Origin of the sequence: Pseudomonas sp. R1-6 (genome assembly GCF_051132115.1) — a bacterium.
Taxonomy (GTDB): domain Bacteria; phylum Pseudomonadota; class Gammaproteobacteria; order Pseudomonadales; family Pseudomonadaceae; genus Aquipseudomonas.
In genome coordinates this window covers 2,753,302-2,866,824 of the sequence record NZ_CP071662.1, presented here as the reverse complement: position 1 = coordinate 2,866,824, position 113,523 = coordinate 2,753,302, and the positions used below count along the sequence as shown (strand labels likewise).

Here is a 113,523-nt window from a genome sequence, read left to right as displayed (position 1 = left end):
GCGACCGCACAGGGCGATGCAGATGTCGAGAAAGTCCGGGTACTTCTGCGTGCGGGCGCCGAGCACGCTGTTGGCGTAGACCACCGCGTTGGACTCGGCCCAGACAATCTGTTCGCCGGCCACGGGCGCGGTGTCCAGCAAGTAGGGCGCACAGGTGAAGCTCAATTGCGCGCCCATGGCCATGTAAGCATCACCCAAGGCGCTGGCCGGTTCGCCCAGCGCAGGGTCGACGCCCAGTTCCCGCCAGCGGCGCTGGTCCACGGAGATCGAATTGAGGGTCGTGGGCACACTCACTTTCGCCCCCCACTGCACCAGTTGTTCGGCAAAACGCAGGCTGGCCGGGCCGGTATAGATACAGCCGTCGATGTGCGCCTGGGTGATGTCCAGCAGTTGGTCGGCGCCCTGGATCTCGGCCATCCGCAGGACGATTTGCATCGCTACTTGGGCTGCCTTGCCGTGCGCGCCGTCGAGCATTGCCCGATCCCGCTCGTTCAACCGGACGGTGAACGGCATGGACGGCTGCGGGGCCATATCCGTCCCGTGCCATTGATCGTTGGGCCGTCGGCCGGACAACGTCAGGCGGTTGCCCTCGACGCGCACGAATCCTTGGCCGCGCAAGCCAGCGAACGCCTCGTGGCCGATGCACAACACCGGCAGCGAGCGCTGGAAAATCACCTCGGCCACGAGTACTCCAAGGGCCAGGATCTCGTCGACTTCGGCCAGTACCAGGGCGGCCGGTGCGTGGCCGTTGCTGATGAGCTCCATCAACACGCTGCTGCCGGTGCAGGAACCCCGCCCGCTGGGAATCGCCAGCACGCGGCCGCCCAGGCGTTCGCCACTCAGAGGATGATGCCGGTCGATGATTTCGCCCGTAATGGGATCGACCCCGCCCCAGAAGCTCAGGCCAACGTCGGCGAACAACAGGGTGCCCTGGGCGGCACCCTCCACCAGGCTGCGGCCGTGCAAGCGGATAGGCGTGCTTGGCATGCCGCGATCCTCAGTAGTACACCTGGGGCACGGTCAGGTTGGCCGGCGGGATCTCGGTGCCGACCCATTTGACGAACAGCTCCTTGTAGCGGCCCGTGCGCACTTGCTGGTTGACGAACAGGTTGAGGTAGTTGAGCAAGCCGTACTCGCTGCGCTTGGCGCCGAGGGACACGTAGTCGATGACATAGGGAGCATCGCCGGCGATCTTCAGGCCCTTGTACTTGCCCGACTTGATGGTCGCGGCGGCCACGGTGTTGGTCACGACGGTGGCGTCGATGTGCCCCTGGGCGACGGCCAGCAATGTGTCGTTCTGCGACTGGTAGGCGCGGAAACTGCCGCTGCCCCAACTCTTCTGGTCTTTCTCCAGGGCGATGGCTTCGTAAGTGCTGCTGGTGTTTCCGAGTTTCTTGCCCTTGAGGTCGGCGTAGCTGTTGATACCGGTGTCGTCGCGGGTCAGCACCACCATCTGGAAGGCAAAGTAGGGCACGGTCAGGCCAACGGTCTTGGCCCGCTCCAGGGTGTCGGAAGTGGAAGCGACAATGACATCGGCGCGGCCCGAAAGCAGCGCGGGGATGCGGTCGGAGAATGGCGTTTCCACCACTTCGGCGTCGACGCCGAGGACCTTCGCCAGGTCGTGGCAGTAATCCACGTCGAAGCCCGCCGGTTTGTTACTTTCATCGCGAAAACCCATGGGTGGGAAGTCCAGTGTCACCGCGCAACGCAGCTTGCCCGAGCCGATGATGTCGTCGAGCTTGTCGGCATGGGCGGGTAGGGCAAGCAGGGGAAAGAGGACAACGCCAAGGGCTACGGCCAATGCAGGGTTTTTCATAAATGCCTCGCTGTCGAATAAATGCGGTGAAATATCGTATTGAGGATTTCGTATACGATATTAGAGAAGCAATCGACGTGCCTGATCGGGTCTTATTCCTGTGTTTTTAGTAATGCTTTGATAACCAACAGATTATGGTGGTCCGGCTGGCCAGGCACCGGGCGCGCAGGTGAAAGTGAAGTGTTACAGATGGGAGCAGTGGGGTGGGTTTACGCCCCCTAAAGGAACAGGCTCAACGCTGGTTGTCCCGGTACTGGCTGGGCGAAAGGCTCGTCAGCGCGCGGAACTGGCGACTAAAGGCACTGTGATCGGTATAACCACAGCGCAGGGCGATCTCGGTAATGGGCAGATCGTGTTCCAGTAACAATCGCGAGGCCTCTCCCAGGCGCGCCTTGTGGATCATCTGCCGAGGCGTGATCTGGAAGATGCGCTTGCAGTGTCGTTCCAGCTGCGCCACCGACAACCCGGCGATGGCAGTGAGTTCCGCCAGGCTGATGGGGCGGGCGAAGTGCTGCTTGATATGCGCGTCCACGGCCGCCAGTTGTTGGTACGCCGGATGGCTCGATTGCGGCGACTGCAAGTCACGGGAAATCCCGGCCAGGCCGACGATCCCGCCCTCAGGTTCGCGCAAGGCAAGCTTGTGGGTCAGGCACCACACCGGTTGGTTGCCGTAATAGAGGTGCAATTCGAGCTGGTCGGCCAGCTCCCGTCCGCTGGCCAGCACCCGTCGATCCTGTTCGGTGTACAGCGGGCCGAAGCGCTCCGGGAACACTTGCTCAGCAGTCAGACCGAGCAGGTCGTTGCATTGCTTGAAGCCGCAACGCCGGGCCAGGGTCTGGTTGACGAATGCGTAGCGGGCTTGGGTGTCCTTGATGAAAAACACCGTGTCCGAGAGGGTATCGAGCAACGGCGCGATGGGCAGCAGACTGCCCAGCAGGGTGTCGAAGTCGCAGGGAGTGAAGGTCGTCAGCGAGGGGTACATGGGCGGCTTCGTCGTTTTGTCAGACGTGGAGTTTTGATCGAAATGAGGTGCTTGTCACGCCGTACGCGTGGCTCACTCATCTGCCAGATTAAGCAACGTCTCAACCCGTGCCGGACTGAACGGTGGACGAGGAGCCGGCGGCGCCCAGCCAAACAGATGCTCCAGCGCCGCGCCGCAAACCCTACCCTGGCAGGCGCCCATCCCGCAGCGGCTGGCAAGTTTTGCTTCGCGCCAGTCGGCATGGCTGCTCAGTTCTGCATAGGCCACGTCTTCGCAGCGACACACCAAGGTGTCGCCCCGGGCCAGGCCTTTCAAACGAGCATTTAGGGCAAAAGCCTTGTTCAACGCCAGGGCAAAGCCCTGCCATCGCGCCCGGCGAGGCCAGAGGCGTTCGGCTGCCGAGGTGTCGTCGGCGGCGACGTGACCGGCGATGGCGCCTTCCACCAGGGCCAGTTCGCTGCCACCGAAACCGGTGCACTCACCAGCGGCGTAATGATCACGGCGCGTGGTGGCCTGCCAGGCGTCGACCGCCAGGGCTTGTCCAGCCAGCTCGCAGCCCAACGCCTGACCCAGCTGGGTATTGGGAATCAGGCCGAATCCGCAGGCCAACCGGTCGCACGCCAGTTCCACAGTCTTGCCCCGCTGTTGCAGGCGCACGCCTTCGAGCTTGTCCCGTCCCAGGGCTTCCAGCACATGCGTGCCGACGCGGTAGTGGGAATCGAACAGGCTGAACGCCTGCGTCAACTTGCCCGGCCAGCGCGGCAATTGCATGGCGAAACCTGTAACGGCGGCACCGCTGGCTTGTTCGGCGATGCGCAATATTTGCGCCCCGTGATGCCTGGCCGTCGCCGCGCTGGCCAACAACAACGGGCCGCTGCCGGCAATCACCAGGCGTTCGCCGCGCACCGGCAGGCCGCCCTTGATCAGTGCCTGCAAGCCACCGGCACCGGTGACGCCGGGCAGTGTCCAGCCAGGGAAGGGCAGCAGCAGTTCCCGCGCGCCCGTGCAAAGAATCAGCCGCTCGTAGCGGATCAGCCATCCCTGCTCGGCGTTTTCCACCAACAGCGTCTTCTCGCCCGCGCAGGCAATGACCCGGGTGCCGGCGTGGCAGTACACATTAGTGCAGGCGTTCAGACGATCACGCATCCGACACGCCTGGGCAGGCAGGCTGGCCTGGGGACCGTCGCGCCAGATCTGTCCGCCAGGGCTCGGGTTGTCGTCCAGCAGCACGATGCGCGCCCCGCTGCGTGCCGCGGCCAGCGCAGCGGCCATGCCGGCGGGGCCGGCGCCGATGATGAGGATGTCGGCGAGTTCGGTCATGGTCGGGTGTCCACGCGCATGCCGTCGCGGCACAGCGTCTGGCACGCCAGGCGCCGGCGGCCGTCGATCATCACCCGGCATTCCTGGCAGATGCCCATGCCACACAAGGGGGCCCGGCGTTGGCCGCTGACCGAAGTGCGACTGCAACCGTCAGCACCCAACGCCAATGCCGCCGCGACGCTGGTGCCATCGGCCACCGAGAGCGGGCGGCCATCGAGGAATAACTCAGGCATGGACCGCTTCTCCCAGGAAACGTTGCGGCAGGTAAGGTTGCGCGGCCAGCGGCGCGGTTTCGTTGAATAGCTGGGCGACCAGCAAGTCGGCCGTCGCCGGCGCGGTCGTAACGCCGAGCCCTTCATGACCCACCGCCAGCCATAGGTCCTTGCGCTGCGGATGTTGGCCCACCAGTGGCAAGCCGTCGGGGGTCGCCGCGCGAAAGCCCGTCCAGGCGCGGATACCGTTGAGGTGCGCCAGGCCAGGCATGTAGTCCACGGCACGCTTGAGCATTTTCGCCAGCATCCAGCCTTCCACCTCTGGATCGACATTGCCGAACTGCCGCGAAGCGCCGATGAACAGTTGTCCCGTCGGGCGCGGTTGGATGTTGCACGCCACCGACGGTCCGCTGGCGTTGTGAGCGCTGGTGACGTAACCCAGCTCAACCAAGGTGTGGCTGACAGTGGCGGGGTAGCGGTCGGTGATCAACAGGTGCCCCTTCTTGGGTTCGATCGGCAGCTCCGGGCACAGGTCGGTGGCCTGGATGCCGTTGGCGAGGACGACTGCGCCGGCGCTGAGCCAACCGCCCCCTGCGAGGCGCACGAGGTGACCGTCCACTTCGCTGACTTGCGCCCGCTGATGGCGAATGTTGGCGTGATCGAGCATCCAGCGGGCGGCCGCGGGTGCGTAGAGAATGCCGTCGCCCTTGATCAGCAGCCCACCTTCCAGGCCGGGCCGCAGTTCCGGTTCGCGCTGGAGCAGTGCGGCTCGGCCGATCAGTTCACAGGCTTCGTCATGGGCCATCAGGTTCATGTATTTGCTGTGGGCCACGGCCATCTCTTCGACGTTGGCCGCCAGCCACAACGTGCCGTTGTTGCGCCAGGCGCAGCGTTCTGGAAGATCGGGAGCCATCTTGCGCCAGCGTCGCAGAGAGTATTGGCTCAAGGCCAGCTCCGCCGGGTTGTCATCGAGTACCAGCAAGTGGCCCATGCCGGCCGCCGTGGCGCCGTGCCAACCGGCGTCCAGCACCAGCACCTTCAAACCACGCTGGGCCAAGGCTTGCGCGCAGGCGGCGCCGATGATGCCGGCGCCGACGATGATCACGTCTGCGACATGGCCTTGGCTCACGGACGAATGCCCCAAGCGAACGGATCGTCCGGCTCGAGGAGCAAGGTGCTTTCAGCACTGATATAGGCCCGGCCGCGAATGGTCGGCACGATGCGCTCGCCTGAACGTTCATACGACCCTTCGAATTCACTGCCGATGACGCTGGCCTGGCGCCAGATCTGCCCGGGTTGCAGTTTGCCGTCGGCCGCCAGGCACGCCAGTTTGGCGCTGGTGCCGGTGCCGCAGGGAGAGCGGTCATAGGCTTTGCCGGGGCACAGCACGAAATTGCGGCTGTCGGCCTGGGGATCGTCGGCGAACAGCTCGATATGATCGATCAGCCCGCCGTCCTCGCCGCGAAACCCCTGTTGCTCCAGGGCTTGTTGCACGGCGAAGGTGTAGGCGGTCAGCGCGTCCAGGTTGTCGCCCGCCACGCGTTGCCCGTGGTCGGCGATCAGGAAAAACCAATTCCCGCCCCACGCCACATCGCCAGACACCGGCCCGATGCCCGGCACCTCCAGGCGCAGCCCTTGGCGGTAACGGTAGGCCGGCACGTTGCGCACGCTGACCGAGCGATCCTCGTGCAACGTCGCCTGCACCGTGCCCACCGGTGTCTCGATGCTGTGCACGCCCGGGCCGATCCGGCCCAGATGAGCCAATGACGCCACCAGGCCGATGGTGCCGTGGCCGCACATGCCCAGGTAGCCGCTGTTATTGAAAAAGATCACCCCGGCACAGGCGTTCGGGTCCACCGGTTCGCACAGCAACGCGCCCACCAGCACATCGCTGCCGCGCGGTTCCAGGACGCACGCGGTGCGCCAGGCGTCGTGCTGCTCGGCCAGGCGCTGCCTGCGTTCGGCCATGCTGCCCTGGCCCAGGTCGGGGAAGCCATCGGTCACCAGTCGGGTCGGTTCGCCGCCGGTGTGGGAGTCGATCACGGTGATGCGTTTCATGGCGCCACGTCCGTTCAGATGAGTGGACACAAGCGTGGCGCGCGCCGGGGGGTGGCGGCTTGATGGTTTTATCTCGCGACGGTGACGAAATCAGCACAACGCGAAGGTATCACCGGCTCGAGGGCAAGAACTCGAACAGCGTCCTGCAGACCCCGGCGATATGTTGGTCCAGCAGTTTCACCGCGCGCTCCACGTCACCGGCGCGGCAGGCGTCGAGGATTTCGCGGTGCTCATGGTCGGCGCGATCCTTACCGGCCGACAGGCTCATCTGCATGCGCAGGTAACGTTCGAGTTTGTCGTGGACCGAGCGGATCAGGCTCACCATGAAGGGCCGTTGCGCCGGTTCATAGAGGCAGGCGTGCAACTGCCAGTTCAGCTCGGCCCAGCGGCCGACGTCGTCCTCGCCGATGAACTCCCGGCAGATGCTTTCGGCACGGGCGAAGGTCGCGTCGGTCATGTTGGGAATCGCCAGGCGCAGCACCTTGTCCTCCAGCAACATCCGCACCTCGAACATCTGCGCCAGTTCCGCCTCGGAGATCCGCGTAACCATCGCCCCGCGATTGCGCTGGAACATCACCAGGCCCTCGGCCTCCAGGCGCTTGAGCGCTTCGCGCACGGGGATCTTGCTGACGTTGAATTGCCGGGCGATGTCGTCCTGGCGAATCGGCTCGTCCTCGGCGAAAAGCCCGGCCACGATAGCGTCGCGCAAGTGGCGGGTAATGATTTCCGAGGTGGACGGGGTGTTGCCCAGGTCGGGCAGGTTGAATTTGGATAAAGTCACGGCGAGGGTCGTTTGGCTGAGGTGGGGATATGGTATACGACCTGCCTGCCGTGATGTCGAGCGACGTTGGCCATTGTGGCGAGGGGGTTGTTCAGCCGTGGGAGGGTTGGGTGATGAAAGCCTGCGTCCGGACGATGCGCAACCCGGTGATCGTTGCGCCTGCCAGCAACGCCAGGCCAAACACCGTCAACGCGACATCAGCGCCGAAATGGTCAGCCATCCAACCCGTCACCACGACCGGAATGCTGAACCCGACATAGGCGAAGAGGAAGAAACCGGCGCTGACTCGGGCTTTTTGCGTACCGGCCATGGCCGTGATCGCCGACAGTCCGCCGAGGTAAAGAAAGCCATAGCACGCACTGCTGGCCCCCAGTGCGCCGAGCAGCACGGCGGCCAGCGAACCCTGGCTCGCGCCCCAGGCGAGCAGCGCATAGCTCAAAGGCAAGACGAGCAGCCCCAATCCCGTGGCCCTGGCCGGCTGCATGCGTTTCACCCAAGGCTGGAAGATCAGCCCGCAACTGATCACGGTGAAGGTCGACAGGCCGGACCATCGCTGCAAGTCATGGGCCGCGAGCACCGAAGGCAGGATGGCGATCACCAGCCCGGAAGTGGCCCAGGCCAGCAGCATGGAGAAGCTGTAGGGCAGGCTGCCAGCAGGGAACAACGGCAGGCGCAACAGCGGCGCGTGCCTGATTTTCGGGGCTGGGTCCGGCAGTCGCGCGACCACGACGATCGCCAGGGCGGCCAACGCCAACTGCACCCAGAAACTGCCTGGCGTAACGCTGTGATGGACGAACAGGAAAAGGCTGGTCAACGCCGCGCCCAATCCAAAACCCAGGGAGGTGCTGGCGGTGACCCGGTTGGCCGGCGACCGGGCATCGCCGGTCGGCATCAATTCCACCATATAGGCCGTGGAAGTCGCCGAGGCCAACCCGGTGCCGACGCCCATCATCAGGCGCGCCACGCCCAGCGCCGTCAGGTTGGGCCAGATCGAGGTGATGACCGTTGCCAGCATCGACAGGCCAAGCGCCACCAGGATCAACGGTTTGCGGCCCATCCGGTCGGCCAGTCCGCCGAACGCCAGCAGCACGGGCAACACGCCGAGCACATAACCGGAAAACGCCACCGCCGTGGCGCCTGCGCCATAACCCGAAAGCTGCGCATAGGTGGTGTACAGCGGCGCCTGCAGGTTGACCGCCAGGGTGATCAGGCACAGACCAAAGGCCAGGCCCCATGAATGTCGTTGCTGTGCGTCCAAGAGAGATCCTGCAAAAGTGTGAGCCTGGGCGGACTATCACCGCCGGACAGCAGGCAAACAAGGAACAGACGGGGGGCTTTTATGTTTAACTGTTTGCTCGAAATTCAAGAACACTTAGCCGAGACGCCGCGCCATGGACCTGAACATCGATCGCAACGCCAGGGGAAGCGTGATCCGGCAACTGGTTGCCAGCCTAACCGCGTGGATCGATACCCATGGCATCCGCCCCGGTGCGCGAATGCCTTCGATCCGCCAGTTGGCGACGGAAAACGGCTTGAGCCTGTCGAGCGTGATCAAGGCATATGACCAACTGGTCGCCAGCGGCGTATTGGAATCGCGGCATGGTTCGGGTTTTTTCGTGGCCCAGCAGTTACCCCAGGCGCTGGCGGCGCAGATCGAGGATGAGGCGATATCCTGGCCGCTGTTCGACAACGAATCGACCCAGCTCAAGCTGGGTTGCGGCTGGCTGCCGGACGCGTGGCGCGATGACACCGACCTGGGCCAGGCGATCCGGCAGGTGGTGCGCAGTGACAATAAGGCGCTGTTCAATTACAGCACGCCGTTGGGCTCGGCTGATCTGCGCCTGCAAATCCAGAAGCGCCTGGGCCTGATCGACATTCACGTCGATCCTCGCCAGATCATCACTACCCAAGGCGCCAGCCATGGCTTGGACCTGTTGGTGCGCACGCTGCTCAAGCCCGGTGACCTGGTGTTGGTGGAGAGCCCTGGCTATTACAACCTGTTCAACCTGCTGAAGCTGCATGGAGTCAGGACCCTGGCGGTGCCGAGAACCGCCCATGGTCCGGATATCGCCCGGCTGGAGCAGTTGCTCGAAGCGCACAAGCCCACGTATTTCTTCATCAACAGCATGTACCAGAACCCCACCGGCACCAGCCTGGCGCCGAGCGTGGCCTATCGCCTGTTGCAACTGGCGACGCTGCACGACTTTCGCCTCATCGAGGATGATATCTACGCCGATTTCCAGAACGGCCCGACGTCGCGCCTGGCCTCCCTCGATGCCCTGGACCGGGTGATCTACCTGGCGAGTTTTTCCAAGACCTTGTCCAGCTCGTTGCGCATCGGTTACGTCGTCGCCCAGCCTGAAACCATCCAGCGCCTGGCGCAGGTCAAGATGGTGACCGGTATTGGTTGTTCATTGCTGACGGAAAACGTCGTGGCGACGCTGTTGGCGAACGGGGCGTATCGCAAGCTGATCCAGCGCCTTCGCGGGCGCCTGAACAAGCAGATGGCGAGCACGTTGCGTCAGCTTGACCCGACGCACTGGGAAGTGTTTGCCGAGCCCAGTGGCGGGCTGTTCGTGTGGGCGCGGCCTCGTCTTGTGCCGGCCGAGCGGGTGCGACAGATAGCCAAGCAGCTGCAGGTCCAGTTGTCCCAAGGGTCGTCGTTCCTGCCAGAGGGGGGTGCCTGCGACTGGTTGCGGCTGAACGTTGCGTTCACCCAGGATGCCCGGGCCCAGTCGTTTCTCAGGCAAATTCGACAAGTTTCCACAGCTGGAACGGGGGTACTAATGGGAATAGATGTCAAATAGGAATGAGTTGCTGTATCTTTCGCGACACATTCTTGTCGCCCTTGAGGCGGCGTCTTTCATTAGGATTGTGTGTCGATGCGTCGGATACTCGTTTCACTGTGTGTGCTCCAAGCTTATTCCATCTCCTCCTGGGCAGAAGAGCCCGTTTCCACGGACAAGGCGCCGCTGGAGTTGCAAGCCACCGACATTGTCGGCACCTCGGACTTCGAGACTGCACAAGGCCCGGTAAAGGGCTACCACGCCACCCGTTCCGCCAGCGCCACGCGTACCGACACCGCTATCCACGAAACCCCGCAGTCTATTTCTGTCGTGTCCCGCGATGTGGTCGAAGACCTCAGCGCCACGCGCCTGCAAGATGCCCTCGATTACGCTGGCGGCGTCGGCAGGGGGAACAATTTCGGCGGCCAGGGCCTGACCACGTTTACCGTGCGTGGTTTTACCACGGGCGAGTTCTACCGCAACGGCTTCCCGATCAATCGGGGTTACCCGAACATGCCGGATGCCAACACCATCGAGCGTCTGGAAGTGCTGCGTGGGCCGGCGTCCATGCTGTATGGGCGTGGCGATCCCGGCGGCACCTTCAACGTAGTGTCCAAGCAACCATTGGCCGAGCGCACGGTGACCCTGGGCAGTCAGATCAGCGATCAGGGAATGCGTCGCGGCACCTTGGATGCGTCCGGCCCGTTGGATGACGAAGGCCGCCTGGCTTATCGCTTGAATGTGGTGGGCGAGGGCGGCGATACGTTCCGCGATCATGTCGAGACCGAACGTTATGGCATCGCCCCTGTGGTCACTTGGCAGGTCAACGACACCACGCGCCTGACCTTCGAAGGCGACTTCATGCGCAACAATGCGCCGCTGGACCGTGGCCTGACGCACTACGCAGGCCAGCGTGGCACCGCGTCCCGCGATACTTTCTTCGGCGAAAAAGACGTCGGCAAGTTGCACAACGACAACAACATGCTGCAGGTGCGTTTCGAGCACATGCTCAACGACGACTGGATCCTGGCCGGTGGCACCCAGTGGCTCGACGGCACGTTGCAGGGCAACGCTGTCGAAGGCAACGGCATCGCCGCCGATGGGCGCACCCTGGGGCGCAACTTCAACTACCGCAAGCTGGAATGGACCGACCGCGATACCCAGCTCAACCTCACCGGGCACTTCTCCACGGGAGGGTTTGAACATACGCTGCTGACGGGTGTTGAATACGAAGACTACAGCTACGAATCCATCATCCAGCGTTCCGCCGGTGGTTCTGGCGCGTACCCGATCGACATCTTCGATCCGGTCTATGGCCAGCCGCGCCCGGCCTTGACCCGCACCCCAACCGACGACCAGGAAAATCTCAAGACCTTCGGCGTGTTTGTCCAGGACCAGGTGGCGCTGACCGAGCGGCTGAAGGTGCTGGCGGGGGCGCGTTTCGAGCGGTTTGAGCATGAGTATGAAAGCTTTGTGCCCCAAGCACGCCCCGGCAGCCGCAACTGGGAGGTTACCGACAATGCAGTCACCCCACGCCTAGGCGTGATCTATGACCTGACCGACACGGTGGCGGTCTATGCCAACACCGCGCGCTCGTTCAAACCCAACAACGGCGCGAGCCGCGAGGGTGGCGGGTTCAAGCCGGAAGAGGGTAAGTCCTATGAAATGGGCGTTAAGTGGGAAGCGCTGGATCGCCAGTTGAGCGTCGATGCGGCGGTCTATCAGATCGAAAAACGCAACGTGCAGACGCCCGATCCGCTGGATTCGACCTTCAACGTCGCCGCTGGCGAAGTGCGCAGCCGTGGTTTCGACTTGAACGTGGCGGGCAACCTGACACCGGAGTGGCGCGTCATCGGCGGCTACGCCTATGTGGACGCCGAAGTGACCAAGGACGAGAACATCCCCACCGGTACTCGCCTGCTCAACGTACCGAAAAACACCGTCAGCCTGTTGAACGTCTATGAATTCCAGGACGGTGGCTTGAAGGGGTTAGGCCTGGGCCTGGGCGCCAGGTATGTGGATGAGCGGGCCGGCAACACCGCCGCCACCACCTTCACCATGGACGACTACACGGTGGTCGACCTGCTCGGCTACTACAAGGTCAACGAGCGCATTCGCCTCAACCTGGACCTGAAGAACCTGTTCGACGCCGATTACGAAGAGGGCGCGTTTGGTGGCGTCTACGCCTATCCGGGCGCACCGCGGACGGTGCAGGCGGGCATCTCTTACACGCTGTAGGTTCGAGCTAAAGAAAAACCCCGAAGGTTTCTGCCTTCGGGGTTTTTGTTTTTCACCATTTGCCGGTGCTCATGCCGCCGTCCACCGGCAGGACCGCGCCAGTCGTGAAGTCGGCACCCGCCAGGTACAACACGGCTTCGGCGATCTCTTCGATGGTGCCCACCCGACCGGCCGGCGCCAGGTTGTTGAGGAAGTCGCGGTGCGCCGGGTCATGCATCGGCGTGTCGATGATACCGGGCGCCACGGCGTTGACCTTGATGTTGAAAGGCGACAACTCCAGGGCCAGGGCGCGGGTCATCTGGTTGACGCCGCCCTTGATCAACACTGGCAGTGCCGCCGGCACCTGGATGTTCGGTTGCAAGGCCACCGAGGCGGAAATGTTGATGATGAAACCCTGCTGGCGATCGATCATGTGCGCGGCTGCGGCCTGGCTGGCGTAGACGAGCCCTTTGAGATTGGTGTCCAGCAGCGATTCCAGGTCCTGCGGGCTGTATTCGACAAAGGGTTTGGGCAGGAAAAAACCGGCGTTGTTGACCAGCCCATCAACCGCGCCAAACGCCGCGATGGCTTTGCCGACAAGGGCGGTAGAGGTCGCCGGATCGGCAATGTCTCCGGCCACGCCGATGAAGCTCGCTGGATGGCCCAACTGGCCGGCCGCATCGTCCAGGCCCGACTGGGAACGGGCATTGCCCACTACGTTATAGCCGCGAGCCAGGAACGCCTTGACCAAGCCAAGGCCAATGCCGCTGGACGCGCCGGTGATGATGACGGTTTTCTGATTGCTCATGATGTTGACTCCTGATCACGTTGAGTAGGAACCGCTGCGCCTGTCTGGGCGTTGGTTGTGTTCAGGGTATTGATGCGCTTGGGTTTGATAAATGGGGGTTCTGGTACTTGAGTTGATACTTGGTGTAATCAATCGTTGGAACCTGCGTCATTACCTGTGGGAGCGAGCCTGCTCGCGAATTCGATAGAGCAGTCAATGCAGGTGTGCCTGTTACACCGCCTTCGCGAGCAGGCTCGCTCCCACAGGGTTATCAAGGGCAGAAAAAAGCCCGGTCATTCGGACCGGGCTCGGTAGGGCGAAGCCTTACTCCTTGGGTTTACTTCGATACTCCGTCGTCGTCATGCCGGCATAACCCCAGTTATCGGTGTCGACTTCCTCGATCACGATATGGGTCAGGTGCGGGTCCTTGCCCAACACACGCTGCAGGGTTTCGGTGATTTCGCTAATCACCTGGGCTTTCTGTTCGCGGGTAACGCCGTCGCGGGTGATACGTACATTGACGAAAGGCATGCTGCACTCCAGTTGACGAGAATAGGCGCGGGAAGATCCAGCGCAATCGAGGGACCACTGTATTTATACGCCACGGCCTGATAAACAGGCATCGGGAATCTTCAGTTGATACGCGGTGTAATGAATCATGAAGCGGCACTTCGAAGACTTGCAGTTGGGCAGCATTGAGCTTTTCTGTCTGGCGGCGGAGGCGGGCAGTTTCACGGCGGCGGCGCAGGTGGCGGGCGTGACACCAGCGGCGGTGAGCCGCTCGATTTTTCGGTTGGAAGAGCGTCTGGGTTCGCGCCTGTTTGTGCGCACCACCCGCAGCATCCGCCTGACTGACGCCGGCAGGACTTTTTTCGAGCAATGCCGTCAGGCATTGACGCAATTGGTCGAGGCGCAACAGGAAGTCATGGGGGCGCAATCCGTGCCATCCGGGCAACTGCGCATCAGCGTGCCGACGACTTACGGCCATCACCGCATCCTGCCACTGCTGCCGGCGTTTCGCGCGCAATACCCGCAAGTCACCGTTGATGTCCACTTGAGCAACCGCAACATCGATTTTGTCGCCGAAGGTTATGACCTCGCCATCCGTGTTCGGGCCCAGCCGGACTCCTCGATGATCGCCCGGTTGCTGGAAGACGCGAAACTGGCGGTGGTCGCGTCCCCGGATTACTTGCGCAGGGTAGGCACGCCGCAAACGCTGGAAGACCTGCAATTGCACGAGTGCATCCAATTCGAGCTGCCCAGCAGTGGTCGTCGTATCTCTTGGTTGTTCAACGTCGAGGGCAAGGAGAAGGAAGTGTTCGGGCAGGGTGGGTATTGCTGTTCCGACGACGTGTTGGGCGGGGTAACGCTGGCCAAGCATGGCGCCGGGCTGTTCCAGACCTATCGATTCATCGTTGAAACAGAGTTGGCGGACGGGCAATTGGTGGAAGTGCTGACACCGTTCGCGGGGCGTTCGCGCCCGTTCACGTTGCTGTATCCCCATGGCCGGTACGTGCCGCAGCGGGTGCGGGCGTTTGTGGATTTTCTGTTGCAGTACCGGGAGCAGTGGGCCGCGACTTGAGGTGATTGTGATCTGTGGCGAGGGGATAAATCCCCTCGCCACAATGGATCACCGTAAGCTCAAATGATGCGTTTGCCGCAGAGATTCCCGGCCCAGCCTTTTATCAGAACCGGAATGCCTGACGACCAATCAGCAGCCATTTGCCGTTCTGTTTTTGCCAAATCTGGAAGTTTTCGATTTCGGTCGGGACCACTTCGGTGCCCTTGAGCGCCTGGGCGGAGAAGTGGTTGCGTACCAGGGCCACGTCGCCAGAAAGGGTGATCTTCTGATTTTTCATTTCCAGGGTCTTGAATGCGCTCTTGCCGGTTTCGATGTCGGCGATGAAGGCTTTTTTGTCCTGGATATTGCCGCTGGAGTGGCCGTAGGTCAGGTTCTCGGCGGCAAGGGCCTGGAGTTGGGGGATGTCTTTGTGAAGCATGGCCTGGGTCAGGTGGTCTACAGCTTCGGCCACCTCTTTTTCGGCCGGTGCGGCGGCTGCGACGTAGCCGCTGAAGAGGCAAACGAAACCGATCAGCAATGATGCTTTTTTCATGGGTTTTTTCCTTGTTTTTGTAAGTATCGGGAATTCGAGCGTCTAGGGCTCGTCGGTCATCGTACAACTTGTCAGGGTAGACTGGAATAGGGCACGGTCAACGTGTCGAGGGGAGCAAGCGTCCTCGCCACAAGGGCAAACGGTATTGATCCGCGGTTTGCCTACAGTCCCTCGCGAACCGCCCCCCGAATCCCCTCCAGCAACATCGTAAACGCCGGATTGTCATTATCTTCCCGCCACACCAGATGCAGTTCACTCTGCACCCCTTCACCCAGATCGATCTCGCGAAACACCACTTGCCTGAACGCCACGCTGGTCGCGCAACGCGGCACCAGTGCCAGGCCCATGCCGGCGTTGACCAGCGCCAGGATGGTCAGCGAAGACCCCAGCCATTGCACGAACTGCGGGGCGACACGGGCCGAGCGCAGCATGCCGGTGAGCAGTTCGTTGAAGGGCGGGTAGGCGGAGTGGGCGTACATCAGGAACGGCTGTCCATCCAGGTCCTGCACGCTGACAGACTCGGCGTTGGCCAGCGGGTGGCCCGCAGGCACGGCCAGGACAAACGGCTCGCGCACCAGGCACTCAGTGGCGTAGCCGGTTTCCAGCAGCGGCGAGCGGACGATGCCCAGGTCGATGCGCCGGGCGCGCAGGGCTTCGTGTTGTTGGTAGGTGTTCATCTCCGACAGGACGATCTTCACCTGCGGTTGCTTGAGCCGCGCTTCGGCGATCACCTTTGGCAGGAATTCATACACCGCGCTGCCGACGAAGCTGATGGTGACCGAACCGATATGGCCCTGGGCAAAGCGCTTGGCGGCCACTGCGGCCTGCTGCGCCTGTTGCAACAGGTTCTGCGCCTCGATGAAGAACGCCCGGCCGGCGGCGGTGAGGGCGACGCTGCGGGTGCTGCGGGTGAACAGTTCGACGCCCAGGTGATGCTCCAGCAATTGGATCTGCCGGCTCAAGGGTGGTTGGGTCATGTTCAGGCGTTCGGCGGCGCGACGGAAGTTGAGTTCGGTCGCCACGGTGGTGAAGCAGCGCAGTTGGGCCAGCTCAAACATTGATTCAATCCTGGTATCAATCAAGTGCTAGGTTAGATTAGACGGGAACAATCAGCGGCGTCCATCATCGACGCGCACACCTTCCGGAGCCGCTGCATGAAAATCAAACGCGTCACCGTCACCCCCATCGCTTTCCGCGACCCACCGCTGCTTAACGCCAGCGGCATCCATGAGCCCTTTGCGCTGCGCTCGATCATCGAGATCGAAAGCGATAACGGCTACATCGGCCTCGGCGAGAGCTACGGCGATGCGCCGGCCCTGGCGATCCAGCAACAGGTCCAGGACCAACTGGTCGGCATGGACCCGTTCAACCTCAACCAGTTGCGGGCCATCGTCCAGGCCACCGTGGCGGCCCACAAGCCGGCCAGCGTTGCCGGGGCGGAACTGGCGCCGGGCTCCCATGCGAGCAAAGCGGTGAGCAATGCCTATTCGGCCTTCGAGGTGGCTTGCCTGGACTTGCAGGCGCATTACCTGAACGTGCCGCTGGTGGACCTGTTGGGCGGTGCGATTCGCGATGAAGTGCCGTTCAGCGCATACCTGTTTTTCAAATATGCCGAGCACATCGACTCGCCATATCCTGCGGACAACTGGGGCGAAGCGCTGAACGAGCAGCAGATCGTCGCCCAGGCACGGCGGATGATCGAGGAATACGGGTTCAAAAGCATCAAGCTCAAGGCCGGCGCCCTGGAGCCGGAGCATGAAGTGGCCTGCATCAAGGCGTTGAAAAAAGCGTTTCCCGGCTTTCCGCTGCGCATCGATCCCAACGGCAACTGGTCGCTGGAAACCTCGATCCGCATGGCTGAGCTGCTAGGGGACGACCTTCAGTATTACGAAGACCCGACGCCTGGCCTGGAGGGCATGGCCGAGCTGCACAAGCGCACTGGCCTGCCGCTGGCGACCAACATGGTGGTCACCGATTTTGACGAGTTCCGCCGAAGCGTGGCCCAGGACAGCGTGCAGATCGTCCTGGCCGACCACCATTATTGGGGCGGGCTGCGGGACACCCAGGTACTGGCGAAAATGTGCGACACCTTTGGCCTGGGGGTTTCCATGCATTCCAATTCGCACTTGGGCATCAGCCTCATGGCCATGGCCCACGTGGCGGCTTCGGTGCCGAACCTGGATTACGCCTGCGACACGCATTACCCATGGCAGGAACCGGATGAAGAAGTGATCAAGGGTGGTAAGCTTCCGTTTGTCGACGGCTGCGTGAAGATCACCCGGGCGCCGGGCCTGGGGTTGGAGCTGGACCGCGATCAACTGGGCAAGCTGCACGAGCAGTTCCTGAGCTGCGGCATTCGCCAGCGCGATGACGTGCGGCAGATGCGCCGTTATCGGCCGGATTGGAAGACCGTCAAGCCGAGGTTCTGAGCTGAAGGCGAGGGGGCCTGCTGCGCAAGCCAGCGGGAGCAAGCTCCCTCGCCACGGGATCACCTTGTATTAGGGAACGAAGTCGTACTCGGCTTTGTGGCGAGGGAGCTTGCTCCCGCTGGGCTGCGCAGCAGCCCCAAACCAGACGACTCGGTACCACTGCACAACGAGTTGATCCTACCCACCCACCGGCCCACACCCAAAGTACCGCGCCCGGCGGCATCCGGGTCTTACACACAAACTGCCGCGCCGGGCCTGCGCTGCCAAAGCAGCCGCCAATCACTTCCAAGGCAGCGTATGACGCGCCCGGGTGCCTTTCGATAATCGCCTCCGACATCCCGTCCCCTGTTGCGGAGCGCGCCATGCACAACAATAAAAATACCTGCCTGCGTTTTTTGCCTGCGGTCATCGCAGGCCTCTCGACCCTCGCCCCGATGCCTTGGGCCCACGCCGAAATCATGCTGTACGACAAGGACCAGACGACCTTTTCCACCGACGGCTACATCAACGCTTTCTACGTCAACAGCGACGTGGACCGTGCCGGCGAACAGTTCGACCGCCGCCAGTCGCGGGTCAAGATGGGCTTCTTGCCCAACTACCTGGGCTTCAACATGGGCAAGCAGGTCGATGACCTCAAGCTCGGCGCCCGGGCGTCGTTCTGGGTGACCATCAACGACAGCGAAACCAACGGCACCGACACTGCCATCGACGTGCGCCAGTTCTACGGCACCGTCGCCAACCCGGAGTGGGGCGAAGTGCTGATCGGCAAGGACTTCGGCCTGTTCGCCCGTTCCAACATCCTGCTCGATGAGCTGCTGGCCGGTTATGGCCAGGTCAGCGACACCTTGGGGCTGGTGGACGGCGGCGGCGTCTCGTTCGGCAATATCGGCAGTGGTTATCCGTACCCGTTCCCGACGTCGCAAATCACCTATCGCACCCCCGTGATGGACGGGTTGCGCGTGGCGGTGGGCATCATGGACCCGGTGGACACCAACGACAGCAGCGCCACCGGCAAGGCCTACCAGGAGAACCCTCGCACAGAGAGCGAGGTTACTTATCAGTTCGACCTGGGCGCAGCGAAGATCTACAGCTGGCTGAACGGCAGCTACCAGACCTCCGACAACACCGACTCCAGCGTCGAGTCGGTCACGTCCAAAGGTTTGGGTTATGGGGTGCAGGCGAAGATGGGTGGGCTGTCGCTCACCGGCTCGGGGTTTCAGGCCAAGGGTATCAACCCGTTCTTCACAAACAATGCCGGCGAGGCCACGTTGCGCAATGTCGACAGCAAGGGCTACCTCTTGCAGGGCTCCTACAAGCTGGGCAAGAACCGCCTGGCGCTGTCCTATGGCAAGACCGAGGACGACGGAAACGGCGTGGTCGGCAGCGGCGCCGACTATGAGACTCGCGGTGTCGCGCTGTTCCACGACATCAACGATAACCTCAAGCTCGTCGCCGAATACAACCAGTTCGAAATCAACGGCCATGACACCAGCGCGCAGAACGAAGACACCGATACCTTCGCGGTGGGGGCGGTGTTGACCTGGTAAGGACTACTCAACCCTGTGGCGAGGGAGCAAGCTCCCCCGCCACAGAAGCGATCCACGTGAACAAGGTTTTCTTGGCGGCCCCAACCGTGCGCATCGCGGCTGGGGCCGCCACGGTTCTCATCCCATGGAAGCGTCCATCCGCTACCCAAGTAGCATTCGTGGGCCGGGCGTCGATTCGTACACTCAAGGCTCTATCACGCACCGTCGGAGGCGCAGATGCAGCAGGCCCAGAGCGAGGGCGTGGTCAGCGCCATGTCCCAGGCAACGGACGTCGAGCAAGTGGCCCAGGAGCTGGCGCGACAGTTGTTGCACCCGTACCTGGGGTTCGTGCTGTTTTTCTGTTCCGCCGAATACAATCTGCCGGCCCTGGGCCACGCGCTTTCGCGCAGCTTTGGCGGGATCCGGCTGGCGGGATGCACCAGCGCGGGGGAAATCACGCCACAAGGTTACGGCCGCAACTGCGTGACGGCGGTGGGTTTCGACCACCGGCATTTTTCCATCGCTGCCGAACTGATCGGCGAAATGGAGCACTTCAGCCTGATCGATGCCCAGCAGATGGTCGAGCGCCTTGCCAGTGGTTGCCGCAGCAACGCCTTGGCGCCGATCAAGGGCCACAGCTTCGCCTTGACCTTGCTCGACGGTTTGTCCAGCCGCGAGGAGATGGTGCTGGCAGCCTTGAGCGCCGCCCTGGGGGACATCCCGCATTTCGGCGGCTCGGCCGGGGATGACAATTACCTGACCCACACCCACGTCTACTTTGAAGGTCAATTCCACAGCGGCGCGGCCGTGGTGGTGTTGATCAATACTTGGCTGGAGTTCGAAGTGTTTACCACCCACCACATCCTGCCCCGGCAGGAAAAACTGGTGGTGACCGGCGCCGACAGCGCCACGCGCAGGGTCTACGAGCTAAACGCCGAGCCTGCGGCCGAAGAATACGCACGGCACATTGGCGTGCCGGTAAACGCGCTGGATTACCGGGTCTTCGCTGCCCATCCATTGGCCGTGCGCATCAACGACCAGTACTACGTGCGAGCGATCCAGCAGGTCCATTCGGACCTGAGCCTGAGTTTCTACTGCGCGGTGGAGAACGGCATCGTCCTCACCGCCATGAGCCCGGGGCCGTTGCTGCACAACCTGCAAGATCTGTTCGATGGTTTGCAGGCGCGCCTCGGGGACTTGCTGCTGACCCTGGGCTGCGACTGTTTCCTTCGACGCCTGGAGCTGGAAGATCGCGACGGCCTGGAACAGATCGGCCAGTTCCTGCGTGAACATCGGGTGATGGGGTTCAACACCTATGGAGAGCAATTCAATGGCATGCACATCAACCAGACGTTCACCGGAGTTGCCATTGCCCGCCATCGCGTCCCCGACCATCGCTGAACTGCAGGCGCAGCTCGCCGCCCTGGAGCATGAGAACCGCAAGCTGCGGCGCATCAATGAAGCGCTGATCGAGCGGGTGGAATCCGGCGTGACGCGCGGCAGCGACCCATACGCAGCCTTCCAGCATTCGGTGGTGCTGGCCGAACAGGTGCGTGAGCGTACCGACGCCTTGAACCAAGCCATGGCCGAGTTGAAGGCCGGCAACCATTTGCTCGGCGAAGCGCGGTTGCGGGCGGAAACGGCCCATCGGCATTTGATCGACGCGATCGAGAGCATTTCCGATGCCTTCGTGCTGTTCGACGCGCAACAGCGCATCGTCCTGTTCAACAGCCGTTTCAAGGCGTTCTGGGCCCACAGCCGGGTGCGAATCATCGCGGGGATGCGCCTAGCCGAGGTCAAGCGTTTGATGACCGCCAACGGCTTGTTCAGCGAAGAAACCCGCGGCCAGCCCGACGAACCGGTGCTGTACCGATTGCAGAACGGGCGCTGGCTGCAAGTCAGTGAGCGGCCGACCCAGGAAGGCGGCCGGGTGATTCTCTTCACCGATATCACCGACGTCAAACTCAGTGAAACCGTGCGCCGGGAACAGGCCATCGCGCAGAAATCCCATCTGTTGCAGCGCGCCGTGGACAACCTGTCCCAGGGCGTGGCGATGGTTAACGCTCAAGGCGTGCTGGAACTGTGGAACCGGCGCTTCCTGGAGCTCAGTGGCCTGGCACCGGTAGCGGCCCATCGGCCGTTCAACGAGGTCATCGCCGACAGCGAGCTGCAACTGCTCACACCGACCAGTCGCGATGGCAATGGCCGGCTGATCCAGGAGTGTGAGCAACGGCTGTCCGATGGCCGAGTCCTGGAGATCCGCACCCATCCACTGCCCACCGGTGGCTACGTCAACACCTTCACCGACATCACCGAGCGCTACCAGCACGCCGAGGCGTTGAGCGAGAGCGAGCGCTGGATCCGCCTGATCACCGACCACGTTCCGGCGCTGATCGCCTATCTCAACGCCGATCTGGTTTATGAGTTCACCAACAAGGTCTACGAGCAATGGTATTGCTGGCCCCGTGGCGTGATGCTCGGCCAGAGCCTGCGAGAAGCCCACAGCGAGCAGCACTATCAGCGCTTGGAAGCCTACGTGGCCCGGGCACTGGCGGGCGAGAGCGTGACGTTCGAATTCGCCGAGACCAACATCAACAACCAGGAGCGCTACATGCTGCGCTCCTATGTGCCCAACGTGCTGGCCAACGGCGAGGTGGTGGGGATCTTCGTGCTGATCCGCGACATCACCGAGCGCCGTCGCACCGCCGAGGCGTTGTACCAGGCCTATCAAAACCTGGAGCAGCGCGTGCAGGAGCGCACCGCTGAACTGACCAGCCTCAACGACCAGTTGCTGCGCGAGATCGATGAGCGCAGCCGGGTGGAACTGCGCTTGCGTGAAGCCAAGCGCGAGGCCGAGCGGGCCAACCTGTCAAAAACCAAATTCCTCGCGGCGGTCAGCCATGACCTGCTGCAACCGTTGAACGCCGCGCGGCTGTTCACCAGCGCCTTGCTGGAGCGCCGCGAGCCGGTGGCGAACGCGCACCTCGTGCGCAACGTGAGCAATTCGCTGCAGGACGTGGAAAACCTGTTGGGCACCCTGGTGGATATCTCCAAGCTCGATGCCGGCGTGATCAAGGCCGACGTGGCGCCGTTCGCCTTGAGTGAATTACTCGATAACCTGGCGGCCGAATATCGCCAAGTGGCGCGCAGCGAGGGTCTTGAATTGTGTTTCGTACCTTGTTCGGTGCTGGTGCGCAGTGACATCCAACTGTTGGCGCGGATCCTGCGGAACCTGCTGAGCAATGCGCTGCGCTACACCCCGAACGGGCGGGTTCTGCTGGGATGCCGGCGTCTTGGCAATCGTGTTTCGATCGAGGTCTGGGATTCTGGCATAGGCATCGCCCAGGATCGCCTGGAGGAGATTTTCCAGGAGTTCAAGCGCGGTGATGTCCAGCGTCCGGACCAGGATCGAGGCTTGGGCCTGGGGCTGGCGATTGTCGAGAAGATCGCCAGGATACTTGGGCACCGGATCCGGGTGCGCTCATGGCCGGGCAAAGGCTCGGTATTCGCCATTGAGGTGCCCCTCAGCGCCACCGCGCCCAAGCCGCTGCCGTGCCTGGACATGAGCGAGCCCATGCTTGAACGCCTGCGCGGGGCGCGGGTCTGGGTGCTGGATAATGATGGAGCGATCTGCGCCGGCATGCGTACCTTGCTCGAAGGTTGGGGCTGCCTCGTGGTGACTGCGCTGTCGGAACAGGACCTGGCGCGGCAAGTGGACGGCTACCGTGCCGAAGCCGACCTGCTGATCGCCGATTACCACCTGGATCACGACCAGAACGGCGTGGACGCCGTGGCCCGGATCAACGCCTGCCGTGCCTCACCGATCCCGGCCATGATGATCACCGCCAATTACAGCAATGAACTCAAACGGCAGATCCGCGAGCTTGGGCACACACTGATGCACAAGCCGGTGCGGCCGATGAAACTGAAGATTGCGATGAGTCACTTGCTGGGCCAAACAACCAGCCGATGAGTCGAACCGCTTTTGTGGCGAGGGAGCTTGCTCCCGCTGGGCTGCGAAGCAGCCCCATCCTGAACAAGCCTGACAGACCGAGGTGCCTGGGTTTGGGGCCGCTTCGCGCCCCAGCGGGAGCAAGCTCCCTCGCCACAGTGTCCCGTTAGTGTTCAGCTTCAACGCCGCAAATAAGCCCCGAAATCAATATCCCCCGCGCTGAGAATCGCCTGCACTCGGTTATGCACGTTGAGCTTGCGCAGGATCGCCGAGACGTGGGCCTTGACCGTGGTTTCGGCGATGTCCAGCGTGTAGGCGATCTGCTTGTTCGACTCGCCCTTGGTCATGCGTTCGAGTACCAGCAGTTGCTTGCGCGTCAGGGCCTGGAGCAGTTCGGGCGGGAACGCCGGGGTTTCGTTCAAGCGGCGGCCCGTGGGGCTCTTCTGGGTGCGGATGATGTCCGGCGGCAAGTACACGTTGCCGTTGAGGATCTGCTCGATGGCGTCGGTCATTTGCGAGCGAGGTGAAGACTTGGTGATGAAACCCACCGCGCCATAGGTGATGGCCTGCAGAACGATTTGCTTGTCCTGTTCGGCGGACACGATCACCACGGGGATGGTCGGCGCTTCGTTGCGCAGGTTGATCAGGCCGTTGAGGCCGTGCATGCCGGGCATGTTCAAGTCCAGCAGGATCAGGTCCAGGTCGTCGTGTTCGCGGGTCAGCGCCAGGGCGCTGTCCAGGTCGGCGGTTTCCATCACCTCGCTACCGGCGAACCCGTCGCTGATGACGTTGTGGATGGCTTCGCGAAACAGTGGGTGATCGTCGGCTATCAGGATTTTATACATGGCCATTCACCTCGTTATTGTCGTGTTGGGGCAATTGCACGCAGGGCGCTGCATCAGGGAAAAGGTTCGGGGCGGGCCGCTTGCAAGGGCAGGTTGGCCGCCTCCCAGGCGTCGAGGCCGTCGCGGTACCAATACAAATGTTTATAGCCCATGGACGCGGCGCGTTTTACCGCGTTCCAGCTCAACCAGCAATCGGAGCGGCAGTAAAAGACCAAGGGTTGGTCCCGGCGCCCGTCGGTGGCCTTGCGCAGGTGGGAGGTGAAGTAATCCTGCCAGTTCGCCTCCAGCTCACCATCGCCCGTATTCGCCAGCCATAGGCTGCCGGGGAGGTTGGCGTGGGGCTCGGTGTCGATGAAGCGCCCCTGGACCCATGGACGACGGTACACGTCGATCAACACCGGGGCGGGCGTTTGCCCAAGCAGGCGCTGCAAGCCTTCGGTGTCGACGGTTTGCGCGCCCTGGGCGGAGGCGGGCGTGGGGCTGCGGTATTGGGTAATGCGATAGCCCTGCGCCGAAAACAACGCAGTGTCGGCCTGGGCGACATTCAGCGACAGGCCCAGCAAGACGATGGCCAGCAAACGGGGCATGGGATTTATCCTTTTTGTTATGCGCCCATTACATGCCAGGGTCGAGGTCTTGTGAATGCGACCATAGACAGGAAAACCGGTACTAAAGTAGTAATTTCCTATTCCTGTGGGTATTTCAGGGTCAGCTGGCCCTGCGCAACGCCGCATGCTGCGGATTGAATGTCCACACCGCCAGCGCTGCGAACACCAGCGTCAACGCCACGCACACCGCCATCGCCACCAGGTTGAACTGCCCATACAACGCGAACCGCACCAGTTCCACGCCATGGGTGAAGGGGTTCACCGCGCACAGCCAGTACAACCAGGGGCTGGCTTCGAGCATTTTCCACAGCGGGTACAGCGCCGAAGACAGGAAAAACATCGGGAAGATGACGAAGTTCATCACCCCGGCGAAGTTCTCCAGCTGGCGGATCGCGTTGGACAACAACAGGCCCAGGGCACTGAGCATCAGCGCCACCAAAAGCAAGGCCGGCAATGCCAGCAGAACGCCCATGGCTGGCGGCTGGACACCGTAGAGCCAGGCGATGGCGAGGAAGGCGTAGACCTGCAAGAGCGAGATCAGCGAGGTTGCGAGCAATTTGCTCGCCAGCAAAAAGGCCCGGGGCAGGGGGCTGGTCAGCAGCACGCGCATGCTGCCCATTTCGCGGTCATAGACCATCGACAGCGAGCCTTGCATGCCATTGAACAACAGGATCATGCAGGCCAGCCCCGGCACGATGTACACCTCATAGGGGATGTAAGTGTCGTAGGGCGCGATGATGGCGATGCCCAGCGCCGCCCGGAAGCCGGCGGCGAACACCAGCAGCCACAACAACGGTCGCACCAGTGCGCTGAGCAATCGCGTGCGTTGCAAGACGAAGCGCAGCCATTCGCGCATCACGACGCCAAGGAAACATTGCCAATACGCGTTCATGCGGCAACTCCCGAGGCGGTCAATCGATGAAAGGCCGAGCCGAGACTGCCGCCGTGTTCCTCGCTCACGTCCTCGGCCCGTCCGCTGGCGACCAGCCGGCCCTGATGCACGATCAGCAGGTCATCACTGGGCTGCACTTCGTCCAGCAGGTGCGTGGCCCAGAGCACACTGATGTCCTGTTCGCGACACAGTTGGCGAATGTGTTGCCCCAAAGCCTGGCGGCTGGCCGGATCGAGCCCGACGCTCGGCTCGTCCAGCAGCAGCAAGCGCGGTTCGTGGAGCAGGGCCCGGGCGATTTCCACCCGGCGCCGGTGTCCGCCATTGAGGTGGCGCACCCGCTCGTGACGTCGTTCGGTCAACTGCTGGCGGGCCAGTTCGGCTTCAATCCGGGCATCGGCCTGGCGCCGGCAAAAGCCATGCAGCGCGAGGTGATAACGCAGGTTCTGCTCGACGCTCAGGTCCAGGTCGAGCGTGCTTTGCTGGAACACCACGCCCAACTGGCGCAACGCCTGGTGCGGTGACGTGCGCAATGAATGACCGCCGACGCGGATCTCGCCGCGCTGAACATTGTACAGGCGCGTCAGCAGCGCAATCAGCGTCGACTTCCCAGCGCCGTTCGGTCCGAGGAGGGCGGCGAAGCGTCCGGCCGGTACGCTGAAGCTGATCTGGCGCAGGGCTTGCCGCGCACCATAGGCGAAACTCAGGTCGCTGGCCTCCAAGGCGTTCATGGCGTCACCACCACGCCCCAGGGATAGCGGCCGACTTTCACCGACTTGAGCACCTTGCGGCTCTGCACGTCGATCACCGAGACGTCGCCGCTGACTCCATTGGTTGCCAGCAGTTGCGTCTGGTCCGGGGTGAACGCCAGCTGCCAGACGCGTCGGCCCACCAGCAGGTAATCCAGCACTTCGAAAGTCTTGGCATCGATCACTGCCACATGGTTAGCCGGGCCCAGGGCGACGAATGCCAGCTTGCCGTCGGCGCTGAGCTTGATGCCCACTGGCTGCACCTTGTCCGGGTGCACGCCCTTGATCTGGAAGGTCAGAGTCTTGAGCACCTGGCGCGAGGCAACGTCGAGGATAGTCAGCGTCCCGCCGATCTCCGCCGAGGCCCAGAGTTGCGTGCCGTCGCGACTGAACTCGACGAAACGCGGCCGTTGGTCCACCAAGGTGTTGTCGGCCAGGGTCTGGGTGCTGGTGTCGATCCAGTGCAGCATGTTGGTGGTTTCGCTGGTGTTGACCGCCCACTTGCCGTCGGGGCTGACGGCCATGCCTTCGGGCTCGACGCCGACGCCGATCTGGCCCAGCACTTCGGAGGTATGGGTGTCGATCACTGTGACCAGCGCATCGTCCTCGTTGGAAACGTAGAGCCAGCGGTCGTTGGGGTGCAGGGCGAATTGCTCCGGATCCTTGCCGGAGGGCAGCTCCTTGATGATCTTGCGAGTGGCGACGTCCATCACCTGGACGCGGTCCGAATCGCTGGCGCAGATGTACAGCAGGCGGTTGTCATGGGACAACAACAAGCCTCGCGGGCGCTGGCCTACCGGCAAGGTATCGACAACTTCCAGGCTCTGCAGGTCGATCAGGCTGAGGCTGTTGTCTTTTTCGTTGGAGACCCAGGCGATACTGGCGGCAGCGGGACCGGCAAGGAGCAGCGAGGCGCCCAGGGCGAGGGCTTGGCAAAGCAAAGCCGGGTTGAGCAGGGGGCGGCGCATGGCGTTTTCCTTATTGTTGTGATCGATCAGGGGTAGCGACAGCTCACTTCGGGCCGGTCGAAGCCCAGGCTGTCCATTTCGTTGGACGGGTGGAGAAAACCGTCCTGGGGCGACGTGCTGACCAAGGCCCGAGGCTGAACCAGGGGAATCGGTTGGCGCAGTTGACCATTCCAGGGCCGGTAGCTGAGCTTGCGGCCCTTGAATCCATCCAGCGGCAGCTCGTCGCCGAGGGCCAGTTGGCGAATGGCGAATGGCTCGTCCTGGCGCAGCTTGCTCACGGCGGCGGCGATACTGCGCACGGCGATCCAGGCGGCGAAGTCGCGGTCGTTCATCCAGCGGCCGGCCAAGGCTTCGAAGCGCTTTTGCAACTGCGCCGCGCCGTATGTCTCGACGGTCTTGTGCCAACCGGTGGGCGTCAGTCCCTGGGTCCCTGCGACCGGGCGCGGGAGCCAGGTCTGATAGGGCACGTATTCGCCGAAGTCGCCGCGCTCATCGGCTACCAGCACCACGTCGTACTCGGCGGCCTGGGTGAACAGCGGCATATCGGCCTGGGCGCTGCGGCGCTGGTCGTTATCGAACTGCCAAGGTTTTTCGACGACGATCTTCATGCCGAAGCGTTTCACGGCCCGGCGCAATGCAGCGGCGTAGGCCTGGTCTTCGGGTGCCTGGCCGACGATCAGCAAGGCCCGCTGCCATTTGCGCACGACGCTGAACTGGATCAAAGCGTCGGCCAGTGTTGCGCGGTCGGGCAGGGTGTGCAGCACGTTGCTCAGGCAGCCGCTGGTGCGCAGGCTGTCGTCGGGGCTGCCGGCGTTGAAGAGCAGGCTGTCGGGCAGGGCGGCGCTGAGCTGGCGTAGGCTTTCGCCCGGCGCATTCACCACGAACAAACGCAGGCCCTGTTCATGCTGGGCACGGGCGGCCTCCAGCAGTGCTTGGGAATTGTCGACGTTAGCGCTTTCTAGACGGTAGTCGTGCTTGAGAAATCGCCCGGTGCTGTTGCTGTCGATGATCGCCAGTTCGGCGCCGCGCAATCCGGCATCGTTGGGTTCAGCAATGACGTTGGACAGCAGCGGGCCGGGGTCGGGACGGTAACCCAGGTAGCCGATGCGCACCTGCAACGGCGCGGCATCGCTGGCCTGAGCGGTCGATGCGGCCAACAGGTAGATCAGGGCGTAACTGACAAGCCAGCGCATGACGTCCTCCATTGCGGGTAGCGCCAGCATAGGAAGGCCGTGATCCCGGGGAAATATGCAGAAAGTACCGCTGGGCCAGTACCAAGGTAGTAGCTCGGTCCGCGCGCCGGGGTCTTAGGATGCTTCCAATTGTCATTCATCAGGGGAGCGGACAGGACATGCGGGTACTCAAGACGCTGCTGTTGCCGTTGTTACTGATCCTGAGCTTGATCGGCGTGGATCGACGCGCCACGGCCCCTGTGGGAGCGAGCCTGCTCGCGATGGCGGCGGCACGTCCAATCTTGAGGCTGGCTGAACCACCGCTATCGCGAGCAGGCGCGCCCCCACAGGGGATCGGTGCGAGACAGGGGGCGGAGCACTGACCATGTCTGCCCTCTGGCGCATCAACCTCTGGGTCACGGCGTTCTTCGCCCTGATCACCCTGGCCTGCGCAACGCTGCTGTTGCACCAGGCCACGGTGGATGTGCGACGCGAACTGCAATCGGCCGAGTCGGTGGTGCATTACCTGCGCGAGACTGCCCAGCGCGACCCGGCCAGCCTCCAGTCGCGGCTCACCGGCAGCCTGCGTCACGTTCGGGTGCGCTGGTTGGCGCCCGGCGAAAACGCGCCGGCGCAGGAGCCTGGCTTGAACGCCTGGTTGGGGCGTCGACTCCTGGCCCAAGGGCCTGCCGCCCAGATCGTCGAGTTGCAGGACAGTCGTCGGGCCTGGATTGCCGTTGACCCCGGTGACGAAGTCGATGAAATCTTCGATTCCCTGGTGCAGTTGCTTGGCGTTTGCGCGATGGCGTTGCTGCTCAGCCTGCTGGCGATCCGCTGGGCGGTGCGCCGGGGCATGCGCCTGCTGGACGAGTTGCTACAGGCGTTGCACCAGGTGTCCAGCGGCGACCTGCAAGTGCATCTGCGGCCCGAGGGCCTATCGGAAGCCCAGCAATTGGCGGCGCATTTCAACCGCATGACCGACGCCCTGGCCCAGACTCGGGCCGACAATGCGCGGCTGACCCAGGCGTTGCTGGCCGTCCAGGAGCAGGAGCGCAGGTCCCTCGCGCAAACCTTGCACGACGATTTGGGCCAGTACGTGGCAGGTATTCGCGCGAGGGCCTGTTTGTTGCGCCTGGTGATTCATCAGCCGCCCGTGCTGGAGCAGACCGCCAACGAATTGGAAGAACACTGCGATCATTTGCAGCAAGGCTTTCGCGCCTTGGTCAACGACTTGTATCCGGTCGTGCTCCAGCATCTGCCGTTGGGTGAGGCCATTGAATTGTTGGCCCGGCAATGGCAGGACAGCCACGGCATCGCCTGTCAGTTACGGGTCGATGGAGCACCGCCGCCATTGGCCGCATCGCACAAGGCTCAGTTGTACCGCCTGTTGCAGGAAGCGCTGACCAACATCGCACGGCATGCCGACGCCAGCCAGGTGCGGATCCGCATGCAGCACCGCGCCGGTCGCCTGCGGCTATGGGTGCGCGATAACGGACGCGGTGCCCAGCAGCCCTCCCGGGCCGGCGTGGGCCTGCATTCGATGGCGGAACGGGCGCGCAGCCTTGGTGGTGAGCTGCGCATCATCAGCCGGCCCGGGGCGGGTTGGGCGCTGGCCTTGAATATTCCCTTGGAGGCCTCATGAACATTTTGTTGGTGGACGACCACGCCGTGGTTCGGCAGGGCTACGCCAGCTTGTTGCGGGCTTTGATGCCACAGCTGCAGGTGCGCGAAGCGGCCTGCGGCGAAGAGGCGTTGAGCCAGGTGCAGGAACAAGTGCCGAACCTGGTGATCATGGACTTCGGCCTGCCGGGGATCAGCGGGCTGGAAACCACCCGGCGCCTGCGTCAACGCTTGCCGCAACTGCGGGTGCTGTTCTTCAGCATGCACGACGAGTTGCCGTTGGTTCGCCAGGCGTTGGACGCGGGCGCTGCGGGCTACCTGACCAAGAATTCGGCGCCGCAGGTATTGATCGAGGCGGTACGGCGAGTGCTGGCCGGCCATGCCTACATCGAGCAGGCCCTGGCCACTCAGTTGGCCTGCGCCACCACCCGCCACGACAGCGATCCACGCCTGCAATCGATGACCCAGCGCGAGCTGGAGATCTTCGTCATGCTCGCCAATGGCACTCCCGCGCGCACCATTGCCGAACAGCTATGCATCAGCGCCAAGACCGTGTCCAACCACCTGACGTTGCTCAAGAGTAAGTTGCAGGTCAGTTCCCATGCCGAGTTGGTGCATTTGGGGATCGATATGGGGGTGGTGCGGGTGGCTGGGTGAAAATCACGGGCTTCATTGTTTCCAAGAAGTCGGGCAGCCCACACACCCCTGCATATTCGCATCCTGGAAATTCCCGTAATGCTGCCGCGAGCCCGTCAGGTTCGCCCGTTCCAGGTTGCTTTCGCCCAGTTTGACCTCCTGCAGGTTGGCATCGCGCAAGTCGGCGCCCTTGAGGTCGGCTTTGCTCAGCCACGCCATTTCCAGGTCGGCGGCTTGCAGATTGGCGTCGTGCAGGCGGGCGCCGGACAAGCGGGCGAACTGGAGATAGGCGGCCGTCAGGTCGGCTCGCTGAAACTGCGCGCCCTGGGCAAACAGGCCCCAGCCCTGGATCGCCTTGAGCGTGGCATCGCTGAAGTCCGCCAGGCGAAGGTTGCTTTGTTGCAGGCTCGCGCGACTCAGGTTGGCGCCCTGTAGCTGGGCCTTCTCTAGATTCGCCAGGTCCAGCCGGGCATGGCGCAGGTCGGCGTCGCGCAGATCCGCGCCGGCGAGGTTCATCTTGCGCAGGTCCTGGTTGGCCAGGTGGGCGCCCCGCAGGTTAGCGCCGGGGCATTGGCTGGATTCGGCAATGAGGCAACCGTTTAGGGTCAGTGGGGTGTCGGGGTCATCGGCATGGGCAACGGCGCCGATGAACAGAAGCAGTAATGGCAAAAATTTCATGGCAGGAACTCGATGTTAACTGTGGGAGCGAGCTTGCTCGCGATGGCGGTGGTTCAGCCGGCATTGATTTGACTGACACTGCGCTATCGCGAGCAAGCTCGCTCCCACAGGGGGTGGTGTGGGTCAGGACCCAGTTGGTTCAGGTTATTTCTGCGCCGTCGCCTTATCCCAACTCGGAATCTTGAACACCCAGAACGAACCGCCCTGGGCCACCGGCTTGGTCAGTTCGGCCATGTCTCCGCCCCACAACGGTACGGCGCCGCCGTAGCCAACGGTCACGCCGATGTATTGCTCGCCGTCCTGCTCCCAAGTGACGGGCGGGGAGACGATGCCGCTGCCGGTCTGGAACTTCCACAGCTCTTTGCCGGTTTTCGCGTCGAAGGCCTTGAAGAAGCCATCGCCAGTACCGGTGAACACCAGGTTGCCCTTGGTCGCCAGCACACCGGCCCACAGTGGCAGCGGCTCCTTGTGCTCCCAAACCACCTTGCCGGTGGTGGGGTTCATGGCTCGCAGGCTGCCGACGTGGTCGTCATACATGCGCTTGATTCGAAAGCCCATGCCCAGGTAAGCCGAGCCTTTCTTGTAGCTGACTTCCTCGGTCCAGTACTCCTCTTTCCACTGGTTGCCCGGTACGTAGAACAGCCCGGTGTCCTGGCTGTAGGCCATGGGGTTCCAGTTCTTGCCACCGAGGAATGGCGGTGAGACTTCCACCGGCTTGCCCTTGGTTTCACCGGGCAATGGCTTGGCCGGACGCTGGCCAGGGTTTTCCACCGGGCGGCCAGTCTTCAGGTCGATGTGGCTGGCCCAGGTGATGTTGTCGACAAAGGGGAAGGCGTTCTGCAGTTTGCCGTTGTTGCGGTCCACCACGTAGAAGAAGCCGTTGCGGTCGGCGTGGGCGGTGGCCTTGACCATTTTGCCGTCCTTGTCCTTGTAGTCGAACAGCACCAGTTCGTTGTTGCCGGAAAAGTCCCAGGCATCGTTGGGCGTGTGCTGGTAGAACCATTTCACTTCACCGGTGCTGGGGTCGACGCCCACCTGCCCGGAGGTGTAGAGGCTGTCGTAATCGTGGGGATTGCCGTCCTTCGCCGTGCGCGCCCAGGTGTTCCACGGGCCGGGGTTGCCCGCGCCGACGATGATGGTGTTCGTCTCGGGATCAAAACTGGCGCTTTGCCAGGGCGCGCCGCCGCCGTGGCTCCAGGCCTCGACCTTGCCGGTCTCGGTGGTCTTGTCGTCGGGCCAGGACGGCGCCTTGACGTCGCCGGTCGGGGTGCTGTCCTTGCCGTTTAGCCGCCCCATGTGGCCTTCGACGAAGGGGCGCATCCAGACTTCTTCACCGGTGTCCGGATCGCGGGCGAACAATTGCCCGACCACGCCGAACTCGTCGCCGGAGCTGCCATGGATCAGCAAGACCTTGCCGCTGGTCTTGTCCTTGATCAGCACCGGGGCGCCGGTCATGGTGTAGCCGCCGGCGTGATCGCCGAACTTCTTGTTCCACACCACCTTGCCAGTGTTTTTGTCCAAGGCGACGACCCGGGCGTCCAGCGTGCCGAAGTAGATCTTGTCGCCATAGATGGCCGCGCCCCGGTTAACCACGTCGCAGCATGGGCGGATGTTGTCCGGCAGGCGGTGGTTGTAGGTCCACAGGCGCTTGCCGGTCCTGGCGTCGAGGGCGAACACTCGTGAGTACGAGCCGGTGACGTAGACCACGCCGTCGCTGACGATGGCCTGGGATTCCTGGCCGCGTTGCTTCTCGTCGCCGAAGGAATAGGACCAGGCCGGGGTCAGCTTGAAGACGTTCTTGTCGTTGACCTGGGCCAGCGGGCTCCAGCGCTGGGCGTTGGTGCCCATGCCGTATTGCAACACGTCCTTGGTGGTCAGGTGATCGTTGGCGATGTCTTCCCAGGTAACGGCGGCGTTGGCCTGTGGGCCCAGGGACAGGCTGCCGGCCAGCAGCAAGGCAACGGTCAGGGACGAGAGGGCAGGGAGCGTTTTTATTGTCATGGTGGGATTCCCAGTGAGGTTTTGGCCTGACTAGGGTCGGGTCTCGCCCCCCTGGTCCGATACGGAAAAAGTCCCGCCCTCGCCGGGAAAACTTCCCAGGGCGCCTGTCTTTGCGACTAGCGTCGGATGGCCTGCTACCAAGGAACTAGACCGCGACCACCAAAGCAGCATTCGGTTGGGGGCAGACGGTTCCTAAGATGACGGCACGGCCTCTGCGAAGAGGTCTTGCGTGCAATTTCGAGGGCATAACAATGACAACAAAACGCAACGCCATCATCGCTACCGCATTGCTGATGGGGCTGACCGGCGCAGGCTCCGCATGGGCCCATGGCAACGTAGTGCCCCAGGCAGTGGAAACCCAGGGACTGACCCCGATCAAAGACACCAACCTGCCGTTGGATGCGGATGGCTGGGCCTCGCAAAACCCCTATCGCAATGCTCCCGAACGGGACAAAGCAGTCGAAATCGGCGCATCGGCGTACAACCAGAACTGCGCGGCCTGCCATGGCCTGGAAGCCAAGTCCGGCGGGATCGCCCCGGACTTGCGCATGCTCGATGCCGCCGAAGCCGGTGACGAATGGTTCGTCGAACGGGTGCGCCATGGCGCGGTGCGCGACGGCCGGGTCTATATGCCGAAGATGGCCGACTACCTGAGCCAGGAAGCGCTGTGGGCGGTGCGGACCTATCTGGACAGCGTACACGTCGAGGAGTGACCGCCATGCGCCTGTTCGCCTGGGTGATGTGCAGCCTGTTGCTGTGGGGCTCGGCGGTGCAGGCGCAGGTCCGCGGCTATGACCAGATGATCGCCGACGGCGAATTGAAGGTCGCGGTCTACAAGGACTTTGCCCCCTACAGTTTCGAAGACCAGGGCCAGCCCAGGGGCGTCGACGTTGAATTGGCCCAGGCCTTGGCCAAGGCCATGGGCGTGCGGCTGAAACTGATGTGGGCGCCGCCTGGCGAGAAGCTCGACGATGACCTGCGCGACTACATCTGGCGCAGCAGTCCGCTGCACGACCGGCAACTGGCCGACCTGATGATGCGAGTGCCGTACGATCACGACTATGTGCAGCGGCGCAACGACATTGGCGAACGGGAAAACGCCCAGGTCGTGATGTTCGGGCCATATCAGCAGGAGTGCTGGCAGGTGGCGTATGACCGCCGTCGATTGGCTTCGGTGGGCAGTGTCGCGGTGTTCCAGCGGCACCCCATCGGCGTCGAAGTCGATAGCGTGCCATCGTTCTACCTGACCTCGGTGTTCAACGGCATGCTCAGTGCCAAGACTCGCCATTACCCCAGCGTTGCCAAAGCCTTCGGGGCCATGCGGGCCGGCGAAGTCGATGCGGTCATGGCGATGCGCGGCGAGATCGACTGGCAAGTACATCAGGCTGCCGACTCGCAGTTGGCCCTCGCTGAAAACGCTTATCCGAACATGGGTAAGCAGCGCTGGGAGATCGGCATGGCGGTGCATGAAAGCAACCGTCAGCTGGCCTATGCGGTGGAGGAGGCGCTGGAAGGCTTGATTCGCGACGGCAGCCTCAAGGCGGTGTATGCCCGCTATGGCCTGCGCTACGAAGTACCGCAAATGTACCAATAGGAGCGCAGGATGAACTGGCGTGTGTTGGGGCTGCTGTTGGGCTGGCTGCCATTGATGGTTAGCGCAATCGAGCCGGGAAAGGATCCGGTGCCATCGGTGATGTGGGCCTTCTATCACAAACAATTGCTGGCTGACGCACCGTTCGTTTTCGACGACCGGGTGCGGCTGCTGGCGCCACCTTTTGCCGAAGATGCGCGGCAGGTGCCGCTGGAAATCGATGCCAGGGCGTTCACCGGCGATGTTGTACGAGTGCTGGCGTGGGCCGAGCTCAACCCACTGCCGAAAATCGTCGACTTCCAACCTTCGGAGCGGGTGCTGCCGTGGCTGTCGATCCGCATTCGTATCGAGCAGGCCACGCCGTTACGTGCCGCCGTACAGACCCGCGACGGCCTGTGGCACGTTGGCTCGGCGTTGATCGACGCGGCCGGTGGTGGTTGCACGGCGCCCAGCGTGGTGCGCACCCAACCGGGTTGGGAAGAACACCTGGGCGAAGTGCTGGGCGGGCGCTACCCGCGTGGGGACTCGAATCGCCTGCGCTTGCAGATAGCCCATCCCATGGACAACGGCCTGGTGAGCGGCATCCCTGAGTTTTTCCTCAACCAGGCGCAACTGTTGGACGCTGACGGCAAGCTGCTGGCGCGCCTGGAGCTGTTCCCGGCGGTCAGTGAAAACCCCAACCTGGGCTTCGACATCCAAGGCCCGGGACAGACCCGCCTGGTGCTGCGAGACAACAGCGGCAACGAATTCGAGGCGGCCATTCCCTGACCACAAGGAGCGCGCCATGCGCTGGTTGTTGCTGATCTGTCTTGGACTGTGCCTGCCGGCGTGGTCCTCCGATTATTCCCTCAAGCCCCGGCAGATCGCCGAGGGCACCTGGCTGCTGGAAGGCAGCACGGATAATTTCGCCAAGGCCAACGGTGGCAACATCGTCAACACGGCGTTCATCGTCACCGACGTCGGGGTGGTGGTCATCGACACCGGCCCGTCCAAGCGTTATGGCGAGGCGCTACGCCAGGCCATCGCGGCGACGACGGACAAACCGGTGATCCAGGTGCTGCTGACCCACCATCACCCGGACCATGTGCTGGGCAACCAGGCCTTCAACGGCGTGCCTGTTGGTGCGCTGGCGGGCACCGCGGACTTGCTGCGGCAGCAGGGCGATGCGATGGCGGAAAACATGTACCGCCTGGTGGGCGACTGGATGCGCGACACCGAAGTGGTTTTGCCGACCCAGGCGCTGAGCCCCGGTACGCTGAAGGTCGGCGATCACTCGCTGCGCCTGCTTGCGTTGGCCGGGCACACCGGGGCGGACCTGGCGATCCTCGATGAAACCACCGGCGTGCTGTTTGCCGGTGATTTGGTGTTTTATGAACGGGCCCTGACCACCCCGAACAGCCCCGGCCTGGATATCTGGCTCAACGATCTGAACACGCTGCAGGCGCTGCCCTGGAAGCAGATCGTCCCCGGCCACGGCCCGGTGGCCATCGACGCCCGGCCTTTCGCACAGATGCACGATTACCTGGGCTGGCTCGACCAACTGATGCGCGAGGGCGCCGCCCGGGGCGACGACATGGCCGAAATGATCCGCAGCCCCATCCCCGAGCGCTTCGCCGGGATCAGCTTGAGCCGGTATGAGTTGATCCGCAGCGTCAGTCATCTTTACCCGCGTTATGAGCGGGCGGGGATGACGCGGGTGGATACCCAAAACCCTGACTGATCTCATACCCTGTGGCGAGGGGATTTATCCCCGCTGGGCTGCGTAGCGGCCCCTTGGATCTATCTGGCATATCGAGTTATCAAGCTTAAGGGCCGCTTCGCGCCCCAGCGGGGATAAATCCCCTCGCCACAGTTTGCTGGCCTGTACCAAGGAACTAGAAAACTCAACACAGCGGGCAATTGTTAGCGGCGGCCCCCGGCCCAAGAATCTGCGACAGACCGGGAAAATTTCCCGGGTATAACAATAATCGCAGAGGTAGCCGCCATGATTCATCCCGCACGTCGCCAGCCCTTCGCCGTAAGCCTGCTGCTCAGTGCCATGCTGCTGTCCGGCTCGGCCTTGGCCGCCGTGACCGACCAGGAAATTCTCCAGGACCCGAAGAATCCGCAGCAGGTCGTGACCAACGGCCTGGGCGTGCAGGGCCAGCGCTACAGCCCGCTCGATGCCCTCAATGTCGATAACATCAAGGACCTGCGTCCGGTCTGGGCGTTCTCTTTCGGCGGTGAAAAGCAGCGCGGTCAACAGGCCCAGCCCATGATCAAAGACGGGGTGATGTACCTCACCGGCTCCTACTCTCGGGTGTTTGCGGTGGATGCGCGCACCGGCAGGAAGCTCTGGCAATACGACGCGCGCTTGCCCGATGACATCCGCCCTTGCTGCGACGTGATCAACCGGGGCGTGGCGTTGTATGGCGACCTGGTGTTCTTCGGCACGCTGGACGCCAAGCTGGTGGCCCTGAACAAGGACACCGGCAAAGTGGTGTGGAGCAAGAAGGTCGCCGACCACAAGGAAGGCTATTCCATCAGCGCCGCGCCCATGGTTGTGAATGGCAAGCTCATCACCGGCGTGGCGGGGGGCGAATTCGGCGTGGTCGGCCAGATCACCGCATTCGATCCGAAAAATGGTGCGTTGCTGTGGACCCGGCCGACCGTTGAAGGCCACATGGGCTACCTTTACAAGGACGGCAAGGCCGTGGAGAACGGTATTTCCGGCGGCGAGGCGGGCAAGACATGGCCGGGCGATCTCTGGAAAACCGGCGGCGCCGCGCCTTGGCTGGGCGGCTACTACGACCCGGAGACCAACCTGCTGCTGTTCGGCACCGGCAACCCGGCACCGTGGAACTCCCACCTGCGCCCTGGCGACAACCTTTATTCGTCGTCGCGCCTGGCCCTGAACCCGGACGATGGCACCATCAAATGGCACTTCCAGAGCACGCCCCATGACGGTTGGGACTATGACGGCGTCAACGAGCTGATCTCGTTCAACTACAAGGACGGCGGCAAGGACATCAAGGCGGCGGCGACCGCCGACCGTAACGGCTTCTTCTACGTGCTCGACCGCACCAACGGCAAGTTCATCCGCGGCTTCCCATTCGTCGACAAGATCACCTGGGCCACTGGCCTGGACAAGGATGGCCGTCCGATTTACAACGAGGCCAGCCGTCCGGGTGCGCCGGGCAGCGAGGCCAAGGGCAGCTCAGTCTTCGTCGCTCCGGCATTCCTCGGCGCGAAGAACTGGATGCCGATGGCCTACAACCAGGACACCGGTCTGTTCTACGTGCCATCCAACGAGTGGGGCATGGACATCTGGAACGAAGGCATCGCCTACAAGAAAGGCGCGGCGTTTCTCGGCGCTGGGTTCACCATCAAGCCGCTGAACGAGGATTACATCGGCGTGCTGCGGGCCATAGACCCGAAAACCGGCAAGGAAGTGTGGCGCCACAAGAACTTCGCGCCGCTGTGGGGCGGGGTGCTGACCACCAGGGGCAATCTGGTGTTCACCGGTACGCCTGAAGGGTTCTTGCAGGCGTTCAACGCCAAGACTGGGGAAAAGGTCTGGGAATTCCAGACCGGCTCCGGCGTGCTGGGCTCGCCGATCACCTGGGAAATGGACGGCGAACAGTACGTCTCCGTGGTCTCGGGTTGGGGCGGTGCGGTGCCGCTGTGGGGCGGTGAAGTGGCCAAGCGCGTGAAGGACTTCAACCAGGGCGGCATGCTCTGGACCTTCAAGTTGCCGAAGGAACTTGTCGCCAAGCGCTAAAACGTTGCCGAGAACCGTGGCGAGGGAGCTTGCTCCCGCTCGGCTGCGCAGCAGCCGCCAAAAGCGGGGAGTGCTGCGCACTCCAGCGGGAGCAAGCTCCCTCGCCACAAGGGCCTGCGCCGGCCTTGAACTTGCGCTTATTGCTTGAAACCTACGACCAAATAACGAGAGAGCCCCCTGCCAATGACGCATTCGTCCACCGCGCGGGGCTCTCTACCATCGGCCTATCGCCTGTCCCGCGACAGGCATCGACCAGGCAGAGGCCCATCATGATCTACGCACAACCCGGAACCCCAGGCGCCGTCGTTTCCTTCAAACCGCGCTATGGCAATTTCATCGGCGGCGAGTTCGTCGCGCCGGTCCACGGCGAGTATTTCACCAACACTTCGCCGGTCAATGGCGAAGTCATCGGCGAGTTTCCGCGCTCCAGCGCCGCCGACATTGACAAGGCACTGGACGCGGCCCATGCCGCCGCCGATGCCTGGGGCAAGACGTCGGTCCAGGACCGCTCCCTGATCCTGCTGAAAATCGCTGACCGCATCGAACAGCACCTGGAAATCCTGGCGGTCAGCGAGACCTGGGACAACGGCAAGGCCGTGCGCGAAACCCTTAACGCCGACGTACCGTTGTCAGCCGACCATTTTCGCTACTTTGCCGGCTGCATTCGCGCGCAAGAGGGCGGGGCCGCCGAGATCAACGAGTTGACCACCGCCTACCATTTCCACGAGCCGCTGGGCGTGGTCGGGCAGATTATCCCGTGGAATTTCCCGCTGCTGATGGCCGCCTGGAAACTCGCCCCGGCCCTGGCCGCCGGTAACTGCATCGTGCTCAAGCCGGCGGAGCAGACGCCGCTGTCGATCACGGTGTTCGTCGAGCTGGTCGCCGATCTGCTGCCGGCCGGCGTGTTGAACATCGTCCATGGTTTTGGCCGCGAGGCCGGTGAGGCCCTGGCCACCAGCAAGCGCATCGCCAAGATTGCCTTCACCGGCTCCACACCGGTGGGTTCGCACATCATGAAGTGCGCGGCCGAGAACATCATCCCGTCCACCGTGGAACTGGGCGGCAAGTCGCCGAATATCTTCTTCGAAGACATCATGCAAGCCGAGCCGGCGTTCATTGAGAAAGCGGCGGAAGGCCTGGTGCTGGCGTTCTTCAACCAGGGCGAAGTCTGCACCTGCCCATCCCGTGCCTTGGTGCAGGAATCGATCTATGCGCCGTTCATGGCCGAGGTCATGAAGAAAATCGCCAAGATCAAGCGCGGCAACCCGCTGGACACCGAGACCATGGTCGGTGCCCAAGCGTCCCAGCAGCAATACGACAAAATTCTTTCGTACCTGGACATCGCCCGGCAAGAGGGCGCCGAACTGCTTACCGGCGGCGCGGCCGAATGCCTTGAAGGAGACTTGTCGAGCGGCTATTACATCCAGCCGACCCTGCTCAAGGGCCACAACAAGATGCGCGTGTTCCAGGAAGAGATCTTCGGGCCGGTGGTGGGCGTGACCACTTTCAAGGACGAAGCCGAAGCCCTGGCGATCGCCAACGACACCGAGTTTGGCCTCGGTGCCGGCCTCTGGACCCGCGACATCAACCGCGCCTACCGCATGGGCCGGGCGATCAAGGCCGGTCGCGTCTGGACCAACTGCTACCACCTGTACCCGGCTCATGCGGCGTTCGGTGGCTACAAGAAATCCGGCGTCGGGCGTGAAACCCACAAGATGATGCTCGACCATTACCAGCAGACCAAGAATCTGTTGGTGAGCTATGACATCAATCCGCTGGGGTTCTTCTGACCCTGGGAGATAACAAGGCAGTTGCAGTGACCCTGTGGCGAGGGAGCTTGCTCCCGCTGGGCCGCGAAGCGGCCCTTTCCTTGATGCACATATTGATTGTGTGGCTGCTATTTTGGGGCTGCTGCGCAGCCCAGCGGGAGCAAGCTCCCTCGCCACAAGTGCTCGCTGCTCCAGTAGTACCAACGCACCCCACCCACTGCTTCGAAAGTAGCATTCGAGCCCTGGTCGCCCCGTGCATTAATGAACCTGCCGGAATCGCCCGGTACAAGAAGAGGAAAGACCCATGTGGACTAAACCCGCGTACACCGACCTGCGTATCGGCTTTGAAGTGACGATGTACTTCGCCAACCGATGAGCGCCGGCCCGGCCTGATGCGTTCGGGCCGGGCTCCCCATTGGTCGGATTGCATTCATGGCGGGATGCTTTAGGCTCAACGTATCCCATGACAATAACAACAGGCTTACCGATGAGCCCCCCTGAAAAAATGAGCCTCAGCCCGCTGCGCAAGTTCGTTTCCCCTGAAATCATGTTCGGCGCAGGATGTCGGCACAACGTCGGCAACTACGCCAAGACCTTCGGCGCGCGCAAGGTGTTGGTGGTGACTGATCCCGGGGTCATCGCCGCCGGTTGGGTCGGCGATGTCGAAGCCAGCCTGCAAGCCCAGGGCATCGATTACTGCCTCTACAGCGACGTCTCGCCCAACCCACGGGTCGAGGAAGTGATGCTCGGTGCCGAGACGTACCGCGAGAACCATTGCGACGTCATCGTCGCGGTCGGTGGCGGCAGCCCCATGGACTGTGGCAAGGCGATCGGGATCGTGGTTGCCCATGGCCGCAGCATCCTTGAATTCGAAGGCGTGGATACGCTGCACGTGCCCAGCCCGCCGCTGATCCTGATTCCCACCACCGCCGGCACCTCGGCCGACGTCTCGCAGTTCGTCATCATTTCCAATCAGCAGGAACGCATGAAGTTTTCCATCGTCAGCAAGGCGGCGGTGCCGGACGTGTCGCTGATCGACCCGGAAACCACCTTGAGCATGGCCCCGTTCCTGTCCGCCTGTACCGGTATCGACGCCCTGGTGCACGCCATCGAGGCGTTCGTCTCCACGGGCCACGGGCCGCTGACCGATCCCCATGCCCTGGAGGCAATGCGGCTGATCAACAACAACCTGGTGCAGATGATCGCCAACCCGGCGGACGTCGCCCTGCGGGAGAAGATCATGCTCGGCAGCATGCAGGCCGGGTTGGCATTCTCCAATGCGATCCTCGGCGCCGTGCATGCGATGTCCCACAGCCTGGGGGGCTTCCTCGATCTGCCCCATGGGTTGTGCAACGCAGTGTTGGTGGAACATGTGGTGGCGTTCAACTACACCTCGGCACCGGAGCGTTTCAAAGTGATTGCCGAGACCCTGGGCATCGATTGCCGGGGCCTCAACCATCGGCAGATCCGCACCCGGTTGGTGGAGCACCTGATCGCCCTCAAGCACACCATCGGCTTCCATGAAACCCTCGGACTGCATGGCGTCAGCACGTCGGACATTCCATTCTTGTCGCAACATGCGATGGACGATCCGTGCATCCTCACCAACCCTCGAGAGTCGAGCCAGCGGGATGTCGAGGTCGTCTATGGCGAAGCCCTCTGAGGAGCAGCAAAAAGCCCTGGCAGGCCTGCTGGGGCTGGGCAACCACTCGACGCGCAAAAGCCACTACCCTGAACTGGCGGCGCGCCTCGATGAGCTGGAGCAGGCCCGACGGCACCTGCAACAGCTCAATGATCAACTGGAACAACGGGTGGCCGAACGCACCGATGCGTTGCTGGAGGCCAATCACAACCTGCAGCAGCAAATTGCCCAGCGCGAGCTGGTCGAGCAACAGCTGCGAGATGCCCGGGACGCCGCCCAGGCGGCCAACCGCAGCAAGGACAAATACCTGGCCGCCGCCAGCCATGACCTGTTGCAACCACTCAACGCCGCGCGCTTGCTGATTGCGACGTTGCGCGAGCGGCAACTGCCCGCCCCGGAACACGTACTGGTGGAGCGGACCCACCAGGCGCTCGAAGGCGCCGAGGATTTGCTCACTGACCTGCTGGACATCTCCCGCCTGGATCAAGCTGCTGTCCGGCCGGACCTGGCGCCTTATCGAGTGGATGAGCTACTCGCGCCGCTGGTGTCCGAGTTCCAATCGGTGGCCGGTGCCGCGGGCCTGGAATTGCGCGTGCGGTTTGCCGATGACGCGGTACTGACGGATCTGCGATTGATCACTCGCATCCTGCGCAACCTGCTCAGCAACGCCTGCCGATACACCGACCAGGGCGGCATCCTGCTGGCGGCTCGGCGTCGGGGAGGGCGGTTGCGTCTGGAAGTCTGGGACACGGGGCGAGGCATTGCCGCTGATTGCCTGGAGTCGATCTTCTTGGAGTTCAACCAACTGGACGTCGGTCGTGCGGCGGATCGCAAGGGCGTGGGCCTGGGACTGGCGATCGTCGAACGCATTGCCCATATCCTCGGTTATCGGGTGCAGGTGCGTTCGCGGCCGGGACGCGGCTCGGTGTTCAGCATCGACGTGCCGCTGTCGGCCGAGCGGCCGCTGCCCATGTCCCAGGTCCCGGTCCAGCCAGTGGCGGGCAATCCGCTGCCGGGTCGAAGGCTGTTGGTCATCGATAACGAAGTGAGCATTCTGCAAAGCATGGCGGCGCTGCTGGAACAGTGGGGTTGTGAAGTGCTGACCGCCACCGATCAAGCCGCTGCCCTCGACGTCCTGCGGGGCCGTGCCCCGGAACTGATCCTGGCGGATTTCCACCTTGATCATGGTGTGGTCGGCTGCGAGGTGGTCAGGCATCTGCGCGAGCATTTCCAGCGGGCGATTCCCGCCGTGATCATCACTGCCGACCGCAGCGACCAATGCCGCCGCGCCTTGCGCAAACTGAACGCGCCGCTGCTGAACAAACCGGTCAAGCCTGGAAAGTTGCGGGCGGTGTTGAGCCAGTTGCTCGCATAGGCCGCCGTACACAGATCCCCGTGGCCGCTGGGTCAACGGAAATGATGGGGCTGACACGCCGCTTTGGCGAGCAGGCTCGCTCCCACAAGAACGAGGCATTTGCAGGTATTCGTGTTATGTTATCCGCTTTCATTTGGCAGGTGTTCTCATCTGCCTTGTCCGGACCACGACCGCCCGAGTACCGCCATGAGTCTATCCCCAAGCGCGACAAGCCCAGCCGCTGTCATCGCGCCGACCCTTGCATCCACCACCGCAACAGCCGCCACACGCTTGCTCGCCATCGACGCCCTGAGGGGATTCGTCATGTTGTTGATGCTGGTGGACCATGTGCGCGAAACGTTTCTTCTGCATCGTCAGGTCACTGATCCGATCGATGCCCTGAGCGTGACCCCGGACCTGTTTTTCACCCGTTTGCTCAGCACGCTGTGCGCGCCGGTGTTCATCTTCCTTACCGGTTTGTCGGCATGGCTCTACAGCCAGAAACACACCGCCGGCCAGACCTCGGTGTTCCTGCTCAAGCGCGGTCTGTTCCTGGTGTTTCTGGAACTGACGTTCGTGTGTTTCGCGTGGAACGCCGAGTTTCCGCCGAAGACGCTGTGGTTGCAGGTGATCTGGTGCATCGGGATCTGCATGATCGTCCTGGCGGCGCTGCTGCATTTCAAGCGCAGCTGGCTGATTGTGCTTGGGGTCGCCATCGTCGCTGGGCACAACCTGCTGGACGGTATCGTGCTCGGGCCGGATTCACCGTTTTTCGTGCCGTGGTCGATTCTTCACCAGCGGGCGTTCATTGACATCACCGAGTTCACCCGGGCCCGCACCACCTATCCGGTGCTGCCTTGGATCGGCGTGATCCTGCTGGGTTGGGGTATCGGGCCATGGTTCGCCAAGGACGTGGAGCCCGCCGTGCGCCTGCGGCGGTTGTTCATGGTCGGCCTTGGCTTATTGATCGCCTTCGCGTTGATCCGCTATGTCAATGTCTACGGTGATAAACCCTGGGTCCAGACCGGGGATGGGTTGCGCACATTCATGAGTTTCATGAGTGCGACGAAATATCCGCCGTCGTTGATGTTTCTCATGCCGACGCTGGGGCTGGGCTTGATCCTGCTGGCCCTGTTCGAAAAAGCCCAGGAGCGGGGGAGCATCGCGAAACTGGCGATCTACGGCGGCGCGCCGATGTTTTTCTACTTGCTGCACCTCTACGTGCTGAAGGCCATGTACCTGGTTGCGGTCGCCTTGTGGGGAACCAACCAGGGCGCGTATTTCGGCTTCGATCACTTGCCAATGGTCTGGTTGTGGAGCGTTATGCTGGCCGTCGTGCTGTTTTTTCCAACACGTTGGTTCGCCGCCTTGAAACAACGCCGTCGCGATATCTCGCTCCTCAAGTACCTCTGATTTGGCGAAACCGCGATATTTGCGGGACGCAACCGAGCCATTAAAACGCCGCCATTTGGTCGGCGTTTTTGCCTGGAATGTAAAAATACGCTTCGGTCTGTTTGGTTCATTCTGTAAACTCCCCCCGCTGCGACAATCGGGCACGGCCACGCCGGGCCCGATCCAGACCGTTTTGCAGTGTCCCTCACCCAGCTGAAGCCAAGACCTACAAGAAGTCAGCGCCGGAGAGACATAAATGTGAGGCCGATATGCTCGGCCCCTGTAGGTCCATCCTCCAGTCCACTCGATACCCGCCCGCCGGCCTTGCCGCAATGGGGTGTGGTTGATGCTTGAACGAAATCGGAGGACGGAATGGCGTTCCATCCTAGGGATACACACATGTTGAAGAAAACACACACGGCGCTATTGGGCCTGGCGATGGCGATGGGTCTTGCGACCACGCACGCCGCCGAGCCGAAAAAAGTGGATGTCTTGCTCATTGGTGGCGGCATCATGAGTTCGACCCTCGGCGTCTGGCTCAATGAGCTGGAGCCGGGCTGGACCATGGAAATGATCGAGCGCCTGGACGGTGTTGCCGAAGAAAGCTCCAACGGCTGGAACAACGCCGGTACCGGTCACTCCGCGCTGGCCGAGCTGAACTACACGCCGGAAGACAAGAACGGTAAGGTCGAGATCGTCAAGGCCATCGAGATCAACGAAGCGTTCCAGATCTCCCGTCAGTTCTGGTCCTGGCAGGTCAAGAACGGTGTGCTGAAGAACCCGCGCTCGTTCATCAACTCCACGCCGCACATGAGCTTCGTCTGGGGTGATGACAACATCGCGTTCCTGAAGAAGCGCTACGACGCGCTCCAGGCCAGCCCGCTGTTCGCCGGCATGCAGTACTCCGAGGATCCGGCGCAGATCAGCAAATGGGTTCCGCTGATGATGCAAGGGCGTGACCCGAGCCAGAAAGTCGCGGCCACCTGGAGTCCGCTGGGTACCGACGTGAACTTCGGCGAAATCACCCGTCAGTTCGCAGCTCACCTGCAATCCAAGCCGAACTTCTCCCTCAAGCTCTCCAGCGAAGTGGAAGACATCACCCGCAACGAAGACGGCACCTGGCGCGTTTCGTACAAGAACCTAAAAGACGGGACCGAAACCGAGACCGACGCCAAGTTCGTGTTCATCGGTGCCGGTGGCGGCGCGCTGCACCTGCTGCAGAAGGCTGACATTCCAGAAGCCCGTGAATACGCCGGTTTCCCGGTGGGTGGCTCGTTCCTTGTGACCGAAAACCCGACCGTCGCTCAGCTGCACCTGGCCAAGGCCTACGGCAAGGCTTCGGTTGGCGCGCCGCCGATGTCGGTGCCGCACCTGGACACCCGCGTGCTTGATGGCAAGCGCGTGATCCTGTTTGGCCCGTTCGCGACGTTCTCTACCAAGTTCCTGAAGAACGGTTCGTACTTTGACCTGCTGACTAGCACCACGACCCACAACGTGTGGCCGATGACCAAGGTCGGTATCGAACAGTACCCGCTGGTGGAATACCTCGCCGGTCAGCTGATGCTGTCGGACGAAGACCGCTTCAATGCTCTGAAAGAGTATTTCCCGGACGCCAAGCAGGAAGACTGGCGCCTGTGGCAAGCCGGCCAGCGCGTGCAGATCATCAAGCGTGACGAAGAGAAGGGCGGCGTGCTGAAACTCGGCACTGAAGTCGTCGCTTCCCAGGACAGCAGCATCGCCGGCCTGCTGGGCGCCTCGCCAGGTGCCTCGACCGCTGCGCCGATCATGCTGACCGTGCTTGAAAAAGTCTTCAAGGACAAAGTCGCCACCCCGGCCTGGCAGGAAAAACTGCGCCAGATCGTACCGAGCTACGGCACCAAGCTGAACGAAAGCCCTGAGCGTGTTGCGCAGGAATGGGCCTACACCAGCGAAGTGCTGCAACTGGACCCGCCACCGGCTATCGGCAAGGCTGGCACCGTTGTAGCTCCGGCCCAGCCGGCTGCTGCCCGGGAATCCAATCCAGCGGCTGACATGGCGCTGTAAACCGGACGCTGTCTGGTCAGGTAAAAAAACGCCGCTCATTGAGCGGCGTTTTTTTATGTGCGTGCGCCACGAATCAGAGGTGACGCTCGACCTTGGGCTCGTCCCGAAACCGCGTATCAAAATCCTCCGCCAACTGGGCCAACGTGATACTGCCCAGACGCTCAAGCAACAACGCCTGGGCCTCATCGAACGCATCCGTCAGCGCCGCATTCACCGCTTGTTCAACCAGGCATTGCGGATGATCAGTGGACAGGCCGATGGCGAAAATCGACGTGCTGCCCAACGCCTGATGAATGTCCAGCAGCGTCATCTCCGCCAACGGTTTAGCCAGGCTCCATCCACCGCGATGGCCTTTCTCCGAAGTGACGTAACCCTGTTCCTTGAGCAACGCCATGGTTCGGCGTACCACGACCGGGTTGGTACCCAGCATCTGGGCGAGGGTGTCGGAGGTAGCCGATTGCTGGTGGCGATCCATATGAATCAAGACGTGCAGCATGCGCGATAGGCGGGTGTCGTTTCTCATGGGTGGGTCCGAAGGTAAATCTGCGTGGAGTATCGCCTGTAATGGCAAAAGTTACGAGACCATTGACAGGCGCTTTTCAAGAAACATACGATGTTTCGAGAAAATTCCACGCCTTCGGAAAACGGAGATCGCCCCATGGAACACGACATCATCATCGCTGGCGGCAGCTACGCCGGCCTGTCCGCTGGCCTCCAATTGGCCCGCGCCCGTCAAAAGGTGCTGGTAATCGACGCCGACCAGCGTCGCAACCGGTTTGCAGCGACTTCCCATGGTTTCCTCGGACAGGACGGCCGCGCCCCGGGTGACATTGCCAGTGACGCCCGTGCCCAACTCATGGCTTACCCGACCGTGAAATGGCTGTCGGATAGCGCGATCCACGCCATCCGCGACGCGGACGGCTTCGTCGTCGAGACGGCCCGTGGACAACGCTACAGTGCCAAACGCCTGTTGCTCGCCACCGGCGTGATCGATGAGTTGCCCGATGTGCCAGGATTGAGGGAGCGTTGGGGAAAAAACGTTTTCCATTGCCCGTACTGTCATGGCTATGAATTGGAGCAAGGGCCGATTGGTGTGCTGGCGACGTCGCCGATGTCGCTGCACCATGCCTTGATGCTGCCCGACTGGGGCCCGACGACGTTTTTCACCAATGGTGTGTTCGACCTGACCGTGAGCAACAGGACAGCCTGGCGCAACGCGGTGTGACCTTGGTGCCGGAACGTGTCGAACGTATTGAAGGCGATCGGGCCAATGTGGTGTTGGCGGGCGGGCGAGTGATCGCCATTGAAGGCCTGTTTGTCTTGCCGCATACCCGCGTTGCCAGTTCCCTCGCCAGATCCCTGGGTTGCAACTTTGAAGAAGGCCCGCTCGGGGCGTTCATCCAGGCCGACCCGATGACCCGGGAAACCAGCATTCCCGGGGTGTTTGCTTGTGGCGACGCGGCGATGCCGTTCGGCTCGGTCGCGCTGGCCGTTGGTGATGGGGTGAGGGCGGGCTCCGGGGTGCATCGGTCGTTGATCTTCCAGACCCACCCTTGAAACTCAGACCTGTACCGCGCCGGTTGCCACGGCGAAAGCGAGCATCACCAGGCTGACGCCCCAGGCCCAGAAAAACGTATAGGCCATGTGCTTGCGCAGTTCGACGCCGGACAACGCAAGCGCCAGGTAGACGCTGGGCACCACCGGGCTGATGGAGAACCCGGTGTTCTCGCCGATCAACATGGCCCGGGCGACCGCTTCGAGGGGAACGCCGGCCGCGGCGGCCACGTCCCTGATCACCGGTAGCAGGGCGAAATAATAGGCGTCCGGCGAAAAAATCATGCCCAGGGGCACGCCGAAGAAGCCGACGATCACGTGCAGGTATTGGGCAGAACCCGCGGGCAGGATATCGATCAGCGCCAAGGCCATGCCGTCGGACATCTTCGCGCCGGAGAGCACGCCCAGCAGGACGGCGGCAGCCATCATCACCAGGACCATCTGCAGTGCATCGGATGCATGAGCCTTGAGGCGTTCGGCCTGGGCGTCCAGGGATGGGAAATTCAGCGGCAGGGCGATGCCCAGTCCCACCATGAAACACGCATACAAAGGGAAAATACCGGTGAACAGGCACACCAGAATGCCACCGGTCAGGGCCACGTTCAGCCAGTAGCGCGGCTCCCGGGGAGAAAGACTGAATTCGCGATCCTGGGTTTGCAGACCGTCTACATCACACGTTGCGGCCGCCGCCCCCAGCGACATCGGTTGGCGACGCTGCGCGCGCATACCCAATATCGTCGCCACCCCAAGCATGCACACCAGGCCCACCATCTGCACCGGCAGCAAGCCCAGCCACAGCTCGGTGGCGTCCAGGCCCGACACCGCGGCGGCGCGGGCGGTCGTGCCGCCCCAAGGCACCATATTGATGACGCCCGCCGTGGTGCCCACCAGACACAGCAACATCGCCGGGCTCATGTTCAAGCGTTTGTACAACGGCAGTAGCGCCGGGATGGTCAGTAGGAACGTGGCGGCGCCCACGCCATCCAGGTGCACCACCGACGTCACCAATACGGTCACCAACGCCACAGCCAGGGGTTTGCCGCCCGTGCTGCGGATCAGCAGGTTGACCAGAGGATCGAACAACCCCCGGTCACGCATGATGCCAAAGAACAGGATGGCAAACAGGAAGAGCGCGGCAGTCGGCGCAACCGTGATCAGGCCGGCCTTGATGAATTCGCCAATCTGCCCGAGATTGAACCCCGCGAGCAAACAAACGATCACGGGAAGGGTGGTGAACGCCACCACCGGGCTGATCCTGCGCAGCAATATCAGTCCGATGATGGCAAGCATCATCAAAAAACCCAGGGTTGTAATCATGTTGCAGCCTCTCTTTTTATTCTTGTCGGATGGTTCGGGCGGGCGAAGGATCGATCAGTCTTGCGGGCCTGGCAGGTGCAGGGCCAACAGCAGATAGCTCAAGCTCTTGCCGTGGCGGTCCAGGCCGCAACTGCGGTTCACGCCGCCCTCCAGGGCGTCTTCAAGGACAAAGTTCAATGCATTGAGGTTCGGCAGTTCATAGCGATGCACCATGGAAGGCCGCCGCGTGGCGAATTGCTCGGCCACCCGTTCGCAGGTCAGCTCCCGCAGCAACCAAGCGTAGTGGGCCGCGTCATGGGGAAACACCGCGATGCTGAGAATGTTGCCTTTGTCGCCGGCACGGGCGTGGGCAAAATCGGCGAGCGTGACGAGGTTCATCAGTACCACTCCAGGGTTGTATGGATTTCACCGCGCGGCAGCAGGAAACTGCGAGTGGTGACGGCCTCGACGAGGTGTCGCCGAACGCCACCGCCGCCGGCTGGCCCGTTGGTGTAGAGCGATTCCACCTCGGCCAACAGCACTTCGAGCAACGACCGGTCGGTGTGGGTCAGGCCGATGCGCACGCGCACATCTTCGAGGGCTGGTGCCTGGGCGAGTTGCTTTTGCAGATAGCGACCGCCCTGGTCGTTGAACAGGCTGGCGACGCCGGAAAGATCGATCCAGGGCTGTACGCCTGGCGCCAACCGGTCGAAACGCTCCAGCAGGATTTCTTGCGCCAATGCCGCACGCGCCACGGCGCCGGGGCCGGCATAGGATATTTCCGCCTCGCCGAACCAGAGGCCACGCACGCCCGCCAATCCTTTGAGCGTGTCAGGACGCGGATGGCCGAGCAGGCCGCTGATCTCCACACGGTCGTCGCCCAGGTCCTGCACGCGTGCTTCGCCCAGATCCAGTACAACATCCGGCGTCAGGTAGCGGCGAGGGTCGTGGACTTCGTAAAGAAGCTGCTCCTTCACGGTCTGCTCGCTGACGCGGCCGCCGCTGTGGCGGGTCTTGCCCAGGATCAAGCGGCCGTCCTCGTGGATTTCGGCGATCGGACAACCGAGATTGACCGGGTCTGGAATGTCTTTCATCCCGGGATGAGCAAAATAACCGCCGGTGACCTGGGTACAGCACTCCAACAGATGGCCGGCCGCCGTGGCGACGGCGATTTTCCGCCAATCGTCCGCGCTCCAACCCAACCCATGACGAATCGCGCCTACCGCCAGCGAAGGGTCGGCTACACGGCCACAAAGAACGATGCCGGCACCGCCGGTCAACGCCTGGACGATACCGTCGGCGCCGGTGTAGACGTTCACGGAGACAGGCTGTTGAGTATCGGACGACAGCCATCGCTCATAGCGCGGCGGTGTTTCTTCAAGCAGGTCGTCGCCGAGCACGCAGGCAATTTTCAGCCCAGGGAAACGACCGGCCAATGCTTTGCGCAGTCGCTGGGCGGCCGCCCTCGGGTTGGCGGCGCCGCCGTTGGTGATGATCGGGATCCCGGCTTCGATGCAAAGGTCCAGCATGGGCTCGAGAAAATCGAACAACCGGGCGGAATAACCGGCCTGTGGATCGAGGCGCTTGCGCAGTTGCGCTTCGGCCAGGGTCCGCTCCGCCAGCAGCTCGAGCATGATGTACCGCTGGCCGCTGCGTTGTGCCAGGTCCTGGGCCAGTCGCAGGGCCGCGTCAGGCCGGTCATTGGCGAAACCGGCGCCACACCCGACGAGAATTGTTTTTGTCATGTCCGTTTTCCACTGAAGGGTGGCCCTATAGTGGAGAGGCTGGATTGTTCTGTGAATTTTAAAGGTAGAATCAATTGATCCAATAATTTTATGAGCGGGCCATGAACGTATCCTTCCGCCAGCTGCGTGCGTTTATCCTGATCGCTGAAACGTCCAGCTTTACCCGCACCGCCGAACAGCTGCACCTGTCCCAGCCGGCGCTGAGCTACAGCATCCGCAAACTCGAAGAAAGCATGGGCCTGCAATTGCTCGCGCGAAACACCCGCAGCGTCGAGCTGACCCCGGCCGGCGAGCATTTCCTGCCCCAGGCCCGGCGCATGCTTCGGGACATGGACGATGCCGTGCGCGACGCCCGCGACACCCTCAGCTTGAGCCGGGGCACGCTCAGGCTCGCAGCGTTGCCGACCGCTGCCGCGTCGTTCCTGCCGGTGGTCATCGCTTCTTTCCAGCGTGAGCATCCGGGCGTGAACGTGCATCTGCTGGATGGCCGAGCGGGGGAAATCATGGGCTGGGTGCAGCGTGGCGAGGTGGATTCCGGCATCAGTTCACTGCCGGACGACCTGTCTGGCTTGAGCTTCGAGCGCCTTTTGGATGACAACCTTGTGCTGCTGAGCCACAAGGATCATCAACGCGATTGGACGCAGCAGCCTTATATCGCCCTGACGCCGGACACCAGCATCCGGCCGTTGGCTGACGCTGCGTTGCGTTACCTGAACGTCGATCCGTTGCCTGCCTGGGAAGTGGCGCATATGAGCACCGCCACGGCCTTGGTGCGGGAAGGGCTGGGATTCTCGCTGTTGCCGGCCAGTTGCACGGCGGTGTTCAACATCGGCGAGCAATGCGCCGTCACCGCCATCGATCAACCGGCAAAACGTTCGATTGGTCTGCTGCAGTGCAAGCCAGTAGCCCCGTCACCGTCGTTGAGCCAGTTCATGGGGCATGTGCGGCAGGTATTGCGGCTGGAATGAGGGCCGATGCGCGGCCTTCGCGAGCAGGCTCGCTTCCACAGGGGAAAACCGCAATCCATGTGGGAGCGAGCCTGCTCGCGAAGGCGCAAGTTCGATCAATACAATTACTGAGTGCCAAACATCGCCGTCCAATAGATCCCCGCATCGCTCTTCGGGTCCACCGCATACCCGGCGCCCAGTTCGCGATATTGCGGATTCATCAGGTTGGCGCAGTGCCCCGGACTTGCCAGCCAGCCGTCCACTACCTTCAGCGCGGTGTCCTGGCCGGCGGCGATGTTTTCGCCGATGGCCTGGCCCAGGTAACCCGCCAATTCAGCGCGATCGCCCGGCATGCGTCCGTCACGGTCCTTGTGATCGAAGAAATTGTTGTTGGCCATGGCCCGGGTGTGATTGACAGCGGCCAGGGCCAGCGTGGCGTTCCAGGCCAGCGGCGTCGTGGCGCTGAACGCATCGGTGCCGCAGCGGCGCGGCTGTGCGCGGGCGCTGTTGATCAGTTTGAGCAATTTCTGCCCTTCGGCCTGCCAATCACCCAGGCGCGCCGATAACAGCGGGCGGGCGAGCACGATGCGCCACTCACGGTCCAGGCGACTGACGCCGATATCGACAAATTGTGGGTCCAGCACAACTTGGCAGAAGCTTTCCTGTACAGCCTTCATTGCCGCTTGGGCGTCGCGCGGCCCGGACAGGCTGATGGCCTGCACATTGACCATCGGGTAGGCTGCTCGCGCCAACGCCTGTTGCAGATCGCCAATGCCATTGGCCGACAGGATCAACCGCGAATCCATCGCCAGCGGTGGCAATTCCAGGGACGCCTGGCCCGCGCAGCTTTGGGACTGGCTGCGGTAGAGGTTGATGGACTCGACCAGTTGCGTCTCCTCGGTGGCTGCGGCGCTGGTGGCAAACGCCAGTCCCAGCGACAGCGCGGCAAGACGCATGACGGAAAAAATGGCACGCATGTAAATCTCCCTTGAGCGGACGGCGCCTATGATGCGCAATTTTTGCCCCGCTGGGGCAACGGTATTCACGCTCTCTTGAAATCCCTTGCAACGGCACCGTTTGGTACCGTTTGGGACGATCCTCAAGTAGTCGGATCAATTTTCAGGCGATTAGGTCCATTTTCGTCGTCTCAAGGCCATAAAACTTCCAGCGCGTCAGCTCATCCAGTTGCCTCCGTCGACGTTGTAGGTCTGTGCCACCACGTATTCGCTATCCGCCGACGCCAGGAAAATCGCCATGCCGACCAGGTCCTGGGCCGTACCCATCCGGCCATACGGGACCTGTTGCCCGACCAGCCGCTTCTTTTCTCCCAACGGCAGGTTCTCATGGCGCGCGAACAGCGCGTCGACGCCGTCCCAATGTTCGCCGTCCACCACGCCAGGGGCGATGGCGTTGACGTTGATCCGGTGCTTGATCAAGTCCAGCCCGGCGGACTGGGTCAGGCTGATCACGGCAGCCTTGGAGGCACAATAGACCGCCACCAGGGCCTCGCCGCGCCGGCCGGCCTGGCTTGCCATGTTGATAATCTTGCCGCCGTGGCCCTGGCTGATCATCTGCCGAGCGGCGGCCTGCAAGGTGAACAAGGTGCCGGCGACATTGATGGAAAACAGCCGTTCGTAGCTCTGGCGCGTGATTTCGACGACGGGCGCGAGGTCGAACAAGGCCGCGTTGTTGATCAGAATATCCAGCTTGCCCGCACGGGCCACGACTGCGTCGATGGCGCCATCGATTGACGCCTGGTCAGTCACGTCCATCTTGACTGCAAAGGCGCTGTCGCCCAGTTCAGTGGCGGTGGCTTTGGCACGCTCGAGGTCGATATCGGCAATCGCCACCGTCGCGCCTTCGTTGATATAGGCCTGGGCAAACGTGCGTCCGATGCCGCGGGCGGCGCCGGTCACCAGGGCGCTTTTTCCTTCCAGTCGTTTCATGGGGAAGTCCTGTCATTGTTAGGGGCAGACCGATTACAGCAGCGCGGGCGGAAGCCGACAAACGCCAGTGGGGCTGAAAACTGATACTTTTTTAACGCGATCGACTACCCCAGCGCCCGTGTTAAAAAAGTATCGGTGCGCGATCGCGACGACGCTGGCGAGGCCCTAGGCACTCGGCGTAAGGTGCCCGCAATAACGAGAAAGAGGCGCGACATGCCTGACCACCGAACGCTGCTGTACGATCACCGGCCTGCCGAGCTGGAAGTCATCCTGACCGAGCCCGAGCACAGTTTTCGCTGGTACGAACACGATTATCCCTATCCGCTGGCACGCTGGAACCATCATCCGGAGTTTGAAATCCACCTGATCCGCCAGGGCAGCGGCAGGTTGCTGGTCGGTGACTACATGGGCCCTTTCGGGCCAGGCCATGTGGCGATGATCGGGCCGGATTTGCCTCACGACTGGATCGGCGATGTCGCACCCGGGGAGCAGTTGGTCGGGCGCGACGTGGTGTTGCAGTTCGACGGTGCCACGCTGTTGTCGTTGCGCCGGACCTTACCTGAACTGGGGGATCTGCAGCGATTGTTCGAGCGGGCCAGACGTGGCCTGGCCTTTAGCGGCGGCACTGCGCGCCGTGCCGCGCAACTGCTCGAAGCGATCGGCCCGGCCAGGGGGCTGGCGCGACTGGCGCTGTTTCTCGAACTGCTCGACACCCTTGGCCATGCCGGCGACGGCGAGGCCTCATGCCTGGCCAGTCCTTGCTATGCGCCGGTCCTTGACGCGCGCAGCTCGGAGCGCATCCAAAAAGCGTTCGAATATCTGCAAGCCGAACTCACGGGCGACCTGCGCGTGTCAGAGATCGCCCAGCAACTGGGCATGAGCGAGCCCGGATTCTCTCGGTTCTTCAAACGCATCACCGGGCACGGGTTCATCGACCTGACGCGCAAGCTCCGGGTCCAGCGCGCCTGCCGGTTGCTGTCGCAGAGCGAAATGGCGGTGACGGACATCTGCTTTGAAGTCGGTTACAACAACCTGTCCAACTTCAATCGGCACTTTCGCGTCGAGATGAACCAGACGCCCAGCGAGTATCGCCACAGCCTCGAGGCAGGCTCGCCACATCCCGTCACGCAATCGCATTCGACAGACCGCACCTGAATCTGCGTTCATGGCCGGTGTCGAAAATCATGAACCGGCAATCAAGCCGGTTCGCCTACAGACAGTGCTCCGGTCATGCAAGAAAACACCTACGACCTGCTGGAAGTCGCCAACGGCAAGCCCATCAAGCTCTGGACCCAGGGCGTCCCGGTGGAGCCCGAGGCCCGACAACAATTGATAAACACCGCGAAGATGCCGTTTATCTTCAAGCACTTGGCGGTGATGCCCGATGTCCACCTCGGCAAGGGCTCGACCATAGGCAGCGTGATCCCGACCGTGGGGGCAATCATTCCCGCTGCGGTGGGGGTGGACATCGGTTGCGGCATGATTGCGGCCCGTACTTCACTGGATGCCGCCGATCTGCCCGACAACCTCCAGGCCCTGCGTAGCGCCATTGAAAAAGCCGTGCCCCATGGCCGCAGCCTCAGCCATGGCGGGCGCGACAAAGGCGCCTGGAGCAACGTCCCACGGCACGCGGACCAGGCGTGGTCCGTGCTGGCCGCGCGGTTCAAGGCGATTACCGACAAATACCCGAAGCTGGCCCGCACCAACAATCGCCAGCACCTCGGGACCCTGGGCAGCGGTAATCATTTCATCGAGGTGTGCCTGGATGAGGCCAATCGGGTCTGGTTCATGTTGCACAGTGGCTCCCGGGGCGTGGGCAACGCCATCGGCAACCTGTTCATCCAGCTGGCCCAGGCCGACATGCGCCAACACCTCGCCAATCTGCCGGATCGAGACCTGGCCTATTTTGAAGAAGGCAGCCGACATTTCGATGACTACGTCGAAGCGGTGGGCTGGGCCCAGGATTTCGCCCGGCAGAACCGGGCGTTGATGATGGACGCCGTGATACAGGCCACGCGACAGGTGATCAGCAAACCGTTCGATGTGGCTCTGGAAGCGGTGAACTGCCATCACAACTATGTGCAGAGGGAGCGACACTTCGGACGCGAGGTGCTGGTGACCCGCAAAGGCGCGGTATCGGCGCAAAAAGGCGAACTGGGCATCATTCCCGGCTCGATGGGCGCCAAAAGTTTCATCGTCCGGGGCCTGGGCAACGAGCAATCGTTCTGTTCGTGCAGCCACGGGGCCGGTCGGGTCATGAGCCGCACCGAAGCGAAAAAGCGTTTCACCGTCGACGACCAAGTGCGCGCCACCGCCCATGTGGAGTGCCGCAAGGACGTCGCCGTGATAGATGAAATTCCCATGGCTTACAAAGACATAGAAAAGGTAATGCATGCACAACGTGAACTTGTCGAAGTGCTGCATACACTGCGTCAAGTGGTGTGCGTCAAGGGTTAGCGGAGCTCGTCATGTTGAGGATCGTTGAACAGTCGACCAGTGATGCGTTGCGCCAGCGGATGGAGAAAGCCGGTTGCGCGTTTGATTTCCTGGTCTTCGCGCCCGAGGCGGTTGATACCGTCGACCAAGCGCTGCATGGCCAGGCGGTAGACCGGCTGTTCCAGCACATCAAGGCTCAATGGCTCGAACAGCACCGTCAGTTGGTCGTGGATCCGTCCGTTGCCGACGTCCCGCCTCCAAACATGAACTGGGACTTGGCCAAAGCCCGGCCCAGAGCGCTAGGGCGCGATGAGATCCTTCAACTGGTGAGTGTTGAAAAGACCGGGCGAAACCCGGAATCCTTCGCTTTGTACGACGCGTTCTGCGAGCCACCCTATGGCACTCGCTTCGTTGACGACACGCCCCAGGCGCTGTTCAAGGAATGGCTTGACCTGTTGGGGCTTGCACCGGATGCCCGCGTGGTGGTGGTGGACTGGGTCGATAATTTCAACTTCAACGGGTTGGCCAGCGACGAGCCCGACCCGGCCCGGGACCCCTGGAGTGATTATTTCGACGATGGCATGGAATGGTGGGGCGTTTGGTGCCTGAGTATCTGGAACCCCGAGCGTCGCACGCTGGGGGTGCTGGCGGCGAGCACGACGGATTGAGGCCCAGGAGAGACACGTCCCGATAGTCGAGCCTATACAAAACCCGTGGCGAGGGAGCTTGCTCCCGCTCGGCTGCACAGCAGCCGCAAAACGGCGAGTGAGCTTTACCTTGATTCCATTAAGGGGCTTGCTTCGCAGACCATCGGCAGCAAGCTCCCTCGCCACGGGTTTTGCGGCAGTTCAGTTTTGGTGTCAAGTGATCCATCAAGTCTTCACTGATTTGCCCAATGGATCCATTGAGCCAGCTAAAACCGATACGCCGCCGGCACCTGCGCCTCGATGAATCGCTGCATGTGTTCCAGAAAGCACGCCTGCAATTTCGACAAGGGTCCCTGAATCGGCAGCAACATGCTGAAGTCCATTTCAATCGCCGGCTCGAAGGCGCGGAAGACGATGCCGTTGCCCCGGTATTCGACCGCGCTGATGGCGTCCACCAACGCAACGCCCAGGCCTTGCTCGACGAACGTGCACATGGGCTGGGAAAGCTGCGTCTCCAGGCGCAATTCACGTTCCACGCCGTGTGCGGCGAAAATCGCGTCGATATGCTGGCGAGAACCAATGGACTGCGGATAGGAGATGAATCGCTCGCCGTGCAGGTCTTGCGGCACGATCATCCGGCGATCCGTCAGACGATGGCCAGCGGGAAGGGCGCAGAGCATCCGTGTCGCCAGCAGTTTTTCAGCGCGGGGACTCGGGTAGGTGTTGGGCAGGACGATCAAGCCCAGGTCGCAACGCTGGCCCACCACCAGGTCCACGACTTCCCGCGAGGATTGCACCACCAGGGAAACCTGCACCTGGTCATGCTCGGCCATGAACGCGGCGATGGCCCGTGGCAGGAACGACAAGCCCATGGCCGGCGCGCAGGCGATGTGCAGCGATCCGCGCTTGAGGTTGCGGATGTCCTGTGCGGTCCGCGCGATGCGTTCCACGCCCAGCAGCGACCGCTGCACCTCCTGATAAAGCGTCATGGCTTCGGCGGTGGGTTGCAGCCGCCCCTTGATCCGGTCGAACAGGCTGAAGCCGATGTCTTCTTCCAGGCTGGCGATCAGCCGGGTCGCGGCGGGCTGGGAAATGTGCAGCATCTCGGCGGCGCGGGTCACCGTCTGCCCCAGGATCACTGCGCGAAAGGCTTCGAGCTGACGAAGGTTCATGGGCTTACCTATCCATAACAAAAAGACATGAGCTGGACAAAATAAAGCATTTTTCACGAGCGCGGCAGCGCCCTAGCATCTTGTCCATCAAAGCATGTGGCCGGAATAAAGGCCTGTGACCCCTGCAAGAAGCACCTCCACGGTAAAGAGCTGCCATGCAAAAAACTGATGTCATCATCGTCGGCGGTGGGTTGGTAGGTATGTCCATCGCTTATGGCCTGGCCCTGCTCGGACGCCAGGTGAGTGTGCTCGACGAGGGCGACGACGCCATACGCGCCGCCCGGGGCAACTTCGGTTTGCTCTGGGTCCAGGGCAAGGGTTTTGGGATGAGTCCTTATGCGCAATGGACCCGTGAGTCCGTGGCGCTGTGGCCACGCTTCGCCGCTGCGTTGCAGGCCGATACCGGCATCGATATCCACCTGCGCCAGCAGGGCGGTTTCCAACTGTGCCTGAGCGACGCGGAAATGGCCGAGGAGGCCGCGCGCCTTGGCTGGCTGCGCGAAGCCCTTGACGGCGATTACCCCTACGAACTGCTGGCACCGGCACAACTGCGCAGCCGTCTGCCCGGCATCGGGCCAGACGTGGTGGGCGGTTGCTTCTCGCCCATGGACGGTCATGTGAATCCGTTGAAACTGTTGCGTTCGCTCTACGCCGCATGCCAGGCCCGGGGCGTAACGTTGATTAATGGTCATCACGTCGATGCAATCGAACCCGATGCCAGTGGTTTTCGGCTACGTGCCGGCGACCAGCACTGGTCGGCCCGGCAGGTTGTCCTGGCCGCCGGCCTGGGCAATCGGAGCTTGGGTGAAATGGTTGGTCTGGATGTGCCCGTGCAACCGAACCGAGGGCAGATCCTGGTGACCGAGCGCCTCAAGCCCTTTCTCGATTACCCCACCACTTACGTGCGTCAGACCGACGAGGGCACCGTGCAATTGGGCGATTCCCATGAATCGGCAGGTTTCGACGATGGCACCGGTAGCCAGGTCATGGCTGCTATCGCGAGGCGCGCGGTGCAGTGTTTCCCGCTGTTGGGTGATGTGCGGCTGGTGCGTGCCTGGGGCGCGTTGCGGGTGATGAGCGCGGACGGGTTCCCCATCTACGAAATGCCCCAGGGCTGCCCCGGGCTGTCGGTCGTCAGTTGCCACAGTGGTGTGACGTTGGCCGCCGCTCATGCCCTGCGCCTGGCCCCGTGGATTGCCGGTGAATTCGATGACCCGGCCGTGAAGCCATTCGGCTTGCACCGCTTTAGCTCATCCGTGGAGGTGCGTCATGCTGGCTGACAGCCTTTTCAGACCTTTGGCCGCTGCGCAGCACAATGTGTTGATCGAATTCGAAGGCCAACCGTTGAGCGTGCCGGGGAATGTCTCGCTGGCGGCCGCCTTGCTCGCCAGCGGCGTCCGCCATACCCGCGAAAGCGCCATCAACGGCAGGCCCGGGGCGCCGTATTGCATGATGGGCGTGTGCTTCGAATGCCTGGTGCAGGTGGATGACCAGGCCAACGTCCAATCCTGCCTGGTGGCCGTGCGCGCCGGCATGCGCGTGCGCCGTCAATGTGGCGCCGCCAGCCTGGTAACGGGCCGGGAGCAAAGCGATGAGTAACGTCGCGATCGATCTGGTCATCATCGGCGCCGGACCTGCCGGCATGAGCGCGGCGCTCGAAGCCCGGTCCCGTGGATTGTCAGTGGTGGTACTGGACGAACAGGCCAGCCCCGGCGGGCAGATCTATCGCCAGGTCCTTCACGCCGATGCCCGCAGCCGCGCGGTCCTGGGTGAGGATTACCGCGTGGGCGCTGGATTGGCGGCGGAATTCATGCAGTGTGGAGCCCGCTATTTGCCCAACGCGGCAATCTGGCAAGTCACACCGCAGCGCGCGGTTCATTACCTGATCGACGGCCGTGCGCGAGTCTTGCAGGGGCGCCATCTGCTGATTGCCACCGGCGCCCTCGAACGGCCGATGCCAATTCCCGGCTGGACCTTGCCCGGGGTGATGACCGCCGGCGCGGGGCAGATCTTGCTCAAGAGCGCGGCGATGGTTCCGGCCGGGCCCGTGGTCCTGGCAGGTTGTGGTCCGCTGTTGTACCTGCTGGCAGTGCAGTACCTGCGGGCCGGGATCGTCATCGACGCGCTGGTCGATACCAGCCATCGGCGCGATCTCATCAAGGCCTGGCGTGAGATACCCGGGGCGCTCCGTGGTTGGCGTGACTTGCTCAAGGGGGCGGGGTTACTGGCTGAATTGAAGCGTGCCGGTATCCGCCATTTTCGCGGTGCCGCTCATTTGCGCATCGAGGGCGAGGATCGTGCCAGGGCGTTGAGTTTCGACAGTGGCGGGCGGCATCACCAGGTAGGTGCCGAGCTGATTTTGTTGCACCAGGGCGTGGTCCCTCATACGCAGGTCAGCCGGTCGCTGCGCCTGGAACATGACTGGAGCGAGTCGCAGCTGTGCTGGGTCCCGCGCCGCAATGGCTTTGGCGAAACCAGTGCTCCTGGCATCTTCATTGCCGGTGACGGCGGTGGCATCGGCGGCGCCCAGGTGGCGCGACTCGAAGGGCGGTTGGCGGCGCTGGCCGTGGCCGGATGTCAGGAGCCCGCGCGTCGCGTCCAGAAGGCATTACGCCGCGCCCGTGCGGCGCGGCCATTGATCGATGCCCTTTATCGCCCATCGACGCAGAGCTGCGTTCCCGCCGATGACGTCACGGTGTGCCGCTGCGAAGAAGTCAGCGCCGGTGATATCCGCCGTCACGTCGACCTCGGCTGCCTGGGGCCCAACCAGACCAAGGCCTTCGGCCGCTGCGGCATGGGCCCGTGCCAGGGCCGCCAGTGTGGCTTGACTGTCACGCAGATCATCGCCGCCCATCGCCGGGTTCCACCCGCCGAGGTCGGCGACTACCGCATCCGTGCGCCCCTCAAACCCATCACGCTGGCCCAACTGGCCGGCGAAAGCCACTCATTGGAGCAACTGTCATGACCATCCAACGTATCGAAAGCAACCCGCGCCTGAGCCGTAGCGTCGTGCACAACGGCGTGGCCTGGCTCAGCGGCATCGTCGCCGCCGATTGTAGCCAGGACATCGAGGGCCAGACCCGCCAGGTGCTGCAACGGGTCGATGAACTGCTCGCCGCGTCGGGTAGCGATAAACGTCGGCTGCTCAGCGTGCAAATCTGGATGAAAGACATGGGGCGCGATTTCGCCGCGATGAATGCGCTGTGGAGTGATTGGGTCGAGGCCGCGCATACCCCGGCGCGGGCCACCGCACAGGTGGTGTTCGATGACCCGCAGATCCTGCTGGAACTGATCGTCACCGCGGCGGTGTAGCACCGCCGGACCGCTGTGCTGCCGTCCCCGGGCAAGACGACCACCAGAGCCGTCGCCCGCGCTTGTTCACGTTGCTGCTGCCATAACGGACGGCTTCCCCCGGAGCGTCCGAAATCAATAACATCGCATCCGGAGCTAATGAATGAACATCAAACGCATTGCACTTAACCTGGGCATCGTCTCGTTGCTGGCGTTCGGCGCCAACCTGCAGGCCGCGCAGACTTCGTTGCGCATCGGCATCGAAGCGGCCTATCCACCGTTCGCCTCTAAAACCCCGGACAACGCCATCGTGGGTTTCGACTACGATATCGGCCAGGCCTTGTGCGCCGAGATGAAGGTCCGTTGTGAATGGAAAGAGCAGGAGTTCGATGGCTTGATCCCGGCGCTCAAAGTGAAGAAAGTCGACGCGGTGATTTCCTCCATGTCGATCACGCCGGAGCGGATGAAATCGGTCGACTTTACCGACCGTTACTACCGAATCCCGGCTCGCCTGGTGTTTCGCAAGGGCAGCGGCATCAACGCGATTCCCGCGCAGCTCAAGGGCAAACGAATCGGCGTGCAACGGGCGACCAACTTCGATCGCTACGTCACCGACAAGCTTGCCCCGGCCGGCGCCGAAGTCATCCGCTACGGTTCGCAGAACGAGATCTTCCTCGACCTGCTGGGCGGCCGTCTGGACGCGACGATGGCCAGTTCGGTCGTCATCGACGAAAGCTTGCTCAAGCGGCCGGAAGGCAAGGATTTTGAATTTGTCGGACCCAATTTCGTCGAAGAACAATACTTCGGCACGGGCATCGGTATCGCGGTGCGCAAAAACGATCCGCTGGCGAGCCGCTTCAACCGGGCCCTGGCAACCATTCGCGCCAATGGCACGTACGATCGGATTCGCCAAAAATATTTCGATTTCGATATCTACGGTGAATAATCAGCGCATTGTCTACGGCCTGTAGGCGCTGGCCGGCAGGCCTCATGTTCCATAACTCGGGGTGATTCATGAAAACCAAAGCGGTACTCACGGAACAGGACGTTGCACAACTACTGGTGGCGGCCAAGGAGCTTGCTCACCAGCGCCAATGGGCGGTGTCGGTGTGTGTGGTGGACGATGGCGGGCATCCCCTCGGGCTGCTGCGCCTGGACGGCGCGTCGCCCTTGTCGACCTACATCGCCACCGAAAAAGCCCGCACCGCCGCCATGGGACGGCGTGACAGCAAGGCCTTCGAGGACATGATCAACGGCGGCCGCCTGGCCTTCCTGAGCGCGCCGCACTTGCAGGGCATGCTCGAGGGCGGCGTGACGATCCGCCATGACGGCCAATGCATCGGCGCCATCGGGGTTTCCGGTGTGAAGGCCGAGGAAGATGCGGAGCTGGCGCGGTTGGCGGTGGAGACGGTGCTGCCGGTAATCACGCCCGATGCGTGATGCTATTTCCCCTCGATCTGCACAAATCTTCCAGACAGACGCCCGAGCAGCCGTTAATCTGCCGGAGCACATCGACTAGACGGAAAGAAACATGACAGCGCGCAACTGGATCGATCTCAAGCAGGACGCCACGTCCGGCATCGAGACCGTGCGCGCGCATTTCGAGGGGCATGCCTACGATCCGCATTGGCACGACGCCTACCTGGTGGGCGTGACGGAGCAGGGCGTGCAGCAGTTCCATTGTCGCCGACAACAACACACCAGCACGCCGGGCAAAGTGTTCCTGCTCGAGCCCGGCGAACTGCATGACGGTAACGCCCCTCACGAACACGGTTTCACCTACCGCACGTTTTATCTCGAACCGCAATGGCTGGAGCGCGAACTGCGCTCGCTGTTCGAAGAAGCGCCGGACAACGCCCGCCTGGGCTTCGCCGCAACCCTCAACGACGACGCACAACTGGCGCGCGCCACCGCCACGGCTTTCCAGAGCTTGCATGAACAGCACATCCTGATCGTGCGCCAAACCGCCCTCGACATGCTGCTGTCCAACCTCACCCAACACCTGCACTGGCGCGCGCGGATCAATCCCGACCCGCGCTTGCCGCTGGTGGCGCAGCAGGCCCGCGACTACCTGCACAGTCATTTGAGCGAGGACATCGGCCTCGACGACCTCGCGCGGGCCACCGGTGTGGATCGCTTTCGCCTGAGCCGCGCGTTCAAAACCGCTTTCGGCCTGGCGCCCCATGCTTACCTGATCCAGCTGCGCCTGGCTCGGGCGCGACGTCTGCTGGCTCGTGGCGAAAGCGCCGTGGCGGTGGCTGCGATGCTCGGTTTTGCCGACCAGAGCCACCTCGGCCGTTGGTTCCAGCGTGCCTATCGCATGAGCCCGGCGGACTATCGCAAGCGAGCACTCCGGAACCAATGAACCGGTTCATTCGCTTTGTTGCGGTACAAGGGCGGTCCAACGGGCGAGCGCCATGGCGCTTTCATTGTGGTTGCGATCAAGTGCTGTCACGGCATACATCATCCCCTCGGAACTCGACGGTGACGTATCCACCCAACACTGTTGTGTTCCCGCGCTGCGCACCGTAGCGATCAGATTTTCAGGATTGTCGATCATGACTGACTGATTGCACGCGAATCTGTAAATCGCGTAGTACACGGTCCCCTCGTCATTTCCATCCACCCATCGAAGTTCAACCCCTTGCGACGCCGTGTGGCATTCCGGCTCTATGGGTGGGGCGGGGGGCTTTGTGCCTTTCCACGGCATGGAAGGAACGAGCGCCAGGGTTGGCCATATACTTTGCTTGATCACACCTGTCGCGGGTAGCACCGCCGGGGCATGGAAGAATGACGCTCGAAAAAGAACACTTCCGTGAACGCCCTCCGATGTGAGGTTCCACAGGAGTTGGTTACCGATTTCAGTCGTGCCATTTTCCACGAGCCACTGTGGTTCCGCACTGCTGGCGACTCCTACTTTATAGAGTGCCATGCCGATATATAGATGCACACTTTTGCCGCGAACGACACTTGCCCACCAGTTCGAAATAATGTCGTACTGCACTATTCTGCGCGTCAGCGGCCAATACACTTGAGGCGCGATATAGTCGAGCAGTTCATCCAATACCCACTGTCTCGTATCGGCGAACTGCTTATCGTAGGTGGGACTGCCGGCCGTGGTATCCGACCCCTCTATATCGTCTCTTTGGTTGCGCCATACTCCTGCGGGACTGACACCGAACTTGACATGTGATTTCGAGGCTCGTATTCGCCTGGAAAGCAGGGCTATCATCTCGGTGATATTATTTCGGCGCCAATCGCCCTTGTCTTGAAAGGCATTACCATACTTCGCAAAAGTGTCCGCATCATCAAGTGGCGAGTCTGGCGTTTCGTAATAGAAATAATCATCGAGATGAACGCCATCGATGTCGTAGTTGTCGACCACTTCCATGATGCCTTGAATAACCCAATCCCTTGCCTGTGGAACCCCTGGGTCCAGCACGAATCGCTGCGCGGCGATGCGGACCCAGTCAGGATTCGAGGAGTAAACACTGACGGGCGAGGCGGGGGGCACGTTACTCAACGCCTCGACAGTGCTTTGTCTTGTATTCATGGAGACTCTGTATGGGTTGAACCATGCGTGCAGCTCCAAGTTGCGCAGGTGTGCCTGCTCGATAGCGAACTGCAATGGATCGTAACCGGGATCCTGGCCCAAAGTGCCAGTAAGATAGGCCGACCAAGGCAGTACTTGCGAACGGTAGAAGGCATCGCAAGCCGGTTTGACCTGAAAGAACACCGCATTGAGCCGCAGCTTGACTGCCTCGTCCAGCAGGTTTTTGAGTTCGTTCTTTTGTTGGTTGATGCGTGCCTGAGGATCAACAAGCGAGAGGGAGTTTTTTGATGGCCAGTCGAGATTGATTACTGTCGAGATCCACGTGCCTCGAAGATGACGCTTGATGTTAGTCAAAGTATTGCTCCCCGCAGAAAATATGATGTGTGCGGACAGGAATATAAATGAAGTAGTCAGGGTTGGTTGTTCAGCGTGCTGTCAATTTTGCGGCGAGATATTGCACGATCAAAGTATGTAACTTGGCATTGCCATATGCGTCCGGTAACATGGTTCCTCGAGTAGCTTCGAGGGTCGGTTTTTACAGTAATGCACTGAGCCCGGTGAACTAGCGCAAGCGCTGCTCAATTGTTCCAGACTCAATACGGCGGCATCGGGATGATCAGCTCTACGATCACCAATGAGAAGTCGCTCCATGGACCAGTTACTGCCGTTTGCCTTGTTTGCCTTCGTCGCCTCCATCACGCCGGGCCCGACCAATATCCTCGTACTGAGCCACAGCTCACGCTACGGCCTGGCGACCACTTGGCCGATAATCCTCGGCGCTTGCGCAGCCGCCGCCATGTTGGTGCTATTGGTGGGCACCGGGCTGGGGGACGTGCTGGCCCGGCATGGCATGGTTCAAACGGCGCTGTCATGGGCCGGCATCGCCTGGCTCAGCTGGATGGCTTGGCAGATCTACAGCGCACCGGCTGAAGCCATCGACCCGGACCGACCTGTGGACGGGCCCCGACTCGGCCTGGCGGGCGCCGCCGGGTTGCAGCTGGTGAATCCCAAGACCTGGATGATGGCGTTGGCGGTGGTCAGCGTGTTCGCCGGGTCCGAGGCCGACCGTACGGCGCGGGTGCTGTGGCTGTCCCTCGCATTCTTCGCGATTTCGATCCCCTGCATGACTGCCTGGGCCTGCTTGGGGCGTGGCGCGGCGAGGTTTTGCCGTTCCGCCGTTGCGATGGGCCGCTTCAATCGGGCCATGGCGGTGTTGCTGCTGGTCTCGGCGTGGTTGACGTTGGTTGTCTAGTCGAGAGCCGCTTAGATGGCGGCCTGACGCGAAGGGGCAACGGGTTCGCTGCACGCACCCAGGCGCCGGGTGCGATTAGCCGCGAGCCCGTGCCCCAGTCTCGCAACCCCTTGCAACGCTTCGCCGGTTTCAAAAAGCGTCCGATTTCGACAGCATCGCCCAACCCTGAGCTGAGCGTGCTCACCACTTCGAACGCTCGAACGACCCCAAGGAAGGAGGTCCATCATGTCCATTCAAACTCATGTCGCCATCATCGAGGCCAAGCTGCCCGGCTGGTTGAAGCGAGCCGCGCGCCCTCATCAGACGCGCTTGAAAGCCCTCATGAAGCAGTTACAGAGCGACAGCGACGCACTCAACGCGTTGGTTGCCGACCTGCCGAAACCAGCGGTTTTCGCAACCAACCTGCTGCAAGCCGAGCCACAGATACAACGCTGGATTGCTGTAAACGGCTTTGGCACGGCTGTCGATGCGGTGCGCAGGGCAAGGGTGAGTCGCACCCACTACATCCGTGACCCCGCCCTGACGGTGGTGAAAGCCGCGATGCAAAATTTCCCGCCCGCCGATGCTGTGACAGGCAGCGACTTCGATAAGGACGGCGTGCTCTACATTCAAGGTCGCAGCCTGGAGTTCCTGGACGCCGAAGAACGATCGGATACCGCGGCATTGCCCATGTCACCCGCCGAATTTGCGCGTCTTTGTCGCCGGATCAACGCAGGCGGGGCTTACCGACAGGTGCTCGAAAGCAGGTTGCCGCACCTCGGCGCCGAAGTCCCCGCCATTGCGCATGTCTACATGAGCTATGCACGCAGCCGTCTCGCCTACGATGCCTATGAAGCGAAGCTGGACGGGCGCCTGGATGAAACCGGCGAGCGGATGCTGGCCCACGTCGGTGTGCACCTGGAAGAGCGACCTGCCGTGCCGCTGGCTTGCGAGGTCAAGTCCCTTGAGCTGCTGTCGGTGCCGTTGTTCGGTGCACGAGTTTACTGGGGCGTGCAAGGCAACGCCGAAGGCGTTCGGCCAGTCGTCCTGCACATGCCCCATGATGCGGTGGCGCCCCTCAAGCAATTCAAAAGCCTGCAAGCCATGTCTGCCGAGCTGATCGAACGGGTACGTAAACGCAGTTATCGCCAGAGCCTGATGCATTACTTCCCGTTGCGCTTGCAGGCCTCGTTGGGGACCGCGTTGCACGATCAGGTGGAATGGCGGGTGGATGCCCACCCTAACGTGATGCAGGAGATCTACGGCCGCATCACCGGCTGGCGCGAGGGTGAGCGGGGCGAGGACGGGACGCGGGAACGCATCCGGGTGCCGATGCCAAAGGTTGCCTGGGGCCTGGGTGATCTGCGCGAGCAGCCCTGGCCCGCTTGCTATCGCGAGTGGCGCGGCCATGTATTGGCCAACGCGGCTACGCTGATGGTTCCCACCGAGGAGAAGGACTGGCAGGCGCGGATGGCGCGGTTTGCCTACTGGGAAAGCCTTGCCGAGCGTGCGTTGATGGTCACGGCCATGCTGTTCCCCTTCTACGCACCGGTTGGCATGACTGCGGCGGCGGTCGGGGGCGCGCAGATGGTGTATGAGATTTTTGAAGGCATCCAGGCGTTCAACGAAGGCCAGGCCCAGGAGGGCATCGACCATATCTTCAATGTCTTGTTCGGGATCGCCCAAGGTGCCTATCTGGGATTCGTGGGCGGGACCCTCGAGCCGATGTCCGCCCATGACGGTAGCACGCGCTTGTGGAACGGCGATGTGCGTAGTTTCCGGGCGCAAGGCGTGCCGCCGGCAGAAGCCGAACAGGACGCGTGGGGCGTCTGGCGCACACCGGAGCAGGCCTGGGTTCGAATCGACGATGACTACTTCGAAGTCCAGGGAGCCGGCGACGCGCTCGACCTGCGCTTGCCTGCCGACCATCGTGGTATCCGACCGCCCCTGAAGTGGAACCGTGCCCGTGGTTGGCAGTGGGCCCATCGCGATCCGATGCAGCAGGGCAACCTGGAGCTGCTGCGATCCTTCGCCGAAACACCCTCCGAGCTGGATGACCAGACAATCCTCTCATTGCAGCGCCAGACAGGTATCAACGAGGAACATCTACGCTATTTGCAGGTCGAGGGCCAGCCATTGCCGGCAATACTCGCCGACAGTCTGGATGACGCGAGGAACTGGCAGGACCTGAAACAGGCCGTCGCGCGACTGCGCCGCAATGAGTCGATGGGGGGCGCGCACTTTCGGATCGTCCAGACCCTTGTCGATCTTCCAGGCTGGCCGAGAGGCGCCACGCTGCGCTACGACGATGGCGTCAGGGTCTACCCCATTGGGCGTGCGGGCGACGTGCGGTTTATCCGATTGACCAGCACAGATTTGCAGAGCGATGCCTGGGCCAACTATGTGCTCTCGAATTTGGGCAGGGAAGAACAGACCGAGATACTCGGGCAACGCAGCATCGGCCTGCGCCCAGCAGAGCGTAGTCGGCTGTTGGCGGACCGCTGGGCCGACCTGTTGGAGCGCAACGCGGCACGGGTGACCGATGGCATGCGTCGCGGTGTCGCGCTGGATCCGTTGGCCGCGCCGATCAAGCGTGCTTTTCCCGGTATGCCGGAGTCCATCGCCAACGAGCTTGCCCGTCAAACGACGGGGGTTGAACGGTTGCGCTTGGTCCAAGGGCGTGTGGCCGGGGACTTGGGTGACCAATGCGCCGAAGCGTTGCGTGAGTTGCGCCTGACCCGCGCGCTGGGCGCATTGGAACGCGGTGAAAGCACCGGCGACCGGGATCGCCTGGTCATGGGCCTGCTCGACCAGTCGCCGCTGGCAAAGGGGCGTTTGCATCTTCGCCTGTGGTCGCGGGAACTCCGGACTCCGCTTGAGCTGGAAGGAGAAGGGCCGATGAAGACCATCCGCCAGGAAGGTGAGCGATACCAGCCTTTCGATGAACAAGGTGAAGAACTGGCGGGCCCTCTCCCGTTGGAGGAAGCGCTGCTCAGGGCCATGCCCGATGACGCGCGCAAGGCGCTCGGCCTGGATATATGGGAAGCGACGAAGCTGCGCACCCGTTTGGTTGACCAGGCCTTGGATGATCGGCAGGCACTCCGTGGTTTCCTACAGATGAAGCGCATCGGTGATGACGGGCCCGGCCTGCAATCGCTCAACGGCCGCATGGGTTACCCGCTCAGCGGGCGTGGACGCCTTCCTCTATCGGCGTGGCGCAACGGCCTGGACCATCGGATCGAACAGCTTTATCCCGGTCATGCCGGTGATGCCATGGTCCAGCTTCGGCTGGATCTGAGCCAGCAGGCGAGGCGGGCGGGCACGACGCTGGAGGCGTTGGTCGACCGGCTGCAAGCCCAGTGGGCAGCACTTGACCAAGAGCTGCATCACTGGGAATCCCATGGAGACGTGCATCACCCCGCCGAAAATCTGCTCGACCCGCAGGCGCGGGCCGAGCAGCGCAGGATCGTCGGCGGGGAAATCCGCCGTGCCTGGCGACGCACCCCGGTTCCGGGCCAGGAGGGGAGCGAGGTGCGGTTGAAGCTGTCGGGGCACTACCTCGGCCGATTACCGACCATCAGCGCAAATTTCGAGCACATCGAAGAGTTGATGTTGACGAATCTGAGCCTGGATGAGGACCCATCTGATTTCCTCCGGTTGTTTCCCAACATCGATACCTTGCACCTGCGGGGCAACCAGCTGAATACGATACCCGTGGCTGCCGGCGAGTTGCGCGGGCTGCTGGAGTTGTCAATGAAAGACAATCCCTTGTTGATGACCGCCGATGTCTTCGTACCTCTGCTTGGCGGCGATTCGGCGAGCAACCTGCATATCCTGAACCTGTCGGGAGTCAGCAGTGGGGTAGGGCCGTCGATGAATGCCGCCACGGTCGAGGCCATTGGTCGCCTCGCCGAGCTGCCTTCGCTGCAGGACCTGGTATGGGCTGATAATCTGCATTTCACTCCCGAGCAGCTCCGAGCCATCGCCGCCTTGCCGGAGCTGCGCATCTTGAACCTGTCGCGCTGTGGCCTGAGGCTCGATGAGGAAGGCAGCGCATTCCTGCGCACGGCGACCGGGCTGGAGGAGCTCGCCTTGAACGGCAACAATTGCACCCATCTGCCAAGCCTGCCCGAGCTCAGACTGTTGCGGGACCTGGGACTGGCCAATACCGGGCTCGATACGGTGCCCCCGGCGGCCCTGGCGATGCTGTCCAATCCATCCGCCGCGCATATCACCCTCGACCTCATGAATAATCGGATCAGCAATATCCAGGATGACCTGCTGCCTCTATTGGGCGGTGAGCCAACACCTGATGTGCTGGCAATACTCCTTCAGAACAATCCGTTGCCGAGCGCCCAGATCCAAGCGCTTCGCGTCTTGCGACCGGAGGCCTTTCGCTACACGGCCGATGATTGGTTGGAGGGCTTTGACTCTTTTCGAGGCTCCCTGGAGGCGGCGCGCGATGAGCCCGGGAGCAGGCGTTTCATTGACTGGTTTTCAGTCCGGATGACCAGCGATATCAACAGTGCCGACCCGGGGCTGCCGTCCAATGCTCGTTCCAGGGGAGCCGCCGTGCTTCAGCATTACACGAATTTCGAGGACATCTATGCCGAGCTTCCGAGCCGACTGACAGACTTTGATCCACAACTGGCAGCGCTGCGCAGCCGGTTGCAGGCGCGCATCCTGGACAGGGTATCGCCTGATTTGTCAGAGCTTGAAGTGCACATATCCATGTTCATTACGGTACAGCGCGCCCGCCTTTTGAATGAACCAGTGCCTTTTGCCAGTTTCATGAGAATTCAATACGACTTCTGGAATTACTCGCTATCGCTCAGGCCGCTCACTGTTGCCGAGCGTGCCGCACTGATGAGCCGGGAGGCGTTCATCGACTGGCTTTGCACGGCCCAGGACATTTTCAACGATGCTGATCAAGTCGCTCGCGTAGGGGAAACCACTTGGCGGCCGTACCTTGGTCTGATGTCCCGGGACTGGACTGAAGGAGCGGCCATTTGGGAAAACGTGGACGAGAAGCTGTCGGATGCCTTCAGCGAACCGGTGGATCCGGCCGGCTGGCCGCAAGCGCTGCTGGACAACCTCAGCCATCCGGCCGCCGATCTACCGAGTGCCTGGGAGCACGCTCCGGTGGATGGCCAGATGGTTTGGCGCCGAGCGAACCTGGAGGCCGTGAACGATGTGGAGTGGACTGCTGGCCAGCCGGTGGCACTCAATGATGATCAGTTCCGGCGCACCATGGCGATCTACCGCTCAGTGAGGACTCGGGAGATCGACACCTTGGTTCGTCGCGTGACTACCGATCTGGTCGATCCATGGTGGCCGTTGCGGCCTCAATAGCGTCCATACCCTTGCCTGAGGCCTGTCGTCTGAATACCAGGGCCTTAAGGCCACAGGCCGGGTCAGCGTCTGGAAACTCCGGGGGATTGGCCAGCCGCTCTGCAAATAACAGCCCCGGCGCTTCGCGCATGACACCGTCGATGAGGAAGTCCGGGCCGGTGGCCGGATCGTTGCTGCAAGCCAGGACGGTTCCGGCAGGCGTCAACAGTTCCGGCAGGCGGCGCAGTACACGCTGATAGTCCTTAGTCAGCAGAAAGCTGCCTTTCTGGAAAGTGGGTGGATCGATGATGACAAGGTCGTACGGCCCGTTGTTGATGACCTTGCCCCAGGACTTGAACAAGTCGTGGCCGAGGAAACTGACCTGGCCCAGGTCATGGCCATTCAACCGGTGATTGTCGCGTCCACGGCTCAAGGCCGCGCGGGACATGTCCAGGTTGACCACGTGGTGCGCACCGCCGGCAATGGCCGCTACCGAAAAACCGCAGGTGTAGGCGAAGAGGTTCAGCACCCGCTTGCCAGAGGCATTGACCCGCACCCAGTCGCGCCCGTAGCGCATGTCGAGGAACAGGCCGTTGTTCTGCTTCCTTCCCAGATCGATTCGGTAGCGCAGGCCGCCTTCGGTCAGGGTCCATTCATCGATCGGTTCGCCTACCAGCCACTGGGTGAGACTGTCGGGCAGGTATCGATACTGCACGGCGAGGGTATGGGCGCCGCTGTGTTGCCAGGCGGGCGAGGCGGCGAGGGCGCGCAGCATGGTGAACAAGTCATCCAGTTGCGTTGGATCGGGCTCCTTGAACAGCGAAACCAGCACCACGCCTTGCAGCCAGTCGACAGTGATTTGCTCCAGCCCTGGCCAGCAGCGCCCGCGGCCGTGGAATAGGCGACGGGTTTCGTCGGGCACCGATCCCAGCGCCGTCGACAAGTGGCTCTGCAATGTTTGAAGGGCTTGAGGATTCATCAGGAAAAACGCCAGCGACTCGAAAGGCCGGCATTTTAACCACCGGCGAACCGGGTGCAATCCCTGTGGCGAGCAAGCTTGCTCGCGCTTGAGTGCGAAACGCTCACACGATTGGGGCTGCTGCTAGCCGCCGCTGGTCGCCAGGATGCTCGCCACCTGTTGCGGCTGGCAATTGAGATAGGCCGAACGCTTGAGCCACGCCGGGTCGGGGTACCAGGAAAACATGAATTGCCCACCCTTGAGCTTGTCGATCACCTGGCGCGCCACTTGCGGGCGTACGGCGGGGCAGCCGAGGCTGCGGCCGATGCGACCCTGGCGCGCGCTCCACAGCGGATTCACATAATCGGCGGCGTGGATCACGATCGCCCGGTCCCGGGCCAGGTCGTTGAAACCGGGTTCGAGGCCGTCCATGCGCAGGGAGTAGCCATGGGCGCCCTGGTAGCTTTCCTGGGTACGGAACAACCCGAGGCTGGACTGATAACTGCCCAGGCGATTGGAGAACTGCGTGGCGAAGTTTTCCCCGGATTTCTGCCCGTGGGCCACCAGGTCGCGCAGCACCAGCTTTTTCTGGCGCAGGTCGAAAATCCATAGCCGGCGGGCCGTGGACGGTTGCGAATAGTCGATCACCGCCAGGTGGCGGGCCTGTCCAGCGCCGTTGGCAACTGCGCACTGCATCGCACTCAGGGCACTTTTCAGCGCCTGGGGATTGAGTTCCGGCGCGGCGTGGGCGAGGCTGTTGTAAAGAGGCTGGGTCTTGGGCTTTTCGGCCAGCGCGGGGCTGCACACGACGCCCAGGCTGGTCAGGACCAGGCAAAGTCGGCGCAAGTAGGCCGATACAGGCGAAAACAGCTTATGGTGGCGTTCGTTTGCGGCATCCCGTCCGGTTTCGTTTGTCTGCATGATGGCGGGTCGTACCTGTCGCAAAATTCACCGTCAACGAGACGGCCATGGATTGGAGTAAAGCAGTTGTTTAAAAAGCCCGCATGTTACCTGAGCCTTTTATTGCTCGTTGCGCCATTGGTCGCTACGGCCGATGACGGCGATCCGGGGCAGGCGCAAACCACGCTGGCGCAGCTGTCGGTCAACTGCCCTGAGTTGGCTGCAAGCGTTGATTTTCCGACAGTCATGAGCTTGCAGTCCCTGTACCAGCAAAACGCAGGCCAGGCGATCTGGATGGATGATGAGCGGTTACAGGCGCTACAAATCCAATTGCAACAACTGGCGGATGATGGAATGGATCCGGCCCGCTACAGCCTACCGGGCCAGGGCGCCTATTCGAATGCGGCCTGTACCGACATCGCCATCAGCCAACGCTACCTGCAAGCCCTGCATGATCTGCGCTTCGGTTATCTGCCACAGAACCGCCTGGAGCCGATCTGGAAAGCCAATCCGCAAGCGCCGGATCGTCGATCCATGGTGCTGCACTTCGCCATCGCGGGCCTGCACAATCCGGTAGAGGCTTTCGAACTGGCTCGGCCGAGCCTGACGCTCTATCGCAACCTGCGCGAGCTTTACGTCCGGCAGCGGCAGCAACCCCTGGCGGACTGGCAATCGGTGCCCGGTGGTCCGCTTTTGCAGCCAGACAAGCGCGACGCCCGCGTCCCGGCACTCGCCCGGCGCTTGTTCAACGAAGGCTACCTGAGCGTGCCGCCACTCGATGCCGATGAGCATTACAGCCCGGGCCTCGTGGACGCGATGAAGAATTTCCAACTTGACCATTCGCTGCAAGCAGATGGGGTAGTAGGCCCCTGGACCGTCTCCGAGCTCAACATCAGCCCGGCCATGCGTCGCGAGCAGTTGCGCATCAACCTGGAGCGCATGCGTTGGTTGGCCCAGGACCTGGAGCCGGACAGCGTGCTGGTCAACGTGGCGGCGGCGCAACTGACGGTTTACCAGGGCGGCGCTCCAGTGTGGCAAACCCGCACCCAGGTGGGGCGTGCCGAACGCCAGACGCCGCTGATCAAATCGCGTATCACCCGCCTGACGCTGAACCCCACCTGGACGATCCCGCCGACCATCATGCGCGAGGACAAACTGCCCGAAATCCGTCGCGACCCGGAATTTCTCACTCGGCACAATCTCCGTGTGCTCGATCGGGACGGCTTGCCGGTGGCAGCGGAGAGTATCGACTGGGAGCACCCCGGCGATCTCATGCTGCGCCAGGATGCCGGCTCGAAGAATCCCTTGGGCAAACTGGTCGTGCGCTTTCCCAACCCGTTTTCCGTGTACCTGCACGACACGCCCAGCCAGGCTTTGTTCAGCAAAGGCCCGCGGGCCTTCAGCTCTGGCTGTGTGCGCATCGAGCAGGTCATGCACATGCGGGACTTGCTCGTAACCCCGGCCGAACGCAAGCGGACCGACACGCTGCTGGCAAGCGAGCTGACCCATGAATTCAGGCTGGCCAAGCCCGTGCCGATCCTGCTGGGCTATTGGACAGTGCAAGCGGACAGCCAGGGCCGGGCGGTGTATATCGCGGATATCTACCAACGTGATATCGCCCTGTCTGCCGCTGACCGCCGTGCGCTCTGAGCACAGGGGGCTCAGGCGCAGGCCGCTTCGCCCGTTACATGGACTGTCTCGTCAGTTGTCGAAAAGAGCCGTTGGCCAAGGGCCTCTGCCGTTTGCAGATGCAGCTTCGGATCGAGGCTTTCCGATTCGAGCAATCTGTCGGAGCTCACGACGTGGGCGCCGCAGTAGTCGAAGATGCCGTGTTCGATTTGCGAGACCATCGCCTTGTCGTAGCCGTGGCGTTCGAAACTGCCGGCATCTGCGCCGCCGACGCCCACCAAATGAACCCGCAGCCGCTGGAGTTTCTGGACAAATGGTTGACCGGGGATGTAATCGAACGCCCAGCCGTTGGAAAATACCCGGTCGATCCATCCCTTGAGCAATGCCGGCATCGACCACCAGTAGATCGGGTACACCACGACCAATGCGTCGGCACGGTCGATCCGGGCCTGCTCGGCCAGAACATCGGCGGGCGGTGCTGCAACGCGGCGATGAACCGCACCGTCGGCGTAATCAAAGCGTGGGTCGAATCCTTCGGCCGCCAAATCGGCTATCTCGAACGTATCCGTCGGATTGGCTTGATTGATCCCGTTGCCAATGGCTTGGGCGAGGGCATGGGTCAAAGAACCCGGGTTATGGTGTGCAACAACGATAACGGCATGCATATGGATTTCCTCTGGTATCGCGCATTAACAAGCGCGTATGATCAGCTAAGTTACTGAACGTAAGTTACCGTTGGTATAGTTAACATGTCAACCCACGAAGAAAATGGGCGCCCCGGCGCTGCCCCCCGGCGGCGGCTATCGCGCGCCGACAGGCAGCGGCAGCTGTTGGAAGTTGCCTGGCGCATGGTGCGCGAAGAAGGCAGCGAGGCGCTGACCCTGGGCCGCCTGGCGGAACAGGCTGGCGTGACCAAACCCATCGTCTACAACCACTTCATCACGCGATCAGGGCTACTGGCCGCGCTTTATCAGGATTTCGATGTCCGTCAGACCGCGTTGATAGGTGCCGCGATCGACGCCAGCGAGCCGGATCTGGAAAGCCGCGCGCAGGTGATTGCTTGCTCGTTTGTGGATTGCGTGCTGCTTCAGGGAAGGGACATACCGGGCGTCAGCGCGGCGCTGAGCGGCACGCCTGAACTTGAGTCCATAAAAAGGGAATGTGAACGAAGCTTCCTGGAAAAATGCCGATCAGTCCTCGAACCCTTCGCCGGAACCGGACGCCTTTCCCAAGCGAGCCTGCGGGCGATGCTGGGGGCGGCGGAGGCGTTGTCCGATGCGGCGGCCAATGCAGAGGTCAGCGCGGAGGAGGCCAAGCGGGAGTTGTTCCTGACCATCGTTGCGATGGTCGAGCGGGCTGCCGGAAATGCCTCAAACTGAACCGCTATCGCGAGCAGGCTCGCTTTCAAAGTCTTGTGAACGGAACAACCCCATGTGGGAGCGAGCCCGCTCGCGATGGCGGCAACACATTCAACCTCTCTCCAAGGATTCTCCACCAAGAAAAAACGAACCCCAGGCTCGTTTTTCGGTTCTTAACTGATGTCCCTTGATAACAGGGACATCAGGCGGGGCCGCGGTCTTGCCCACCAAACACTGCGATCAAAGGAGGCTACATGCCCAACTCCTTCCATTCGCCCTGGTGGAAGAACGCTGTGATCTACCAGGTTTATCCTCGCTCTTTTGCCGATGCCAACGGCGATGGCATTGGCGATCTTCCCGGTTTGACGGCACGTCTGGACCATCTGCAACGTCTGGGCGTCGATGCGTTGTGGCTGTCGCCGGTGTACCGCTCGCCGATGTGTGACGCAGGCTACGACATCTGCGACTACACCGATGTCGATCCGCTCTTCGGCAACCTGGCCGACCTCGACGCATTGATTGCCCAGGCCCACGAACGAGGCTTGAAGGTCCTACTCGACTTCGTGCCCAACCATACGTCCGACCAGCATCCCTGGTTCCTCGAATCACGTTCCAGCCGCGACAACCCCAAGCGCGACTGGTACATCTGGCGCGACCAGCCCAACAACTGGCGGGCCTCGATCGATGGCGGCAGCGCATGGACCTGGGACGAGACCAGCCAGCAGTACTACTTGCACTTTTTCTTGCCGCAACAACCGGATCTCAATTGGCACAATCCAGAAGTCGTTGCCGCCATGCACCAAGTCCTGCACTTCTGGCTCGAGCGCGGCGTGGACGGGTTTCGCGTCGACGTGGTGCATTGCGTCGGCAAGGACCCGAGTTTCGCCGACGACCCGCGCTGCATGGCCGGTGAAACGATGGTCAAGATCAACGACCAGCCCTATAGCCATGAAGTGTTGCGAGGGTTGCGACGCCTCGTTGACAGCTACCCCGGCGAGCGGGTGCTGATCGGTGAGGTGAACATTCGCTCCACGGCGCAGGTGGCGGCCTACTACGGCGCCAGTGACGAATTGCACATGTCATTCAATTTTCCACCCCTGGACGCCCCCTGGGACCCGGTGGTGTTTCGCATGTGCATCCGCGAGGTGGAAAACGACCTCGGCCCCTTGCAGGCCTGGCCCACGTGGGTGCTGTCCAACCACGACAACAGCCGTCACCGCAGTCGCTATGGTGGCTCGTTGCGCCGGGCGAGGGCCGCGGCAGTGATGCTGCTGACGCTGCGGGGCACACCCTTCATCTACCAGGGCGAGGAATTGGGGCTGGAAGACACCCAAGTAACCGCCCAGACCCGCGTCGATCCTGGCGGGCGGGACGGCAGCCGGGCACCGTTGCCGTGGACGTCCCAGGCGCCGCACGGTTGGTCGGGGCAGGCGCCGTGGTTGCCATTTGCAGCAGACGCCGGCGCGTTGTCGGTGGAGTCGCAGGAACGTGCCGCCGATTCGGTGTTGGCCCTTTATCGCCGTTTGCTCGCCTGCCGTCGCAATAGCCTGGCGCTGCGCCTGGGCGGCTGGGAAGAACTGCCGTCCCATCCACAAGTGCTGGCCTATCGTCGCCATTGTGAAGGCGACGAGCGCCTGGTCTGCATCAACTTTGCCGACAACGAACACACCTTTCCTTTGGCCGATCCCTGGCGGGTGGAAGTCGCCAGTGATGGGGCGGACGAAGGCCAGCCGTTCAGCGGTCTTCTGGCTGCCGAGCAGGCCGTGATCCTGTGTCGATAAGGAGTGATCAATGAAAGCCAATTGGCACCGAAACACTTTGATCTATCAGATCGATCCATCCTTGTTCTACGACAGCAACGGCGATGGCCGGGGCGACCTTAAGGGCATCATTCGCCAGCTCGACTACCTTCAGGCGTTGGGCGTCGGTGCGCTCTGGCTGATGCCGCTGTATCGGTCACCGTTCAAGGACGCCGGTTATGACGTCAGCGATTTCATGGCACTGGACCCGCGCTTTGGCAGCGAAGAAGACTTGCGCCAGTTGATCGTCCAGGCCGGTGAGCGCGGCATTCGAGTGATCCTTGAATTGGTGGTGCAGCACACCAGCGATCAGCACCCCTGGTTCCTTCGCGCGCGGCGGGACAAGGACAGCGTCTATCGAGATTATTATCTGTGGTCCGACACGCCGGTGGACGATGGCAACCAGCCAATCTTCCCATCGGTGGAGGACAGTATCTGGCGCTGGGACGAACAGGCCGGACAGTACTATCGACACCTGTTCTACCGCCATGAGCCGGACCTCAACCTGGCGAACCCTCGCGTGGTCGAGGAGATCGAGCGCATCATGGTCCATTGGCTCGAGCTGGGCATCGCCGGCTTTCGTCTCGATGCCGCTTCACACCTGGTGGAGCAGGCTGGCGGCGGCGATGAAGAGCAGGGCGTCTGGGTGCTCGACCGATTCTACAAATGCATGACCCGCATCAACCCCGAAGGCGTGCTGATGGGCGAAGTGGATGTCGAGCCGGAGCGCTTCAGCCACTATTTCGGTACTGGGGAACGCTTGGGCCTGGTCTTGGATTTCTGGGTCAACAATCATCTATTCCTGGCACTGGCCCGTGGCGAGGCCGAGCCTTTGCAGCGGGCCATCATCCGGCGTCCGGCGCCACCGGATGGTGCGAATTACGCGGTCTGGCTGCGCAACCATGACGAACTCGATCTGGAGCGCTTGAATGAGCAGGAACGCGAGGAAGTGATGCAGGCGTTCGCCCCGGAACCGGACATGCGCCTGTACGGCCGAGGCATCCGCCGGCGCCTGGCGCCGATGCTCGGCGGCGATGTCCGGCGCCAGGCCTTGGCCCAGGCATTGTTGTTGTCACTGCCCGGGACGCCGATCGTGCGCTACGGCGAAGAAATCGGCATGGGCGAGGACTTGTCCCGTCCCGAGCGCCTTTCGGTGCGCACGCCCATGCAATGGAGCGACGAGGCCAATGCCGGGTTCTCATCGGCCCAGCGCCTGGCCGCGCCGCTGATCGACGAAGGGCCGTTCGCCTATACGCGACTGAACGTGGAAGCGCAGCTGGATGACCCCGATTCGCTGCTGGCTCGCGCCCGTCGATTGCTGTTGGCGCGCAGGCGGTTGGGTGAAGTGGGCGACGGCAAGGCGCGCCTGTTGACGGTCGATCATCCAGCGGTGTTCGCCATCGCGCATGAATGCAGAGCCACCTCGGTGATGCTGGCGAATCTCGGCACCGACGCGGTCACCGTGCAGTTGCGCGAGCTGGACCTGGAGGGTTTCGAGGAAGTGCTCTCGGACAGCCCGTACCCGGCCCCGGCGCAATCGAAGCTGGCGCTGAACGGATACGGGTATCGCTGGTTCCGGCGCGGTGGGTCAGAACAGTAGCAGCACGAGCGCCAACAACCCGCCACAGGCCAACAGCAGGGCCGACACCTGTGTCGAGCTCAGGGCCAGCGCAGAGTCCCGGGAGCGGCCGTTGAAGCGGCCGCGGGTACGATGCATGGACTCCTGCGGCTCAAACAGATTCTCCGGGCGCTGATTGTCGTCATCCTCGTTGGTCATTTGCCCCGACCAGGCGTTGCGGGCCAACAGGCGATCGAGCAGCCCAGGCATCAGACACGTGCCGACAATGGCTTTGAGCGACGCCGCACCCAGCCACAATTCCCTGGGCGTGCGCTTGACCACGCTCAATATCGCCCGGGCGGCCACGTCCGGATCATGAATCGGTGGCACCGGTTGCGGGCGCTTGCCCAGCTTGTTCCGGGCCCAATCGAACTGCGGCGTGTTGATCGCCGGCAGTTGCACCATGCAGACCTTGATTTTGCTGTGCTCATGAAGCAGTTCGCAGCGCAATGAATCGGTAAAGCCACGCACCGCGAACTTGGCCCCGCAATAAGCGGCTTGCAGGGGAATCGCGCGGTAGGACAGCGCCGAGCCGACCTGGATGATCACCCCGCGATTACGTCGTCCCATCAGGTCCAGCGCTGCGAGGGTGCCGTGGACGGTGCCCAGGTAAGTCACCTTCGTGACTCGGTGGATTTCTTCGGCGCTCAACTGACGGATCGGCGAAAACACCGTGACCATTGCGCAGTTGATCCACACATCGACAGGTCCCAGTTCGCGCTCCATCCGCTGGGCCGCTTCGAAGACTGCATCGGCGTCGGCGACATCGACGCTGATCGCCAGGCACGTCGTACCCAATTGGTTCAGTTCTTCTGCGGTAGCCGCCAAGGCTTGTTCGCCCCGGGCCAGCAACCCGACGCGGTAGCCCGCCGCGGCAAACCGGTGGGCGGTCGCACGACCGACGCCGGCGGTGGATCCACTGATGACAACGACAGGTGGGTTTCGCTCATCCATTGCGTTCACATCCGATCAATAGCCTGCGCCCTCTGGCGCTGTTGGGTTCCAGTTATTGTGAAAATCCCGGCCGGCGTAGGTTCAGGATTTTTTGCGGTCGGGCTCTCAGGGTTGCACTTATATGAAGCCGTCGGTGCCCGATCGCACCATCGCAAGGCAAAGGAACAGGCGGATGTCGCCCACGGGTTTCGGGTAGCCGAGCTGACCCCTTCGCGAGCTAGCCCGCTCCCACAAGGGGCTGGCGGCGAATATGCGATTGTTGATGAGGTTTGGCACGCTCGCTGCAAGACCTTGTCCAGGCCCACCGTGAACACAATCGAGTGGGCAGCCCCGTCGGTCAACGAAGATCGAGCGCCAGCAGGCCGGGGGATAACGGTAGATCAGGGCGCAGCCGCCGGGTCGATACCGCACAGAACAGGCAAAGACGCCTGGAACCGCAAGGTTTCAGGCGTCTTTTTTTTGCTTTCAAAAAACCGTGATGGGCTTTTGTCGGGTGCTTTTATGAATTCCAACGTTGCTTCCCTGAACAAACTGCAAACGCTGATCGTGATCGGCAATGGCATGGTCGGCCATCACTGCGTCGAGCAACTGATCGAGCGCGGTGCCCTCAACCATTACCGCGTGCATGTCTTCAGCGAAGAGCCGATGCGGGCCTACGACCGCGTGCATCTGTCCGAATATTTTTCTGGGCGAGACGCCGAATCCCTGGCCCTTGGCGAAGCGACGTTGTACCAGACGCCGGGTGTGACGTTGCACCTGGGCGTGCCGGTATTGGAAATCGACCGCCAGGCGCGTGAGGTGGTCACCGCCACTGAACGCCTCGGCTATGACAAGCTGGTGCTCGCCACCGGTTCCTATCCGTTCGTGCCGCCGATCCAGGGCGCCGAGGGTGATTCTTGTCTGGTCTACCGCACCCTCGAAGACCTCGATGCGATCCGCGCCGCCGCCAGCAACGCCCGTCGTGGCGTGGTGGTCGGTGGCGGATTGTTGGGCCTGGAAGCGGCCAATGCCTTGAAGAGCCTCGGCCTGGAAGCTCACGTCGTGGAATTCGCCCCCCGGTTGATGCCCGTGCAATTGGACGAGCAAGGCGGCCTGGCACTCAAGGCGCGCATCGAGAAACTGGGCGTTGGCGTGCATTTGTCCAAGGGCACCCAATCGATCAGCGCGGGCGAGCAGTACCGTTATCGGATGAACTTCGGCAACGACGATTTCCTCGAAACCGACTTGATCGTGTTTTCCGCCGGTATTCGCGCCCAGGATGCGTTGGCCCGTCAATGCCAATTGCCGATCGGCCCCCGCGGTGGCGTGGTAATCGACGACCATTGCCAGAGCAGCGACCCGGACATTTACGCCATCGGCGAATGTGCGGCGTGGAACGGCAGCATTTTTGGCCTGGTCGCGCCGGGCTACCAGATGGCCCGCAACGTCGCGTCGCGCCTGTGCGGCGAAGCCGGCGAGGCGTTTACCGGCGCGGACATGTCCACCAAGCTCAAACTGCTGGGCGTGGACGTCGGCTCCATCGGCGACGCACACGGCAACACGCCGGGTTCGCGCAGCTTCCAGTTCATCGACGAAACCAGCGCCAGCTACCGTCGCCTGGTAATCGACGCTGACGGCAAGCGCGTGATCGGCGCGGTGCTGGTAGGCGACAACAGCTACTACGACACCTTGCTGCAGTACATGCAGAACGGCATCGCGTTGCCCAAGGACGCCGCCAGCCTGATCCTGCCATCGTCCGAAGGCGCCCCGACACTGGGCCCGGCGGCTTTACCCGAAACCGCCACCCTCTGCTCGTGCCACAACGTCACCAAGGGGGCGGTCTGCTCGGCCATCGACGGCGGCTGCACCGATCTCGGCCAGCTCAAGTGCGACACCAAGGCCGGCACCGGTTGCGGCGGCTGCGCGGCGCTGGTCAAGCAAGTCTTCGAGCACGAACTGATCGCCCGCGGCGTCAGCGTCGACAAGAGCCTGTGCGAACACTTCGCCTATACCCGCCAGGAACTGTATGCCCTGGTGCGCGTGGAAGGCATCATCAGTTTCGAAGAATTGCTCGCCAAACACGGTCGTGGCCACACCGGTTGCGACCTGTGCAAACCGGCCGTGGGCTCGATCCTGGCGTCGTGCTGGAACCAGCCGATCATGGACCCGCACCTGGTGCCGTTGCAGGACACCAACGACACCTTCATGGCGAACATGCAGAAGAACGGCACCTATTCGGTGGTGCCGCGCATCGCCGGTGGAGAAATCACCGCCGACAAACTGATCGCCATCGGCGTGGTTGCCAAGAAATACGACCTTTACACCAAGATCACTGGCGGACAGCGCATCGACCTGTTCGGCGCGCAGCTGCACCAGTTGCCGGACATCTGGGCCGAATTGATCGAAGCCGGGTTCGAAACCGGCCACGCCTACGGCAAATCCACGCGCACGGTAAAATCCTGCGTGGGCAGCACCTGGTGCCGCTACGGCGTGCAGGACAGCGTGCAAATGGCCCTGACCATCGAGGATCGCTACAAAGGCCTGCGCTCGCCCCACAAGCTCAAGTTCGCGGTGTCTGGCTGCACCCGTGAGTGCGCCGAAGCCCAGAGCAAGGACGTCGGCGTGATCGCCACTGAAAAGGGCTGGAACCTCTATGTGGCCGGCAATGGCGGTATGCGTCCGCGTCACGCCGAACTGTTCGCCACCGACCTGGACGATGCGACGCTGATCCGTTACATCGACCGCTTCCTGATGTTCTACATCCGCACCGCCGACAAGCTGCAACGCACCTCGGTGTGGCGCGAGAGCCTGGAAGGTGGCCTGGACTATCTCAAGGACGTGATCATTCACGACAGCCTGGGCCTGGGCGCCGAGCTCGAAGCGCAGATGCAACTGGTGGTCGACCGCTACGAATGCGAATGGGCCAACGCCCTGAAGGACCCGGAAAAGCTCAAGCGCTTCCGCACCTTCGTCAACGACAAGCGCGGCGATCCAGACGTTCATTTTGTCCGCGAACGCGGCCAGCGCCGGCCGGTGCATGCCGGCGAACTTCACTTGATTCCCGTCACCGAGGAGGTGCTCTGATGAGCCAGCCAAACGTCGTTCGTATCGCCCAAGAATCCGTGCAATGGCGTGCCCTGTGCAGCCGCGATGACCTGGTGCCCAACTCCGGCGTGGTCGCCTGGCACGACGGCAGCCAAGTGGCGCTGCTCTATCTCCCAGAGCATGCGGACAAGCCACTGTACGCCGTCGATAATCGCGATCCGAAGTCCGGCGCCAACGTAATCGGCCGCGGCCTGTTGGGCAATATCAAGGGCGAACTGGTCATTGCCTCGCCGATGTACAAACAGCATTTCCGCCTGGAAGACGGCCTTTGCCTGGAGTACCCGGAGCAGCGCTTGCGCGTCTGGCCGGTGCGCTTGAATGGCGATGTGGTGGAGATTGGCGAGGGCTGACCGTCGCAATTGTGGTCTTTCGGTGCCCTGTGGCGAGGGAGCTTGCTCCCGCTCGGCCGGGCTGGCGCTCCAGTGCGCAGCGACCGCAGGTTTTTGGGCCCGCTGCGCGGTCCAGCGGGAGCAAGCTCCCTCGCCACGACAGCGGCCACTTTTGTTTGAGATTGGGGAGTAGTAATGAAGACCGCCGCGCAACTGGTAAGGCTCAAGAGCGTACAGAACCAGCGGGTCCACAGCATCGCACCGGATCAGGCCGTGCTCGAAGCATTGCAGATCATGGCCGAGAAAAATGTCGGTGCGCTGCCGGTGATCGAAGGCGGGCAGGTGGTGGGGGTGTTCAGCGAGCGGGACTACGCGCGCAAGATGGTCCTCAAGGGCCGTTCATCCGTGGGCACTGCGGTGCGCACCATCATGAGCACGCCGGTGATCACCGCCGACAGCCAGCAGAGCATCGACCGCTGCATGGCGGTCATGACCGACAGCCACCTGCGGCATTTGCCGGTGCTGGAAAACGGCGAGCTGATCGGGCTGTTGTCCATTGGCGACCTGGTCAAGGAAGCGATCGTCGAACAAGCGGACCTGATCCGGCAGTTGGAGCATTACATTCGCGGGCATTAAGCACCTGCTGTGCCCTTGTGGCAAGAGAGCCTGAAAGCCATTCAATCGCTTCCGTGCTGGGCCGTATCAGCGCTTGGCCGGTGCTGGCGCAACAATTCGATTTGTTGGGCGGGAATCAAAGTGCGCAAGGATTTATAGAGGGCGCGGGTTTCCAACAGGTTCCACACGCGCAACATGGTTTCCAGCGCATCGAGGGGTTTGCTGATGAAGTCGCGCGCGCCCAGCGCCAGGGCACGCAGGCGGGTGTCGCGGGTCGCGTCGGCCGTCAGGACCAGGATCGGCAGGTAATCATTGGCCGGGATCCGCCGGTTGAGCTGCTCCAGCACCGCGAAGCCATCGAACGCAGGCATGTGCAGGTCCAGGATGACCAGGTCCGGCTCGAAACTGTTGAACAGGTCAAGGGTGCGCAGCGGTTCGGTGCTGCTCAGTACATTGTGCAGCCCTTCGCGGGCGAGCAATTGCTCCATCAGATCCAAGTTGGGGCGCTGATCGTCGATGATCAGGATGCGCAGGTCGCGATTCATGCGGACTCCGGTAGATAACGCTCAAGGTGGCCAAGAAAGGCCTGGATATGAATGGGTTTGGTGAGGATCGCCGTGGCGCCGGCGTCAAGCAGGGCCCGGTGGGACAGATCGCTGGCATCGGCGGTGATCATCAACACCGGCGTGTAGGCCGTGGTCGGGGATTGGCGCAGGCGGCGAAGAACTTTCAGGCCATCCAGATCGGGCAATGTCACGTCCAGCAGGATCAATTGCGGCGCGTGCTGGCGAGCCAGGTCGAGGCCCATCTGGCCTTGCATGCTGGACAGCAACTGAATGCCTGGACGGCGTTGCATCAGGGTCTCGATCAGGGCGAGGCTAGACAGGTTGTCCTCGATGCACAGCACCTTGCCGTCGAATTCGGTGCGTGGGCGTGCCACTTCCAGCGCAACCATGGGCGGCAGGTGAGCGCCGGATACCCGGGCGCCGGGCAGTCGCAAGGTGAAGCAACAGCCTTGTCCCGGATCGCTGCGTACTTGCAGGCTGCCTTGCATCATCTCCAGCAGGCTCTTGCTCAGCGAAAGGCCGAGCCCAGTGCCTTCGACCTGGGGATCCGCGCCGAGGCGCTCGAATGGCTTGAACAGCTGATCCAACAGCTCGGGGGCGATGCCACGCCCGGTGTCGCTGATGGCGATACTGACATGGGGAGCTTCAGCCGTGACCTCAATGCGTACTTCGCCACCCGGCTGGTTGTATTTGATGGCATTGGACAGCAGGTTCAGCAATACCTGCACCAGGCGCTGGCGATCGGCAAGCACGCCGCTGCCCTCGGGCAGCGATGCAAGCTCGGCCAGATGGATCCCGGCGTCGGCCGCCATCGGCGACACCAGCGTCAACGCTTCGTGCAGCACCGCCGGCAATCCGATCGGTTCGATGTTCAGGGGCAGGCGGCCGGCTTCGATCCGGGCGATGTCGAGTACCTCGTTGATCAACGCCAACAAGTGCTGACCGGCTCGCAGGATGTGGCTGACTTGCGGGCGCTGGCCGGCAATGGAATCCATGTCCAGCAGTTGCGCGAAGCCCAGGATGGAATTCAACGGCGTGCGCAGTTCATGACTCATGCGCGACAAGAACTCACTCTTGGCGCGACTGGCGCTTTCGGCTTCTTCACGGGCCGTGCGCAGGGCTATCTCGGCGGCACGTCGGTCGGTGATGTCCCGGGTGATCTTGGAGAAGCCTCGCAGGGCGCCGGTGCTGTCGTATTGGGCGGTAATCACCACGCTGGCCCAGAAACGACTGCCGTCCTTGCGGCATCGCCAGCCTTCTTCCATGTAATGACCTTCGCGGGTGGCCGCGAGCAAGGCCATGTCCGGATGCGCCGGGCATTCTTCGGCCAGGTAGAACAACGAGAAATGCCGGCCGAGCACTTCCTGTTCGGTATAGCCCTTGATCCGTTCGGCGCCGACGTTCCAAGTGATCACGTGGCCTTGGGCGTCCAGGGCGAAGATCCCGTAGTCCTTCACCCCATCGATGATCAGCCGCAGGCGTTCTTCGTTGTCGCGCAAGGCTCGTTCGCGCTCGGCCAATAATTGCCCAGCCTCCACCAGGCGCGTGCCCAACTGGCCGATCTCATCCCGCTCCGGTGGTTGTGGCAACAGCGGTTGGCCCAGCGCCAGACGCTGGGCGTTGCCTTGCACCTTCTGGACCCGGGCGACGATGCCCTTGGACAGGAACAGCACTGCAACGATGGCGCCGAACAGTCCGCACAGCGCCGCCAGCAGAGTCGCGAACAACAGGCGCATGCGCGTAGCGGAAGCGGCGGCGCTGCGGTCGGTGAGCAGGGCGTCCTCACGGATACGCATGGCGCTGATCTGCTCGCGCAGCACGTCCAGCACTTGTTTGTTTTCGATCAGGATGGCGGTGATGGTCGCGGTGTCGTCGCCTTTGCCGGTGCGCAGGGAGACCAGTCCGTTGAGCTTTTCAGTGATCAGCGGCGTGATGGTCTTGAGGTGCTCGCGCATTCTGGCGTCGCGGATATTATGATCCAGGCGTTGCAGTGCGGCCTGGATCTTTGGGGTGGCCTGTTCGTAGCCGGGCAGGAAATCTTCGCGGCGGGTCAGCAGGTAACCGCGCACGCTGGCGGCTGCTTCGGCCAGTAGGGTGTGCACCGCCTGGATGTCGCCCTGTACCAGCAGCACCCGGCGCACATCCTCTTCGGCGCGTGCGGTCTGGCGCTCGGTGATGTAGATCAGCACCAGTGACAGCAACAGGACAACCAGCGGCAGGGAAATCACCACCAATGCCTTGCCCCGCAAGGGCAGGTCGGCCCAGCGACGGGCCGCGAGGATCTTCATGGCCATTGCCCCGACGGTTGCGCGACCAACCCCAGGGCGACACCGCGCACCGCGGCCTGGGTGCGGTCGGCGGCGCCAAGCTTGCCGATGACCCGCTCGACATGGGCCTTTGCGGTGCCGGGGGCGATGCCGAGTTTTTCGCCGATTTCACGATTGCTGAAACCACTGGCGACCAGGCCGAGCACCTGCCGCTCACGGGCGGTCAGGGCCTGGACCTGAGCCGTACCTCCGGCGCCGCGCTCGGCCATGCGCCGCAAGAGGCGGGCGCTGACCGAGCTGTTCAAGGCTTCCTCTCCCTGGGCGACCCTTCTGAGCGCATCGATCAACTCGGCGCGACTGGCATCCTTGAGCAGATAACCGACGGCGCCCGCGCCGATGGCCGCTTCCAGGTGGTCGGGGCTGTCGTCCATGGTGAAAATCATGACCTTGAGCTGCGGCTGGCGTTGTTTCAGGATGCGCGCCGCGCCGAGGCCATTGAGCACCGGCATGCGAATATCCAGGATCGCGATGTCCGGTTGCAGCTGCTGGCACAAATCGAGCGCCTCCTGGCCGTCTCTGGCCTGGCCGACCACCTCGAAGCCCTCGATACCGCAAAGCATTGAAATGAAACCGGTGCGGGTCACTTCGTGATCATCGGCCAACAGCACGCGCAGAGGACGGTTCATGATTGGCCTCCATGGGTTGGCAGGGGCACGCTGGCCAACAGGCGAGTACCACCGTTGCGTTCGCTGCGACAGTCCAGATGGCCTCCCAGGAGGCTGGCACGTTCCTGCATGGCCGCCAGGCCCAGGTGGCTGGAGCCATGGCTTTCGATGGGCGGTTCGAGGGCAAACCCGCGGCCATCGTCCTCGACCCGCAACGTTGCCCGTCCGTCACGCACCACCAAGCCCAGGCAAACATGCCTGGCCTGGGCATGCTTGAGGATATTGTTGATGCCTTCCTGGGCGATGCGGAACAGGGCAATCTCGGCGTTTCCCGACAGCCGCGCAGCGCTGTGCTCGACCCAGTCCACCGTCAGCCCGGCGTCACGCAGGCGATCGGCTTCCTTGTCGATGGCGGTGTACAAACCAAAATCGTCCAGTACATGGGGGCGAAGGCCGCCGATCAACTGCCGGCTCTCGCCGACGCAACGCTGGGCCAGGTCGAGGATGGCCTGGTGTTCGCTGTGCAGCGTCGACGACAGCGGCGGGCAGCGGCCGGCGAAACCTTGCAGGCGCTGATGCAGCCCCGCGAGGTTCTGCGCAAGGCCATCGTGAAGGTCATAGGCCACGCGCTTGCGTTCGTCTTCCTGGGCGCTGAATAGCCGATGGACCAGCTCGGACATGGTCCGCTCACGGGCTTGCAGCGCCTGGAGCAGCCGGCTGTTTTCCAGGTGCGCCGCCAGCAGCGTCGCAAGCAATTGCAGCGACTCGATGTCCTCGTTGTCGGGGGGCCCGAGGGGCACGCTGTTACCCAGCAGCAGGGCACCGAACACGATGCCGTCCGCGCCTCGCAGCGGCACGCGCAGAACCTGCGCCAGGGTTTTCCCCGGACAGTCCAACCACTGCGGTTCGGGCGCCGACGGCTGCGCGAGCTGGGCAAGCAAATCGAGCCCATCGCCGCTGCCGTGACTGGCAACGGTTTGCAACGTGGCTTGCGGCGTCCACTCCAGCAACAAGCCATGGTCCATGGCGACGAATGCGCACGCTCGCTGCACCGCGCGCTCGCGCATTTGCGCCAAGGGCAGGCGGGTCAATTCGTGCCCGGTGCCCAACAGAAGGCCCAAACGTGCCGCGCGGCTTTGCGACTGGCGGTATTGGCTGCGGATCGCCAGGGCGCTGCCAGGGTCGTGGGGTGGGCTTTGCATGGGGGAACTCCAGCGTGGACGTGAACCGGCCTGGTTCGCGATGGCGACATTAGACCTTGGGATCGGCACCTGGCCTATCTGCCGAATGGCATAGGCGATCAGCACCGGTTGGCCGATGGCGAGCGCTGCGGGGATCGGCAAAGTGGGGGCATTGAAACCCAAAGGACCACAACGATGAAAATGAAAACCTGTGCCATCGCCGCTTTTTTCGTGCTGGCTGCTCCCTTTGTCCAGGCTGCGGAGACCGCGCCGTTCGTCTATCGCACCGTCGTCGAGCAACCGCAAAAGCAAACCGACCGGGAAATAGCGGGGCTTTTCGACCGCTGGAACGCAGCACTGCAAACCGGCAGCGCCAGCGCGGTGACCGCCCTCTACGCGCCGGATGCGGTATTGCAACCGACTGTTTCCAACAAGGTGCGCAGCACACCGGACCAGATCCAGGATTACTTCGTGCACTTCCTGGCGGCCAAGCCGGTCGGGGTAATCAACTACCGGGAGATCCGTCACCTGGGCGCCGACGCTGCGATGGACAGCGGGGTCTACACGTTCACGCTGACCCAGGCCGACGGTTCCAAGCGAGAGGTCCAGGCGCGGTACACCTTCCTCTATGAACGACTCGACGGGCAGTGGAAAATCATCAACCATCACTCATCGGCCATGCCTGAAGTGCCCAAGACCCTCCACGCCAGCCATTGAGACCGCCGGTGCCTTTGTCATATGTCAGCCCCGGCACCGTCGGCACATCCCACTCTGCGCCAAGGTGTGCGCGCCAATGTCGAGAACGTCGCGGATAAGCGGTATTGAAGTTCGGCGGGGGCTTCGGATGACAGTGAGCCGCGGTTGACGCTGCGACGCCTCGGACTTATTCGGTTTCGACGACCGTGGATTTTTGAATGTGGTTCTCTGAAGTGGAGGTATATCCGTTACCAGGATGACGGATATACAAACCGGCCAAGAGCAGTCTCAACCATCCCGAAACAGATCCCGCGAGTCCAGCAACCGCCAGGCAATCTCAGGCCGCTTCTCCAGCCCCCGGCGAATCGCAGCCGGGATCGACTGGCGAATCTTGCGGCACAGCCCCGGCTGCTCCTGGAATACGATGGCAATACCGCGCATCGTCCGAACCTCGTTATAGCCGGGCTCGATGGTTACCCGCACACCCAGGTTCTCGAACAACCGCTGCTGCAACCGTTCAAGCTCGTCCAGGCTCTGGATATTTTCCAGTCGCTCAAGCAGGCGTTTCTCTTCCTGGCGATTCAGGCAAAGGATGCGCAGATCGCTGCCCGGCGTTTGCAGCAACGCATCACGCCCGCAATCACAGACACCAGGCGGGCAGGGGGGACGGATGGGCATCGGCGCGGTCATGGGCTCCACAAGCTCTGCAACACGACAAACCGCCTTCGGCGTAGGGACGATCCAGGCAATGTGATGCCTGACGGCGTGTCGGTCAACCCATCGGGAAGGCCGCCTGTCCGCACTCCATGGGGGGCCGCTCGTCAGTTTCGCCAGGATCCGATCAAATTTTCCAAGGCCAGGGGTGATCAAGAAGACAGACACGTCGCGTCCCGCTTCGTCAGTGGGCCGCGCCTGGGAAAAAGGAGAACCCATTTGATGCAACCCAATCCGTCTACCTTGCCGCTGCTGGAGGAGCTGCTGATGGCCCGTGGGCCCGGCGGGCAGGAGCATGAAGTGCGCGACATCTGCCTTCGGGAGCTGAAACCGCATTGCGACGAAACCTGGGTCGACCCGGCGGGCAATGTCATCGGGCTGATCAAGGGCGCCCGGCCGGACACGAAGCCGCATCAGTCGATCCGGATCATGGCGCACCTGGACGAGATCGCCATGCTGGTCAAGCGCATCGAGTCTGACGGCACGTTGCGAGTGGTGGCCCTGGGCGGTGCCAATCCGATCAACTTCGGGGTCTGCCCAGTGGACATTCTTGGCGACCGGGATTTCATTCCTGGCGTGTTGTCGTTCGGGTCGATGCACAGCACCGGTGAAACCCACCAGGGCGCGGACGTGTTGTCGGGAAACGTCAATTGGGGTGACGTCCATGTGATTACCCGTCGCACGAGCGAGCAATTGCAGGCCCATGGGGTACGCCCCGGCACGCGGGTGGTGTTGAGCCAGCACTGGCGACGACCGTTCCGGGTCGGCGACGCCATCGCCGCGCATTTCCTGGACGACCGCGCGCCCATGGTGGCTGCGCTCCAGGCCGCCACGCTCTTGGCCGAGCGCCGTAAAGAGCTGCCGCACGACGTTTATTTTGTTTTTACCACCCAGGAAGAAGAGTCCAATGCCGGCGCCCTTTATGCCGCCAGCCATTTGCCCGGGGACGCCACGGTGGCGGTCGAGGTCGGCCCCGTGGTCGCGGAATATGCCACCCGATTGGGCGTCGATCCGATCATCAACACGGGTGACAAGAATGGCTGTTACCACCGTGGGCTCGTCGCCCAGCTGTACCAGGCCGGTAAACGCAGCGGGCTGACACCACAATTTGCCTTGTTGGCGGATTTCGCCAGCGACGCCAGTGCGATCATGAGCAGCGGGGCGTCCGCCCAAGGCGGTTGTATCGCAATCCCGACCGAAAATACCCACGGCTATGAGCTGATCGTGGAAGGCAGTATCGAGGCTTGCGCGGTGACATTGCTGGAATTCTTGTTGAATCGATGTGGTGCCTGACGCCACGGGGATCAATGTGGGAACGAACCTGCTCGCGAAGGCGGCGGCCCATCCAATATTGCATTGGCTGATACACCGCATTCACGAGCAGGCTCGCTCCCACAAGGGTTTGGTTACAGCCCCAGCTCAGAAAGGCCTGGGTGATCGTCCGGCCGACGGCCCAGCGGCCAATGGAATTTACGTTCGCTTTCCTTGATCGGCATGTCATTGATGCAGGCGTAGCGGTTGGCCATCAGGCCGTTCTCATCGAATTCCCAGTTTTCATTGCCGTAGGAGCGGAACCAGTTGCCCGAGTCGTCGTGCCATTCATAGGCGTAGCGCACGGCAATACGGTTGCCAGTAAAGGCCCAGAGCTCCTTGATAAGCCGGTAGTCGAGTTCCTTGGCCCACTTGCGGGTCAAAAAGGCCTTCGCTTCTTCCCGGTTATGGGCGAATTCAGCGCGGTTACGCCATTGAGTATTGAGAGTGTAGGCCAGCGATACTTTCTGCGGGTCACGACCGTTCCAGCCGTCTTCGGCCAGGCGAACTTTTTCGATAGCTGTTTCACGGGTGAAAGGTGGCAGCGGTGGGCGAACTTCGGCAGAGGACGACATGGCCAATCTCCAGATAATGAACGTGGGTTGCACGATTGCTTTACAGCGAGGGTCTTTACGAGCGGTCCTGCGGTTTACACGTGTTGCTTATTCAATCGCCAACAACATCTTCAGGACGTCTTGGGCCTGATCGGCAGCATCGTGATCGCCCATGACGAGCGCGAGGGTAATGGCGCCGTCAATCAGGATGAGCAGCTGTCGGGCAAGCACGTGCGGCTGCTCAATACCCTGTTCGGTACACAAGCGGGTCACATAGTCGAGCAATGCCTGTTTGTGCATTTTCGCAACCTGGCGGACCGGATCCTGAGGGTCGCCGGTTTCGCCGCTTGTGTTGATGAATGCACAACCACGGAAGCCTTCGCTCTGGAACCAGCCCTTGAGCACGGGAAACAGGCTGAGCAAACGTGCGAGGGGTGTCGGCGCCTTGCCCACTTCGCTGCTGAACCACTGCATCCAGCGTTCATCACGGCGCTTGAGCGCCGCGACGACGAGCTCCTCCTTGTTGGCGAAGTAGCGGTAGATACTCTTCCTGGAGACGCCGGCGGTTTTTACCAGAAGATCCATGCCGGTGGCCGCGATGCCACTTCTGTAGATCAACTTTTCGGCGACATCAAGGATGATGTCTCGTGTTTCAGTGCCAGTGATTTCGTTCATGCGACTTAAAGTAGAACGGTCATTCTCCTTGGTCAAATATTTTTTCATCTCGACGGGGAGACCCCAAGCCACGCGTCATGGTGTAAGCTCATCGGTTCTTCGGAATCGACTTTTTGCGAGCCCTATGCCGTCGCTTTTCAAACGTTCCTTGCTGCCCAAGCTGCGCAGCTTTCCACTCACCGCCGACGCCGTGACGATCCTCGACGGTGCCGCCGAGTTTCGCCGTTGCCTGCTTGAGAAAATCGCCCAGGCCACCCAGCGCATCTACATCGTCGCCCTCTACCTGCAAGAGGACGAGGCCGGCCAGGAAATCCTCGATGCCTTGCATGCCGCCAAAACCGCACGTCCCGAACTGGACATTGCGGTGGTGGTGGACTGGTTGCGGGCGCAACGTGGGCTGATCGGGGCCAAAAAACAGCCGGGCAACTCGGCGTGGTATCAAAAACAGACCCGCGCCCATGCCAGCGAAGTGCCGATCTACGGCGTGCCGGTGCAGACCCGCGAGCTGTTCGGGGTACTGCACCTCAAAGGCTTCGTGATCGACGACTGTGTGCTCTACAGCGGTGCGAGCCTCAACAACGTCTACCTGCACAAGTTCGACAAGTACCGCTACGACCGTTATCACCTGCTGCAGAACGCCCCGCTGGCCGACTCGATGCATCATCTGGTGCAACATGGCCTGATCGCCTCCAGGGCCGTGCATCGCCTTGACCTGCCGGACCTGCCCAGCACCCGCAGTTTGCGCAAGGACATCGGCGACCTGCGCAGCCGCCTCAAGTACGCGGCCTACGACACCACGGCGGGCAGCCTCGACAAGAATGGCCTGTCGGTGAGCCCGTTGCTGGGCGTCGGCAAGAACAACCCGCTGAGCAGGGTGATCGGTGAACTGATCGCCGGCAGCCGCAAGCAGTTGACCATCTGCACGCCGTATTTCAACCTGCCATTGGCTGTGACGCGGGAAATCAACCGTGCCCTGGCTCGCGGCGTGCGAATCGACATCATCGTTGGCGACAAGACCGCCAACGATTTTTATATTCCTGCGAGCGAGCCGTTCAAGATCATCGCTGCGTTGCCCTACCTGTACGAAATCAGCCTGCGTCGCTTTGCCAAGCGGCACCAGCGCTACATCGACAGCGGCCAGTTGAACCTGCACCTGTGGCGAGACGGCGACAATACCTACCACCTCAAGGGCATGTGGGTGGACGAGCGCTATACCTTGCTCACCGGCAACAACCTCAACCCACGGGCGTTTCGCCTGGACCTGGAAAATGCCCTGTTGCTGGACGATCCCAAGGGCGAGTTGTCGGGACCGCGCCAGGCCGAGCTCGAGCGGATCTATCGGCACACCCAGCGAATCGAACGCTACCTGGACCTGGAAACCCTGCCGGATTACCCCGCAGCGGTGGGCAAGTTCCTCAAGCGCGTCAGCCGGGTGCGAATAGAGCGTCTGCTTTACCGGATCCTGTGAAAACCCAGGCCATGTCGGAAAAAGACACCATCTCGGTCCAGTTGGTGCGCGAAGCACTGCTGCAAAGCTGTGCCCCTGGCGCTGCGACCGACGAGGTGCTGCGCAAAGTCGGCATCGACCCGGCGTTGCTCGGCGATGGCCAGGCGCGGGTCCCGGCCCATGCCTATGCGCAGCTTTGGCGCCTGCTGGCGAGGCGCCTGGATGATGAATTTTTCGGCATGGACCCGCGCAAGCTCAAGTCCGGCAGCCTGGCCTTTCTGTGCCGCTGCGCCATGGCCCAGCCGACATTGGCGTCCGGGCTGACGGCGGGGCTGGGGTTCCTTTCGCTGATGCTCGAACACCTGCCGGCGCAATGGGCTCGCCAACAAAGCCTGGCGGAAATTGTCCTGCTCGAAGAAGACCAGACACCGCGCCGGGCCTTCACGTATTTCACCTATTGGATGATCGTCCATGGCGTGGCCTGCTGGCTGGCCGGGCGACGCATTCCGATCCTGTCCGTCGAGTTGCGGTGCCCGCAGCCCGACTTCTGTGATGATTACCGCGTCATGTTCTCCCAGAACCTGCGCTTCGACCGGCCCCGTACGCGGATGATCTTTTCCGCCGACTGCCTGGACCTGCCCATCCGCCGCAGTCCCGAGGAGCTCAAGCGCTTCCTGGCCCAGGCACCGGCGAATATCCTGGTCAAGTACCGCGACCCGCAAAGCCTCTCCAGCCGCATCCGCCATGACCTGCGCCAGCTGCCCGCCGAGCAGTGGCCGGAAACCGAGGCCCTGGCCCAGCGGTTATGCGTTTCCGCCTCGACCCTGCGCCGACGCCTGGCAGAGGAGGGGCAAACCTACCAGGGCCTCAAGGACGGCGTCCGCAAGGAGCTGGCCATTGCCTGGCTGGCCGAACCTTCCATCAGTTTCGTGGAAATCGCCTCGCGCCTGGGGTTCGCCGACGCCAGTTCGTTCTACAAGGCGTTTCGCAAGTGGTCCGGGTCCAATCCTGGGCACTATCGCAGCTTGATTCTCAACGAGGCGGGCTGACGGCCCGCACAGCCAACGCCTACTTTGGTCCATGGCCAAACCAGTCAAGCAACTTGAAGGCTTTGACCATTGCCGCGCCGCCTCTTCGGCGCGAGTATTTCCCTGCTATTCACGGTTCCCCCCACCAATAAAAAGTACAGAGGGATTCTGGTCATGCGCGATTATTCGTCCGCCACGTCGCAGTTCGATTACCTGAACACCGTCAATGCCTCGTTGCACGGCTCGCTCGAAGCGCTCAATGCCTGCGTCGAATGCTGCGACAGGCACACCTTGCCGGGGCGCATCGCCTTGTTTTGGGAGGGCCGTGACGGCAGTGACGCGACCTGGACTTACCGTGACCTGCAGGACAACGCGGCGCGCTTCGCCAATTTCCTGCGCGCCCAGGGCGTCGGCAAGGGTGACAGGGTGGCCGGCCTGTTGCCGCGCACTGCCGAATTACTGATCGTGGTGCTCGCCACCTGGCGTATCGGCGCGGTGTACCAGCCGCTGTTCACCGCATTCGGCCCAAAAGCCATCGAACACCGCCTCGGCAGCTCCGGGGCACGGGTTGTGGTCACTGACGCCGTCAACCGTCCAAAACTCACTGAGGTTGCCGATTGCCCCATCGTCGTCACGGTCGGCGGGAAAAAGGGCGAGGGCATCGTTCGTGGCGATTTCAGCTTCTGGGCCGAAGTCGCCAATCAGCCCAACCAGTGCGAACCCCTGATGCTGACTGGCGAAGACCCGTTCCTGCTGATGTTCACCTCCGGCACCACCGGCCCGGCCAAGGCGTTGTCGGTGCCGCTCAAGGCGATCGTGGCGTTCCAGAGCTACATGCGCGACGCCGTGGACCTGCGCCCCGAAGACGCGTTCTGGAACGTTGCCGATCCCGGCTGGGCCTACGGCATCTATTTTGGCGTGACCGGGCCTTTGGCGATGGGGCATCCGATCACGTTCTACGACGGCCCGTTCACCCTGGACAGCACCTGCCGGGTCATCAATAAATACGGCATCACCAACCTCGCGGGCTCGCCAACGGCCTATCGCCTGCTGATCGCTGGCGGCGAGCAGTTCGCCCGCTCAATCAAAGGCAAGCTGCGCATCGTCAGCAGCGCCGGCGAGCCGCTGAATCCGGAAGTGATCCGCTGGTTCGCCGACAACCTGGACGTGGTGATCCACGACCATTACGGCCAGACTGAACTGGGCATGGTGCTGTGCAATCACCACGGCCTCAAGCATCCGGTGCACCAGGGCGCCGCGGGTTTTGCCTCGCCGGGCCATCGCATCGTGGTGCTGGATGAAAGCAATCAGGAGTTGGGGGTCGGCCAACCGGGCATTCTTGCGGTCGACCGTAGCCAGTCACCCATGTGTTGGTTCGCCGGCTACCAGGGCGGGCCGACCAAGGCCTTCGTCGGCGATTATTACCTGAGTGGCGACACCGTCGAGTTCAATCCGGACGGCAGCATCAGCTTCGTCGGGCGCAGCGATGACGTGATCACCACGTCCGGCTATCGCGTTGGCCCGTTCGATGTGGAAAGCGCGTTGATCGAGCATCCGGCGGTGGTCGAGGCTGCCGTGGTCGGCAAGCCCGATCCGGAACGTACCGAGCTGGTCAAAGCCTTTGTGGTGCTCAGCGCCCAGTACCGCGCCGCGCCAGAGCTGGCCGAAGAACTGCGGCTGCACGTGCGCAAGCGCCTCGCTGCCCATGCGTATCCGCGAGAGATCGAATTTATCAGCGACTTGCCGAAAACCCCAAGCGGCAAATTGCAGCGCTTTATCTTGCGCAACCAGGAAATCGCCAAAGCTCAAGAGGCTGCGGCGAAGAACGTTTCAGCTTGAATCCAAGGAAACCATGATGCAGATCGACAACAAGATATTCCTCGTTAGCGGTGGCGCTTCCGGCCTCGGCGCGGCCACCGGTGAAATGCTGGTCAAGGCCGGCGCCAAGGTGATGCTGCTGGACCTCAACGCCGACGCCGTGGCCGCCCAGGCGCAAAAGCTTGGCTGCCAGAGCGTGGTCGCGGACATCAGCAACGAAGCAGCCGCCGAAGCGGCGGTCAAGGCCACGGTCGATGCGTTTGGTGGCCTCAACGGCTTGGTCAACTGTGCAGGGATCGTGCGCGGCGAGAAGATCCTCGGCAAGAACGGTCCTCACGCCCTCGCCAGTTTCAGCCAGGTGATCAACGTCAACCTGATCGGCAGTTTCAACCTGTTGCGCCTGGCCGCTGCGGCCATTGCCGAAACCGAAGCCAACGCCGACGGCGAGCGCGGTGTGATCATCAATACCGCGTCGGTGGCGGCCTTCGACGGCCAGATCGGCCAGGCAGCCTATGCCGCATCCAAGGGCGCGATCGCCAGCCTGACCCTGCCGGCCGCCCGTGAGCTGGCACGCTTCGGCATCCGTGTGATGACCATCGCGCCGGGCATTTTCGAGACCCCGATGATGGCCGGCATGACCCCGGAAGTGCGCGACTCCCTGGCCGCCGGCGTGCCGTTCCCGCCGCGCCTGGGCAAACCCGCCGAGTACGCGGCGCTGGTCCGGCATATCATTGAAAACAGCATGCTCAACGGCGAGGTGATCCGTCTCGACGGCGCCTTGCGCATGGCCGCCAAATAGGAGGATTTGTCATGTCCCATGATCCAATTGTCATCGTCAGCGCTGTCCGCACCCCGATGGGCGGCTTCCAGGGCGAACTCAAAAGTCTGACCGCGCCGCAGCTGGGTTCGGCCGCCATCAAGGCTGCCGTGGAGCGTGCCGGCATCGCACCGGACACGGTTGAAGAAGTGTTGTTCGGGTGTGTGCTCGCCGCAGGCCAAGGCCAGGCGCCGGCACGGCAGGCAGCCCTCGGCGCCGGGCTCGACAAATCGACCCGTTGCACCACACTCAACAAGATGTGCGGTTCGGGCATGGAAGCAGCGATCCTCGCCCATGACATGCTCGTCGCCGGCAGCGCCGACGTCGTGGTGGCGGGCGGCATGGAAAGCATGTCCAACGCCCCGTATCTGCTGGACCGTGCTCGCGCCGGCTTGCGCATGGGCCACGGCAAGGTGCTGGACCACATGTTCCTCGACGGCCTCGAAGACGCCTACGACAAGGGGCGCCTGATGGGCACCTTTGCCGAAGACTGCGCCGAGGCCAACGGCTACAGCCGTGAGGCCCAGGATGCCTTCGCCATCGCGTCCACCACCCGCGCGCAACAGGCAATCGAGGATGGCAGTTTCGATGCCGAAATCGTGCCGTTGCAGGTCATGGTCGGCAAGGAACAGGTCACCGTTCGCCACGACGAGCAACCGCCCAAGGCACGCATCGACAAGATCCCCACGCTCAAACCGGCGTTCCGCGAAGGCGGTAGCGTGACGGCGGCCAACTCCAGCTCGATTTCCGATGGCGCCGCAGCCCTGGTGATGATGCGCCAGAGCCAGGCGCAACAGCGCGGCCTCAAACCGCTGGCGGTCATCCATGGCCATGCGGCCTTTGCCGACGCCCCGGGCCTGTTTCCCACGGCGCCGATTGGCGCGGTCAAGAAGCTGATGGGCAAGACTGGCTGGTCGCTGGACGAGGTTGATCTGTTCGAAGTCAACGAAGCTTTTGCCGTGGTGGGCGTGGTAACGATGGACAAGCTGGAAATCCCCCATGACAAGGTCAACGTCCATGGGGGCGCTTGCGCCCTGGGCCATCCGATCGGTGCATCCGGCGCACGGATCCTGGTGACCTTGTTGTCGGCCCTGCGCCAGAAGGGCCTCAAGCGCGGCGTCGCGGCCATCTGCATCGGCGGCGGCGAAGCCACGGCCATGGCCGTTGAATGCCTGTATTAAGGAACTGCCATGCTCCCGACTGAAGAACAGACACAAATCCGCGACATGGCTCGGCAATTCGCCCAGGAGCGTTTGAAACCGTTCTCGGCTGAATGGGACCGCGAGCATCGTTTTCCCAAGGAGGCCATTGGTGAAATGGCCGAGCTGGGCTTTTTCGGCATGTTGGTGCCGGAACAGTGGGGCGGCTGCGACACCGGTTACCTGGCCTACGCGATGACGCTGGAAGAAATCGCCGCCGGCGACGGCGCGTGCTCGACCATCATGAGTGTGCACAACTCGGTGGGTTGCGTGCCGATCCTGAAATTCGGCACTGACGAGCAGAAAGCCAGGTTCCTCACACCCCTGGCCAGCGGCACGATGCTCGGCGCCTTTGCCCTGACCGAGCCTCAGGCCGGCTCCGACGCCAGCAGCTTGAAGACCAGGGCGCGGTTGGAGGGCGACCATTACGTGCTCAACGGCAGCAAGCAGTTCATCACGTCCGGGCAGAACGCTGGAGTGGTCATCGTGTTTGCGGTCACCGATCCGAGCGCCGGCAAGCGCGGTATCAGTGCTTTCATCGTGCCCACCGACTCGCCAGGCTACAGCGTGGCGCGGGTCGAAGACAAACTCGGCCAGCACGCCTCCGACACTTGCCAGATCCTCTTCGAGGACCTGAAGGTGCCCGTGGCCAATCGCCTGGGAGAAGAGGGCGAGGGCTACAAGATCGCCCTGGCGAACCTGGAAGGCGGGCGGGTTGGCATTGCCGCGCAGTCGGTGGGCATGGCCCGCGCGGCATTCGAAGCGGCGCGCGACTATGCCCGTGAGCGCCAGAGTTTCGGCAAACCGATTATCGAACATCAGGCCGTGGCGTTCCGCCTGGCCGACATGGCGACTCAAATCGCCGTGGCACGGCAGATGGTTCATCATGCCGCAGCCCTGCGCGATGGCGGCCAGCCGGCACTAGTGGAAGCATCCATGGCCAAACTGTTCGCCTCGGAAATGGCCGAGAAGGTCTGCTCCATGGCGCTGCAAACCCTGGGCGGCTACGGTTACCTCAACGATTTCCCGCTGGAGCGCATCTACCGCGACGTGCGGGTCTGCCAGATTTACGAAGGCACCAGCGATATCCAGCGCATGGTCATTTCGCGCAATCTTTGAACAAGGAATCCTGCATGAATTACGAAACGATTTTGTTGGAGATCAAGGACCGCGTCGGCCTGATCACGCTAAACCGTCCTCAGGCGCTGAATGCGCTCAACGCGCAGATTGTCAGCGAGCTGAACCAGGCGCTGGACAGCCTGGAGGCGGACCCGCAGATCGGTTGCATCGTGCTGACCGGCTCGAAAAAAGCCTTCGCCGCCGGCGCCGACATCAAAGAGATGGCCGAGCTGACCTACCCGCAAATCTATTTGGACGATCTGTTCAGCGACAGCGACCGCGTTGCCAATCGCCGAAAGCCGATCATTGCGGCGGTGAACGGTTTTGCCTTGGGCGGCGGGTGTGAATTGGCGTTGATGTGCGACTTCATCCTGGCGGGTGACAACGCCAAGTTCGGCCAGCCGGAAATCAACCTCGGCGTGCTGCCGGGCATGGGCGGCACCCAGCGTCTGACCCGCGCCGTGGGCAAGGCCAAGGCTATGGAAATGTGCCTCACCGGGCGTTTTATCGATGCGGTCGAGGCCGAGCGTTGCGGCATCGTTGCGCGGATCGTGCCGGCTGATGAGCTGCTGGACGATGCAATGAAGACGGCGGCACTGATCGCCTCCAAGTCCGTGCCTATCAGTATGATGATCAAGGAAAGCGTCAATCGCGCTTTTGAAGTCAGCCTGTCCGAAGGCGTGCGTTTCGAGCGGCGGGTATTCCACGCCGCGTTTGCGACACAGGACCAGAAGGAAGGCATGGCGGCGTTCGTGGCCAAGCGTGCGGCGGCGTTCCAGGACAAGTAGGCGGCGTTCCGACTGACCCCATCGCGAGCTAGCTCGCCCCCACAGTGGATCTGAGGTGTACGCGCCATTGCGTACGCCTCCAAACCCTGTGGGAGCGAGCTAGCTCGCGATGTTTTTCCCGCCGTTACGCCAGGTAGTGCTTGAGTTCGCGGGCAATGACCATGCGTTGTATTTCGCTAGATCCTTCGTAGATCTGGGTAATCCGCGCATCCCGGTAGTAGCGCTCCACCGGATAATCCTCCAGATACCCGTACCCCCCATGGATCTGTATCGCCGACGAGCAGACTTTCTCGGCCATCTCCGAAGCAAATAGCTTGGCTTGCGACGCTTCCGACAAGCACGGTTTACCAGCGCTGCGCAGGCGCGCGGCGTGGAGGATCAGCAGGCGGGCGGCGTTCAGGCGGGTGTGCATGTCGGCCAGCAGGTTGGCGATGCTTTGGTGCTCGATGATCGGCTTGTCGAACTGAACACGATCGCGGGAGTAGGCCAATGCCGCTTCGAACGCTGCGCGGGCGATGCCTAGTGCCTGGGCGGCAATGCCGATGCGACCGCCTTCGAGGTTGGAGAGCGCAATGGCCAGGCCTTTGCCTCGGGCACCCAGCAGATTGGCCTCGGGCACGGTGCAGTTGCTCAATGTCACCGCGCAGGTGTCGGAAGCGCGAATGCCCATTTTGTGTTCGGAGCGATCGACGTTGAAGCCCGGGGTATCGGTCGGCACCAGGAACGCCGAGATGCCTTTCTTGCCCAGGTCCGGGTCGGTCACAGCGAAGACGATCGCCAGCTTCGCCCGTTTGCCGTTGCTGACGAACTGCTTCGCGCCGTTGATCACCCATTGGCCGTCCCGCAGCTCGGCGCGGGTGCGCAGGTTGTGGGCTTCGGAGCCGGCCTGGGGTTCGGTCAGGCAAAAGCAGCCGATCGCCTGGCCGCTGGCAAGATCCGCCAGCCACGTCTGCTTCTGCTCATCGGTGCCGAAATTGAGGACCGGCCCGCAACCCACCGAGTTATGAATGCTCATCAATGCGCCCGTGGCACCGTCGCCAGCGGAGATTTCTTCCACGGCGAGGGCGTAGGCCACGTAATCGACATAGGTGCCGCCCCATTCCTCCGGCACGACCATGCCCAGCAGGCCCAACTCGCCCATCTTCGCCACCAGGCCGTCGTCGATCCACCCGGCTTTCTCCCAGGCCTGAGCGTGGGGCGCGATTTCACCGCGGGCGAAGTCACGGGCCATGTCGCGGATCATCACTTGTTCTTCGGTCAGCTCGAGGTCTTGCATGATCAATTCCCGTGGTAGTCGAGGCCGTCGAAGAAACTCGCCACGACCGAGGCGTCCAGCGCCTCCAGGGTCGGCGGGTTCCAGCGCGGGCGCTTGTCTTTATCGATCAGCAAGGCGCGTACGCCTTCGATCAGGTCACCGCGCTCGAACCATTGGCGGTCCAGGTGCAGCTCGAGGGCGAAACAGTCTTCCAGGCTCAAGTGACGGCCGCGACGCAACATTTCCAGGGTCACCGCCATGGCCAATGGCGAGCGGGTTTCCAGCAGATTGGCGGTTTCCATCGCCCAATCATGGCTGTTGGCAACCGTGACCTGACGCAACTGCTCGACCATGCTCGGCACATCGGGCAGAGCGAAGAAATGGTCGATGACGGACCGCAAATCGGCGAGGGGCGGTGCAGGTAGCTGTTGAACCGCCATTTTTGCCAGCAGGCTTTGCAAGTCCTTGAGTGGGGTATCGCGCCACTCCAGTCGATCGAGACGCTCATCGAGCTGGGCAAGCTTGCGGCTATCGAGGTACCAGTCGGCGAGCCCACAGTACAACGCGTCGGCGGCGCGGATGTGCACACCACTGACGCCCAGGTAGATCCCCAGCTCACCGGGAATGCGCGGCAGGAAATAACTGCCGCCCACGTCCGGGAAATAACCGATGGACACTTCAGGCATGCCCAGGCGAGTGCGCTCGGTCACTACCCGCAGGTCGGCGCCTTGCGCCAGGCCCATGCCGCCGCCCAGCACGAAACCGTCCAACAGCGCCAGAATGGGCTTGCGATAGTGGTGGATGGTCAAGTCGAGGGCGTATTCCTCGACGAAGAAGTCTTCATGCAGGGTATCGCCCTGCTTGTGGCTGTCGTACAGCGAGCGGATATCACCGCCGGCACAGAACGCCTTGTCGCCGGCACCGCGAAGGACCACCGCGCGAATCTGCGCATCCTGCGCCCAGGCATCGAGTTGCTGTTGCATGCTGCGCACCATGCCCAAGGTAAGGGCATTGAGGCCGGCGGGGCGGTTCAGGGTCAAGTGGCCAATGTGGTTGCGGACTTCGAACAGCACCTCGTATGGCGCGGTCTCGACGCCGTCCGCAGCTTGGGATGAAACCTGAGCTGTCATCGCTAACTCCCTGCTTTTATTGTCTTTATAAATAATGTCGCGCGTACCCGATCGGGATCGTAACAGTGCAAATTTGCATTGCACAACCGGGATACGTGCAGGTCATGTCTGCATATTTATAGCAGCCACAGGCTCAACCGCGACCCGACAGCACCTCCGTGATGCTGCGGCGCTTGGCATGGCGCTCGCTGGCGTGGATCAATTGTTCGAGATCCTCGGGAGTTACGTCGAAGAACGCTTCCATTTCCTCGAGCGCAAGCTTCAAGTCTTCGGCGGTGATGGCCTGGCGATCCACGGGCGGGTGGTCGGCCGGAATGGCGGCGACCGGCTCGCTGGCGCGCTTGGGGTAGCGTACGCGCGTCAGGTTGTTGTAGGCCAATGCGAAGGCGAGCAGACCGGAGCCGGCCAGCATCGAAGCGCCAAGCGCCTGCCAATCCAGGGCAATGATCGAATGATCCGCCAGCACCAGCGTGGCCGCCAAGGCCCCCGCCGGCGGGTGCAGGCAACGCAGCCAGCACATCAGAACCAGCGCCATGCCGGCCGCCAGGCAAGCGCTGCCCAGTGTTCGGCCGAGCACATGGGCGACCAGCAACGCCACGACTGAAGCACAAAGGTAACCGCCAAAAATCGACCAAGGCTGGGCCAGGGCGCCCGACGATACGGCGAACAGCAATACCGCCGAGGCCCCGAGAGGGCCGATCAGGTGTTGCGCCACTTCGAGGCCAAACACCTGGCCGCAGAGCCAGACACTGAACATCGTTCCTAAAGCCATGCCGATCGCGGCACGGCTCCATTCGGTGGGACGGGTATTGATAGCAGCGGGGAACCAGCGAGAGAACATTAAGCGGAGATCCAAAAAGCCAACAAAAAAAGGGGCTTACGGGAGAATCCCAGAAAGCCCTTTAAGTGTTCCAACATTTGGGGGAGGAACGGAGCACAGTGTGCCGCTCGGCTCTCTTGCTTACAAATTCATATTAATGCTGGTTGAGTTCATTTATTTTGCAGTTTGATCAAGCGCTTCTGGCTTGTAACCAAGGCTGGTGGGCAATGGGCAAGCTGCATGACTGTCCGCGGCCCATCGGGAAATAGACGAAACCTCTGTCCGCCATGCGTTCCGGTTCATAGAGGTTTCGCCCATCAAAAATCACCGGTGCGTTCAGGCGCTGCCGGATCAGCTGGAAATCGGGGGCCTTGAACGACTGCCATTCGGTGCAGATGATCAACGCATCGGCGCCGGCCAGGACTGACTCTGGCGTTCCCATCAGCATCAGTTTCGGCTCGTTGGGGTAGAGCAGCTGGGTCTGTTGCATTGCTTCGGGGTCAAACGCGCGGACGTTGGCCCCAGCCGCCCACAACGCTTCCAGAAGCATGCGACTGGGGGCGTCGCGCATGTCGTCGGTGTTGGGCTTGAAGGCCAGGCCCCACAGGGCAAAGGTCTTGCCATGCAAGTCGCCCTGGTAGTAAGCATTGATGCGTTCGAACAGTTTGTGTTTCTGCCGCAGATTGATGGACTCCACCGCCTGCAGCAGGTCACTGGCGCAATGGGCTTGCTGCGCTGTATGGATCAAGGCCCGCATGTCTTTGGGGAAGCACGAACCGCCGTAGCCGCAACCGGGATAAATGAAGTGATAGCCGATGCGCGAGTCAGCCCCTATGCCCTGGCGCACCGACTCGATGTCGGCACCAAGGTGTTCGGCCAGTTCGGCGATCTGGTTGATGAAGCTGATTTTGGTCGCCAGCATGCCGTTGGCCGCGTATTTGGTCAGCTCGGCGCTGCGCACGTCCATGAACAGGATCCGGTCGTGGTTGCGGTTGAATGGCGCATACAGCTCGCGCATGGTTTCCCGAACTTCCTCACGCTCACAGCCGATCACGATGCGATCGGGACGCCGGCAATCGGAGACCGCGGAGCCCTCCTTGAGGAATTCGGGATTGGACACGACATCGAATTGCAGCAGGCGCCCGGCCTTGAGCAGGCACTTATCGATGTGGGCGCGCAGGATATCGCCAGTGCCCACCGGCACGGTGGACTTTTCCACCACCACCAGCGGCTGTTCGCCGTAGCGGGCAACGGCTTCAGCGACGGCGAGGACTTGGCGTAAGTCCGCCGAGCCGTCTTCCCTGGACGGCGTGCCGACGGCGATGAACACGACCTGCCCATGCCGGACGGCCATTTGTTCGTCGCTGGTAAAACGCAAGCGCCCGGCATCGAGCCCCTCGCGCACCAGCGTCGCCAGGCCGGGTTCGAAAATACTCACCTGGCCCTGGCGCAGGTTCTCGATCTTTTGCTCGTCGATGTCCATGCACACCACGTCATGACCGACCTCGGCCAACACGACGGCTTGCACCAATCCAACGTAACCACTGCCGAACACGCTGATCTTCATGGCGAACTCCCTGGACCATCCCGAGCGGCCGCACCCAGCGGTACACCGCGGTGCGCTCGTTTCAGGATAGGGCGGGGATGTTGCAGTTCACTGACAGCCTGCCGGGGCAGGGTCCGCCGCCAGCCGGTATTGGGCAGGCAGTTGCGCGCTGAATTCTTCAACCACCTCCCGGGTCTGGGTGACGATGTCTTCGACCCGCTCCATGCCCGCGCCGGTGCGCCAGCTGGCGACCACGTCCATCACCGAGGGCAGCGGCACGCCATCCACCAGCCTCAACGTGCCCTGGGCCAGTTCGCCTTGAACCAGCGCCGCGGGCATGGCGCCTATGCCAAAGCCGTCGCGCACCAGCCGCGTGATGGCCGATGCCGAATTCACGCAATTGATGCGCGGCGAGACGATATTGGCCGAGTGCAGCAGGTTGAGGATGTCCTGGTGCGGACGCGAGTTGCGCGAAAAGGTCACGATGCGCTCCTGGGATAATTCTTCCAGCGAAGCATAATCGCGGTCATAGGCGGAGCCGGTGCGCACCACCCAATGCATCGGATAACGGGTCAAAAGCGTATTGCGCACGCTGTCCAGGCGCAGGATGTCGGTTTGGAAGATGATGTCCTGATAGCCTTTTTCCAGCTGCGAGCACAGGTTGCTCGCGGTATCGGCCGACAACTCGATTTCCAGGGCCGGGTAGCATTCCATCAGCCGTGTCACCAACGGGCTGAGCCAAGTATGGATCACCGTGTCCATCGCGCCGATGCGGATCCGACCGCGCACCTGACGGGGATCCTTGATCACCGCCTTCATGCTTTGCATGGTTTCCATGATGCGCTCGGCATATTCGAGTACCCGCAGGCCTTCGGATGTCAGCGACACGCCCTTGGGATCGCGGACGAACAAGCGCACGCCCATTTCATCTTCAAGGGCCGCGATACGGCTGGAAATCGACGCCTGAGTGGTGAAGAGCTTTTCCGCCGTCAGCCGGAAGCTTTTCAAGCGGGCGACCCAGACGAAGGTTTCCAGGAACTTGATATTCATGTCGGGCAGCTCCTTGAAACGAAGAGGCAGGGAAATCCAAGGGCGATCAAACCGTTCGATCATGCCTGACTGACAGGTATTGGATCACGTCTTCAAGCGCGCTTGAATCCGGCACCGCATCCATGGCGTCATCAACGCTGCACCACGGGTACGCCAAACGCGACACCCAGGCCATGACTACCGATAGATCGTCTGCAGGCAAGGTTTTCATGTGTGAAATGGTAATGGTGAGTCCCTCAGCCAACCACGATTGGGGCCTGAATCGCCAGTCATACCGGCCACACCCGACCCGGACTTCACCGCTGTGCTTGTCCGCCATGGCGACCATCCAACGGCACTGTAGCGTCTCGGCGTTGGACGCAGGAGGAGCGTCCAGGCAAAACGTGTAGACGTTCTCGAAGGTCTGGTTGAAACGGCTCACCAGCACATCACCGATGGCGCCACGGCCTTCGACATGATCGGGGAATGAAATGGATCCGGTGCATACCACCATGTCCAGGGTCGCGTCATTGGTAAACGCCTGGTCCAGCAGGTGGGGGCGGTTGCCGTCCTTGGCGCGGATGTACTGCTCGATCGATCGTCGCGGGCTGTTCATCAAATCTCCGTCTCCGGGTCGATACATCACAATGCGCTGTTCCATAGATCGGTGACCAGCATGCAACCCGGCGCGTGAGTGATACACAGCGGCGGACGCGACGCCTGGACCACCGATTGAGGCGTCACGCCACAGGCCCAGAATACCGGTATTTCATCGCTTTCGACCGGTACCGCATCGCCGTAGTCCGGCGTTTCCAGGGACTCAATGCCGATCAGCGATGGATCGCCAATGTGTACCGGGGCGCCATGGACGCCGGGCATGCGCCCGGTGATCTGGATCGCCTGGATCGCCGCCGCCGCTTTCATCGGGCGCATGCTCACGACCATTTTGCCAGACAGTCGCGCGGTGGGGCGTGTGTCGATGTTGGTGCGGAACATGGCGACGTTGCGACCCAGGTCGATGTGCCTCATCCGAATGCCGGCCTCAAGCAACGGTTGCTCGAAAGAAAACGAACAGCCGAGGGCGAAAGTCACCAGGTCATCGCGCCAAAGGTGTTCGATGTCCGAAGGTTGCTCACTTATCTCTCCGTGGTGAAAGACCCGGTAGCTTGGGACCTCGTGGCGGATGTCGATGGGAGCGCCCAGGTTGCGCAGGAAGGGGTCACCCGGTTCCGTCACGTCCAGCACCGGACAAGCCTGACGGTTGAGCGTGCAGTAGCGCAGGAACTCGTCGGCCCAGTCTCCCGGCAGGATCACGATATTGGCTTGGACCCGGCCCTGGCCCAGGCCGCTGGTATGGCCGTGGTATTGCCCGGCGGCGATTTTCTGGCGCAAGGCTTGCGGTGAACACTGCTGCAGTTGCTCGAGGGACAGGGCTGATGGACTCATCGCAAGGGGCTCCGTTGGGTTCTTTTTCTGAGTGAGTCCTTTTTAGAAAATCCCGGCGATGGCGTCCAACAAGGAAAATTGCTACCCCCTGACAAGTAAAAGTTATTCGACCGTCGACAGCCCCGGTGCCGCGACCATGCGTTGCGGTCCGACGTCCGTGGCGTACTGGCAGACCACTTGGCGGCTCATGTGCACGATGCTTTCGATCAGTTCGAGCCCCACGCCGGCCCGCCACGATGCGACGACATCGAGCTGGGGAAGGGGCGCGCCCGGTTCCAGCTGGATCAACTCGCCACGGGCCAGCGGCTTGGTCACCAGCGCCGCGGGCAGCGCACCAATGCCGAAACCGTCGCGTATCAGTCGCGTCATCGCCGATACCGAATTGACGCAACTGACCCTCGGCGTACCGACGCCATGGGCATACAGCAGGTTGAGCACATCCTGGTGAGGCCGTGAATGCTTGACGAAAGTGATGATGCGCTCGCTCGCCATTTCCGCCAGCGAGGCGTAGGGCCGGGCGTAAATCGATTGGCTGGCGGCGATCCAGTGCATCGGGTAATGCCCCAGCTCGAGATTGCGCACGCTTTCGTGGCGGACCAGGTCGGTCTGGAAGGCGATGTCCAGGTAACCTTTTTGCAGCTGCTCACAAAGATTTCGCGCCGCGTCGGCGGTGATTTCGATCTCCACGGCGGGAAACGCCTGCATCAGCATCGACATCAACGGGCTCAGCCAGGTGTGAATCACCGTGTCCATCACACCGATGCGCACCAGGCCTTGCTGTGGGGTGCTGTTGTCCAGGGACTGCTTCAACTCGCGCTGGACGTCGAGCATTCGCTCGGCATATTCAAGGACCTTGGTGCCTTCCGGGGTCAATGACACGCCCCGTGAATCACGCACGAACAGGCGCAGGCCCAGCTCGTCTTCCAACGAGGCGATCCGACTGGAAATCGCGGCCTGGGTGCTGAACATCTTTTCGGCGGTCAGGCTGAAGCTTTGCAGGCGAGCGACCCAGACGAAGGTTTCAAGGAATTTGAGGTTCATGGTGGCTCTCTTGGCGTTTATCGTTCTTATGGTTGGAATTGTTACTCCAGATAGGGCTTCGGCGCGCATCAAATTTTCTTATGTACGCGCCTGGGTTTTTCCCGTTTGACGCTGTATCGCGCCACTGCGAAGAATCCGCCCCGTGGCGAGGGAGCTTGCTCGCTTAAGCGCGCAGCGCTCAGCGTGAATGGGGCCGCTGCGCCCGAGGCGTCGGACCGGCGCAGCGGGAGCAAGCTCACTTGCCACAGTATCCGCACTGCCCCAAATAATAAGCGAGGCGCGTCCGCCGTCCCCGAAGGGATCGTTCGCGCCCACAAAAAGGAGCACGCCATGCCCTGTTTCATCGATACCCGCTGGAGCCGTTCGCCCATTGGTCCCTTGCTCGGCCTGGGCCTGATCGGCGCGCCGGTGGCCCACGCCGATTTCATTGGCGACAGCAAGGCCAGCCTGGAAGCTCGCAATTTTTACTTCAACCGCGATTTCAGGCAGGAGGGCGCTCGGGACAAGGCCGAGGAATGGGCGCAAGGGTTCTTGTTGCGCCTGGAGTCGGGGTACACGGCCGGCACCGTGGGTTTTGGTCTCGACGCCTTGGCGATGGCCGGCATCAAGCTGGACTCGGGCGGCGGCACGGCGGGTACCAATCTTTTGCCGGCGGACCTGTCCGGCGGCTCCCAGGATCGCTACGGCGAAGTCGGCCTCACCGCGAAAATGCGCTTGTCCAACAGCACGCTGAAAGCCGGGACGCTCCAGATCAAGGACCCGGTGGTGAATTCCAACGACACGCGCCTATTGCCGAGCACCTTCAAGGGCGGGCTGTTGAACGTGCAGGAAATTGACCGCCTCAAGCTCACCGCCGGGCAGCTCACCCAGATCAATTTAGTCGATTCCACCGACTATCAAGACATGACCGCCAATCGCATCGGCGGCATCAGCGACAGGTTCCAGTTCGCCGGGGCGGACTACCAGCTTCTGCCCAATCTCACGGCGCAGTACCGCTACGGCAAGCTCGAGGATATCTACCAGCAGAACTACCTCGGCTTTGTCCACACCCTGGACCTGGGCGATGGCCAGTCACTGAAAAGCGACGTGCGTTACTCGCGCAGCACCGAGGACGGCAGTTTCCGCAGGATCGATAACCAAGCGTTCGGCGCACTGTTCACCTACAGCCTCGCTGGCCACGGGTTCGGGCTGGGCTATCAGCGCATGAGCGGCGACGATCCATTCCCCTACATCTCCCGCAGCGATCCCTATCTGGTCAACTTCGTGCAGATCGGCGACTTCGCCAACACCGACGAACGCTCCTGGCAAGCCCGCTACGACTACAACTTCGCCGCCCTCGGTGTGCCGGGCCTGACATTCATGACCCGCTACATCAGTGGCGACAACGTGCAACGCAGCGCGCCAGGGGAGGGCCAGGAATGGGAGCGCAACACCGACATTGCCTATGTGATCCAGGACGGCACATTGAAAGGGCTGGGTTTCAAATGGCGCAATGCAACGGTGCGTTCGAACTTCGGCAATGACCTGGATGAGAACCGTTTGATCGTCAGCTATACGATGGCGTTGTGGTGAGTCCCCAGGCCGTCAAGCCTTGACCCAACGCTGACGGCTCCAACTGCTCAACGTATCGACGGTGAAGACCAGCAGCAACATCGCCAGGATCACCGTGCTGCCTTGCGCCTCCTGGAACAGGCTGAGGCTGACGTAGAGCATCTGGCCAAGGCCGCCGGCGCCGACGAACCCTAGAACGCTGGCCATGCGGATGTTGTTTTCCCAGCGGTACAAGGTGTAGGCCAACAGTTGCGGCATCAGGTTGGGCAGCGTGCCGTAGCAGAACGCCCAGAGGGCGCTGGCCCCTTGCAGGCGGAGGGCATCGGCGGGTTGCGACGGAGTGTTTTCCAAGGCTTCGGCAAACAATCGACCGAGCACGCCGACGGTGTGCAGGGCGAGCGCCAGCGTACCGGCGTTGGGGCCAAGCCCGGCGGCAAGCACCATCAGCGCGGCCCATACCAGCTCCGGCACCGCGCGCAAGGCGTTCAACAACAGGCGCGACACGCTCTGCAACGGCCAGCCAAGGCGCCCGGCGGCGGGCAGCGCCAAGGCCAAACCCAGCACTGCCGCGAGCAGTGTGCCAAGGGCGGACATGGCGATGGTTTCCAGCGCGCCATGGCCGATCGCCTTGAGGTAGGTCGGGCTCAGGTCAGGGGTCAGGAAACGCTGGGCATAAGCGGCCATTTGCTTGAGATTCGAGTGATCGCCAAGGGCGTCCAGGTCGATACCCAGATAGACGAACGAGGCAACCACGGCCGCGCCGATGCACAGCAGCAACAGCGCGTTGAGCAGGCGACTCATGCCAACCTCCAGCGCAGCACGCGACTGAGCTGGTCGGCGAGCAGCACCAATATCAGGAAAGTCAGCAGCAGGCTGGCGACTTCACCGCCGGCGAACATGCGCAACGACAGGTCCATCTGTTGGCCCAGTCCACCAGCGCCGACGAAGCCCATCACCACCGAGGCGCGGATGGCGCATTCCCAGCGGTACACGGTGTACGACAGCAGCTCGGCGGCGACGTTGGGCAAGATGCCGTAGCAGAAGGCGGCGAGCCGACCGCTTCCGGCTTGCATCAGCGCGTGTGCGGGGCGTTGGTCAACCGACTCGAAGATTTCCGCGTAGACCTTGCCCAGCATGCCGCTGTAGGTGATGGCGATGGCCAATACCCCGGCGGTGGGGCCAAGACCGACGGCCCGGACGAAGAGCAACGCCCAGACGATCTCCGGCACGCTGCGCAGGAAGATGAGCAGGCCACGGACCGGCCAACGCAGCCACTGACCCCAAAGGCCAGGCCTGCCTGCGCGGTACGCGGCGGACAACGACAGCGCCCGGCTGGCGACCAGGCTCGCGGGCACCGCCAACAGCAGTGCCAAGGTCATGCCGGCGGTAGCGATGGCGAGCGTCTGCAGTGTGGCTTGCAGCAGCAATTCGACAAACGTTTCGTCATGGGCCGGCGGCCAGAACGCGGCGGCGAACCGGCCCATCTCGCTTTGGCTATCGCTGGCCAGCAGCACACCCAGGTCCAATTCGCTGAAATGGATACCCGGCCACAGCAGGGCAATGGCCAGCAGGCCAAGGAACAGGCGAGGGAGGGCGGCGGGGTCCCGAGCGTCACGCGTCAGCATCGGGGAATCTGCACGCTCGACGGCGGCGGTGGGCTCGACAGCGACTCCAGTTGCTCATTGGCATAAAGTGCATCGAGCTGCTTGCGATCAACCGCTTCGGTCGGCAAGTCGAAGAGAATCTGGCCCTCACGCAAACCAATGATTC

Annotated in this window: 101 protein-coding genes and 1 pseudogene (2 of these 102 cut by a window edge); 51 read left to right on the top strand and 51 right to left on the bottom strand. The window is 62.4% G+C overall.

Annotated features, from left to right (window positions below; all coding sequences use genetic code 11):
* The 9 genes from lhpI to J3P81_RS12965 form a co-directional block, all read right to left on the bottom strand.
* Nucleotides 1–987, bottom strand: partial view of a cis-3-hydroxy-L-proline dehydratase gene (lhpI, locus tag J3P81_RS13005; RefSeq protein WP_434558926.1) — the 5' portion only. It extends 792 nt beyond the left edge of the window; only the first 987 of its 1,779 coding nucleotides appear in the window; its start codon is at nucleotides 985–987; its stop codon lies off the left edge, out of view.
* Between the two features lie 10 nt (nucleotides 988–997).
* Entirely contained in the window at nucleotides 998–1,816 is an 819-nt protein-coding gene (locus J3P81_RS13000) for an ABC transporter substrate-binding protein (protein ID WP_420763862.1), read from the bottom strand.
* Nucleotides 1,817–2,048: 232 nt separating this feature from the next.
* Nucleotides 2,049–2,798 (bottom strand): helix-turn-helix domain-containing protein, encoded by a 750-nt coding sequence (locus J3P81_RS12995; RefSeq protein WP_434558924.1) that lies wholly within the window; start codon nucleotides 2,796–2,798, stop codon nucleotides 2,049–2,051.
* Nucleotides 2,799–2,870: 72 nt separating this feature from the next.
* Nucleotides 2,871–4,118 (bottom strand): FAD-dependent oxidoreductase, encoded by a 1,248-nt coding sequence (locus J3P81_RS12990; RefSeq protein WP_434558922.1) that lies wholly within the window; start codon nucleotides 4,116–4,118, stop codon nucleotides 2,871–2,873.
* The gene (locus tag J3P81_RS12985; RefSeq protein ID WP_420763865.1) at nucleotides 4,115–4,351 is read right to left on the bottom strand and encodes a 2Fe-2S iron-sulfur cluster-binding protein; all 237 of its coding nucleotides are present in this window, start codon (nucleotides 4,349–4,351) and stop codon (nucleotides 4,115–4,117) included. The genes J3P81_RS12990 and J3P81_RS12985 overlap by 4 nt, the downstream gene beginning before the upstream one ends.
* Entirely contained in the window at nucleotides 4,344–5,459 is a 1,116-nt protein-coding gene (locus tag J3P81_RS12980) for an NAD(P)/FAD-dependent oxidoreductase (RefSeq protein ID WP_434558920.1), read from the bottom strand. Before J3P81_RS12980 ends, J3P81_RS12985 begins: the two co-directional genes overlap by 8 nt.
* Nucleotides 5,456–6,388, bottom strand: coding sequence for a 4-hydroxyproline epimerase (locus tag J3P81_RS12975; protein ID WP_434558918.1), 933 nt, complete (start codon nucleotides 6,386–6,388; stop codon nucleotides 5,456–5,458). The genes J3P81_RS12980 and J3P81_RS12975 overlap by 4 nt, the downstream gene beginning before the upstream one ends.
* 109 nt (nucleotides 6,389–6,497) lie before the next feature.
* Nucleotides 6,498–7,169, bottom strand: coding sequence for a GntR family transcriptional regulator (locus J3P81_RS12970; protein ID WP_434558916.1), 672 nt, complete (start codon nucleotides 7,167–7,169; stop codon nucleotides 6,498–6,500).
* Nucleotides 7,170–7,260: 91 nt separating this feature from the next.
* The gene (locus J3P81_RS12965) at nucleotides 7,261–8,427 is read right to left on the bottom strand and encodes an MFS transporter (protein ID WP_420763870.1); all 1,167 of its coding nucleotides are present in this window, start codon (nucleotides 8,425–8,427) and stop codon (nucleotides 7,261–7,263) included.
* A 133-nt stretch (nucleotides 8,428–8,560) separates the two neighbouring features.
* On the opposite strand from J3P81_RS12965, the gene J3P81_RS12960 reads away from it, so the two are divergent.
* Together J3P81_RS12960 and J3P81_RS12955 are read left to right on the top strand one after the other, a co-directional pair.
* On the top strand, nucleotides 8,561–9,976 hold the full coding sequence (locus J3P81_RS12960; protein WP_434558914.1) for a PLP-dependent aminotransferase family protein: 1,416 nt from the start codon (nucleotides 8,561–8,563) through the stop codon (nucleotides 9,974–9,976).
* Nucleotides 9,977–10,051: 75 nt separating this feature from the next.
* Nucleotides 10,052–12,193, top strand: coding sequence for a TonB-dependent siderophore receptor (locus J3P81_RS12955; protein ID WP_434558912.1), 2,142 nt, complete (start codon nucleotides 10,052–10,054; stop codon nucleotides 12,191–12,193).
* Nucleotides 12,194–12,245: 52 nt separating this feature from the next.
* Here the strand turns inward: J3P81_RS12955 and J3P81_RS12950 are convergent, their stop codons facing one another.
* A complete protein-coding gene (locus tag J3P81_RS12950) occupies nucleotides 12,246–12,980 on the bottom strand; it encodes an SDR family NAD(P)-dependent oxidoreductase (RefSeq protein WP_434558910.1) in 735 nt (244 codons plus the stop codon).
* A 303-nt stretch (nucleotides 12,981–13,283) separates the two neighbouring features.
* Nucleotides 13,284–13,490 (bottom strand): tautomerase family protein, encoded by a 207-nt coding sequence (locus J3P81_RS12945; RefSeq protein WP_030140737.1) that lies wholly within the window; start codon nucleotides 13,488–13,490, stop codon nucleotides 13,284–13,286.
* Nucleotides 13,491–13,617: 127 nt separating this feature from the next.
* Here J3P81_RS12945 and J3P81_RS12940 point away from each other — a divergent pair, with 127 nt between their 5' ends.
* A complete protein-coding gene (locus J3P81_RS12940) occupies nucleotides 13,618–14,541 on the top strand; it encodes a LysR substrate-binding domain-containing protein (RefSeq protein ID WP_434558908.1) in 924 nt (307 codons plus the stop codon).
* Nucleotides 14,542–14,644: 103 nt separating this feature from the next.
* On the opposite strand, the gene J3P81_RS12935 is transcribed toward J3P81_RS12940, so the two are convergent.
* Together J3P81_RS12935 and J3P81_RS12930 are read right to left on the bottom strand one after the other, a co-directional pair.
* Entirely contained in the window at nucleotides 14,645–15,073 is a 429-nt protein-coding gene (locus J3P81_RS12935; RefSeq protein ID WP_420763875.1) for a nuclear transport factor 2 family protein, read from the bottom strand.
* A gap of 161 nt (nucleotides 15,074–15,234) precedes the next feature.
* Complete coding sequence (locus J3P81_RS12930; RefSeq protein ID WP_420763876.1) at nucleotides 15,235–16,131, bottom strand: LysR substrate-binding domain-containing protein; 897 nt, start codon at nucleotides 16,129–16,131, stop codon at nucleotides 15,235–15,237.
* A gap of 96 nt (nucleotides 16,132–16,227) precedes the next feature.
* On the opposite strand from J3P81_RS12930, the gene J3P81_RS12925 reads away from it, so the two are divergent.
* From J3P81_RS12925 to nahK, 4 genes are all read left to right on the top strand, one after another.
* Complete coding sequence (locus J3P81_RS12925) at nucleotides 16,228–17,502, top strand: glucarate dehydratase family protein (RefSeq protein WP_434558906.1); 1,275 nt, start codon at nucleotides 16,228–16,230, stop codon at nucleotides 17,500–17,502.
* 362 nt (nucleotides 17,503–17,864) lie between these two features.
* Nucleotides 17,865–19,049, top strand: a complete 1,185-nt coding sequence (locus J3P81_RS12920) for a porin (protein WP_434558904.1) — start codon at nucleotides 17,865–17,867, stop codon at nucleotides 19,047–19,049.
* Nucleotides 19,050–19,265: 216 nt separating this feature from the next.
* Nucleotides 19,266–20,429, top strand: coding sequence for a nitric oxide-sensing protein NosP (gene nosP / locus J3P81_RS12915; protein WP_434558902.1), 1,164 nt, complete (start codon nucleotides 19,266–19,268; stop codon nucleotides 20,427–20,429).
* Nucleotides 20,359–23,001, top strand: coding sequence for a hybrid sensor histidine kinase/response regulator NahK/ErcS' (gene nahK, locus J3P81_RS12910; RefSeq protein WP_434558900.1), 2,643 nt, complete (start codon nucleotides 20,359–20,361; stop codon nucleotides 22,999–23,001). The genes nosP and nahK overlap by 71 nt, the downstream gene beginning before the upstream one ends.
* Before the next feature lie 158 nt (nucleotides 23,002–23,159).
* Here the strand turns inward: nahK and J3P81_RS12905 are convergent, their stop codons facing one another.
* The 6 genes from J3P81_RS12905 to J3P81_RS12880 all read right to left on the bottom strand — a co-directional run bounded on the left by J3P81_RS12905 (nucleotide 23,160) and on the right by J3P81_RS12880 (nucleotide 28,232).
* Nucleotides 23,160–23,825, bottom strand: coding sequence for a response regulator transcription factor (locus J3P81_RS12905; RefSeq protein WP_039588789.1), 666 nt, complete (start codon nucleotides 23,823–23,825; stop codon nucleotides 23,160–23,162).
* A gap of 53 nt (nucleotides 23,826–23,878) precedes the next feature.
* The gene (locus J3P81_RS12900) at nucleotides 23,879–24,412 is read right to left on the bottom strand and encodes a PQQ-dependent catabolism-associated CXXCW motif protein (RefSeq protein ID WP_434558898.1); all 534 of its coding nucleotides are present in this window, start codon (nucleotides 24,410–24,412) and stop codon (nucleotides 23,879–23,881) included.
* Nucleotides 24,413–24,533: 121 nt separating this feature from the next.
* Nucleotides 24,534–25,325, bottom strand: coding sequence for an ABC transporter permease (locus J3P81_RS12895; protein ID WP_420763882.1), 792 nt, complete (start codon nucleotides 25,323–25,325; stop codon nucleotides 24,534–24,536).
* On the bottom strand, nucleotides 25,322–26,053 hold the full coding sequence (locus tag J3P81_RS12890) for an ABC transporter ATP-binding protein (protein WP_434558896.1): 732 nt from the start codon (nucleotides 26,051–26,053) through the stop codon (nucleotides 25,322–25,324). The genes J3P81_RS12895 and J3P81_RS12890 overlap by 4 nt, the downstream gene beginning before the upstream one ends.
* Nucleotides 26,050–27,039 carry a YVTN family beta-propeller repeat protein gene (locus tag J3P81_RS12885; protein ID WP_434558894.1) on the bottom strand — a complete coding sequence of 330 codons (990 nt, stop codon included), beginning with the start codon at nucleotides 27,037–27,039 and terminating at the stop codon, nucleotides 26,050–26,052. Before J3P81_RS12885 ends, J3P81_RS12890 begins: the two co-directional genes overlap by 4 nt.
* A gap of 26 nt (nucleotides 27,040–27,065) precedes the next feature.
* Entirely contained in the window at nucleotides 27,066–28,232 is a 1,167-nt protein-coding gene (locus tag J3P81_RS12880) for an ABC transporter substrate-binding protein (RefSeq protein ID WP_434558892.1), read from the bottom strand.
* A 364-nt stretch (nucleotides 28,233–28,596) separates the two neighbouring features.
* Between J3P81_RS12880 and J3P81_RS12875 the strand changes: the two genes are divergently transcribed.
* Together J3P81_RS12875 and J3P81_RS12870 are read left to right on the top strand one after the other, a co-directional pair.
* Nucleotides 28,597–29,853, top strand: a complete 1,257-nt coding sequence (locus tag J3P81_RS12875) for a histidine kinase (RefSeq protein ID WP_434558890.1) — start codon at nucleotides 28,597–28,599, stop codon at nucleotides 29,851–29,853.
* A complete protein-coding gene (locus J3P81_RS12870; RefSeq protein WP_420763887.1) occupies nucleotides 29,850–30,488 on the top strand; it encodes a response regulator in 639 nt (212 codons plus the stop codon). The genes J3P81_RS12875 and J3P81_RS12870 overlap by 4 nt, the downstream gene beginning before the upstream one ends.
* Before the next feature lie 12 nt (nucleotides 30,489–30,500).
* Here the strand turns inward: J3P81_RS12870 and J3P81_RS12865 are convergent, their stop codons facing one another.
* Nucleotides 30,501–31,145, bottom strand: a complete 645-nt coding sequence (locus tag J3P81_RS12865) for a pentapeptide repeat-containing protein (RefSeq protein WP_434558888.1) — start codon at nucleotides 31,143–31,145, stop codon at nucleotides 30,501–30,503.
* A 144-nt stretch (nucleotides 31,146–31,289) separates the two neighbouring features.
* On the bottom strand, nucleotides 31,290–33,146 hold the full coding sequence (gene exaA, locus J3P81_RS12860; RefSeq protein ID WP_434558886.1) for a quinoprotein ethanol dehydrogenase: 1,857 nt from the start codon (nucleotides 33,144–33,146) through the stop codon (nucleotides 31,290–31,292).
* A 251-nt stretch (nucleotides 33,147–33,397) separates the two neighbouring features.
* Between exaA and pedF the strand changes: the two genes are divergently transcribed.
* From pedF to mqo, 11 genes are all read left to right on the top strand, one after another.
* On the top strand, nucleotides 33,398–33,859 hold the full coding sequence (gene pedF, locus J3P81_RS12855; RefSeq protein WP_420763890.1) for a cytochrome c-550 PedF: 462 nt from the start codon (nucleotides 33,398–33,400) through the stop codon (nucleotides 33,857–33,859).
* A gap of 5 nt (nucleotides 33,860–33,864) precedes the next feature.
* Nucleotides 33,865–34,740 (top strand): substrate-binding periplasmic protein, encoded by an 876-nt coding sequence (locus J3P81_RS12850; RefSeq protein ID WP_434558884.1) that lies wholly within the window; start codon nucleotides 33,865–33,867, stop codon nucleotides 34,738–34,740.
* A gap of 9 nt (nucleotides 34,741–34,749) precedes the next feature.
* Nucleotides 34,750–35,505 (top strand): quinoprotein dehydrogenase-associated SoxYZ-like carrier, encoded by a 756-nt coding sequence (locus J3P81_RS12845; protein ID WP_434558882.1) that lies wholly within the window; start codon nucleotides 34,750–34,752, stop codon nucleotides 35,503–35,505.
* A 16-nt stretch (nucleotides 35,506–35,521) separates the two neighbouring features.
* On the top strand, nucleotides 35,522–36,457 hold the full coding sequence (locus J3P81_RS12840; RefSeq protein WP_434558880.1) for a quinoprotein relay system zinc metallohydrolase 1: 936 nt from the start codon (nucleotides 35,522–35,524) through the stop codon (nucleotides 36,455–36,457).
* A gap of 264 nt (nucleotides 36,458–36,721) precedes the next feature.
* Complete coding sequence (locus J3P81_RS12835) at nucleotides 36,722–38,497, top strand: PQQ-dependent methanol/ethanol family dehydrogenase (protein ID WP_434558878.1); 1,776 nt, start codon at nucleotides 36,722–36,724, stop codon at nucleotides 38,495–38,497.
* 269 nt (nucleotides 38,498–38,766) lie between these two features.
* Nucleotides 38,767–40,287, top strand: coding sequence for an acetaldehyde dehydrogenase ExaC (exaC, locus tag J3P81_RS12830; protein WP_434558876.1), 1,521 nt, complete (start codon nucleotides 38,767–38,769; stop codon nucleotides 40,285–40,287).
* Nucleotides 40,288–40,570: 283 nt separating this feature from the next.
* Complete coding sequence (pqqA, locus tag J3P81_RS12825; protein WP_003243383.1) at nucleotides 40,571–40,642, top strand: pyrroloquinoline quinone precursor peptide PqqA; 72 nt, start codon at nucleotides 40,571–40,573, stop codon at nucleotides 40,640–40,642.
* Nucleotides 40,643–40,771: 129 nt separating this feature from the next.
* Entirely contained in the window at nucleotides 40,772–41,929 is a 1,158-nt protein-coding gene (gene ercA / locus J3P81_RS12820) for an alcohol dehydrogenase-like regulatory protein ErcA (RefSeq protein ID WP_434564107.1), read from the top strand.
* Entirely contained in the window at nucleotides 41,913–43,283 is a 1,371-nt protein-coding gene (locus tag J3P81_RS12815) for an ATP-binding response regulator (protein ID WP_434558874.1), read from the top strand. The genes ercA and J3P81_RS12815 overlap by 17 nt, the downstream gene beginning before the upstream one ends.
* Nucleotides 43,284–43,469: 186 nt before the next feature.
* A complete protein-coding gene (locus J3P81_RS12810; RefSeq protein ID WP_434558872.1) occupies nucleotides 43,470–44,675 on the top strand; it encodes a DUF1624 domain-containing protein in 1,206 nt (401 codons plus the stop codon).
* Nucleotides 44,676–45,053: 378 nt separating this feature from the next.
* Nucleotides 45,054–46,697, top strand: coding sequence for a malate dehydrogenase (quinone) (gene mqo, locus J3P81_RS12805; protein ID WP_434558870.1), 1,644 nt, complete (start codon nucleotides 45,054–45,056; stop codon nucleotides 46,695–46,697).
* A 73-nt stretch (nucleotides 46,698–46,770) separates the two neighbouring features.
* Here the strand turns inward: mqo and J3P81_RS12800 are convergent, their stop codons facing one another.
* The gene (locus tag J3P81_RS12800) at nucleotides 46,771–47,220 is read right to left on the bottom strand and encodes an Rrf2 family transcriptional regulator (RefSeq protein ID WP_434558868.1); all 450 of its coding nucleotides are present in this window, start codon (nucleotides 47,218–47,220) and stop codon (nucleotides 46,771–46,773) included.
* Nucleotides 47,221–47,355: 135 nt separating this feature from the next.
* On the opposite strand from J3P81_RS12800, the pseudogene J3P81_RS12795 reads away from it, so the two are divergent.
* Nucleotides 47,356–48,254, top strand: a pseudogene (locus J3P81_RS12795) (NAD(P)/FAD-dependent oxidoreductase).
* A gap of 3 nt (nucleotides 48,255–48,257) precedes the next feature.
* Here J3P81_RS12795 and J3P81_RS12790 read toward each other — a convergent pair.
* The 3 genes from J3P81_RS12790 to J3P81_RS12780 are packed head-to-tail and all read right to left on the bottom strand — an operon-like array spanning nucleotide 48,258 to nucleotide 51,292.
* Complete coding sequence (locus J3P81_RS12790; protein WP_434558866.1) at nucleotides 48,258–49,568, bottom strand: CitMHS family transporter; 1,311 nt, start codon at nucleotides 49,566–49,568, stop codon at nucleotides 48,258–48,260.
* 54 nt (nucleotides 49,569–49,622) lie between these two features.
* Nucleotides 49,623–49,946: an AtuA-related protein gene (locus J3P81_RS12785; protein WP_434558864.1), complete on the bottom strand. Its 324-nt coding sequence runs from the start codon at nucleotides 49,944–49,946 to the stop codon at nucleotides 49,623–49,625.
* Nucleotides 49,946–51,292 (bottom strand): acyclic terpene utilization AtuA family protein, encoded by a 1,347-nt coding sequence (locus J3P81_RS12780; RefSeq protein WP_434558862.1) that lies wholly within the window; start codon nucleotides 51,290–51,292, stop codon nucleotides 49,946–49,948. The genes J3P81_RS12785 and J3P81_RS12780 overlap by 1 nt, the downstream gene beginning before the upstream one ends.
* Nucleotides 51,293–51,393: 101 nt before the next feature.
* Between J3P81_RS12780 and J3P81_RS12775 the strand changes: the two genes are divergently transcribed.
* Entirely contained in the window at nucleotides 51,394–52,260 is an 867-nt protein-coding gene (locus J3P81_RS12775; RefSeq protein ID WP_434558860.1) for a LysR family transcriptional regulator, read from the top strand.
* Nucleotides 52,261–52,364: 104 nt separating this feature from the next.
* Here the strand turns inward: J3P81_RS12775 and J3P81_RS12770 are convergent, their stop codons facing one another.
* A complete protein-coding gene (locus J3P81_RS12770) occupies nucleotides 52,365–53,216 on the bottom strand; it encodes a CAP domain-containing protein (protein WP_420763905.1) in 852 nt (283 codons plus the stop codon).
* A 195-nt stretch (nucleotides 53,217–53,411) separates the two neighbouring features.
* On the bottom strand, nucleotides 53,412–54,185 hold the full coding sequence (locus J3P81_RS12765; protein WP_434558858.1) for an L-iditol 2-dehydrogenase: 774 nt from the start codon (nucleotides 54,183–54,185) through the stop codon (nucleotides 53,412–53,414).
* 213 nt (nucleotides 54,186–54,398) lie between these two features.
* Between J3P81_RS12765 and J3P81_RS12760 the strand changes: the two genes are divergently transcribed.
* From J3P81_RS12760 to J3P81_RS12750, 3 genes are all read left to right on the top strand, one after another.
* Complete coding sequence (locus tag J3P81_RS12760) at nucleotides 54,399–55,340, top strand: AraC family transcriptional regulator (RefSeq protein ID WP_420763907.1); 942 nt, start codon at nucleotides 54,399–54,401, stop codon at nucleotides 55,338–55,340.
* Nucleotides 55,341–55,415: 75 nt separating this feature from the next.
* Complete coding sequence (locus tag J3P81_RS12755; RefSeq protein ID WP_434558856.1) at nucleotides 55,416–56,642, top strand: RtcB family protein; 1,227 nt, start codon at nucleotides 55,416–55,418, stop codon at nucleotides 56,640–56,642.
* Nucleotides 56,643–56,653: 11 nt separating this feature from the next.
* On the top strand, nucleotides 56,654–57,289 hold the full coding sequence (locus tag J3P81_RS12750) for a hypothetical protein (RefSeq protein ID WP_434558854.1): 636 nt from the start codon (nucleotides 56,654–56,656) through the stop codon (nucleotides 57,287–57,289).
* A 245-nt stretch (nucleotides 57,290–57,534) separates the two neighbouring features.
* Here the strand turns inward: J3P81_RS12750 and J3P81_RS12745 are convergent, their stop codons facing one another.
* A complete protein-coding gene (locus J3P81_RS12745; protein ID WP_420763910.1) occupies nucleotides 57,535–58,440 on the bottom strand; it encodes a LysR substrate-binding domain-containing protein in 906 nt (301 codons plus the stop codon).
* 155 nt (nucleotides 58,441–58,595) lie between these two features.
* Here J3P81_RS12745 and J3P81_RS12740 point away from each other — a divergent pair, with 155 nt between their 5' ends.
* From J3P81_RS12740 to J3P81_RS12710, 7 genes are all read left to right on the top strand, one after another.
* Complete coding sequence (locus tag J3P81_RS12740) at nucleotides 58,596–59,720, top strand: NAD(P)/FAD-dependent oxidoreductase (RefSeq protein ID WP_434558852.1); 1,125 nt, start codon at nucleotides 58,596–58,598, stop codon at nucleotides 59,718–59,720.
* On the top strand, nucleotides 59,710–60,039 hold the full coding sequence (locus J3P81_RS12735; RefSeq protein WP_420763912.1) for a (2Fe-2S)-binding protein: 330 nt from the start codon (nucleotides 59,710–59,712) through the stop codon (nucleotides 60,037–60,039). Before J3P81_RS12740 ends, J3P81_RS12735 begins: the two co-directional genes overlap by 11 nt.
* A complete protein-coding gene (locus J3P81_RS12730) occupies nucleotides 60,032–61,405 on the top strand; it encodes an FAD-dependent oxidoreductase (RefSeq protein ID WP_434558850.1) in 1,374 nt (457 codons plus the stop codon). The genes J3P81_RS12735 and J3P81_RS12730 overlap by 8 nt, the downstream gene beginning before the upstream one ends.
* On the top strand, nucleotides 61,402–61,752 hold the full coding sequence (locus J3P81_RS12725) for a RidA family protein (protein ID WP_434558848.1): 351 nt from the start codon (nucleotides 61,402–61,404) through the stop codon (nucleotides 61,750–61,752). Before J3P81_RS12730 ends, J3P81_RS12725 begins: the two co-directional genes overlap by 4 nt.
* 142 nt (nucleotides 61,753–61,894) lie before the next feature.
* Nucleotides 61,895–62,677 carry an ABC transporter substrate-binding protein gene (locus J3P81_RS12720; protein WP_420763915.1) on the top strand — a complete coding sequence of 261 codons (783 nt, stop codon included), beginning with the start codon at nucleotides 61,895–61,897 and terminating at the stop codon, nucleotides 62,675–62,677.
* Between the two features lie 68 nt (nucleotides 62,678–62,745).
* Nucleotides 62,746–63,171, top strand: coding sequence for a GlcG/HbpS family heme-binding protein (locus J3P81_RS12715; RefSeq protein ID WP_420763916.1), 426 nt, complete (start codon nucleotides 62,746–62,748; stop codon nucleotides 63,169–63,171).
* A 91-nt stretch (nucleotides 63,172–63,262) separates the two neighbouring features.
* Nucleotides 63,263–64,096 carry an AraC family transcriptional regulator gene (locus J3P81_RS12710; protein ID WP_434558846.1) on the top strand — a complete coding sequence of 278 codons (834 nt, stop codon included), beginning with the start codon at nucleotides 63,263–63,265 and terminating at the stop codon, nucleotides 64,094–64,096.
* Between the two features lie 6 nt (nucleotides 64,097–64,102).
* On the opposite strand, the gene J3P81_RS12705 is transcribed toward J3P81_RS12710, so the two are convergent.
* Complete coding sequence (locus tag J3P81_RS12705) at nucleotides 64,103–65,638, bottom strand: glycoside hydrolase family 10 protein (RefSeq protein ID WP_434558844.1); 1,536 nt, start codon at nucleotides 65,636–65,638, stop codon at nucleotides 64,103–64,105.
* A gap of 295 nt (nucleotides 65,639–65,933) precedes the next feature.
* On the opposite strand from J3P81_RS12705, the gene J3P81_RS12700 reads away from it, so the two are divergent.
* Complete coding sequence (locus J3P81_RS12700) at nucleotides 65,934–66,536, top strand: LysE family translocator (RefSeq protein WP_434558842.1); 603 nt, start codon at nucleotides 65,934–65,936, stop codon at nucleotides 66,534–66,536.
* A 225-nt stretch (nucleotides 66,537–66,761) separates the two neighbouring features.
* Nucleotides 66,762–71,867 carry a dermonecrotic toxin domain-containing protein gene (locus tag J3P81_RS12695; RefSeq protein WP_434558840.1) on the top strand — a complete coding sequence of 1,702 codons (5,106 nt, stop codon included), beginning with the start codon at nucleotides 66,762–66,764 and terminating at the stop codon, nucleotides 71,865–71,867.
* On the opposite strand, the gene J3P81_RS12690 is transcribed toward J3P81_RS12695, so the two are convergent.
* Together J3P81_RS12690 and J3P81_RS12685 are read right to left on the bottom strand one after the other, a co-directional pair.
* On the bottom strand, nucleotides 71,824–72,825 hold the full coding sequence (locus J3P81_RS12690) for a class I SAM-dependent methyltransferase (protein WP_434558838.1): 1,002 nt from the start codon (nucleotides 72,823–72,825) through the stop codon (nucleotides 71,824–71,826). The two genes, J3P81_RS12695 and J3P81_RS12690, sit on opposite strands and share 44 nt — an antisense overlap.
* Nucleotides 72,826–72,948: 123 nt before the next feature.
* On the bottom strand, nucleotides 72,949–73,629 hold the full coding sequence (locus J3P81_RS12685; RefSeq protein ID WP_434564106.1) for a murein L,D-transpeptidase catalytic domain family protein: 681 nt from the start codon (nucleotides 73,627–73,629) through the stop codon (nucleotides 72,949–72,951).
* A 162-nt stretch (nucleotides 73,630–73,791) separates the two neighbouring features.
* Between J3P81_RS12685 and J3P81_RS12680 the strand changes: the two genes are divergently transcribed.
* On the top strand, nucleotides 73,792–75,354 hold the full coding sequence (locus J3P81_RS12680; protein ID WP_434558836.1) for a L,D-transpeptidase family protein: 1,563 nt from the start codon (nucleotides 73,792–73,794) through the stop codon (nucleotides 75,352–75,354).
* 11 nt (nucleotides 75,355–75,365) lie between these two features.
* Here the strand turns inward: J3P81_RS12680 and J3P81_RS12675 are convergent, their stop codons facing one another.
* Nucleotides 75,366–75,998 carry an NAD(P)H-dependent oxidoreductase gene (locus J3P81_RS12675; RefSeq protein WP_434558834.1) on the bottom strand — a complete coding sequence of 211 codons (633 nt, stop codon included), beginning with the start codon at nucleotides 75,996–75,998 and terminating at the stop codon, nucleotides 75,366–75,368.
* 84 nt (nucleotides 75,999–76,082) lie between these two features.
* Between J3P81_RS12675 and J3P81_RS12670 the strand changes: the two genes are divergently transcribed.
* From J3P81_RS12670 to J3P81_RS12660, 3 genes are all read left to right on the top strand, one after another.
* Nucleotides 76,083–76,712, top strand: a complete 630-nt coding sequence (locus tag J3P81_RS12670) for a TetR/AcrR family transcriptional regulator (RefSeq protein ID WP_434558832.1) — start codon at nucleotides 76,083–76,085, stop codon at nucleotides 76,710–76,712.
* 233 nt (nucleotides 76,713–76,945) lie between these two features.
* Nucleotides 76,946–78,472: an alpha-amylase family glycosyl hydrolase gene (locus J3P81_RS12665; protein ID WP_434558830.1), complete on the top strand. Its 1,527-nt coding sequence runs from the start codon at nucleotides 76,946–76,948 to the stop codon at nucleotides 78,470–78,472.
* A gap of 10 nt (nucleotides 78,473–78,482) precedes the next feature.
* Nucleotides 78,483–80,090: an alpha-amylase family protein gene (locus tag J3P81_RS12660; RefSeq protein ID WP_434558828.1), complete on the top strand. Its 1,608-nt coding sequence runs from the start codon at nucleotides 78,483–78,485 to the stop codon at nucleotides 80,088–80,090.
* On the opposite strand, the gene J3P81_RS12655 is transcribed toward J3P81_RS12660, so the two are convergent.
* Nucleotides 80,079–81,062, bottom strand: coding sequence for an SDR family oxidoreductase (locus J3P81_RS12655; RefSeq protein WP_434558825.1), 984 nt, complete (start codon nucleotides 81,060–81,062; stop codon nucleotides 80,079–80,081). The genes J3P81_RS12660 and J3P81_RS12655 overlap by 12 nt on opposite strands.
* Before the next feature lie 501 nt (nucleotides 81,063–81,563).
* Between J3P81_RS12655 and nirB the strand changes: the two genes are divergently transcribed.
* The 3 genes from nirB to J3P81_RS12640 all read left to right on the top strand — a co-directional run bounded on the left by nirB (nucleotide 81,564) and on the right by J3P81_RS12640 (nucleotide 85,111).
* A complete protein-coding gene (gene nirB, locus J3P81_RS12650) occupies nucleotides 81,564–84,125 on the top strand; it encodes a nitrite reductase large subunit NirB (RefSeq protein ID WP_434564067.1) in 2,562 nt (853 codons plus the stop codon).
* Nucleotides 84,125–84,496 carry a nitrite reductase small subunit NirD gene (gene nirD, locus J3P81_RS12645; protein ID WP_434564066.1) on the top strand — a complete coding sequence of 124 codons (372 nt, stop codon included), beginning with the start codon at nucleotides 84,125–84,127 and terminating at the stop codon, nucleotides 84,494–84,496. Before nirB ends, nirD begins: the two co-directional genes overlap by 1 nt.
* 174 nt (nucleotides 84,497–84,670) lie before the next feature.
* The gene (locus tag J3P81_RS12640; protein WP_434564065.1) at nucleotides 84,671–85,111 is read left to right on the top strand and encodes a CBS domain-containing protein; all 441 of its coding nucleotides are present in this window, start codon (nucleotides 84,671–84,673) and stop codon (nucleotides 85,109–85,111) included.
* Nucleotides 85,112–85,152: 41 nt separating this feature from the next.
* Here the strand turns inward: J3P81_RS12640 and J3P81_RS12635 are convergent, their stop codons facing one another.
* The 4 genes from J3P81_RS12635 to J3P81_RS12620 are packed head-to-tail and all read right to left on the bottom strand — an operon-like array spanning nucleotide 85,153 to nucleotide 89,790.
* Nucleotides 85,153–85,635: a response regulator gene (locus J3P81_RS12635; protein ID WP_434564064.1), complete on the bottom strand. Its 483-nt coding sequence runs from the start codon at nucleotides 85,633–85,635 to the stop codon at nucleotides 85,153–85,155.
* Nucleotides 85,632–87,944 carry an ATP-binding protein gene (locus tag J3P81_RS12630; RefSeq protein WP_434564063.1) on the bottom strand — a complete coding sequence of 771 codons (2,313 nt, stop codon included), beginning with the start codon at nucleotides 87,942–87,944 and terminating at the stop codon, nucleotides 85,632–85,634. Before J3P81_RS12630 ends, J3P81_RS12635 begins: the two co-directional genes overlap by 4 nt.
* Nucleotides 87,941–88,609: a response regulator gene (locus J3P81_RS12625; protein WP_434564062.1), complete on the bottom strand. Its 669-nt coding sequence runs from the start codon at nucleotides 88,607–88,609 to the stop codon at nucleotides 87,941–87,943. The genes J3P81_RS12630 and J3P81_RS12625 overlap by 4 nt, the downstream gene beginning before the upstream one ends.
* The gene (locus J3P81_RS12620; protein ID WP_434564061.1) at nucleotides 88,606–89,790 is read right to left on the bottom strand and encodes a sensor histidine kinase; all 1,185 of its coding nucleotides are present in this window, start codon (nucleotides 89,788–89,790) and stop codon (nucleotides 88,606–88,608) included. Before J3P81_RS12620 ends, J3P81_RS12625 begins: the two co-directional genes overlap by 4 nt.
* Nucleotides 89,791–89,964: 174 nt before the next feature.
* Here J3P81_RS12620 and J3P81_RS12615 point away from each other — a divergent pair, with 174 nt between their 5' ends.
* Complete coding sequence (locus J3P81_RS12615) at nucleotides 89,965–90,486, top strand: SgcJ/EcaC family oxidoreductase (protein ID WP_420763935.1); 522 nt, start codon at nucleotides 89,965–89,967, stop codon at nucleotides 90,484–90,486.
* Between the two features lie 267 nt (nucleotides 90,487–90,753).
* Here the strand turns inward: J3P81_RS12615 and J3P81_RS12610 are convergent, their stop codons facing one another.
* Nucleotides 90,754–91,155 (bottom strand): hypothetical protein, encoded by a 402-nt coding sequence (locus J3P81_RS12610; protein WP_434564060.1) that lies wholly within the window; start codon nucleotides 91,153–91,155, stop codon nucleotides 90,754–90,756.
* A gap of 246 nt (nucleotides 91,156–91,401) precedes the next feature.
* Here J3P81_RS12610 and J3P81_RS12605 point away from each other — a divergent pair, with 246 nt between their 5' ends.
* Entirely contained in the window at nucleotides 91,402–92,472 is a 1,071-nt protein-coding gene (locus J3P81_RS12605; RefSeq protein ID WP_434564059.1) for a M28 family peptidase, read from the top strand.
* A gap of 113 nt (nucleotides 92,473–92,585) precedes the next feature.
* Here the strand turns inward: J3P81_RS12605 and J3P81_RS12600 are convergent, their stop codons facing one another.
* Together J3P81_RS12600 and J3P81_RS12595 are read right to left on the bottom strand one after the other, a co-directional pair.
* On the bottom strand, nucleotides 92,586–93,065 hold the full coding sequence (locus J3P81_RS12600; RefSeq protein ID WP_434564058.1) for a DUF1348 family protein: 480 nt from the start codon (nucleotides 93,063–93,065) through the stop codon (nucleotides 92,586–92,588).
* An 87-nt stretch (nucleotides 93,066–93,152) separates the two neighbouring features.
* Nucleotides 93,153–93,719, bottom strand: a complete 567-nt coding sequence (locus tag J3P81_RS12595) for a TetR/AcrR family transcriptional regulator (RefSeq protein ID WP_434564105.1) — start codon at nucleotides 93,717–93,719, stop codon at nucleotides 93,153–93,155.
* Nucleotides 93,720–93,843: 124 nt separating this feature from the next.
* Here J3P81_RS12595 and pssA point away from each other — a divergent pair, with 124 nt between their 5' ends.
* The 7 genes from pssA (at nucleotide 93,844) to J3P81_RS12560 (ending at nucleotide 101,935) form a co-directional block, all read left to right on the top strand.
* Nucleotides 93,844–95,187, top strand: coding sequence for a CDP-diacylglycerol--serine O-phosphatidyltransferase (gene pssA, locus J3P81_RS12590; protein ID WP_420763939.1), 1,344 nt, complete (start codon nucleotides 93,844–93,846; stop codon nucleotides 95,185–95,187).
* Nucleotides 95,188–95,198: 11 nt separating this feature from the next.
* Nucleotides 95,199–96,215, top strand: coding sequence for an AraC family transcriptional regulator (locus J3P81_RS12585; RefSeq protein WP_434564057.1), 1,017 nt, complete (start codon nucleotides 95,199–95,201; stop codon nucleotides 96,213–96,215).
* Nucleotides 96,216–96,368: 153 nt separating this feature from the next.
* Nucleotides 96,369–98,033 carry an AMP-binding protein gene (locus J3P81_RS12580; protein WP_434564056.1) on the top strand — a complete coding sequence of 555 codons (1,665 nt, stop codon included), beginning with the start codon at nucleotides 96,369–96,371 and terminating at the stop codon, nucleotides 98,031–98,033.
* Between the two features lie 16 nt (nucleotides 98,034–98,049).
* A complete protein-coding gene (locus J3P81_RS12575; RefSeq protein WP_434564055.1) occupies nucleotides 98,050–98,811 on the top strand; it encodes an SDR family NAD(P)-dependent oxidoreductase in 762 nt (253 codons plus the stop codon).
* A gap of 11 nt (nucleotides 98,812–98,822) precedes the next feature.
* Nucleotides 98,823–100,010: an acetyl-CoA C-acyltransferase gene (locus tag J3P81_RS12570; RefSeq protein WP_420763943.1), complete on the top strand. Its 1,188-nt coding sequence runs from the start codon at nucleotides 98,823–98,825 to the stop codon at nucleotides 100,008–100,010.
* A gap of 9 nt (nucleotides 100,011–100,019) precedes the next feature.
* The gene (locus tag J3P81_RS12565; protein ID WP_420763944.1) at nucleotides 100,020–101,147 is read left to right on the top strand and encodes an acyl-CoA dehydrogenase; all 1,128 of its coding nucleotides are present in this window, start codon (nucleotides 100,020–100,022) and stop codon (nucleotides 101,145–101,147) included.
* A gap of 14 nt (nucleotides 101,148–101,161) precedes the next feature.
* A complete protein-coding gene (locus tag J3P81_RS12560; RefSeq protein WP_420763945.1) occupies nucleotides 101,162–101,935 on the top strand; it encodes an enoyl-CoA hydratase in 774 nt (257 codons plus the stop codon).
* 124 nt (nucleotides 101,936–102,059) lie between these two features.
* On the opposite strand, the gene J3P81_RS12555 is transcribed toward J3P81_RS12560, so the two are convergent.
* The 8 genes from J3P81_RS12555 to J3P81_RS12520 all read right to left on the bottom strand — a co-directional run bounded on the left by J3P81_RS12555 (nucleotide 102,060) and on the right by J3P81_RS12520 (nucleotide 110,202).
* Nucleotides 102,060–103,211 carry an acyl-CoA dehydrogenase family protein gene (locus J3P81_RS12555; protein WP_434564054.1) on the bottom strand — a complete coding sequence of 384 codons (1,152 nt, stop codon included), beginning with the start codon at nucleotides 103,209–103,211 and terminating at the stop codon, nucleotides 102,060–102,062.
* A 2-nt stretch (nucleotides 103,212–103,213) separates the two neighbouring features.
* Nucleotides 103,214–104,320, bottom strand: coding sequence for an enoyl-CoA hydratase/isomerase family protein (locus J3P81_RS12550; protein ID WP_434564053.1), 1,107 nt, complete (start codon nucleotides 104,318–104,320; stop codon nucleotides 103,214–103,216).
* A gap of 133 nt (nucleotides 104,321–104,453) precedes the next feature.
* Nucleotides 104,454–105,161, bottom strand: a complete 708-nt coding sequence (locus tag J3P81_RS12545; protein ID WP_434564052.1) for an HPP family protein — start codon at nucleotides 105,159–105,161, stop codon at nucleotides 104,454–104,456.
* Between the two features lie 169 nt (nucleotides 105,162–105,330).
* Nucleotides 105,331–106,707 (bottom strand): UDP-glucose dehydrogenase family protein, encoded by a 1,377-nt coding sequence (locus J3P81_RS12540; protein WP_420763949.1) that lies wholly within the window; start codon nucleotides 106,705–106,707, stop codon nucleotides 105,331–105,333.
* 87 nt (nucleotides 106,708–106,794) lie between these two features.
* Nucleotides 106,795–107,736: a LysR family transcriptional regulator gene (locus tag J3P81_RS12535; protein WP_434564051.1), complete on the bottom strand. Its 942-nt coding sequence runs from the start codon at nucleotides 107,734–107,736 to the stop codon at nucleotides 106,795–106,797.
* A gap of 46 nt (nucleotides 107,737–107,782) precedes the next feature.
* Entirely contained in the window at nucleotides 107,783–108,331 is a 549-nt protein-coding gene (locus tag J3P81_RS12530; RefSeq protein WP_434564050.1) for a hypothetical protein, read from the bottom strand.
* 26 nt (nucleotides 108,332–108,357) lie between these two features.
* Nucleotides 108,358–109,161: a putative hydro-lyase gene (locus J3P81_RS12525; protein WP_434564049.1), complete on the bottom strand. Its 804-nt coding sequence runs from the start codon at nucleotides 109,159–109,161 to the stop codon at nucleotides 108,358–108,360.
* Nucleotides 109,162–109,263: 102 nt separating this feature from the next.
* Nucleotides 109,264–110,202 carry a LysR family transcriptional regulator gene (locus J3P81_RS12520; protein ID WP_434564048.1) on the bottom strand — a complete coding sequence of 313 codons (939 nt, stop codon included), beginning with the start codon at nucleotides 110,200–110,202 and terminating at the stop codon, nucleotides 109,264–109,266.
* A 330-nt stretch (nucleotides 110,203–110,532) separates the two neighbouring features.
* Here J3P81_RS12520 and J3P81_RS12515 point away from each other — a divergent pair, with 330 nt between their 5' ends.
* On the top strand, nucleotides 110,533–111,774 hold the full coding sequence (locus J3P81_RS12515; RefSeq protein WP_434564047.1) for an OprD family porin: 1,242 nt from the start codon (nucleotides 110,533–110,535) through the stop codon (nucleotides 111,772–111,774).
* A gap of 12 nt (nucleotides 111,775–111,786) precedes the next feature.
* Here the strand turns inward: J3P81_RS12515 and phnE are convergent, their stop codons facing one another.
* The 3 genes in view from phnE to J3P81_RS12500 are tightly spaced (each overlapping or abutting the next) and all read right to left on the bottom strand, a layout consistent with a single transcriptional unit that may run on beyond the window.
* Nucleotides 111,787–112,554, bottom strand: coding sequence for a phosphonate ABC transporter, permease protein PhnE (gene phnE, locus J3P81_RS12510; RefSeq protein ID WP_420763954.1), 768 nt, complete (start codon nucleotides 112,552–112,554; stop codon nucleotides 111,787–111,789).
* On the bottom strand, nucleotides 112,551–113,378 hold the full coding sequence (locus J3P81_RS12505) for a PhnE/PtxC family ABC transporter permease (protein WP_434564046.1): 828 nt from the start codon (nucleotides 113,376–113,378) through the stop codon (nucleotides 112,551–112,553). The genes phnE and J3P81_RS12505 overlap by 4 nt, the downstream gene beginning before the upstream one ends.
* On the bottom strand, nucleotides 113,372–113,523 hold the 3' end of the coding sequence (locus J3P81_RS12500; RefSeq protein ID WP_434564045.1) for a phosphonate ABC transporter ATP-binding protein. Its footprint extends 646 nt past the window's final position; only the last 152 of its 798 coding nucleotides appear in the window; its start codon lies beyond the right edge, outside the window — the gene reads right to left on this strand; it ends in the stop codon at nucleotides 113,372–113,374. Before J3P81_RS12500 ends, J3P81_RS12505 begins: the two co-directional genes overlap by 7 nt.

Excerpts from the sequence above, each read along its gene's own strand:
- J3P81_RS12660 (WP_434558828.1), top strand. The coding sequence starts at position 78,483 with ATGAAAGCCAATTGGCACCGAAACACTTTGATCTATCAGATCGATCCA.
- J3P81_RS12900 (WP_434558898.1), bottom strand. The coding sequence starts at position 24,412 with ATGCCCCGTTTGCTGGCCATCGTCTTGCTGGGCCTGTCGCTGAATGTC.
- J3P81_RS12840 (WP_434558880.1), top strand. The coding sequence starts at position 35,522 with ATGCGCTGGTTGTTGCTGATCTGTCTTGGACTGTGCCTGCCGGCGTGG.
- J3P81_RS12935 (WP_420763875.1), bottom strand. The coding sequence starts at position 15,073 with ATGAAAAAAGCATCATTGCTGATCGGTTTCGTTTGCCTCTTCAGCGGC.
- J3P81_RS12760 (WP_420763907.1), top strand. The coding sequence starts at position 54,399 with ATGCCTGACCACCGAACGCTGCTGTACGATCACCGGCCTGCCGAGCTG.
- nosP (WP_434558902.1), top strand. The coding sequence starts at position 19,266 with ATGCAGCAGGCCCAGAGCGAGGGCGTGGTCAGCGCCATGTCCCAGGCA.
- J3P81_RS12610 (WP_434564060.1), bottom strand. The coding sequence starts at position 91,155 with ATGACCGCGCCGATGCCCATCCGTCCCCCCTGCCCGCCTGGTGTCTGT.
- J3P81_RS12710 (WP_434558846.1), top strand. The coding sequence starts at position 63,263 with ATGACAGCGCGCAACTGGATCGATCTCAAGCAGGACGCCACGTCCGGC.
- J3P81_RS12525 (WP_434564049.1), bottom strand. The coding sequence starts at position 109,161 with ATGAGTCCATCAGCCCTGTCCCTCGAGCAACTGCAGCAGTGTTCACCG.
- nirB (WP_434564067.1), top strand. The coding sequence starts at position 81,564 with ATGAATTCCAACGTTGCTTCCCTGAACAAACTGCAAACGCTGATCGTG.
- J3P81_RS12720 (WP_420763915.1), top strand. The coding sequence starts at position 61,895 with ATGAACATCAAACGCATTGCACTTAACCTGGGCATCGTCTCGTTGCTG.
- J3P81_RS12850 (WP_434558884.1), top strand. The coding sequence starts at position 33,865 with ATGCGCCTGTTCGCCTGGGTGATGTGCAGCCTGTTGCTGTGGGGCTCG.
- J3P81_RS12920 (WP_434558904.1), top strand. The coding sequence starts at position 17,865 with ATGCACAACAATAAAAATACCTGCCTGCGTTTTTTGCCTGCGGTCATC.
- pedF (WP_420763890.1), top strand. The coding sequence starts at position 33,398 with ATGACAACAAAACGCAACGCCATCATCGCTACCGCATTGCTGATGGGG.
- J3P81_RS12775 (WP_434558860.1), top strand. The coding sequence starts at position 51,394 with ATGAACGTATCCTTCCGCCAGCTGCGTGCGTTTATCCTGATCGCTGAA.
- J3P81_RS12665 (WP_434558830.1), top strand. The coding sequence starts at position 76,946 with ATGCCCAACTCCTTCCATTCGCCCTGGTGGAAGAACGCTGTGATCTAC.
- J3P81_RS12890 (WP_434558896.1), bottom strand. The coding sequence starts at position 26,053 with ATGAACGCCTTGGAGGCCAGCGACCTGAGTTTCGCCTATGGTGCGCGG.
- J3P81_RS12765 (WP_434558858.1), bottom strand. The coding sequence starts at position 54,185 with ATGAAACGACTGGAAGGAAAAAGCGCCCTGGTGACCGGCGCCGCCCGC.
- J3P81_RS12875 (WP_434558890.1), top strand. The coding sequence starts at position 28,597 with ATGTCTGCCCTCTGGCGCATCAACCTCTGGGTCACGGCGTTCTTCGCC.
- J3P81_RS12700 (WP_434558842.1), top strand. The coding sequence starts at position 65,934 with ATGGACCAGTTACTGCCGTTTGCCTTGTTTGCCTTCGTCGCCTCCATC.
- pssA (WP_420763939.1), top strand. The coding sequence starts at position 93,844 with ATGCCGTCGCTTTTCAAACGTTCCTTGCTGCCCAAGCTGCGCAGCTTT.
- J3P81_RS12625 (WP_434564062.1), bottom strand. The coding sequence starts at position 88,609 with ATGAACCGTCCTCTGCGCGTGCTGTTGGCCGATGATCACGAAGTGACC.
- J3P81_RS12985 (WP_420763865.1), bottom strand. The coding sequence starts at position 4,351 with ATGCCTGAGTTATTCCTCGATGGCCGCCCGCTCTCGGTGGCCGATGGC.
- J3P81_RS12995 (WP_434558924.1), bottom strand. The coding sequence starts at position 2,798 with ATGTACCCCTCGCTGACGACCTTCACTCCCTGCGACTTCGACACCCTG.
- J3P81_RS12955 (WP_434558912.1), top strand. The coding sequence starts at position 10,052 with ATGCGTCGGATACTCGTTTCACTGTGTGTGCTCCAAGCTTATTCCATC.
- J3P81_RS12545 (WP_434564052.1), bottom strand. The coding sequence starts at position 105,161 with ATGTTCTCTCGCTGGTTCCCCGCTGCTATCAATACCCGTCCCACCGAA.
- J3P81_RS12535 (WP_434564051.1), bottom strand. The coding sequence starts at position 107,736 with ATGAATATCAAGTTCCTGGAAACCTTCGTCTGGGTCGCCCGCTTGAAA.
- J3P81_RS12810 (WP_434558872.1), top strand. The coding sequence starts at position 43,470 with ATGAGTCTATCCCCAAGCGCGACAAGCCCAGCCGCTGTCATCGCGCCG.
- exaC (WP_434558876.1), top strand. The coding sequence starts at position 38,767 with ATGATCTACGCACAACCCGGAACCCCAGGCGCCGTCGTTTCCTTCAAA.
- J3P81_RS12905 (WP_039588789.1), bottom strand. The coding sequence starts at position 23,825 with ATGTATAAAATCCTGATAGCCGACGATCACCCACTGTTTCGCGAAGCC.
- J3P81_RS13000 (WP_420763862.1), bottom strand. The coding sequence starts at position 1,816 with ATGAAAAACCCTGCATTGGCCGTAGCCCTTGGCGTTGTCCTCTTTCCC.
- J3P81_RS12515 (WP_434564047.1), top strand. The coding sequence starts at position 110,533 with ATGCCCTGTTTCATCGATACCCGCTGGAGCCGTTCGCCCATTGGTCCC.
- J3P81_RS12945 (WP_030140737.1), bottom strand. The coding sequence starts at position 13,490 with ATGCCTTTCGTCAATGTACGTATCACCCGCGACGGCGTTACCCGCGAA.
- J3P81_RS12835 (WP_434558878.1), top strand. The coding sequence starts at position 36,722 with ATGATTCATCCCGCACGTCGCCAGCCCTTCGCCGTAAGCCTGCTGCTC.
- ercA (WP_434564107.1), top strand. The coding sequence starts at position 40,772 with ATGAGCCTCAGCCCGCTGCGCAAGTTCGTTTCCCCTGAAATCATGTTC.
- J3P81_RS12780 (WP_434558862.1), bottom strand. The coding sequence starts at position 51,292 with ATGACAAAAACAATTCTCGTCGGGTGTGGCGCCGGTTTCGCCAATGAC.
- J3P81_RS12635 (WP_434564064.1), bottom strand. The coding sequence starts at position 85,635 with ATGAATCGCGACCTGCGCATCCTGATCATCGACGATCAGCGCCCCAAC.
- J3P81_RS12730 (WP_434558850.1), top strand. The coding sequence starts at position 60,032 with ATGAGTAACGTCGCGATCGATCTGGTCATCATCGGCGCCGGACCTGCC.
- mqo (WP_434558870.1), top strand. The coding sequence starts at position 45,054 with ATGTTGAAGAAAACACACACGGCGCTATTGGGCCTGGCGATGGCGATG.
- J3P81_RS12580 (WP_434564056.1), top strand. The coding sequence starts at position 96,369 with ATGCGCGATTATTCGTCCGCCACGTCGCAGTTCGATTACCTGAACACC.
- J3P81_RS12845 (WP_434558882.1), top strand. The coding sequence starts at position 34,750 with ATGAACTGGCGTGTGTTGGGGCTGCTGTTGGGCTGGCTGCCATTGATG.
- J3P81_RS12735 (WP_420763912.1), top strand. The coding sequence starts at position 59,710 with ATGCTGGCTGACAGCCTTTTCAGACCTTTGGCCGCTGCGCAGCACAAT.
- exaA (WP_434558886.1), bottom strand. The coding sequence starts at position 33,146 with ATGACAATAAAAACGCTCCCTGCCCTCTCGTCCCTGACCGTTGCCTTG.
- phnE (WP_420763954.1), bottom strand. The coding sequence starts at position 112,554 with ATGAGTCGCCTGCTCAACGCGCTGTTGCTGCTGTGCATCGGCGCGGCC.
- J3P81_RS12530 (WP_434564050.1), bottom strand. The coding sequence starts at position 108,331 with ATGAACAGCCCGCGACGATCGATCGAGCAGTACATCCGCGCCAAGGAC.
- J3P81_RS12505 (WP_434564046.1), bottom strand. The coding sequence starts at position 113,378 with ATGCTGACGCGTGACGCTCGGGACCCCGCCGCCCTCCCTCGCCTGTTC.
- J3P81_RS12575 (WP_434564055.1), top strand. The coding sequence starts at position 98,050 with ATGCAGATCGACAACAAGATATTCCTCGTTAGCGGTGGCGCTTCCGGC.
- J3P81_RS12555 (WP_434564054.1), bottom strand. The coding sequence starts at position 103,211 with ATGCAAGACCTCGAGCTGACCGAAGAACAAGTGATGATCCGCGACATG.
- J3P81_RS12895 (WP_420763882.1), bottom strand. The coding sequence starts at position 25,325 with ATGAACGCGTATTGGCAATGTTTCCTTGGCGTCGTGATGCGCGAATGG.
- J3P81_RS12815 (WP_434558874.1), top strand. The coding sequence starts at position 41,913 with ATGGCGAAGCCCTCTGAGGAGCAGCAAAAAGCCCTGGCAGGCCTGCTG.
- J3P81_RS12640 (WP_434564065.1), top strand. The coding sequence starts at position 84,671 with ATGAAGACCGCCGCGCAACTGGTAAGGCTCAAGAGCGTACAGAACCAG.
- J3P81_RS12655 (WP_434558825.1), bottom strand. The coding sequence starts at position 81,062 with ATGGATGAGCGAAACCCACCTGTCGTTGTCATCAGTGGATCCACCGCC.
- J3P81_RS12755 (WP_434558856.1), top strand. The coding sequence starts at position 55,416 with ATGCAAGAAAACACCTACGACCTGCTGGAAGTCGCCAACGGCAAGCCC.
- J3P81_RS12960 (WP_434558914.1), top strand. The coding sequence starts at position 8,561 with ATGGACCTGAACATCGATCGCAACGCCAGGGGAAGCGTGATCCGGCAA.
- J3P81_RS12565 (WP_420763944.1), top strand. The coding sequence starts at position 100,020 with ATGCTCCCGACTGAAGAACAGACACAAATCCGCGACATGGCTCGGCAA.
- J3P81_RS12615 (WP_420763935.1), top strand. The coding sequence starts at position 89,965 with ATGAAAATGAAAACCTGTGCCATCGCCGCTTTTTTCGTGCTGGCTGCT.
- nirD (WP_434564066.1), top strand. The coding sequence starts at position 84,125 with ATGAGCCAGCCAAACGTCGTTCGTATCGCCCAAGAATCCGTGCAATGG.
- J3P81_RS12950 (WP_434558910.1), bottom strand. The coding sequence starts at position 12,980 with ATGAGCAATCAGAAAACCGTCATCATCACCGGCGCGTCCAGCGGCATT.
- J3P81_RS12570 (WP_420763943.1), top strand. The coding sequence starts at position 98,823 with ATGTCCCATGATCCAATTGTCATCGTCAGCGCTGTCCGCACCCCGATG.
- J3P81_RS12585 (WP_434564057.1), top strand. The coding sequence starts at position 95,199 with ATGTCGGAAAAAGACACCATCTCGGTCCAGTTGGTGCGCGAAGCACTG.
- J3P81_RS12600 (WP_434564058.1), bottom strand. The coding sequence starts at position 93,065 with ATGTCGTCCTCTGCCGAAGTTCGCCCACCGCTGCCACCTTTCACCCGT.
- J3P81_RS12695 (WP_434558840.1), top strand. The coding sequence starts at position 66,762 with ATGTCCATTCAAACTCATGTCGCCATCATCGAGGCCAAGCTGCCCGGC.
- J3P81_RS12990 (WP_434558922.1), bottom strand. The coding sequence starts at position 4,118 with ATGACCGAACTCGCCGACATCCTCATCATCGGCGCCGGCCCCGCCGGC.
- J3P81_RS12870 (WP_420763887.1), top strand. The coding sequence starts at position 29,850 with ATGAACATTTTGTTGGTGGACGACCACGCCGTGGTTCGGCAGGGCTAC.
- nahK (WP_434558900.1), top strand. The coding sequence starts at position 20,359 with ATGGCATGCACATCAACCAGACGTTCACCGGAGTTGCCATTGCCCGCC.
- J3P81_RS12925 (WP_434558906.1), top strand. The coding sequence starts at position 16,228 with ATGAAAATCAAACGCGTCACCGTCACCCCCATCGCTTTCCGCGACCCA.
- J3P81_RS12725 (WP_434558848.1), top strand. The coding sequence starts at position 61,402 with ATGACCATCCAACGTATCGAAAGCAACCCGCGCCTGAGCCGTAGCGTC.
- J3P81_RS12790 (WP_434558866.1), bottom strand. The coding sequence starts at position 49,568 with ATGATTACAACCCTGGGTTTTTTGATGATGCTTGCCATCATCGGACTG.
- J3P81_RS12690 (WP_434558838.1), bottom strand. The coding sequence starts at position 72,825 with ATGAATCCTCAAGCCCTTCAAACATTGCAGAGCCACTTGTCGACGGCG.
- J3P81_RS12940 (WP_434558908.1), top strand. The coding sequence starts at position 13,618 with ATGAAGCGGCACTTCGAAGACTTGCAGTTGGGCAGCATTGAGCTTTTC.
- J3P81_RS12770 (WP_420763905.1), bottom strand. The coding sequence starts at position 53,216 with ATGCGTGCCATTTTTTCCGTCATGCGTCTTGCCGCGCTGTCGCTGGGA.
- J3P81_RS12785 (WP_434558864.1), bottom strand. The coding sequence starts at position 49,946 with ATGAACCTCGTCACGCTCGCCGATTTTGCCCACGCCCGTGCCGGCGAC.
- J3P81_RS12595 (WP_434564105.1), bottom strand. The coding sequence starts at position 93,719 with ATGAACGAAATCACTGGCACTGAAACACGAGACATCATCCTTGATGTC.
- J3P81_RS12550 (WP_434564053.1), bottom strand. The coding sequence starts at position 104,320 with ATGACAGCTCAGGTTTCATCCCAAGCTGCGGACGGCGTCGAGACCGCG.
- J3P81_RS12930 (WP_420763876.1), bottom strand. The coding sequence starts at position 16,131 with ATGTTTGAGCTGGCCCAACTGCGCTGCTTCACCACCGTGGCGACCGAA.
- J3P81_RS12630 (WP_434564063.1), bottom strand. The coding sequence starts at position 87,944 with ATGAAGATCCTCGCGGCCCGTCGCTGGGCCGACCTGCCCTTGCGGGGC.
- J3P81_RS12865 (WP_434558888.1), bottom strand. The coding sequence starts at position 31,145 with ATGAAATTTTTGCCATTACTGCTTCTGTTCATCGGCGCCGTTGCCCAT.
- J3P81_RS12715 (WP_420763916.1), top strand. The coding sequence starts at position 62,746 with ATGAAAACCAAAGCGGTACTCACGGAACAGGACGTTGCACAACTACTG.
- J3P81_RS12620 (WP_434564061.1), bottom strand. The coding sequence starts at position 89,790 with ATGCAAAGCCCACCCCACGACCCTGGCAGCGCCCTGGCGATCCGCAGC.
- J3P81_RS12885 (WP_434558894.1), bottom strand. The coding sequence starts at position 27,039 with ATGCGCCGCCCCCTGCTCAACCCGGCTTTGCTTTGCCAAGCCCTCGCC.
- J3P81_RS12975 (WP_434558918.1), bottom strand. The coding sequence starts at position 6,388 with ATGAAACGCATCACCGTGATCGACTCCCACACCGGCGGCGAACCGACC.
- J3P81_RS12560 (WP_420763945.1), top strand. The coding sequence starts at position 101,162 with ATGAATTACGAAACGATTTTGTTGGAGATCAAGGACCGCGTCGGCCTG.
- J3P81_RS12880 (WP_434558892.1), bottom strand. The coding sequence starts at position 28,232 with ATGCGCTGGCTTGTCAGTTACGCCCTGATCTACCTGTTGGCCGCATCG.
- J3P81_RS12745 (WP_420763910.1), bottom strand. The coding sequence starts at position 58,440 with ATGAACCTTCGTCAGCTCGAAGCCTTTCGCGCAGTGATCCTGGGGCAG.
- J3P81_RS12800 (WP_434558868.1), bottom strand. The coding sequence starts at position 47,220 with ATGAGAAACGACACCCGCCTATCGCGCATGCTGCACGTCTTGATTCAT.
- J3P81_RS12670 (WP_434558832.1), top strand. The coding sequence starts at position 76,083 with ATGTCAACCCACGAAGAAAATGGGCGCCCCGGCGCTGCCCCCCGGCGG.
- J3P81_RS12750 (WP_434558854.1), top strand. The coding sequence starts at position 56,654 with ATGTTGAGGATCGTTGAACAGTCGACCAGTGATGCGTTGCGCCAGCGG.
- J3P81_RS12520 (WP_434564048.1), bottom strand. The coding sequence starts at position 110,202 with ATGAACCTCAAATTCCTTGAAACCTTCGTCTGGGTCGCTCGCCTGCAA.
- J3P81_RS12740 (WP_434558852.1), top strand. The coding sequence starts at position 58,596 with ATGCAAAAAACTGATGTCATCATCGTCGGCGGTGGGTTGGTAGGTATG.
- J3P81_RS12675 (WP_434558834.1), bottom strand. The coding sequence starts at position 75,998 with ATGCATGCCGTTATCGTTGTTGCACACCATAACCCGGGTTCTTTGACC.
- J3P81_RS12540 (WP_420763949.1), bottom strand. The coding sequence starts at position 106,707 with ATGAAGATCAGCGTGTTCGGCAGTGGTTACGTTGGATTGGTGCAAGCC.
- J3P81_RS12605 (WP_434564059.1), top strand. The coding sequence starts at position 91,402 with ATGCAACCCAATCCGTCTACCTTGCCGCTGCTGGAGGAGCTGCTGATG.